General features: G+C 41.4%; 84 protein-coding genes and 6 pseudogenes (1 of these 90 only partly in view). 51 read left to right on the top strand and 39 right to left on the bottom strand.

What is annotated here, in order from left to right:
• Nucleotides 1–175: 175 nt before the first annotated feature.
• The 14 genes from hemN to greB all read right to left on the bottom strand — a co-directional run bounded on the left by hemN (nucleotide 176) and on the right by greB (nucleotide 14847).
• Entirely contained in the window at nucleotides 176–1549 is a 1374-nt protein-coding gene (gene hemN / locus ACU696_RS03620; protein WP_209102365.1) for an oxygen-independent coproporphyrinogen III oxidase, read from the bottom strand.
• Nucleotides 1550–1881: 332 nt separating this feature from the next.
• Nucleotides 1882–2397 carry a Der GTPase-activating protein YihI gene (gene yihI / locus ACU696_RS03615; protein ID WP_447343036.1) on the bottom strand — a complete coding sequence of 172 codons (516 nt, stop codon included), beginning with the start codon at nucleotides 2395–2397 and terminating at the stop codon, nucleotides 1882–1884.
• A gap of 485 nt (nucleotides 2398–2882) precedes the next feature.
• Complete coding sequence (locus tag ACU696_RS03610; RefSeq protein ID WP_209102364.1) at nucleotides 2883–4217, bottom strand: NCS2 family permease; 1335 nt, start codon at nucleotides 4215–4217, stop codon at nucleotides 2883–2885.
• A gap of 186 nt (nucleotides 4218–4403) precedes the next feature.
• Nucleotides 4404–5156 (bottom strand): amino acid ABC transporter permease, encoded by a 753-nt coding sequence (locus ACU696_RS03605; protein WP_209102362.1) that lies wholly within the window; start codon nucleotides 5154–5156, stop codon nucleotides 4404–4406.
• A gap of 1 nt (nucleotide 5157) precedes the next feature.
• The gene (locus ACU696_RS03600; RefSeq protein ID WP_196719983.1) at nucleotides 5158–5910 is read right to left on the bottom strand and encodes an amino acid ABC transporter permease; all 753 of its coding nucleotides are present in this window, start codon (nucleotides 5908–5910) and stop codon (nucleotides 5158–5160) included.
• A gap of 110 nt (nucleotides 5911–6020) precedes the next feature.
• On the bottom strand, nucleotides 6021–6860 hold the full coding sequence (locus tag ACU696_RS03595; RefSeq protein ID WP_004266117.1) for an ABC transporter substrate-binding protein: 840 nt from the start codon (nucleotides 6858–6860) through the stop codon (nucleotides 6021–6023).
• Nucleotides 6861–7231: 371 nt separating this feature from the next.
• Nucleotides 7232–7945: a phosphate signaling complex protein PhoU gene (gene phoU / locus ACU696_RS03590; RefSeq protein ID WP_036958602.1), complete on the bottom strand. Its 714-nt coding sequence runs from the start codon at nucleotides 7943–7945 to the stop codon at nucleotides 7232–7234.
• Between the two features lie 13 nt (nucleotides 7946–7958).
• On the bottom strand, nucleotides 7959–8735 hold the full coding sequence (pstB, locus tag ACU696_RS03585; protein WP_004262838.1) for a phosphate ABC transporter ATP-binding protein PstB: 777 nt from the start codon (nucleotides 8733–8735) through the stop codon (nucleotides 7959–7961).
• Between the two features lie 38 nt (nucleotides 8736–8773).
• Complete coding sequence (gene pstA, locus ACU696_RS03580; protein ID WP_004266119.1) at nucleotides 8774–9655, bottom strand: phosphate ABC transporter permease PstA; 882 nt, start codon at nucleotides 9653–9655, stop codon at nucleotides 8774–8776.
• Nucleotide 9656: 1 nt separating this feature from the next.
• The gene (gene pstC / locus ACU696_RS03575) at nucleotides 9657–10613 is read right to left on the bottom strand and encodes a phosphate ABC transporter permease PstC (protein WP_004262847.1); all 957 of its coding nucleotides are present in this window, start codon (nucleotides 10611–10613) and stop codon (nucleotides 9657–9659) included.
• Between the two features lie 130 nt (nucleotides 10614–10743).
• Nucleotides 10744–11787, bottom strand: a complete 1044-nt coding sequence (gene pstS, locus ACU696_RS03570) for a phosphate ABC transporter substrate-binding protein PstS (RefSeq protein WP_004266120.1) — start codon at nucleotides 11785–11787, stop codon at nucleotides 10744–10746.
• A 410-nt stretch (nucleotides 11788–12197) separates the two neighbouring features.
• Entirely contained in the window at nucleotides 12198–13529 is a 1332-nt protein-coding gene (envZ, locus tag ACU696_RS03565; RefSeq protein ID WP_004266121.1) for a two-component system sensor histidine kinase EnvZ, read from the bottom strand.
• Nucleotides 13526–14245: an osmolarity response regulator transcription factor OmpR gene (gene ompR / locus ACU696_RS03560; RefSeq protein ID WP_004266122.1), complete on the bottom strand. Its 720-nt coding sequence runs from the start codon at nucleotides 14243–14245 to the stop codon at nucleotides 13526–13528. Before ompR ends, envZ begins: the two co-directional genes overlap by 4 nt.
• Before the next feature lie 116 nt (nucleotides 14246–14361).
• Nucleotides 14362–14847, bottom strand: coding sequence for a transcription elongation factor GreB (gene greB, locus ACU696_RS03555; RefSeq protein WP_109912392.1), 486 nt, complete (start codon nucleotides 14845–14847; stop codon nucleotides 14362–14364).
• A gap of 168 nt (nucleotides 14848–15015) precedes the next feature.
• On the opposite strand from greB, the gene ACU696_RS03550 reads away from it, so the two are divergent.
• The 4 genes from ACU696_RS03550 to ACU696_RS03535 all read left to right on the top strand — a co-directional run bounded on the left by ACU696_RS03550 (nucleotide 15016) and on the right by ACU696_RS03535 (nucleotide 20511).
• Nucleotides 15016–17346, top strand: coding sequence for a Tex family protein (locus tag ACU696_RS03550; protein WP_209102359.1), 2331 nt, complete (start codon nucleotides 15016–15018; stop codon nucleotides 17344–17346).
• A 341-nt stretch (nucleotides 17347–17687) separates the two neighbouring features.
• Entirely contained in the window at nucleotides 17688–17918 is a 231-nt protein-coding gene (gene feoA / locus ACU696_RS03545; protein ID WP_004266125.1) for a ferrous iron transporter A, read from the top strand.
• A 29-nt stretch (nucleotides 17919–17947) separates the two neighbouring features.
• On the top strand, nucleotides 17948–20266 hold the full coding sequence (gene feoB, locus ACU696_RS03540; RefSeq protein WP_110731470.1) for a Fe(2+) transporter permease subunit FeoB: 2319 nt from the start codon (nucleotides 17948–17950) through the stop codon (nucleotides 20264–20266).
• An 11-nt stretch (nucleotides 20267–20277) separates the two neighbouring features.
• Entirely contained in the window at nucleotides 20278–20511 is a 234-nt protein-coding gene (locus ACU696_RS03535) for a FeoC-like transcriptional regulator (RefSeq protein WP_004266127.1), read from the top strand.
• Nucleotides 20512–20559: 48 nt separating this feature from the next.
• Here ACU696_RS03535 and bioH read toward each other — a convergent pair whose 3' ends face one another.
• Nucleotides 20560–21339: a pimeloyl-ACP methyl ester esterase BioH gene (bioH, locus tag ACU696_RS03530; protein ID WP_004266128.1), complete on the bottom strand. Its 780-nt coding sequence runs from the start codon at nucleotides 21337–21339 to the stop codon at nucleotides 20560–20562.
• A gap of 54 nt (nucleotides 21340–21393) precedes the next feature.
• On the opposite strand from bioH, the gene ACU696_RS03525 reads away from it, so the two are divergent.
• The 7 genes from ACU696_RS03525 to ACU696_RS03495 all read left to right on the top strand — a co-directional run bounded on the left by ACU696_RS03525 (nucleotide 21394) and on the right by ACU696_RS03495 (nucleotide 28476).
• Complete coding sequence (locus tag ACU696_RS03525; protein ID WP_042851463.1) at nucleotides 21394–22077, top strand: hypothetical protein; 684 nt, start codon at nucleotides 21394–21396, stop codon at nucleotides 22075–22077.
• Between the two features lie 63 nt (nucleotides 22078–22140).
• On the top strand, nucleotides 22141–22719 hold the full coding sequence (gene nfuA, locus ACU696_RS03520; RefSeq protein ID WP_004266130.1) for a Fe-S biogenesis protein NfuA: 579 nt from the start codon (nucleotides 22141–22143) through the stop codon (nucleotides 22717–22719).
• Between the two features lie 89 nt (nucleotides 22720–22808).
• Entirely contained in the window at nucleotides 22809–23132 is a 324-nt protein-coding gene (gene glpE / locus ACU696_RS03515; RefSeq protein WP_004266131.1) for a thiosulfate sulfurtransferase GlpE, read from the top strand.
• A 16-nt stretch (nucleotides 23133–23148) separates the two neighbouring features.
• Nucleotides 23149–23994, top strand: coding sequence for a rhomboid family intramembrane serine protease GlpG (gene glpG / locus ACU696_RS03510; RefSeq protein WP_004266132.1), 846 nt, complete (start codon nucleotides 23149–23151; stop codon nucleotides 23992–23994).
• A gap of 28 nt (nucleotides 23995–24022) precedes the next feature.
• Nucleotides 24023–24781: a DeoR/GlpR family transcriptional regulator gene (locus tag ACU696_RS03505; protein WP_004262881.1), complete on the top strand. Its 759-nt coding sequence runs from the start codon at nucleotides 24023–24025 to the stop codon at nucleotides 24779–24781.
• Between the two features lie 295 nt (nucleotides 24782–25076).
• A complete protein-coding gene (gene glpD / locus ACU696_RS03500; RefSeq protein ID WP_209102357.1) occupies nucleotides 25077–26567 on the top strand; it encodes a glycerol-3-phosphate dehydrogenase in 1491 nt (496 codons plus the stop codon).
• A gap of 337 nt (nucleotides 26568–26904) precedes the next feature.
• Nucleotides 26905–28476 carry an ATP-binding cassette domain-containing protein gene (locus ACU696_RS03495; RefSeq protein WP_123382642.1) on the top strand — a complete coding sequence of 524 codons (1572 nt, stop codon included), beginning with the start codon at nucleotides 26905–26907 and terminating at the stop codon, nucleotides 28474–28476.
• Between the two features lie 41 nt (nucleotides 28477–28517).
• Here the strand turns inward: ACU696_RS03495 and ACU696_RS03490 are convergent, their stop codons facing one another.
• Genes ACU696_RS03490 through ACU696_RS03480 form a run of 3 tightly spaced genes read right to left on the bottom strand, consistent with a single transcriptional unit; the run spans nucleotide 28518 to nucleotide 29965 of the window.
• Nucleotides 28518–29042, bottom strand: coding sequence for a DUF2569 family protein (locus tag ACU696_RS03490; protein ID WP_004266135.1), 525 nt, complete (start codon nucleotides 29040–29042; stop codon nucleotides 28518–28520).
• Nucleotides 29043–29053: 11 nt separating this feature from the next.
• Nucleotides 29054–29413 carry a DUF488 domain-containing protein gene (locus ACU696_RS03485; RefSeq protein WP_042851696.1) on the bottom strand — a complete coding sequence of 120 codons (360 nt, stop codon included), beginning with the start codon at nucleotides 29411–29413 and terminating at the stop codon, nucleotides 29054–29056.
• 39 nt (nucleotides 29414–29452) lie between these two features.
• Nucleotides 29453–29965, bottom strand: coding sequence for a DUF2569 domain-containing protein (locus tag ACU696_RS03480; RefSeq protein ID WP_004266137.1), 513 nt, complete (start codon nucleotides 29963–29965; stop codon nucleotides 29453–29455).
• A 151-nt stretch (nucleotides 29966–30116) separates the two neighbouring features.
• Between ACU696_RS03480 and ACU696_RS03475 the strand changes: the two genes are divergently transcribed.
• Nucleotides 30117–31016 (top strand): DNA-3-methyladenine glycosylase family protein, encoded by a 900-nt coding sequence (locus ACU696_RS03475; RefSeq protein ID WP_109912384.1) that lies wholly within the window; start codon nucleotides 30117–30119, stop codon nucleotides 31014–31016.
• A 57-nt stretch (nucleotides 31017–31073) separates the two neighbouring features.
• Here ACU696_RS03475 and poxB read toward each other — a convergent pair whose 3' ends face one another.
• On the bottom strand, nucleotides 31074–32798 hold the full coding sequence (gene poxB / locus ACU696_RS03470; RefSeq protein WP_109912383.1) for a ubiquinone-dependent pyruvate dehydrogenase: 1725 nt from the start codon (nucleotides 32796–32798) through the stop codon (nucleotides 31074–31076).
• 822 nt (nucleotides 32799–33620) lie between these two features.
• On the opposite strand from poxB, the gene proP reads away from it, so the two are divergent.
• From proP to ACU696_RS03455, 3 genes are all read left to right on the top strand, one after another.
• Nucleotides 33621–35123 carry a glycine betaine/L-proline transporter ProP gene (gene proP, locus ACU696_RS03465; RefSeq protein WP_004262894.1) on the top strand — a complete coding sequence of 501 codons (1503 nt, stop codon included), beginning with the start codon at nucleotides 33621–33623 and terminating at the stop codon, nucleotides 35121–35123.
• A 169-nt stretch (nucleotides 35124–35292) separates the two neighbouring features.
• Nucleotides 35293–36735, top strand: a complete 1443-nt coding sequence (gene phrB, locus ACU696_RS03460; RefSeq protein WP_110731475.1) for a deoxyribodipyrimidine photo-lyase — start codon at nucleotides 35293–35295, stop codon at nucleotides 36733–36735.
• Nucleotides 36736–36814: 79 nt separating this feature from the next.
• Nucleotides 36815–37126: a monooxygenase gene (locus ACU696_RS03455; RefSeq protein WP_004266141.1), complete on the top strand. Its 312-nt coding sequence runs from the start codon at nucleotides 36815–36817 to the stop codon at nucleotides 37124–37126.
• Nucleotides 37127–37160: 34 nt separating this feature from the next.
• Here ACU696_RS03455 and ACU696_RS03450 read toward each other — a convergent pair.
• Together ACU696_RS03450 and paaZ are read right to left on the bottom strand one after the other, a co-directional pair.
• Nucleotides 37161–37931, bottom strand: a pseudogene (locus tag ACU696_RS03450) (class I SAM-dependent methyltransferase); the annotation flags it as partial.
• An 89-nt stretch (nucleotides 37932–38020) separates the two neighbouring features.
• Nucleotides 38021–40084 (bottom strand): phenylacetic acid degradation bifunctional protein PaaZ, encoded by a 2064-nt coding sequence (paaZ, locus tag ACU696_RS03445; RefSeq protein ID WP_209102355.1) that lies wholly within the window; start codon nucleotides 40082–40084, stop codon nucleotides 38021–38023.
• 322 nt (nucleotides 40085–40406) lie between these two features.
• Between paaZ and paaA the strand changes: the two genes are divergently transcribed.
• From paaA to paaY, 13 genes and pseudogenes are all read left to right on the top strand, one after another.
• Nucleotides 40407–41345 carry a 1,2-phenylacetyl-CoA epoxidase subunit PaaA gene (paaA, locus tag ACU696_RS03440; RefSeq protein WP_004266144.1) on the top strand — a complete coding sequence of 313 codons (939 nt, stop codon included), beginning with the start codon at nucleotides 40407–40409 and terminating at the stop codon, nucleotides 41343–41345.
• A gap of 31 nt (nucleotides 41346–41376) precedes the next feature.
• A complete protein-coding gene (gene paaB, locus ACU696_RS03435; RefSeq protein ID WP_004262911.1) occupies nucleotides 41377–41664 on the top strand; it encodes a 1,2-phenylacetyl-CoA epoxidase subunit PaaB in 288 nt (95 codons plus the stop codon).
• Between the two features lie 10 nt (nucleotides 41665–41674).
• Entirely contained in the window at nucleotides 41675–42433 is a 759-nt protein-coding gene (gene paaC, locus ACU696_RS03430) for a 1,2-phenylacetyl-CoA epoxidase subunit PaaC (protein WP_209102353.1), read from the top strand.
• 4 nt (nucleotides 42434–42437) lie between these two features.
• Nucleotides 42438–42947 (top strand): 1,2-phenylacetyl-CoA epoxidase subunit PaaD, encoded by a 510-nt coding sequence (gene paaD, locus ACU696_RS03425; protein ID WP_109912376.1) that lies wholly within the window; start codon nucleotides 42438–42440, stop codon nucleotides 42945–42947.
• A gap of 10 nt (nucleotides 42948–42957) precedes the next feature.
• Complete coding sequence (gene paaE / locus ACU696_RS03420) at nucleotides 42958–44016, top strand: 1,2-phenylacetyl-CoA epoxidase subunit PaaE (RefSeq protein WP_209102350.1); 1059 nt, start codon at nucleotides 42958–42960, stop codon at nucleotides 44014–44016.
• Nucleotides 44017–44024: 8 nt separating this feature from the next.
• Nucleotides 44025–44798: a 2,3-dehydroadipyl-CoA hydratase PaaF gene (gene paaF, locus ACU696_RS03415; protein WP_004266149.1), complete on the top strand. Its 774-nt coding sequence runs from the start codon at nucleotides 44025–44027 to the stop codon at nucleotides 44796–44798.
• Nucleotides 44799–44800: 2 nt separating this feature from the next.
• Nucleotides 44801–45595, top strand: coding sequence for a 2-(1,2-epoxy-1,2-dihydrophenyl)acetyl-CoA isomerase PaaG (paaG, locus tag ACU696_RS03410; protein WP_109912372.1), 795 nt, complete (start codon nucleotides 44801–44803; stop codon nucleotides 45593–45595).
• 2 nt (nucleotides 45596–45597) lie between these two features.
• The gene (locus ACU696_RS03405; protein ID WP_109912370.1) at nucleotides 45598–47148 is read left to right on the top strand and encodes a 3-hydroxyacyl-CoA dehydrogenase; all 1551 of its coding nucleotides are present in this window, start codon (nucleotides 45598–45600) and stop codon (nucleotides 47146–47148) included.
• Entirely contained in the window at nucleotides 47145–47585 is a 441-nt protein-coding gene (gene paaI, locus ACU696_RS03400; RefSeq protein ID WP_004266152.1) for a hydroxyphenylacetyl-CoA thioesterase PaaI, read from the top strand. The genes ACU696_RS03405 and paaI overlap by 4 nt, the downstream gene beginning before the upstream one ends.
• Entirely contained in the window at nucleotides 47582–48784 is a 1203-nt protein-coding gene (gene pcaF, locus ACU696_RS03395) for a 3-oxoadipyl-CoA thiolase (RefSeq protein ID WP_110731480.1), read from the top strand. Before paaI ends, pcaF begins: the two co-directional genes overlap by 4 nt.
• Before the next feature lie 118 nt (nucleotides 48785–48902).
• Nucleotides 48903–50212 (top strand): annotated as a pseudogene (gene paaK, locus ACU696_RS03390) (phenylacetate--CoA ligase PaaK).
• A gap of 150 nt (nucleotides 50213–50362) precedes the next feature.
• A complete protein-coding gene (gene paaX / locus ACU696_RS03385) occupies nucleotides 50363–51301 on the top strand; it encodes a phenylacetic acid degradation operon negative regulatory protein PaaX (RefSeq protein WP_109912363.1) in 939 nt (312 codons plus the stop codon).
• Between the two features lie 21 nt (nucleotides 51302–51322).
• The gene (gene paaY, locus ACU696_RS03380; RefSeq protein ID WP_117162923.1) at nucleotides 51323–51916 is read left to right on the top strand and encodes a phenylacetic acid degradation protein PaaY; all 594 of its coding nucleotides are present in this window, start codon (nucleotides 51323–51325) and stop codon (nucleotides 51914–51916) included.
• 33 nt (nucleotides 51917–51949) lie between these two features.
• On the opposite strand, the gene ACU696_RS03375 is transcribed toward paaY, so the two are convergent.
• A complete protein-coding gene (locus tag ACU696_RS03375; RefSeq protein ID WP_109912362.1) occupies nucleotides 51950–53473 on the bottom strand; it encodes a DHA2 family efflux MFS transporter permease subunit in 1524 nt (507 codons plus the stop codon).
• Nucleotides 53474–53489: 16 nt separating this feature from the next.
• Complete coding sequence (gene emrA / locus ACU696_RS03370; protein WP_109912360.1) at nucleotides 53490–54662, bottom strand: multidrug efflux MFS transporter periplasmic adaptor subunit EmrA; 1173 nt, start codon at nucleotides 54660–54662, stop codon at nucleotides 53490–53492.
• Between the two features lie 847 nt (nucleotides 54663–55509).
• Between emrA and ACU696_RS03365 the strand changes: the two are divergent.
• Both ACU696_RS03365 and ACU696_RS03360 read left to right on the top strand, forming a co-directional pair.
• Nucleotides 55510–57568: pseudogene (locus ACU696_RS03365) on the top strand (TonB-dependent receptor domain-containing protein).
• A gap of 61 nt (nucleotides 57569–57629) precedes the next feature.
• On the top strand, nucleotides 57630–58487 hold the full coding sequence (locus tag ACU696_RS03360; RefSeq protein WP_042851465.1) for an alpha/beta hydrolase: 858 nt from the start codon (nucleotides 57630–57632) through the stop codon (nucleotides 58485–58487).
• A 2-nt stretch (nucleotides 58488–58489) separates the two neighbouring features.
• On the opposite strand, the gene ACU696_RS03355 is transcribed toward ACU696_RS03360, so the two are convergent.
• Nucleotides 58490–59422, bottom strand: a complete 933-nt coding sequence (locus tag ACU696_RS03355) for a LysR substrate-binding domain-containing protein (RefSeq protein ID WP_109912354.1) — start codon at nucleotides 59420–59422, stop codon at nucleotides 58490–58492.
• Between the two features lie 597 nt (nucleotides 59423–60019).
• On the opposite strand from ACU696_RS03355, the gene ACU696_RS03350 reads away from it, so the two are divergent.
• The 7 genes from ACU696_RS03350 (at nucleotide 60020) to ACU696_RS03320 (ending at nucleotide 68910) form a co-directional block, all read left to right on the top strand.
• Complete coding sequence (locus tag ACU696_RS03350; RefSeq protein ID WP_109912352.1) at nucleotides 60020–60625, top strand: ankyrin repeat domain-containing protein; 606 nt, start codon at nucleotides 60020–60022, stop codon at nucleotides 60623–60625.
• Nucleotides 60626–60660: 35 nt separating this feature from the next.
• Nucleotides 60661–61584, top strand: coding sequence for a DUF2877 domain-containing protein (locus ACU696_RS03345; protein ID WP_109912349.1), 924 nt, complete (start codon nucleotides 60661–60663; stop codon nucleotides 61582–61584).
• Complete coding sequence (gene fdrA, locus ACU696_RS03340; RefSeq protein ID WP_109912346.1) at nucleotides 61574–63124, top strand: acyl-CoA synthetase FdrA; 1551 nt, start codon at nucleotides 61574–61576, stop codon at nucleotides 63122–63124. Before ACU696_RS03345 ends, fdrA begins: the two co-directional genes overlap by 11 nt.
• Complete coding sequence (locus ACU696_RS03335; RefSeq protein ID WP_109912345.1) at nucleotides 63124–64539, top strand: YlbE family protein; 1416 nt, start codon at nucleotides 63124–63126, stop codon at nucleotides 64537–64539. The genes fdrA and ACU696_RS03335 overlap by 1 nt, the downstream gene beginning before the upstream one ends.
• A gap of 251 nt (nucleotides 64540–64790) precedes the next feature.
• Nucleotides 64791–66353, top strand: coding sequence for a hypothetical protein (locus tag ACU696_RS03330; RefSeq protein WP_004266166.1), 1563 nt, complete (start codon nucleotides 64791–64793; stop codon nucleotides 66351–66353).
• Nucleotides 66354–66429: 76 nt separating this feature from the next.
• A complete protein-coding gene (locus ACU696_RS03325) occupies nucleotides 66430–67380 on the top strand; it encodes a carbamate kinase family protein (RefSeq protein ID WP_109912344.1) in 951 nt (316 codons plus the stop codon).
• 141 nt (nucleotides 67381–67521) lie between these two features.
• Nucleotides 67522–68910, top strand: a complete 1389-nt coding sequence (locus ACU696_RS03320) for an amidohydrolase family protein (protein ID WP_164528258.1) — start codon at nucleotides 67522–67524, stop codon at nucleotides 68908–68910.
• Nucleotides 68911–68950: 40 nt separating this feature from the next.
• Here ACU696_RS03320 and ACU696_RS03315 read toward each other — a convergent pair whose 3' ends face one another.
• From ACU696_RS03315 to ACU696_RS03275, 9 genes and pseudogenes are all read right to left on the bottom strand, one after another.
• Complete coding sequence (locus tag ACU696_RS03315; protein WP_110731487.1) at nucleotides 68951–69925, bottom strand: nucleoside hydrolase; 975 nt, start codon at nucleotides 69923–69925, stop codon at nucleotides 68951–68953.
• 24 nt (nucleotides 69926–69949) lie between these two features.
• Complete coding sequence (locus ACU696_RS03310) at nucleotides 69950–70951, bottom strand: LacI family DNA-binding transcriptional regulator (RefSeq protein ID WP_109912339.1); 1002 nt, start codon at nucleotides 70949–70951, stop codon at nucleotides 69950–69952.
• A gap of 76 nt (nucleotides 70952–71027) precedes the next feature.
• Entirely contained in the window at nucleotides 71028–72413 is a 1386-nt protein-coding gene (locus tag ACU696_RS03305; protein WP_117162915.1) for an MFS transporter, read from the bottom strand.
• Between the two features lie 101 nt (nucleotides 72414–72514).
• Nucleotides 72515–73567, bottom strand: a pseudogene (locus ACU696_RS03300) (EscN/YscN/HrcN family type III secretion system ATPase); the annotation flags it as partial.
• 6 nt (nucleotides 73568–73573) lie between these two features.
• Nucleotides 73574–73978 carry an InvB/SpaK family type III secretion system chaperone gene (locus ACU696_RS03295; protein ID WP_004266188.1) on the bottom strand — a complete coding sequence of 135 codons (405 nt, stop codon included), beginning with the start codon at nucleotides 73976–73978 and terminating at the stop codon, nucleotides 73574–73576.
• A 95-nt stretch (nucleotides 73979–74073) separates the two neighbouring features.
• The gene (locus tag ACU696_RS03290; protein ID WP_004266189.1) at nucleotides 74074–76140 is read right to left on the bottom strand and encodes an EscV/YscV/HrcV family type III secretion system export apparatus protein; all 2067 of its coding nucleotides are present in this window, start codon (nucleotides 76138–76140) and stop codon (nucleotides 74074–74076) included.
• Nucleotides 76141–76160: 20 nt separating this feature from the next.
• A complete protein-coding gene (gene sctW / locus ACU696_RS03285) occupies nucleotides 76161–77261 on the bottom strand; it encodes a type III secretion system gatekeeper subunit SctW (RefSeq protein ID WP_123382661.1) in 1101 nt (366 codons plus the stop codon).
• Nucleotides 77252–78955 (bottom strand): type III secretion system outer membrane ring subunit SctC, encoded by a 1704-nt coding sequence (sctC, locus tag ACU696_RS03280; RefSeq protein WP_004266191.1) that lies wholly within the window; start codon nucleotides 78953–78955, stop codon nucleotides 77252–77254. Before sctC ends, sctW begins: the two co-directional genes overlap by 10 nt.
• Nucleotides 78945–79724, bottom strand: a complete 780-nt coding sequence (locus tag ACU696_RS03275) for a helix-turn-helix domain-containing protein (protein WP_447343035.1) — start codon at nucleotides 79722–79724, stop codon at nucleotides 78945–78947. Before ACU696_RS03275 ends, sctC begins: the two co-directional genes overlap by 11 nt.
• A 228-nt stretch (nucleotides 79725–79952) precedes the next feature.
• Here ACU696_RS03275 and ACU696_RS03270 point away from each other — a divergent pair, with 228 nt between their 5' ends.
• The 10 genes from ACU696_RS03270 to ACU696_RS03225 all read left to right on the top strand — a co-directional run bounded on the left by ACU696_RS03270 (nucleotide 79953) and on the right by ACU696_RS03225 (nucleotide 85456).
• Nucleotides 79953–80900: a PrgH/EprH family type III secretion apparatus protein gene (locus ACU696_RS03270; RefSeq protein ID WP_272659356.1), complete on the top strand. Its 948-nt coding sequence runs from the start codon at nucleotides 79953–79955 to the stop codon at nucleotides 80898–80900.
• The gene (locus tag ACU696_RS03265) at nucleotides 80891–81160 is read left to right on the top strand and encodes a PrgH/EprH family type III secretion apparatus protein (RefSeq protein ID WP_255456637.1); all 270 of its coding nucleotides are present in this window, start codon (nucleotides 80891–80893) and stop codon (nucleotides 81158–81160) included. The genes ACU696_RS03270 and ACU696_RS03265 overlap by 10 nt, the downstream gene beginning before the upstream one ends.
• 51 nt (nucleotides 81161–81211) lie before the next feature.
• Nucleotides 81212–81520 carry an EscF/YscF/HrpA family type III secretion system needle major subunit gene (locus ACU696_RS03260; RefSeq protein WP_123382662.1) on the top strand — a complete coding sequence of 103 codons (309 nt, stop codon included), beginning with the start codon at nucleotides 81212–81214 and terminating at the stop codon, nucleotides 81518–81520.
• Nucleotides 81521–81575: 55 nt separating this feature from the next.
• Nucleotides 81576–81872 (top strand): type III secretion system inner rod subunit SctI, encoded by a 297-nt coding sequence (gene sctI / locus ACU696_RS03255; protein WP_196719962.1) that lies wholly within the window; start codon nucleotides 81576–81578, stop codon nucleotides 81870–81872.
• Nucleotides 81873–81875: 3 nt separating this feature from the next.
• A complete protein-coding gene (gene sctJ / locus ACU696_RS03250) occupies nucleotides 81876–82625 on the top strand; it encodes a type III secretion system inner membrane ring lipoprotein SctJ (RefSeq protein ID WP_123382664.1) in 750 nt (249 codons plus the stop codon).
• Nucleotides 82609–83166 carry a hypothetical protein gene (locus tag ACU696_RS03245; RefSeq protein ID WP_109912314.1) on the top strand — a complete coding sequence of 186 codons (558 nt, stop codon included), beginning with the start codon at nucleotides 82609–82611 and terminating at the stop codon, nucleotides 83164–83166. The genes sctJ and ACU696_RS03245 overlap by 17 nt, the downstream gene beginning before the upstream one ends.
• A gap of 7 nt (nucleotides 83167–83173) precedes the next feature.
• Entirely contained in the window at nucleotides 83174–83800 is a 627-nt protein-coding gene (locus ACU696_RS03240; protein ID WP_051128869.1) for a hypothetical protein, read from the top strand.
• On the top strand, nucleotides 83778–84236 hold the full coding sequence (locus tag ACU696_RS03235; RefSeq protein ID WP_164528250.1) for a hypothetical protein: 459 nt from the start codon (nucleotides 83778–83780) through the stop codon (nucleotides 84234–84236). Before ACU696_RS03240 ends, ACU696_RS03235 begins: the two co-directional genes overlap by 23 nt.
• A gap of 318 nt (nucleotides 84237–84554) precedes the next feature.
• A complete protein-coding gene (locus tag ACU696_RS03230) occupies nucleotides 84555–84974 on the top strand; it encodes a winged helix-turn-helix domain-containing protein (RefSeq protein ID WP_115168233.1) in 420 nt (139 codons plus the stop codon).
• A gap of 131 nt (nucleotides 84975–85105) precedes the next feature.
• Nucleotides 85106–85456, top strand: coding sequence for a YbaY family lipoprotein (locus tag ACU696_RS03225; RefSeq protein WP_162617353.1), 351 nt, complete (start codon nucleotides 85106–85108; stop codon nucleotides 85454–85456).
• A 62-nt stretch (nucleotides 85457–85518) separates the two neighbouring features.
• On the opposite strand, the gene ACU696_RS03220 is transcribed toward ACU696_RS03225, so the two are convergent.
• Nucleotides 85519–85986, bottom strand: coding sequence for a MarR family winged helix-turn-helix transcriptional regulator (locus ACU696_RS03220; RefSeq protein WP_110731507.1), 468 nt, complete (start codon nucleotides 85984–85986; stop codon nucleotides 85519–85521).
• Nucleotides 85987–86094: 108 nt separating this feature from the next.
• Here ACU696_RS03220 and ACU696_RS03215 point away from each other — a divergent pair, with 108 nt between their 5' ends.
• Nucleotides 86095–87921, top strand: coding sequence for an FUSC family protein (locus tag ACU696_RS03215; protein ID WP_272513464.1), 1827 nt, complete (start codon nucleotides 86095–86097; stop codon nucleotides 87919–87921).
• A gap of 36 nt (nucleotides 87922–87957) precedes the next feature.
• Nucleotides 87958–88065: pseudogene (locus ACU696_RS03210) on the top strand (TetR/AcrR family transcriptional regulator C-terminal domain-containing protein); the annotation flags it as partial.
• Nucleotides 88066–88100: 35 nt separating this feature from the next.
• Here the strand turns inward: ACU696_RS03210 and norR are convergent.
• Nucleotides 88101–89615 (bottom strand): nitric oxide reductase transcriptional regulator NorR, encoded by a 1515-nt coding sequence (gene norR, locus ACU696_RS03205; protein ID WP_109912307.1) that lies wholly within the window; start codon nucleotides 89613–89615, stop codon nucleotides 88101–88103.
• Nucleotides 89616–89796: 181 nt separating this feature from the next.
• Between norR and norV the strand changes: the two are divergent.
• Both norV and ytfE read left to right on the top strand, forming a co-directional pair.
• Nucleotides 89797–90990: pseudogene (gene norV / locus ACU696_RS03200) on the top strand (anaerobic nitric oxide reductase flavorubredoxin); the annotation flags it as partial.
• Nucleotides 90991–91052: 62 nt separating this feature from the next.
• A complete protein-coding gene (ytfE, locus tag ACU696_RS03195) occupies nucleotides 91053–91715 on the top strand; it encodes an iron-sulfur cluster repair protein YtfE (protein WP_196719960.1) in 663 nt (220 codons plus the stop codon).
• Nucleotides 91716–91787: 72 nt separating this feature from the next.
• Here ytfE and ACU696_RS03190 read toward each other — a convergent pair whose 3' ends face one another.
• The 4 genes from ACU696_RS03190 to ACU696_RS03175 form a co-directional block, all read right to left on the bottom strand.
• On the bottom strand, nucleotides 91788–93158 hold the full coding sequence (locus ACU696_RS03190) for a class-II fumarase/aspartase family protein (RefSeq protein WP_004266207.1): 1371 nt from the start codon (nucleotides 93156–93158) through the stop codon (nucleotides 91788–91790).
• 14 nt (nucleotides 93159–93172) lie between these two features.
• Complete coding sequence (locus ACU696_RS03185) at nucleotides 93173–94729, bottom strand: PTS transporter subunit EIIC (protein WP_004266208.1); 1557 nt, start codon at nucleotides 94727–94729, stop codon at nucleotides 93173–93175.
• 194 nt (nucleotides 94730–94923) lie between these two features.
• Complete coding sequence (locus ACU696_RS03180) at nucleotides 94924–95664, bottom strand: MurR/RpiR family transcriptional regulator (protein ID WP_109912305.1); 741 nt, start codon at nucleotides 95662–95664, stop codon at nucleotides 94924–94926.
• A 371-nt stretch (nucleotides 95665–96035) separates the two neighbouring features.
• Nucleotides 96036–96375: the 3' portion of a cold-shock protein gene (locus ACU696_RS03175; protein ID WP_042851702.1), read on the bottom strand. The gene runs 137 nt beyond the window's last position; only the last 340 of its 477 coding nucleotides appear in the window; the start codon falls outside the window, past its right edge — the gene reads right to left on this strand; it ends in the stop codon at nucleotides 96036–96038.

Genomic DNA, 96375 nt, shown 5'->3' with positions numbered 1-96375 from the left:
ATATGACAAAGATTAGATGCTCTAAATAGTTCGTTCTGTCGCTAGGCGTCGAAATGAAGACCGCGCGGGGAGCATACACTAAGTATGTGACCCGTGTGGCTGAATGAAGACAACAACGTGGCAGCGTGTGGCTGAATGAAGACAACAACGCGACAGGACGAAATATGAAGAGCATTTAGATGACGCGGGAAAACTGCCGCTGCCTCATCTGATTACGCAAATACACATCAAAACACATGCAAATATTACGAATAAGTAAACGTCCTTGTGGTGTCACTTTAATACCTTTGTCTGTTATTTCGACCAGCCCATCTTCTGCCATTGGTTTCAATAGTTCTAAATCTTCTTTAAAATAAAATTTAAAATCAATTGGATAGATTGCTTCAATTTGGGCAAAATCCAATTGGAAGTTACAGATTAAGGTTTTGATGACATCGCGGCGTAGACAATCATCATCGGTTAAGGCGAGTCCACGCCACAGCGCGTGACCTTGCTCTTCAACTTGCGCATAATAGGTTTTCAAATCTTTCTGATTTTGTGCGTAGTTATCACCTAACATACTGATCGCAGAAACCCCTAACCCCAGTAAATCACAATCTCCTTGGGTGGTGTAACCTTGAAAATTACGGTGCAGAATGCCTTCCCGTTGTGCCACGGCAAGTTCATCCTCAGGGCGAGCAAAGTGGTCCATACCAATAAATTGATAACCACCCCTGGTGAGAGTCGCAATTGTGTCTTGCAGAATATCGAGTTTTTGCTCCGCACTTGGTAAATCAGCGTCTTTAATTTTACGCTGCGCCGCAAATAAACTAGGCAAGTGCGCATAATTGAATACGCTTAAACGATCTGGTGATAATTCAGTCACTTTCTTTAGAGTAAATGCAAAGCTTTCAGGTGTTTGCTTAGGTAAACCATAAATTAAATCAATACTTGTCGAGGTAAACCCCATCTCTTTAGCCCGTTTAATTAAGGCGAAAATAAAATCTTCGTCCTGTTCACGGTTAACCAGTACCTGAACTTCTTTATTAAAATCCTGCACTCCCATACTTAGACGATTAAACCCTTCATGGCGCAAGTGGTCTATCATATCCAGTTCAATTTCACGCGGGTCGACTTCAATCGACATTTCCACATCATCCGCAAAATTAAAGTGTTTTTTCAATAAACCAACCAAATGGCTGACTTGAGCTTTATCGAGATAAGTTGGAGTACCACCGCCCCAATGCATTTGTGTCACGATGCGGTTTTTTAATAACGCTGCGCGCTGAATAATTTCTTTTTCAATTACTTGAAGATATTCATCGGCTTTATGTTTTTGGCGTGTCACTAATTTATTACAGCCACAGAAATAACAAAGTTTATGGCAAAAAGGAATATGAACATAGAGCGATAAGGGGCGATCAGGATAACGCTGCGTTGCTTGAACAAACGCATTCTCATCGTACTCTTGATTAAATTCCAAGGCGGTGGGGTACGAAGTATAACGTGGCCCTGAATAATTGTATTTTTGAATGAGAGAAAGATCCCAAACAATATTTTGCTCTGACATAACATTCCTCAATTGACCAAAAGCTCAAACTATAACGATGACTTCACTCTATTTAATTTGTTATTCGATGAGAGTGAAAATTTTATAACCTGCATAAGCATTATAGACTCTAAATATTTCGAGTTGCAGCTAGGCGACAAGTGAATGAGTCGCTAGGAGTATACATAAGTATATGACTAGTGCGAATGAACATAGTCAACAACGCTGCAGCTTTATATATGACGAGTATAAATATGTTAGAGAGAAGAGACTTGATGCAACATCAAAGAAAAGTGAGTTAGCGAAAAAAATAGCCAAACCCCCCGCTAGCGCGAGGGATCTTTTAAACGAAATTATTTACTTTTTAAGATGCGCATAATGTCATCAAGTTTTTCTTCGTCTTCTTCCTCTTCTTCTTCGCTATATTCAATACCGAGAATATTCATCAGCTCATCGATACGGTCTAAACAAGTATCAACATATTCTTGTTCTTGCGCCGTGATGGTTTCGCCATCTTCTAGGCGTGCCAAAATGCTATCTAAACGGTCATCGCTTTCCAGCATTTCCAGCTCTTTTTCTGGTGTCAGTTTTTCTTTAACAGCTGGCTGTTTTTTCTCAACCGCAGATTTCGTGACCTGTTTTTCATCCACAATTAAAGGCACTGGCTTTTTGCTACCTAAACGTGGGTCGGTTGAAGTATTTTGCCCACCATTTTGCTTATTAGAAGCCTGTTCTACATAACGGCTGCCAGACTTATGACCGCGATGTTTTTTCTCACGCTTACGCTCACGGCCTTCCGCATTTATCTCTTCTTTAGTTTTACGGTATTTTTTCTTTGGCTTAGCAGCCGCTTTTTTTGGTGCATTCATGGTCTGATACCTTGATAAAGTCAGTTTCTGCTGCGAAATCTAGCAGGATCCCATAAAGGGGGAAAGCACTAGTTTGCAATTTCAGCGGATTTTTTACTCCACCCTGCCTTCGCAATAGTACTTTAATGATTATACCTTAAATAATTTGTGTTGCATGTACACTCATGCAACACAAATTATTTAGAGCATGGAGGTTCAAATAACAAAAAGAGAAATGATTAACTCATTAAATAATTCTAAATAATTCAAGTTGTGGCTAGGCGTCAATCGAGGTTATCTCGGGGAGCATACATAAGTATGTGACCCGAGTAGCCGAGAGAAGACAGCAACGCCACAGCTTGAAGTATGACGAAGATTAATGCGCTAAATAGTTTGAGCTGTAGCAAGGCGGCAAGAATTGCTAATCCCTAGGAGCATACAAAAGTATGTGACTAGGGTTAGCAAACGCAGCCAACACCGCTACAGTTCAAAATATGAAGCGCATTTTAGGCGTCGACTAGGATCATTTTTAACAAAAACATCGCCGCGACTAAAATCACACACAAACCCAGATCACGCCAGCGACCAGTACCAATTTTCATTGCACAGTAAGCAATAAAGCCCAACGCAATACCTTCAGTAATCGAGAAACTAAATGGCATCATCACTGCAGTAATAAATGCGGGTACAGACTCAGTTAAGTCATCCCATTTCACGCGAGTTAGACTTGATGTCATCAGCACGCCCACGTAAATCAAGGCTCCCGCAGTTGCATAAGCTGGAACCATACCTGCAAGAGGTGAGATAAACATAGTCAATAGGAATAAAACACCAACGACGATCGCGGTTAAACCTGTACGCCCACCAACAGAAACACCTGAAGAACTTTCAATATATGCAGTGACTGAAGATGTTCCCATCGCTGAACCTGCGACAGAACTCAAGCTGTCTACATATAAAGCTTGTTTCATTCGAGGGAAAGTCCCGCGTTCATTGGTGATACCCGCTTTGTCAGTCACCCCAATCATGGTACCTGATGAGTCAAACAAATTGACTAGCATAAAGGCAAAAATCACACCGGATAACGCTAAATCTAAAGAACCAGAGAAATCAACCTGCCCCACGACACTCGTGATACTTGGCGGCATTGAGAATATCCCAGAATATTTTACATCTCCCAGAGCCAGACCAATCAAAGTGGTCACCGCAATAGAAACTAATACCGCGGCATGAATATTACGTGCCGCTAAGATGGCAATAATAAAGAACCCGAGAGCTCCCAGCCAAACATTATGGTGAGTCAAGTTACCGATAGAAACTAACGTATCCGGGTTAGCCACAATAATGCCGGAGTTTTTCAGCCCCATCATCGCAATAAATAGGCCGATACCACTGGTGATCCCGACGCGAAGACTCAAAGGAATGTTAGCGATAATCCAATAACGTATGCGGAATAGTGTCAGAATAAATAAGCCGACAGCCCCCCAAAATACGGCGCCCATAGCAACTTCCCATGAATACCCCATCGCCCCTACAACAACAAAAGCAAAAAAGGCATTCAAGCCCATCGCAGGTGCAACAGCAATGGATAAATTTGCCAGTAGCCCCATTAAAATGCTACCAATTGCCGCAATCAAACAGGTGGTAACAAATACGGCTTTGATGTCCATGCCTGCAACTGAGAGTATTTGAGGGTTAACAAAGACGATATATACCATCGTCAGGAAGGTGGTGAAGCCTGCAACAACTTCTGTCCGTGCTGTCGTGCCGTGCTCTTGCAATTTAAAAACACGCTGAAACAAGCCCTGCGGTTGTGCCGAGCTAGAAGATTGATTACTCATTAGATATTGCGCCCAAAAAAAGTTTTTTTCGCCCTATACTACAATTAAAAACCACAAAAGAAAACGATTGCGTAAACTGCAAGGAGCCAAAATGTCCTAACTAACTGATACGCCAAGATGAAATAATAAAAATAACCCAAAATAGTGGAGTGAAAAAATGGTGGGTATTTCACCACCACTTTTGATTTAGGAAAGTGCTAACAATTTTTGTCGACGCCAAAACAATAAACGATGTTTCGCAGCCAGTTTTTGGGGTTGATGCTGTGCACTGAGCTTTTTCGCCACTCTATTCGCAATAATTTCTACCGCAAAGCACATCACAAAATAAATAAATGCAACGAATAAGAAAACTTCGAGAGGATAAACCATTTCACGGTTGTTCACTTGGGTTGCTAAGAAAGAAAGCTCCGCAACACCAACAACATAGGCTAATGAGGTGTCTTTAATTAATGCTACCCACTGGTTAATAAATGACGGTACCATCATGCGTAAGGCTTGTGGTAACACGATATTCCATAATACCTGCCAGCGGCTAAACCCCAAGGATAAACCTGCCTGCCACTGCCCTGCTCCTATTGCTAAAATGCCCGCTTTCACAGCATGAGCCAAATATGCGGAGGTAATCAATGCCAATGCGCATACTACCGTTGCAATACCCGGAATTTCCATACCCAATAAGATTGGCAACAGGAAATAGGTCCAAAAAATCAACATAATGACAGGAATTGCACGGAAAAATCCTAAAACTGCGGCGAACAGGTTAACCCAGAAGCCTCGTAGCATGGCTAAGGCTATTCCGCCCAATGTCCCTAATAGAATGGAGGCCGCACCGGCAAGTAAGCTAATGACTAGCGTCAGCGCTGCGCCTTCAAGTGGTCCATCAGGGAAAGTACCGAATAATAAATATTGCCAGTTCTGCTCAATAACTGAAAAATCCATTTTATACCCCCTGAGCCAAATTACGCTGCTGGCGCCACTGGCCCCACCCCTCCATTACTGCAATAATAGCAATGTACAATACTGTCGCTACCCCAAAGGCAGTAAAGGTTTGCAGTGTCTGGCTATCAACCTGACGAGAGACATAAGACAGTTCTGCGACACCGATGGCCATCGTTAACGATGAGTTTTTCACCACATTCATATATTGGCCCAGTAGCGGAGGCATGGCGATTTTAACGGCTTGCGGTAATACCACTAATTTCATGGCCTGCCATGACGTTAATCCTAAAGCAAACGCGGCATATTTTTGCCCTTGGCGAACACCACGGATCCCAGCGCGAATTTCTTCGGCAATAAAAGGGACGGTATACAAGGTCAAACCAATAAAACCCGCTAAGAATTCAAATGACGGCCAACCCACGGTTATTCCAAATAAATGGATTTCATGGGGAGTATTTAGCCATTCCATTGCGGCAGAGGATAAAATTTCACCGGAAGCAAAGTACCAAAAGAATAACTGCACCAACAAAGGCGTATTTCTAAAAATAGAGATGTAGATACTCACGGCCCAACGCACAGGAGCAATTTGACTATCCTTTGCTGATGCAACTATAAAACCCAATGCAGTGGCTGCAACAATGGTACAAATCGAGATCCAAACGGTGATCAAAAAACCGTAGCCAAACCATTCTAGATACTCGGGGGCCAATAAATGGGCAGACCAAAAATCACCACTCAAAAATTTTTCAAACATTGTTCACGACCTATTGCCTTCGCAGCCTGTGATTAAAAACGCATCCCTTATAACCAAGAACCCCGCACAGAGTGCAGGGCTTCATATCACTGAATATTTACCGCTACCCGTTAAGACTGAGGTTGTTGCTCACTCAGTGGCGCAAATTTAAAGTCCCCACGTGGCTGTGCAGCTTTAGTATCTGGCCCAAACCAACGGTTATAAATTACCTCGGCTTTACCGTCTTTCTCCAGTTTCAACAATGTTTCGTTGACGTTTTCAACCAAACGGGTTTCACCTTTGCTTGCTGCCAATGCTTGGTATTCTTTCGTCAGGCTAAATGGGGAAATTTCAAAATCTGCTTTCACTTTTTCAGGTAAATTACCTAATAAACCAACCAGTTTCGCATCATCTTGTGTGATAGCTTGGACGTTGCCATTACGCAGTGCAGCGAATGCTTGCGGCGTATCATCGTACGAAATTACCTTTGTATCAGGGAAACGTTCACGTAAAGTCACTTCCTGCACAGTGCCTTTATCTGCACCAATACGTAGTGGTTTGATATCGTCAGGGGTTTTTAATACGCCTTTACGGGCAATAAATTTTTGGCCTGTCGCAAAATCAGGAATAGAAAAATCAACTTGCTTTGCGCGCTCATCAGTAATGGTGAAATTAGCGCCAATCAGATCAACTTTGCCCGAAGTCAGAAGTGGGATACGGTTTGCTGGGTTAGTGGGACGAAGCTCAAGTTTTACCCCTAAGCTATCTGCAATTTCTTGTGCGATATCCACATCATAGCCCGCTAATTTTTTAGTTTGTGGGTCAATAAAGCCAAATGGTGGATTGCTATCAAACACAGAAATGCGGATCACACCCGCTTGTTTGATATCATCTAATTTATCTGCGCTAGCGACATTCGCTGTCAGCGCTAAACCTGTAAGTAAAACAGTCGTTAGAATACGAGCTTTCATTGAACACCCCTGACGGTAAATTTTTGTAAATCGACCATCACACGCTATCAACTATTACTTAGCACTTGAAATAATATTAAATAATATATTTATAACCAAATGGAATATTAACGGAGACAAAAAAAAGCCACCTTGATAACAAGGTGCCCCAGACATGGTTAAACCATCAATAGACTCTTATCGAGCAAGAAGAAAGTCGGTAGAAGAGATTGAGACAAATGATTGGAGTTGTAGCTTAATACTCTAAATAGTTCGTGTTGTGGCTAGGCGGCAAGCAAGGATATATCGGGGAGCATACATCAGTATGTGACCCGAGTAGCCGAGCGAAGCCAACACCGCCACAGCACGAAATATGACGAGTATTCGAGTAATTATTTATTCGTTAACATCTTCTCAAGACTATCCCCACCCACATGACGGAAATCCTGCCCCTTCACATAGTAGAAAATAAACTCACAGATGTTTTGGCAACGGTCACCGATGCGCTCAATTGAACGAGCACAGAATAGTGCTGTTAATACACTTGGGATCGTTCGTGGGTCTTCCATCATGTAGGTCATCAATTGACGTACGATGCCCTCATACTCTTGGTCAACTTTCTCATCTTCACGGTAGATACGAATCGCTTCTTCAAGATCCATTCGAGCGAACGCATCTAATACATCATGTAGCATTTGTACTGTATGACGGCCTAATGATTCCAAACTCACTAACAAGGGCTGGTGTTGATGAGAAAATTTTTCCAATGCGGTTTGACAGATTTTGTCCGCAACATCACCGATTCTTTCCAGCTCAGCAATCGTTTTTGAAATCGCCATAATCAGGCGCAAATCACTCGCCGTTGGTTGGCGTTTCGCGATGATTTTAACGCATTCTTCATCAATGGCCACTTCCATCATATTGACTTTATGGTCATTTTCGATAACTTCACGTGCTAGGGCTTCATCCTGATTATGCATGGCCGTAATGGCTTTGGTAAGCTGCTCTTCGACCAGTCCTCCCATCGTCATTAATTCAGTATGGATATGTTCCAGTTCAGCATTGAACTGCCCCGATATATGTTTGTTGTGATTCAGCGTATCCATCGTCGGCTCCATATCAACCGTAGCGGCCAGTAATATAATCTTCAGTTTGCTTCATTTCTGGGGTAGTAAACATTTTGTCAGTATGGTTAAACTCGACTAACTCCCCTAAATACATGAAAGCCGTATAGTCAGAACAGCGTGCTGCTTGTTGCATATTGTGGGTAACAATCACCACGGTGTATTCTGATTTTAATTCACTAATCAGTTCTTCAATTCGACCAGTTGAAATAGGGTCTAGAGCGGAACAGGGTTCATCTAGCAATAAAACCTCAGGGCGAATAGCAATACCACGAGCAATACAGAGACGCTGTTGCTGGCCACCCGACAAGCTATAACCACTTTGGTGTAACTTATCTTTGGTTTCATTCCATAATGCCGCCTTTGTTAACGCCCACTGCACGCGCTCATCCATTTCCACACGGGATAACTTCTCAAATAAACGCACACCAAATGCAATGTTGTCATAAATAGACATCGGGAATGGTGTTGGTTTTTGGAAAACCATTCCGACTTTCGCGCGCAATAACGCAATATCTTGTTTATCAGTCAGGATGTTTTGGCCATCCAGTAAAATTTCACCTTCTGCGCGCTGCTCGCCATACAATTCATACATTTTATTGAAGGTGCGTAATAACGTCGATTTACCACAGCCTGATGGGCCGATAAATGCAGTCACTTTATTTTTTTCAATGTCTAAAGAGATATTTTTCAGTGCGTGAAACTTGCCATAATAGAAGTTGAGGTCACGTACTTTAATTTTACTATTTGCAATATCGTTTGCATTAATCATGGTTTGCTTTTCTCTCTAAATCTTTATTTATCTGGCGCTTAGTGTTTTTTCTGTGCGAAAACAACACGTGCAATGATGTTAATCAGCAGGACACATAAGGTAATTAACAGAACCCCAGCCCATGCAAGCTCTTGCCATTCAGAGAATGGGCTCATTGCAAATTTGAAGATTGTCACTGGTAAGTTGGCAATTGGCTCGCTCATATCTGTACTCCAGAACTGATTTGACAGTGAAGTAAACAGAAGCGGTGCGGTTTCCCCAGCAATACGTGCAATTGCAAGCAAGATCCCAGTGATAATCCCTGACACAGACGCTTTTAGCGTAATAGATAAAATCATTTTCCATTTTGGTGTGCCAAGTGCATAAGCGGCTTCACGCAAGCTATCCGGAACTAATTTCAACATATTTTCAGTAGTTCGAATAACAATCGGAATTTGCAGCAATGCAAGCGCCACGACCCCAGCCCAACCCGAGAAGTGCTGCATTTGAGCAACCACAATGGTGTACACAAACAACCCTACAACGATAGATGGAGCTGATAATAAAATGTCATTAATAAAGCGGGTGACTGAAGCTAACCATGACTTACGCCCATATTCAGCTAAATAAATTCCCGCTAAAATCCCTAAAGGCGTACCGATAACTGTCGCCCATAAGATTAATAAGCCACTACCTACGATGGCATTTGCCAACCCGCCACCTTCCGTATTAGGTGGTGGAGTCATTTCAGTAAACAGATTGAGGGACATGCCATCAATCCCTTTAGTGACTGTAGAAAATAAAATCCACACTAACCAGAACAAGCCGAAAGCCATAGTTAACATCGAGACAAGTAGTGCCATTCTGTTAACTTGGCGACGCCACGCTTGACGACGAGCTCGTTCTTTTTCATTCACTGCGATAGGTTGAGATATCGACATTTTAACGGCCCTCATTTTTCGCAAGACGCATGACCATTAACTTGGAAATCGCTAACACAATAAAAGTGATAACAAACAGGATCAGTCCAAGTTCCATCAAGGCCGAGGTATGTAAGCCGCTCTCAGCTTCCGCAAATTCATTTGCCAGTGCTGAGGTAATACTGTTTCCAGGCATAAACAGTGATGCGCTATCAAGTTGGTAAGTATTACCAATCACGAAAGTAACCGCCATGGTTTCACCCAGTGCACGGCCAAGACCTAACATCACTCCACCGATTACCCCATTGCGGGTATACGGCAGCACGATATTCCAAATCACTTCCCATGTTGTACAGCCAATCCCGTAGGCTGACTCTTTCATCATCACAGGAGTTTGTTCAAATACATCGCGCATCACTGACGCAATATAGGGAATAATCATAATCGCGAGGATAATCCCCGCTGCTAAAATACCGATTCCGAATGCAGGCCCTGAAAATAGTTCACCGACAATCGGCACACTCGACATCACATTACCAACTGGTTCTTGGAAATACTCTGCAAACAAAGGTGCAAAGACAAATAACCCCCACATCCCATAAACGATACTTGGGATAGCAGCAAGGAGTTCAATCGCGATACCAAGAGGACGTTTTAGCCAATTGGGAGCCAGCTCGGTTAGGAATAGTGCTATACCAAAACTAACGGGTACTGCGATAATCAGAGCAATTAACGATGTAACGATAGTGCCATAAATAGGCACAAGAGCACCGAATTCTTCCGCCGGAGCATCCCACTCTTTGGTCCACAAAAACGAAAACCCAAACTTCTGCATACTTGGCCAAGATGCAAAAATAAGGGAAATAATAATGCCTCCGAGCATTAACAAAGTGATGAGCGCGGCAATCTTTACCAGTGCACTAAAAATCACATCACCTGATTTGCTGGGAGCTCTAAATGCCGTTGTTTTCTCGGCCATGCGCTTTGTTCTCATTTCATTCCTGCTCTTTTCTACAGGATTGCGTTACAACGATGAGCGGGTAAGCTCTGTTCCTCAGCACTTACCCGCCATTTCCAACCCTAAGTGCACTTAGAAAACCTAAGTTCACCTAGAATAATGCTTTACCTTGGCTATCTTTAACTTCTGTTTTCCATGCTGCACGTACTGCGGTCACGACTTCTTGAGGTAAAATTGCGTAATCTAGTGCTTCCGCTTGTTTACCACCTTTATCATAAGCCCAGTTGAAGAAATCAAGAACCGCTTTGCCTTTTTCCGCATTCTCTTGCTGCTTGTGAACTAAGATGAATGTGGTTGAGGTTATCGGCCATGCATTCGCACCATCACGGTTTGTTAAATCTTGAGCAAAAGATTTAGACCAGTCCACTTTCTTCGCTGCTGCGCTGAAGCTTTCACCCGTTGGTGAAACCGCTTCGCCATCAGCGGAGATTAATTTAGTATACGCAAGGTTGTTCTGTTTTGCGTATGCATATTCAACATAACCGATAGAACCTGGTAGACGCTGTACGAAAGCTGCAACGCCATCATTCCCTTTACCACCTACGCTATTTTTCGGCCAGTTAACGGTAGAGCCCGCACCAACGTCTGATTTCCAGCTTGCGCTTACTTTAGCAAGGTAGCTCGTGAATACGAACGTAGTACCCGAACCGTCAGAACGTCTAACGACTGCGATAGCTTGGTCTGGTAAACTCACATTTGGATTCAATTTAGCGATTGCTGGGTCATTCCATTTAGTGATTTTACCTAAATAGATATCACCTAATGTGTTGCCATCTAAAGTCAATTGCCCAGACTCAATGCCTTTTACATTTACAGCCAGTACCACACCACCGATAACCGTAGGGAACTGGAATAAGCCATCTTCTTTGAGTTTTTCATCAGTTAATGGGGCGTCAGAAGCTCCGAAATCAACTGTTTTTGCATTAATTTGTTTGACACCACCAGAAGAACCAATCCCCTGATAGTTTACTTTATTACCTGTTTCTTTCTGATAAGAATCTGCCCACTTCGCATAAACAGGAGCAGGAAAGGTCGCGCCAGCTCCGGTCAGGCTGGTAGCAGCAAAAGAAGACATTGCAGTCAGAGATAAAGTTGCTGCCATTACGCTTGCTAAGGTGGTACGCGTCATTTTCATAATCCCTCCGGGGATGTATAGAAACAATCAAGTATAAAATTGTTGGGTGTATGTCACGGTAGGAAAAATAGGACAATTTAGTTACGACAACATGTCGTTTTTATGACAGTTTTATGACAATTGCTGATTTTTTCACTGGCGAGAAAACAAAAACGAAGAAAAATACAATTTTACAACTTAAAATTCAATTAGTTATAAAAACAAAATTTCAAAACTAATATCAAAAAGAAAAATGACAGACTGTCATAAAAGCGAAAAATATTTTTATCCTGCAACTATAAAGTAATACTCAAAACAATTTGTGTTGCAGCTAGGCGGCAAGCGAGGATATCTCGGGGAGCATACACAAGTATGTGACCCGAGTAGCCGAACGCAGCCAACAACGCTGCCGCGCAAAGTGTGAAGAGTATTTAGTCTTCTTTCTCTTTAAGAGGAAGCAAAGCCCTAATAGCAAACCCGCCACGCTCACTTTTATGAATCTCAATGCTCCCTTCGTGAGCATCAACAATTCGACGAATAATCGCTAGACCTAACCCTGTTCCTTTGTTGCTACGGGCTTTTTCACCTTGCACAAATGGCTGGAACAGGCGGTGAATATCTTCTTCTTTGATACCTGCGCCATCGTCTTCAACTTGGAACCAAACTGAGTCTTCCGTTTTACCACTACTGACCTTGATCCAGCCATTACCATAGCGGTATGCATTAACTATCATGTTCGTAATAGCGCGTTTGATCGCTAATGGGTTACCATTAACAATCATTGAGCCGGGCTCAAGTGCGGTTTCAATTTCACCGATGACATTGCTTTCTGAGTTCACCGCGTCCATTAAAATAGCGTTAAGGTCACAGAATTCCATATCCATTTCTTGACCTGTTTTCAGGTAGGACATGAATTGACCGATAATCGCATCACACTCTTCAATATCTTTATTAATTGATTCCGCCAGATAGCTATCTTCTGGGCTCATCATCTCTGTTGCTAAACGAATACGGGTTAAAGGTGTTCTTAGGTCATGGCTTACCCCTGCCATTAAGACAGTTCGATCATTTTCTAAGGTTTTAATCCCTGCTGCCATGTGGTTAAAAGAACGGATGGCGGCCCTAACCTCGGTGGCGCCTTTTTCTTGCATTGGGGGCAAAATTACCCCTTTACCAACTTCACCTGCATGATACTCCAATTCAAGCAACGGCTTGTTTTGGTAGCGTATATACAACCATACCCCGGCAAAAATGGTGAGAAAAATCGTTAAGGTATAGCGAAAAACCAGGGAAAACTGATTTTGACCAATTTCAGTCAGAGGAACTCGCACCCAGATATCAGGTGCGAGATAAGACGTTAGCCATAGAATGGGATACTCTCGGCCTAGTTCGAGATGAACACTCGCCTTGCCACCAATATATTCGGACATATGTTCGCTTAGAAAATCATACTCTTTTGCCCAGTTCAGCCCTTCTTCCATTGCCGCTGAATGTGCATAAAAGGTAATCCCTAATTCATTGTAGATTTTCTTACGCAACGCGGGAGATACCCGCACTGAGGTTCCATCTTGTAGAACCATTTTCTCTGTCATTAATGTTCTTACTTCGTATGCCAATACCTTATTGAATTGTTGTAAGCTAGGCATCACAACAAAATTCAACACGACCATATAACTGGTTACGAGGCTCGCAAACAGTAAGGCTACAAATAAAAATAACGAGCGAGAAAATGTACTACGCCTTGAAAACCTCAGTCGCTTCATGCTTTACTTCCATCCGGAACAAACACATAGCCCAAGCCCCAAACCGTCTGAATATAACGAGGATGTGCTGGGTCTTCTTCAACCATACGGCGCAAACGTGAGATTTGAACATCAATAGAACGTTCCATCGCACTGTATTCACGGCCTCGCGCTAAGCTCATTAACTTATCACGAGACAACGGTTCCCTTGGATAAGAAACCAACACTTTTAACACCGCGAATTCGCCGCTGGTTAATGGCATATTTTCATCACCTTGGAACATTTCTCGTGTTCCAAGATTTAATTTAAATTTACCGAAAGTAATTATTGCATCATCTTGAGATGGCGCACCCGGTAATTCATTAGCTTGACGACGTAATACCGCTCGAATACGAGCTAGCAATTCCCGTGGATTAAAAGGTTTTGGAATATAGTCATCTGCACCGATTTCTAAGCCAACGATACGATCAACTTCTTCACCTTTCGCTGTCACCATAATAATAGGAATTGGGTTATTTTGACTACGTAAGCGGCGGCAAATCGATAGGCCATCTTCACCCGGTAGCATTAAATCTAAGACGATCAAATGAATAGATTCCCTTGTCAGGATTCTGTCCATCTGTTCAGCGTTTGCAGCACTCCTTACCTGAAAACCCTGCTCAGTGAGGTAACGTTCCAGCAGTGCACGTAAACGCATATCATCATCGACGACAAGAACCTTATAACTTTCCTGCATTTTGTAGCCCTCAAGATGTGCATCTTTCAAATTATTTTTTTAATGAATGTAAATAAAACAATATTAATGCTCACTAATTTACCACTAACGTAGGATTTAATGAATCATTTTACTCTTCAGGTAGTTAGTGGGTGGTAGCTTATTTCTAACACAAAATAAGTCACCTGCCCTCCTGGCGTATTTACTGTTATTTCATCATCAACCTGTTTGCCTATCAAGGCTCGTGCTACCGGAGAGTCTATTGAAATCCATTGTTTTGTAGGGTTGAACTCATCAGCACCGACGATACGGAATATTCTGATATTTTCATTTTCATCTTCTAGTTTAACCCATGCGCCAAAAAAGACACGGCCTTCTTGGCGGGGATCAGGCTCGATAATCCTTAATTGATCCAATCTTTTGGATAAAAAACGGATGCGCCTATCAATCTCACGCAACCTTTTTTTACCATAAATATATTCTGCATTTTCTGAGCGATCCCCTTGAGCAGCGGCCTCTGAAACAGATTGAGTAACCCGAGGGCGTTCTTCCTTCCACAGGTACTTCAGCTCTTTATCTAATGCATCCCAACCTTCACGTGTAATTAAAAGACTTTTAGTCATAACCTTCAGATTTTAGCCAGTGGAGCCATAATTATAATATTTTATAGAACATAATCTGAGACTTTCCTACCAATAGGCTCAAATTCAGTCTGGAAATTCTCTTTCTCACCAAGTATAACAGTGCAGTAAATTTTTTAACTGTTCTTTCAGTAGGTATTTAAATTCGACATGAATGAAACTCTAAGCCAAATTATTGCAGCGGAACTGCAAGCCCAGCCGAAACAGGTTTTTTCTGCCATCACGCTGTTAGATGAAGGAAATACTGTCCCGTTTATTGCGCGTTATCGTAAAGAAGTTACCGGTGGGTTGGACGATACTCAGCTTCGCCAGCTAGAAAGCCGTTTAGGGTACTTGCGCGAATTAAATGACCGTAAACAGACCATTCTTAAGTCGATAGAAGAGCAAGGTAAATTGACACCTGAGCTTGCCTCCGCTATTGACACTACGCTCAATAAAACCGAACTTGAAGACCTGTATCTTCCGTATAAACCGAAACGTCGCACCCGTGGGCAAATTGCCATCGAAGCAGGACTTGAGCCTTTAGCTGACACCCTGTGGAATGACCCTAACCAGTCACCTGATGAACTCGCAAAAACCTATATCGATGCAGACAAAGGTGTTGCTGATGTCAAAGCCGCTTTAGATGGCGCTCGCTATATCCTTATGGAACGCTTCGCCGAAGATGCGGCTCTTTTAGCGAAAGTTCGCGACTATATTTGGAAAAATGCCCATCTTGTTTCTGTTGTTGCAGAAGGTAAGCAAGAAGAAGGGGTAAAATTTAGCGACTATTTTGAACATCACGAACCTGTTGCTCAGGTTCCTTCTCATCGAGCTCTTGCGATGTTCCGTGGTCGTAACGAAGGAATTCTACAGCTTTCATTAAACTGTGATCCTCAGTTCGATGAACCACCAAAAGAAAGTTACTGCGAAGAAATTATCACCCGCCACTTAGATATTCGTTTAAACAATGCTCCGGCTGACCAATGGCGTAAAGCGGTGATCAGTTGGACATGGCGTGTCAAAGTATTACTGCACTTGGAAACAGAAGTGATGAGCTCACTGCGTGAAAAGGCCGAAGAAGAAGCCATTAACGTATTTGCTCGTAACCTCAGTGATTTACTGATGGCAGCACCTGCAGGAATGCGTGCCACCATGGGCTTAGACCCAGGCCTGCGGACTGGCGTGAAAGTCGCTGTCGTGGATGCGACAGGAAAATTAATTGCGACCGATACGATTTATCCGCATACCGGGCAAGCTGCCAAAGCGGCAACCATCGTCGCAGCACTTTGCCAAAAACACAATGTCGAATTAGTAGCGATAGGTAACGGGACCGCTTCTCGCGAAACGGAACGTTTCTTTGCTGAAGTACAAAAACAGTACCCAGAAGTAACGGCACAGAAAGTGATTGTTAGCGAAGCTGGCGCTTCTGTTTATTCCGCTTCTGAACTTGCAGCGCTGGAATTTCCAAGCTTAGATGTGTCTTTACGTGGTGCCGTATCAATTGCCCGCCGCCTACAAGACCCGTTGGCTGAATTGGTGAAAATTGACCCTAAATCCATTGGGGTTGGCCAATATCAGCATGATGTCAGCCAGACGCAATTAGCGCGTAAGCTCGATGCGGTCGTCGAAGACTGTGTAAACTCCGTTGGTGTTGACTTAAATACCGCTTCTGTTGCCTTACTGACTCGGGTTGCCGGTTTAAGCAAAATGATTGCGCAAAACGTGGTGGACTGGCGCGACCAAAATGGCCAGTTTAGCGATAGAAAACAGTTACTCAAAGTTGCGCGTCTTGGGCCAAAAGCTTTTGAACAATGTGCAGGCTTCTTACGTATCACCAATGGTGAAAACCCATTAGATGCCTCTACTGTTCACCCTGAAGCTTATCCAATTGTCGAAAAAATTCTTGAGTCTGTCCGCCAGCCACTCAAAGAAATTATGGGTAATTCACAGGTACTTAATGCCTTGAGCCCACGCGACTTCACCACGGAACAATTTGGGGTTCCAACCGTCACTGACATCATTAAAGAGCTGGAAAAACCGGGCCGTGACCCACGTCCTGAGTTTAAAACAGCGACCTTCGCGGAAGGCGTAGAAACCATGAAGGACCTGACTCCTGGCATGATTTTAGAAGGTGCGGTTACCAATGTGACTAACTTCGGTGCCTTTGTAGATATTGGTGTTCACCAAGACGGTTTAGTTCATATTTCTTCACTTTCAAATAGTTATGTCGAAGACCCACACAAAGTGGTAAAAGCCGGTGACATTGTAAAAGTCAAAGTGTTAGATGTGGATATTGCGCGCAAACGTATTGCGTTAACGATGCGTTTAGATGAGCAAGCCGGTGATTCTAACAGTGCACCTCGCCGTGCTGCCCCAGAACAGGACAAAAATACACGTAAGGCTCCTCAATCAAGAGGTAATTCACGCCAAAACAACGCATCTTCTGGTAATAGTGCCATGAGTGATGCCCTTGCTGCTGCATTTGGCAAGAAGCGCTAACTTTTTAATAGGCATCGCAATGTACTTATTGTGATGCCTATATCAAAAAATAATCGCTGTAATTAATTATCCCAACCAATATATTGAACATTATTCCACCCTCTCCCCCGCGTTTACTCCGCCATTACTTTTGCTAACGAAACACCGCAAACTCAATGCTTCGTTGATCCACATCAAGTCAAACTGACGAAAAAAGAGGCTAAATATAACAAAAAGTGGATGATTATGATTCTCATTGTTAATTAGATTTATTTTTGTTTGGCAGTCTTATTACCTGAGCAATTGTAATCTTTAACAATTGTCATCGATATCATTATGAATTAAATGATTAGGAAGACACTATGGCAATACTTCCTCAATGCAGTTACAAAATACTTGGTTTCTCTCCAGAAATCAGTCCTGCATACCGACAAAAACTACTCTCACTCGGTTTACTTCCGGGTTCTGTCTTTAAAGTGGTGCGCTTGGCGCCTTTTGGTGATCCTGTACAAATAGAAACTCACCGTGTCAGCTTAGTGCTGCGTAAAAAGGATCTTGCCCTACTCAATCTAGATGAAGCGACCACCGTTTAAGTATTTCTTTTTTATTATTGGCAAACACTATGAAACGATTAACTATCGGCTTAATTGGTAACCCCAATGCAGGCAAAACGACCCTATTTAACCAACTTACAGGGTCAAGGCAGCGGGTCGGTAACTGGGCAGGGGTCACTGTTGAACGAAAAGTGGGTCGCTTCCATACCGATGACCATAAAATCGAGCTTGTTGACCTACCCGGCACTTACTCTTTGACCACCATTTCTGAACAAACCTCTCTCGACGAACAAATCGCCTGCTACTTTATTTTAAGTGGTGAGGCCGACATGCTCATTAATGTTGTCGATGCATCCAATTTAGAGCGTAACCTCTATCTGACATTACAATTAGTTGAGTTAGGCGTTCCATGTATTGTTGCCTTGAATATGTTGGATATCGCTCAAAGCCAACATATTGATATTAATATTACTGAATTAGAAAAACAGCTCGGTTGCCCTGTGATCCCAATGGTTTCAACTCGAGCAACTGGTATCGATAAACTGAAAAAAGCCATTGATACACATCCACAAAATAGCCAACAAGCCCTTGTGGAATATCCACCCCAGTTATTGCAGGCAGTGGATTCGTTATCTGAACAAATTTCAACACAACAATTTAGCCATCAGCAACGCCGCTGGTTAGCATTACAAATTCTCGAAGGAGATATTTATAGCCGCCAACGCGCAGAAATATCTGAAGGGCAATTACTGGCGATACGCCAAACACTGAAAGAAGGCTTAAACGAAGAGCCTGAACTACTCATCGCTGACGCACGTTATCAATCTATTGCCACAATTTGTCATGCCGCGATTAACAATAGCGCCGCTGAACCAAATCGACTAACACAATCACTGGATAGATTTATTCTGAGCCGTTGGCTCGGTGTCCCTATTTTCTTATTTGTGATGTACCTGATGTTTGTCTTAGCCATTAACATTGGTGGGGCATTGCAGCCTTTCTTTGAAGGTGCTTCTGAGGCGATATTTATTCATGGTATTCAGTGGGTTGGTGCCTATTTCAGCTTCCCTGATTGGCTCACTATTTTCCTTGCCCAAGGTGTCGGCGGTGGTATTAATACAGTATTACCGTTAGTACCACAAATCGGGATGATGTACCTGTTTCTTTCAATACTGGAAGACTCGGGTTATATGGCACGAGCCGCTTTCGTGATGGACCGCCTCATGCAGGCGCTAGGTTTACCAGGTAAATCCTTCGTACCGTTGATTGTCGGCTTTGGCTGTAACGTACCATCAATTATGGGTGCACGCACGCTAGATGCACCACGTGAAAGGCTCATTACGGTACTAATGGCACCGTTTATGTCTTGTGGTGCAAGGCTTGCCATTTTCGCTGTTTTTGCTGCCGCTTTCTTTGGCAAAAATGGGGCTAGTGTGGTCTTTTCTCTCTATATTTTAGGGATTGTTGTCGCCATTTTGACAGGGTTATTACTAAAACATACCCTTATGCGTGGCGAGGCCTCTCCGTTTATTATGGAGCTTCCGGTTTACCATGTACCGCACATCAAAACATTGCTGATTCAAACATGGCAACGCCTAAAAGGCTTTGTGGTACGAGCGGGTAAAGTTATCGTCGTTGCCAGTATCTTTATTGGTGCATTAAATAGTTTCTCTTTCTCTGGTAAGCCTGTTGATAATATTAATGACTCTGCACTCGCTTCTGTCAGTAAAGTCATTACCCCTGCGTTACAGCCGATTGGTGTGCATGCAGATAATTGGCAAGCGACCGTGGGGTTAATTACCGGGGCGATGGCTAAAGAAGTCGTCGTGGGGACTTTAAATACTCTGTATACCGCTGAAGCCATTACTTCTGAGCCATTCGATGCAGAATCATTCAATTTATGGGAAGAACTGGGAGATGCGGTTTCTGAAACTTGGGACAGCTTAAAAGAAACTTTTACCTTAAGTGCGCTATCAAACCCTATCGAAGCCAGTAAAGGTGATGGAGAGATGGAGTCCGGTTCAATGGGCACTATGGCAGCGAAATTTGGTTCAGGCATTGCTGCCTATAGCTACCTAATCTTCGTCTTACTGTATGTGCCTTGCGTCTCGGTGATGGGTGCTATCGCACGTGAAACCAATAAAAGTTGGATGAGTTTCTCCATTCTGTGGGGCTTGAATGTGGCTTATAGCCTCGCGGCTCTGTTTTACCAAGTTGCCACATTCAGCGAGCACCCACAAAGCAGTTTGATTACCATTGCTGCGGTTGTCCTGTTCAACCTTGCCTTGTTCATATTCTTACGCCGCATGCGTAGCCGCGTAACCCTGAACATCAAAAGCAAAACTGCAGAGCAATGTTCTGGCTGTTCAAGTGATGCTTGCCACTAAGGAATAAAACGATGACTAGCTTGCTGCAAATAAGAGATTTAATCGCCTTATATGGGCAAGCTGACATCTCGCTACTCAGTGAGCAGCTAAATACACCGGTTCCATTAATTCAAGCGATGGTTGAGAAACTCATCAGCTTAGAAAAAATTGAACAAGTCGATATCAACGCTTGTTTAACGGGCAGTAGTTGTAAAGGCTGCCCAGAAAGCACTGATTGCGCTCATTTTGTGTATAAAATCAAATAATAGGCACACCATAAAAAAATCAGCCATGAGTTAGGCTGATTTTTTTATTTATTCCTCGATACGACTTTGAAAATCCAATAGGTATTCGCAAAACTCATCAGGATGGGAAATAAAGGGTGCATGGGCACTATTGCGCATAATGACAGATGGGGAATTAGGGTAAAGCTCATCTAAAATGGGCACTATTTTGCGCGGTACCAAGCCATCGAGATAACCATAAATGCGCAAGAAAGGAATGGGTAACTGTTTTAATTCATCGCGCAAATCTTCGGTACGCAATGATTCAAGCCCGGCATTTAACGTTTCAACCGTTGGGATAGGTTGTTCAAGTACCACGGACTTCAAGGTTCTAGCATCATTTCTTGCGCTTTCTGTCCCTAATGTCTGCAATGCTAAAAAACGCTCAACGGTACGATGAAAATCAGCCGAAAGTTGCTGTTCGAAACCTAATAAAACTTCCGGTCGGATCCCCGCCCAACCGTTTTCTTCTGCTTTAAAGCATGGAGAAGAAGCAACGGTAATTAACCCTTTGACTTCATAAGGATGGTCAAGCGCAACACGACTTGCAACTAGCCCACCAAGTGACCAACCGAGCCAAATCGCGTTTTTAGGCGCTTGTTCCCACAAAATATTTGCCATTGATTGAATATTCATAGGAAGGAAACCTTGGCTACGCCCATAACCTGGCAGGTCAACTAAATGAACCCGAAAGTGCGAAGCGATTCGCGGAATAATTGTTTGCCAGACTTGTGCGTTCAGTCCCCATCCGTGCAGCAACACAAGATCTTGTTTACCTTCACCAACGGTCTGCCAATATAACTTTGCCATCGTTACACTCTCTTCATTCATTTATTTGTCAATTCGTTTTAACGGGACGCTACTATGCTAACAATGGAGGGGGGCTGCTGGCTATGTCACCAATCACTAAAATTAACTCATCAGGGTGTTTGTCATTTTTGCCTCAAAGGACTACCTAAAATGCCAACCTGCTGTTTACGCTGCGCTTTACCCTGTGAGCAGCCTACCATGGAGTGCGGACGTTGCCTAAAAAACCCTCCCGCATGGCAGAGAATTATCACAGTAACCCCGTACCAAGGCGCTTTACGCTTGTTAATCCACCGTTTTAAATTTCAAAAACAATCTCAACTTGCTTTTACTCTAGCACGAATTTTTGCGTTATTTTGGCTCACGGGTTACCGCCAACAAAAATGGCAAAAACCGGACTTAATCATCACCATTCCACTGCATCGCCGCCGTCTGTGGTGGAGAGGATTTGACCATATGGCATTAATAGGCGAAAATTTATCCAGATGGTTAAATATCCCCTATTCGCAAAATTCATTATCACGTAGTCGTGCTACACTGGCACAGATTACACTAAAACGTGAGTATCGCCGAAATAACCTAAAGGGAGCATTTACCTTAAACAACTCGGTTTCAAACCTACATGTTGCTGTTCTTGATGATGTTATTACAACAGGTTCCACCATGAATACCGCAGCACAATTGTTGATTTGTGCGGGTGTACATACTGTTGATGCATGGTCACTGTGTCGCACCTTGTAGGAAAGGGGTAAATGGGCGTATTATAACCAACTAAAGCAGTCAACTATTATTGAGCAAATGATTATGATTAATATTACTGAAGCAGCACAGGCTCATTTTGCCAAATTGTTGGAAAATCAAGAGCCAGGAACTCAAATCCGTGTTTTTGTTATCAACCCAGGCACACCAACCGCAGAGTGCGGTGTGTCATACTGCCCTCCGGGTGCCGTTGAAGCAACAGATAAAGAACTAAAGTTCGAGAAATTATCTGCTTATGTTGATGAAATTAGCGCGCCATTCTTAGATGATGCCGAGATTGACTTCGTTACCGACCAACTGGGCTCACAACTGACGTTAAAAGCACCAAACGCCAAAATGCGTAAGGTCTCTGATGACGCACCATTAATTGAACGTGTTGAGTATGTTTTACAGTCACAAATTAACCCACAACTTGCCAGCCACGGTGGCCGTGTTTCCCTGATGGAAATCACCGATGAAGGCTTTGCAATTCTGCAATTTGGTGGCGGCTGTAACGGTTGTTCAATGGTTGATGTCACTCTTAAAGAAGGTATCGAAAAAGAACTTCTCAAAATGTTTGAAGGTGAGCTAAAAGGCGTTAAAGACCTGACTGAACACCAACGTGGCGAGCACTCTTTCTACTAATCAATACCACGAGTATTTGGCACTTGGTTTTTTACGGGTGCCTCTCATTTAACCTTTTATCGGTTGTTACCTACTGTATTTGGTATTTTATGGACCATTTTGAAACACTAACACCAGAGCAAGCTTACCAACATTGGGTGGACGGTACTGCCATACTGGTAGATGTACGAGACCCACAAAGTTTCCGCGCAGGCCATGCTAGTGGGGCCTATCACCTCACCAATGAGTCACTAAGCCAATTTCTAGAACAAACGGATTACGAACAACCAGTTATGGTGATGTGTTACCATGGGCACAGTAGCCAAGGCGCTGCACAATATCTGATCAACATTGGCTTTGAATCTGTATACAGCATCAATGGTGGATTTGAAGCATGGTTAAGGGAATATCCACAAGCCGTTACGGCTCTCTAGATGAGAAAACGCATTCATGATCCACATCACCTCTTTTGCTAATCCTAGAATGGCACAAGCCTTTGTTGACTATATGGCTAGCAAAAATATCCACTTAATAATAAAGCCATCACAGGAACAAGCCGTCTTTGAGCTTTGGCTAGAAGATGAGCAATTTCAATCTCAAACCCAGAAAGAATTAGATATTTTTTTACAAGATCCAAATCACCCCCGCTACCTAGAAGCCAGTTGGCACACGGGAAGCGCAGATACCCAGTTTCAATATCGTAACTACCTGACCTGGGGCTACCTTAAAGAACAATCTGGCCCTTTAACTATCGCTGTTATTTTATTGTCGATTGTTGTATATCTTTGGGTAGAAATGACCGATGCCCGAGAAGTTCTACGCTATTTAGCATGGCCTATTGGCGACCAACAAACGGAACTTTGGCGTTGGTTTAGCCCTGCATTGGTGCACTTTTCGCTATCACATATTGGTTTCAACCTTGCGCTATGGTGGTTTCTGGCTGGGCAAGTTGAGCGAAAGCTCGGAACGGGTAAATTATTCACTATCTTACTAGTCTCTGCACTGTTTAGTAACTGGGGGCAGTCGCTGTTTAGTGAAAACAACTTTGGCGGCTTATCTGGTGTCGTCTATGCCCTTGTCAGCTATGTGTGGTTAACGGGTGAACGTCGGCCTGAAAGTGGCATCAGCGTCCCTCGTGGGTTAATGATATTCTCTATTATCTGGCTTTTTTTCGGTTACTTCGATGTTTTAGGTATGCATATTGCGAATGCCGCACATACTTCAGGGTTAATTATCGGCTTATTGATGGGAGTATGGGATAATAGGCACAGTTTTAAACACCAGAGCTCCAGATAAAACATTTTAATAATTAGAGGCTAACGCTGTGAAACAAACCCAGAGACATGATGCAATAGTTGAGCTTGTGCGTCTTCAGGGATATGTCAGTACTGAAGAACTCGTCGAACACTTTGAGGTAAGCCCTCAAACAATCCGTCGGGACCTCAATGACCTCGCTGAACAAAATAAAATTCAGCGGCACCACGGTGGTGCAGCACTGCCTTCAAGTTCCGTGAATGCGGCTTATAATGACCGTAAAATCATGTGGTCAGATGAAAAAGCGCGTATCGCACAACATGTTGCGAGCCAAATTCCTGACGGTGCAACATTGTTTATAGATATTGGTACCACTCCCGAAGCCGTTGCTCACGCATTGGTTAATCACAAAAACCTACGCGTGGTGACCAATAACCTTAATGTCGCCACATTACTGATGCCAAAAGAAGACTTCCGCCTAATTTTAGCGGGGGGTGAAGTTCGCTCAAGAGATGGCGGTATTGTCGGTGAAGCGACCCTCGATTTTATTTCTCAATTTAGGTTAGATTACGGTATTTTGGGTATCAGTGGTATTGATATGGATGGCTCATTACTTGAGTTCGATTACCATGAAGTTCGTACCAAACGCGCGATTATTGAAAACTCACGCTGTGTCATGCTCGTCACCGACCATTCTAAATTTGGTCGTAACGCGATGGTTAATTTGGGCAATATGAACCTGATTGACTACTTATTTACGGATAAACAGCCACCTGACAGCATTCTCAAAGTCATTGAGCAACATAATGTTCAATTAGAGCTTTGTTAATCAAATAATTATCTTAATGATGGTAGCGCCCGCTGCCATCATACTTCTTAGTCTCCTTTCCTATTTTAGTCTCCCCCGCCTTGCCATTGTTTTTTTCTTTTTCGCGCGAAACTCTCTTTTTTTCATTGTAAATAACAATATTTTATGTGTGGGTATTGAAAAAAAATTGTTACCAATATCACGCAGTTGTTATTTTTTTCATTAATAATAGTTGGCATCACTATCTATTTTGACTACAATCAAATGAGCGAAAACGAACATTATTGAAAGTGTTTCGAACATCTCAGGGGGATGCATGGAAACTAAAGACTTGATTGTCATCGGCGGCGGGATCAACGGCGCTGGTATTGCAGCAGATGCTGCAGGTCGTGGATTATCGGTATTACTGCTCGAAGCTCAAGACTTGGCAAGTGCGACTTCATCTGCGAGTTCTAAACTCATTCACGGTGGCTTACGTTATTTAGAGCATTATGAATTTAGATTAGTGAGCGAAGCATTGGCTGAACGTGAAGTGCTATTACGATTAGCACCACATATAGCCTTCCCAATGCGCTTCCGCTTACCTCATCAGCCTCATTTACGTCCAGCTTGGATGATCCGCATTGGCCTATTCTTATATGACCATTTAGGCAAACGTGTCAGCTTGCCAAGCAGTAAAGGTCTGAAATTCAACCAAAACTCTGTACTCAAACCTGAATTAACGAAAGGTTTTGAATATTCCGATTGTTGGGTTGATGATGCGCGTTTAGTTGTGTTAAACGCTCAAGAAGTGGTACGTAAGAATGGTGAGGTTCGTACTCGCACAAAAGTGACACGCGCCTACCGTGATAACGGCTTATGGGTTGTTGAAGCTCAAGACTTACGTACGGGGGAAACTCATACATGGAAAGCGAAAGGGCTGGTTAATGCCACAGGGCCTTGGGTAAAAGAGTTCTTTGATGATGGCCTGAAATTAAAATCACCTTATGGTATTCGCCTAATCAAAGGTAGCCACATTGTCGTTCCACGCGCACATGATGAACCACAAGCGTACATCTTACAAAATGAAGATAACCGTATTGTATTTGTTATCCCGTGGATGGATGAGTTTTCTATCATCGGTACGACTGACGTAGAATATAAAGGCGACCCGAAAGACGTCAAAATTGATGAAAACGAAGTTAACTATTTACTGAAAGTGTATAACGACCACTTCAAAAAGCAGTTAACCGTGAGTGATATTGTTTGGGATTATTCAGGTGTTCGCCCACTGTGCGACGATGAATCAGACTCACCACAAGCCATTACTCGTGATTACACATTGGATATTCACGATGAACAAGGCCAAGCGCCATTGTTGTCTGTATTTGGTGGTAAATTAACGACTTATCGTAAGTTAGCGGAAGCCGCTGTGAATAAATTAGCGACTTACTATCCAAATGCAGGTAGCCCATGGACCAAAAATGGCCAATTACCGGGTGGTGATATCGAAGGTTGTGACCGTGATGGTTATGCACGCGTGTTGCGTCAACATTATCAATGGCTTCCTGAAGGCTTAGCGCTACGTTTTGCCAGAACCTACGGTAGCAACAGTAAATTAATCCTTGAAGGCGCGAATTCACTCAGCGACCTTGGTGAAGCATTCTCTGCGAATGTCTACGAAGCGGAATTACGTTACTTAGTCAAACATGAATGGGTAACAGAGTTGGATGATGCTATTTGGCGTCGCACTAAATTGGGTATGTGGCTGAATGAAGAAGAAAAGCAGCGCATTGCTCAATGGTTGTCAGAGAATACCTCTGCATAATCGTAAAAATCTCGTTGTTATAAAATCTCGTTGTTAATGGAAAAAGCCAGTCGCTATTATTGACTGGTTTTTTCTATTATTAAATCGTTAGCACGACTTTCAGAAAAAACCCAATCACGATAAGTTGCGTAAATCAATTTAACCTGTTTATAATGTGTGCGAATTTATCGCTCACCCAACTTCGCAGGTACGCCTCACGATGAACTAAGCACTGCCAGAAAATATTTTCCAATACCCTTTTGGTATTCATTTTTCTGTTCCTGGCAGGCAACCGCTTTCATCGACGCTTCTTGATAAGTCAACGACGTTGTCTGTCCTCATTATTTTGGAGGTGCATATGACGATTGCTTGTCACTTTTCACAGCTCAATATTGAATTTAACCAAACCGCCCTTTTTCCTCCGTTAAGCGGGACGCTGTCATGCCAAAAAAATGCCCTAATTGGTCATAATGGCAAAGGAAAATCTGTCTTGATGCGTATTCTTGCTGACCAATTATCCCCTACGCAAGGGAATGTACATTGGAACCTTCCCTTTATCTATGTCGAGCAATTAACGCGACTAACGGGCGAAACACTCGTCGATGCCTTAGGCATGAATGAACTTTATCACGCATTTTCACGCATTGAGGCAGGGAATGGTTCTTTGGCAGATTTTGAACTAACGGAAGATAAATGGCATTTACCTTCCCAATGGCAAAGTTTATTGGATTCAGCAGGACTCGCTATCTCAATGGAAGCCCCCATTGCCCATTTAAGTGGGGGGGAACGTACTCGCCTAGCCCTTTGTCGTGCATTTCTTCATCAAAACCACTTTTTGCTACTTGATGAACCAGATAACCATTTAGATACACAAAGTCGGCAATGGCTCAATCAAAAGCTTACTGAGCATCGAGCTGGTTGTCTCATTATTTCTCACAACAGAACCCTATTAGAAGAAATGGATACCATTTTTGAGTTAACGGAAAAAGGCTTACATGAATATGGGGGAAATTATACGTTATACGATACCCAAAAAAACTTGGAAATCGCTGCAATTGACGCACAAGGTGAACGCTTAGAAAAACGCATTCACCAAGAGAAAAAACAACAGCAAGCCACATTACAAAAAGCCGCTCAACGCAAAAAACAAGGTGAAAAAATTCGCTATGGTGGGTCGCAATCCTTACTGCTGCTTGATATGCAGAAAAATCGTGCGGAGAAAAAGCAATCAAATGTCGCAGAGCGGCACCAACGAGTGATGGATAATCTACAAAACCAGCAACAGGAAAACCAAGAAAGAGCTCGCCATATCAAGCCGCAAAAAATGACGATTAACTATCAAAATGAAGGAAATAAAGTCACAATTTTCGCTTCTGACTTGCGTTTGCTTTACGGTTATTCGTCACCACTCTCATTCACTGTATACAGTGGAGAGCACTGGCATATTCAAGGAGTTAATGGTTGCGGTAAATCAACGCTACTTAAAGTGCTTGCAGGCCTGTTGCCATCATCTTCAGGAGAGTACCGCCTAAGCGGTGAGTTTTGCTATTTAGATCAACACCTCAATTTACTCGATAAAACATTGCCTGTCGCTGAAGCGCTTTATCAATACCAACCTGTATTTACTGTAGAACAGTGGCGCACGCAATTAGGCATGTTGCGGATACGAGGAGATAAGTCATTGTTACCACTACAGCAGCTCAGTGGTGGTGAGCAGCTAAAAGCAACGCTATTGGCACTCACACATAGCCCGAGTCCACCCGCTATTTTATTACTCGACGAGCCCGATAATCATTTAGACTTAGATTCAAAACAACTACTTGAAGCGCTATTGCAGGACTACCAAGGAACACTATTACTGGTTTCCCACGATGACGCGTTTATTGCAAACTGCAATATAACCCACACTCTAAATCTTTCTGATAAATAACCGTATGTTAGGCCACTACTAATATGGAGTGGCCAGATACTTTAATGGATAAACGTATTTTTGACGCGATGTGAAACTAAAAAGTAGGGGATCCATAACACACAATAGAAGCTGCCATTTATGGCTGTAATAATATTTGAGTGATTAATTTCCAATCCAAATATATATGGGAATACAAAACGGGCAACCAATACCATTAAAGTAAATAACACCATGGTGATGATAAATAGCCACTTCGCTTGTTTTTTCCATTTAACTGCGGCGATAAATGTCCAAAGAAACAGTGCAATCAAAACACCATAACCTAGTTGCAAGAGATAGAAACCTGTCGCAAAACCTGGAATATAAAAATCAGAATCCGCTTGAGTTGCCAATGGCCATGCGGTTTGAACTTGTGAAATTTCTTGCAATAACATCATGACTGTTTTGTACAGCATATAAAACAGTCCGATAATTGGTAAAATTAACCAGCCACTAATCCCGTGTAACGGCTTTTTAACCGCTGGTTGAGCCACCGATGATATTATTGCTGGCTCTGTTTGTGTGGTTGATTGCTGAATATCCATTCCGATAACCTTTATTTACTTTTACTTTGCATTTTATCTTCAAGAAATGCTTTGAGTACAATTGCTTGATTATGTTCTGTATTTTTAGCACTGTATAACAGTGTTAAATCACCTTGTTTTGCCTGAGAAACCAACGCCTGCCAAGCCGTTGTGTTATTAAGTTCCTGCTGATATCGTTCGATAAACTGTGCAAACTGATCTGTGTTCTGATGAAACCATTTACGTAGTTCATTAGAAGGTGCAACGTCTTTATTCCAAGAGTCGTGTTGTAAATCTGTTTTTTTTATTCCTCTTGGCCACAGTCTATCAATAAGCACACGGTAGCCATCGTTATCGTCAACAGGGTCATAAACTCGTTTGCATTTAATCATCATTTACCTACCCAATAAAAAATCACAAAATTTTATTTGTTAATTTACAAAGGTATTTTTAACTCGCCTTGAAACTAAAAAATACGGTATCCAAATTGCACAAGCAATTAGTGCCCGAAAAATATCTTTGATATCCGAGGATTCAACTTCTAAATCCAATAAAATACTTGCGAGTATGATATCCGTAACCGTCAAAACTAACGAAAAGATCTGGAAAAAAATATAAATTTTAATTGTGAGTTTTTTCTTTGTAAAAAAGACATAACTTAGAAAAAGCAAGGTCGCGTATAAAATAACGTTACCTAAAACCTCAAAGTAGATGAGCTCTTTAAATAATGGAATAAATGAGCTTGATTGTGGGTCTGTTAATTCAATCCAATATTCAATCACTTGAACATTTTGCTCATAAATAGAAAAAGGCAAAATAATCAAAGACAAAACTATCCCTAACATGGGTAAAATAAGCCATCCACCAATGCCTGTTAATTCTTGCCTTGGTTGTGATGATGGTACCGAAGTGCCATGAGATGAACTGTGACCCTCAGTTTTCATTTACACTTCCTTATTAAATGGATAAATAATATCAGTACAAAATAAATAGCTCTGTACAAGATAACATATCTGCTCTGTAAAAAATGAGTAACTAAATGCGCTAATTCACAATAATATTGTGAATAAAGAAAAATCTGACAAGGCCATCATTATGCAAATATTTACCGCACAGCTAACTCTCCCTACCAATTACCTTTATGGTGATTTTTTTGCCTTTCATCTGAGAGATCAACACAATGTCGCGGAAATAGTGGAAGAAAACACATTACACAAGGGCATAATATGGCAACAACATGCAACAAAAATGACATTGGAGCTTCAAAAGCAACACGCAACGATTTCATTAGCAATTGACTCCCCATCTATCATTATCAATGAACCAGACCTATTAACGCTGGCACAGCATGTACTCGGCTTAAAACAGAATATTGATGAGTTCGAAAAACACTACCTTGAAACTCCAGTACTTGGTCAGCTCATTGGAAAGCAAAGAGGATTAAGGATTTATCAATCTGCCAGCGCATTTGAAGCGTTAGTTTGGGCTATTATAGGCCAACAAATTAGTGTTCATGCGGCTATCGCCATTCGTCGGCGCTTTATTCAAGCTGTGGGAATTCAGCACACTTCAGGTATTTGGTGTTTCCCCGACACTCCACAAATCAAGTTAGTTGATGACGAAACCCTGCGACAAACGGGCTTTTCAAACGGTAAAATTATCGCCCTCAGAGCCCTTTGTGAAGCCATCGAAAATCAACAAATTGATTTATCACAGCAGGTTACTCACTCCAATGCGAATCAAATAACTGAGCAATTATTACAAATCAAAGGTATTGGCCCTTGGACTGTAAGCTATGCTTTACTACGAGGATTCAATTACTTAGATGGCTCATTACATGGGGATGTAGCGGTAAGACGTAATCTACAAACATTGCTCGCGAAATCAGAACAGCCTACCGCCAAAGAAACGGAAAAATGGTTGGAGCAATTCTCCCCATGGCGCGCACTGGTTGCCGCCCATTTGTGGCGTAGTCAGTCAGCCGCAGGATATTGATAAATAAAAAAGCCCAATCCATCTGAATTGGGCTTTCCCGCTATTCACAATAATGACTTAACGTAGCCAGTTTGTTTTCACTAATTGAACGACTTCATCACCGCGACCACTCATAATCGCTTTTAACATATATAGGCTAAAGCCTTTTGCTTCTTGTGCTGCGATTTCTGGCGGCATAGACAGCTCTTGTTTGGCAGTCAAGACATCAACCACCACTGGCCCATCATGGGCAAAAGCTTCTTTTAATGCACCGTCTAGATCTTCACTTTTTTCAACACGAATGCCTTTGATACCCGCGGCATTCGCAATCGCTGCAAAGTTAGGGTTCTGTAAATCCGTTCCCGCTGTCAAGAAACCTGCCACTTTCATTTCCATGGCCACAAAACCAAGTACGCCATTGTTATGAATGATGATTTTTACTGGTAATTGCATTTGGGAAAGAGAGATAAAATCTCCCATTAACATACTGAAACCACCATCGCCACACATTGCAACCACTTGGCGTTTTTTATCAACGGCTTGTGCACCAATAGCCTGTGGCATCGCATTCGCCATTGACCCATGGTTAAAGGAGCCGATTAAGCGGCGCTTACCGTTCATTTTCAAGTAACGGGCTGCCCATACTGTCGGGGTTCCCACGTCACAAGTGAAAATCGCGTCATCGGCGGCTAATTCACTAATTTTTGTTGCAAGATACTGTGGATGTATTAATCCCTCATGACCCGGTTTAGCGAGGTCATCTAACCCTTTTCTAGCCTCTGCATAATGTTTTAAAGCGCCATCAAGGTGTTTTGTATCCTGTTTAGCCTCTAAATGTGGCTGTAATGCATCTAATGTTGCTTTGATATCACCAATCAGGCCCATATCTATATGGCAATGAGAACCCAAACTACCTGCATTAATATCAACCTGAATAATTTTAGCTTCGCTTGGATAGAAAGGACGGTATGGAAATTGTGTTCCTAACAAAACAACTGTATCTGCGTTCATCATCGCGTGGTAACCCGATGAAAATCCTATCAAGCCTGTCATTCCAACACTGTATGGGTTATTCCATTCAATATGTTCTTTACCACGTAACGCATGTACTACCGGTGCTTTTAGTGTTTCTGCTAGCTTAACCACTTCATCGTGAGCGCCTGCGCAGCCATTTCCACAGAATAACGTGATATTCTTAGATTGATTCAGCAGTTCGGCGAGTTTTTCAATTTCACTCCGCTGAGGCATAATAAGTGGCGCTTGTGGCTGATACCATGTTTCTTTCGCTGATTCTGGTGCATCTTTTAGCGCAATATCCCCCGGTATTACGACCACTGATACCCCTTTATTCAAAATTGCTTTACGCATAGCGATGCCAAGGACCTGTGGAATTTGCTCTGGGTTAGAGACCATTTCACAGTAATGGCTGCATTCACGGAATAATTCAGTTGGGTGAGTTTCTTGGAAATAATTACTACCAATTTCGCTGGATGGGATATGAGCAGCAATCGCCAATACGGGTACGCGATTACGGTGGCAATCATACAACCCATTAATAAGATGCATATTTCCTGGCCCGCAAGAGCCTGCACATACGGCTAAATTACCGGTTAGCTGAGCTTCTGAACCCGCAGCAAAGGCAGCCACTTCCTCATGACGAGTTCCTAGCCACTCAATAGCGCCTTGACGACGTAAGCTGTCGGTTAAGCCATTTAACGAGTCTCCTGTAACGCCCCAAATACGTTTAACACCTGCATTATCAAGTACTTTTGCAATATAGGATGCAACACTCTGTTTTTTCATAATGGCACTCTTTTAAGTCGGATGTGATACCCTTGATATCTTGCAGTACAAAATATGAAGGGTATTTTTAGATGCATAACAACATTCAAAATAGAATTTTGTCATACTCGCTTATATCAAACCCAATATCGACAATAGATTGATTGTAACTAAGTAAATTCCTCATTCCTACTCATCAAATTAAATATAAAATAGAACAGCATAATCCACCGTTATTATCAAAAGAAGAGGATAGCAACAAGATAAATAAATAGACGAGTTATTAATAGCTTAAGCAAAACAAGAGCATCGTAAAAGGATGGGGTTATCTTCATATATTCTTCATCGCAACAATACCATTATTTCGACCATATTAAATTGCTAACCTTATATATTTATGACAGGCTAAAACTCACCTATCAAAATGTATTAAATTGATTTTAAACAATTTATTTTTACCCACTCCTTTACTGAGTATCTATTTTTTCAATTATTCAGTTCAATCGTTATATTACTAACACAAAATCCTATCAAAGCATATGTATTAGTATAAAACACCTATATTTTACATTTGTTCGATATTAATGTAGTATTAGTACTGTATTTTTTAACTCAAGGTGGCTTTTTTGCTGTATTTACAACACAAACACTCTCATTATTCTACCCACGACGTACCTATTTTAGCCTGGTATTTCAGCGCGACATAAAAACACTAAAAACTTATCTATTACGTAAACAACGTCTATTCTAAATAATAAGGTTTGATATTTTACCGATGTATGAAAACCCACATCTTAAATGCTGTTGTTTCGGTTATTGAAATTAAAATAAGAGGATGGTTTCATGAGATTCAAGAAGAAAAAAGAAAAACCGTTAAATATTAGTGATATTACTATTATTGATGACGGTAAACTCAAAAAAGCAATTACCGCGGCTTCGCTGGGTAATGCGATGGAATGGTTTGATTTTGGGGTATATGGTTTCTTAGCCTATGTTCTCGGTCAGGTTTTCTTTCCGGACGCATCACCGAGCGTACAGATGATTGCCGCATTAGCCACTTTCTCCGTGCCTTTCTTAGTTAGGCCATTAGGGGGGGTCGTTTTTGGTATCTTAGGTGACAAATACGGCCGTCAAAAAGTCCTTTCGATGACGATTATCATCATGGCAGTCAGTACCTTCTGTATTGGTTTGATTCCATCCTATGAGAGCATCGGTATCTGGGCCCCCATTCTGTTATTAATTGCTAAGTTAGCTCAAGGTTTCTCGGTAGGTGGTGAATATTCTGGTGCAGCAATCTTTGTTGCTGAATACTCACCAGACCGTAAACGTGGCTTTATGGGAAGTTGGTTAGACTTTGGCTCTATCGCCGGTTTTGTCTTAGGTGCGGGTGTCGTAGTACTAATTTCCAGTATCGTTGGGGAAGCTAACTTCCATGATTGGGGCTGGAGAATTCCGTTCTTCTTAGCGTTACCGTTAGGGATCATCGGGTTATATCTACGTCATTCACTGGAAGAAACTCCTGCGTTCCAACAACATGTTGAATCGTTAGAAAAACAAGATAAAGCCAATATTCAAAATCCACCAAAAATCTCAGTACGTGAAGTGGCGACTAAGTATTGGAAAAGCTTGATGATTTGTGTTGGCTTGGTTATCGCAACCAACGTGACTTACTATATGTTGCTGACCTACATGCCAAGTTACTTATCACACAACCTGAATTACTCTACTGACCATGGTGTGCTAATTATTATTGCAATTATGATTGGTATGTTATTTGTTCAACCGATTATCGGTTTAACCAGTGATAAAATTGGTCGTCGCCCATTTGTCATTACCGGTAGCGTAGGGCTGATTTTATTGGCATACCCTGCGTTTATGTTAATCAACAGTGGTTCTGTTGGCTTAATTTTCCTGGGTTTATTGATTTTAGCGGTGCTGTTGAACTGTTTTACAGGGGTTATGGCATCTATTTTACCCGCGATTTTCCCAACTCATATTCGTTACAGTGCGTTAGCTATTGCCTTTAATATTTCAGTATTAATTGCCGGTGCGACACCGACTGTTGCGGCATGGTTGGTCGAATCAACTACTGACTTATACATGCCAGCGTATTACTTAATCGTGATTGCTTTAATTGGTTTATATACGGGTATCAGAATGCCAGAAACGGCGAATAAACCATTACGCGGGGCAACACCTGCTGCATCAGATAAAGCCGAGGCAAAAGAAATTCTTAGCGAGCACTTTGACAATATTGAGCAGAAAGTTGAAGATATTGACCAACAAATTGCTGAGCTTGAGAAAAAACGCCAATCCTTAATCAATCAGCATCCTAAATTAGATTAAATATGAAAGGGCCGTTTACCGGCCCTTTCAGGTTGTTGACAAAGCGGGATAAAAGCGTGGTTTTTCCCGCTTTGTGTTATCAGCCGAAATTCAATAAATTGATTTTCCTAGTTTATTTTCAAAACCTATTGTTTTGATTCCAACAAAACATCAACCAAGGAGGGAGGTAATGGCAGCCAAACACGTTTGTCATCTTATCTGGTTTCGCAATGATCTGCGGGTCACCGATAACAAAGCGCTTTCCTCCGCCTGTGCAGACCCAGATGCGAAAGTCATTGCCCTTTTTACTGCAACCCCTAAGCAGTGGCAACAACATGATATGGCTGAGCGACAAATCTCATTCATTCACCAAAACCTTGCTGAACTGCAAAATTCACTCGCTGAGCTTGGTATTCCACTGGTTTGTCAAACTGTGGCTAATTTTGCCGACGCAGCACAATGGGTACTCGATTACGCAAAGACACAGCAAGCGGATGCCTTGTTTTTTAATCGGCAATATGAGTGGAACGAAAAACAACGAGACGAGTGGTTAATCAATCAACCTCATGGGTTGCATATCCATGCTTTCGATGACTATTTATTACTACCACCCGGCTCCGTGACGACTCAAAAAGGGGAGATGTATCAAGTTTATACTCCCTTTCGCCGAGCCTTCCTCACCCAACTTACCGTGACAGATTGCCGTTCACTACGAGCCCCAGAAAAACGAGCTGCCCCTATCAACATTGATAGGGCTTCACCGTTATTTCCGCATCAGCCAATTGAAGACTTCCAGCAATTTCCTGCCGGTGAAAAATCGGCTTTAACGCGACTCAGGCAGTTTTGTTCCCAGAAAGTCGGCGATTATCAAAATGATAGAGATATTCCCTCTATTGATGGTACCAGCCAATTATCACCTTACCTCGCGGTGGGGGTCCTATCCCCTCGCCAATGCTTCAACCGATTACAAGCAGAGAACCCCCAAGTGTTAGATCACCCTGATAGTGGGGCGTTCACGTGGTTAAATGAGTTAGTCTGGCGTGAATTTTATTCACATCTTTTAGTCGCATTTCCACGCCTAAGCCGCCACCAACCATTTATTGAATGGACACAACATATTCACTGGAATGATTCTTCGACCGATTTTGCAGCATGGAAAACAGGACAAACGGGTTATCCTATTGTGGACGCGGCTATGCGCCAACTGAATACAACGGGCTGGATGCATAACCGTCTACGAATGATTGTGGCCAGTTTTTTAGTCAAAGACTTACTGATTGATTGGCGCAAAGGTGAAAAATACTTTATGAGCCAACTGCTTGATGGCAGCTTAGCCGCGAACAACGGCGGTTGGCAGTGGTCAGCCTCAACAGGCGTTGATGCCTCTCCTTGGTTTCGTATCTTTAACCCAACCACTCAAGGGAAGAAGTTTGACGTACAAGGGGCTTTTATTCGCCACTGGCTGCCCGAATTGCAGCAAGTGCCCGACAAATATATTCATACACCACATGAATGGGCTGTAACCAGCAACACAGCGCTTAATTACCCAGAACCCATTGTTGACCATAAACAAGCTCGGTTAGCGACTCTAGCTGCATTTGAGACGGGTAAACGTAATAGTTTGAAGCAATAAGTCGTTTGAAATACGATGAATAGCAAAGTTATTATTTACTTTAAGGGTTACTATAGCGCCTCAATCATAAGGAGCAGATATGAGCGTTATTTTACAAGTTGATTTTCCGTATCAGGGGCCATGGGGTGATGAAATGATATCCGCAATGAATGATTTGGCGGAATCAATTAACCAAGAGCCGGGCTTTATTTGGAAGATTTGGACTGAAAACCCACAAACGCAAATGGCAGGTGGTGTGTATCTGTTTGCTTCAGAAACTGATGCACAAACTTATCTCACCAAGCACAGTGCACGATTAAAATCCTTTGGTATTCCTGATGTTCGCGGTGCGATTTTTGCAGTAAATAACGCGCTTAGCCAATTGAACCAAGCGCAGTTTTTAGCACAATAATTTTTATCACAACAATTTTTAGCGCAATAAATAGTTATTGGCACTGAAATTCAAACAACATCACATCTGAGGTAAATGAGCCATCGGCTTGTACTGCAAAGTGGCTTTTTACCTCATCACTTAATGTTCCTTGGTAGTGGCGGATAGCCTCGACGAATGGCTGTGGTGTCCGCATCCGTTCAACCCAACTGGTAAATTCCAATGCTAAACGGAAACTTTGCACCCGACGAACAAATAGCCCCGCACTGTTAAACATGCCAGACCATTCTCCAGCAGAATAATCACGAATATGTGAGGTATCCCGAAGCACTTCGACCGTTTGTAAGTAAATATCCAATAATGGATGTCCCGGTGATACCACATCAATAAAAATGCCTTTTCCACCCGGTTTGAGCACTCGGCGCACCTCACGTAGCGCTTGTTCCACATCGTGCCAATGGTGTGCTGAGTAACGGCTAATCACTCGGTCAAAACAGTGCTCACCAAACGGTAGAAACTCCGCGGTACCTTTGCAGGTGGTGATATTATTTAATTCACGTTCTTGTGCATTGTTAGCCACAACATTGAGCATTGAGTCGGACAAATCATAAGCCGTCACTGACTTCACTAACGGTGCTGCATGAAAGCTGACATGCCCTGCACCACAGCCAAGGTCAAGCACGTCTTCATCCTGACAACCTTGTAGCAATTGTTGCAAAACAAGTAGGTCTTCACCTTGTGCATGAACTTGGCTGGTTAAATACGAATTGGCTTGCTGGTCAAATTGTTGATAAACCGCTTGGTGGTGCGTTTTCATCTTTGTTTCCCTACATTCTGTTGCTGGTCACTCATCACAACAGAAAATGATTGAAAAAGCACCTATTAGCTCAATAATTAATTCGCTCCGTATAATGATTAATGAAAATCACCAACACGACGCTCCACCAGCGTTAAAATACTGTACAACGCCACAACGGTGTCATCCTGATTAAACACTTGCACGTCCCATTCAACAACGCCATTTGGCTTATCTTCAGCGAGTTTTTGCGTTTTTTTGATCTTTTTCTTGCACGTTAGGCGAACTTGTATGGTGTCACCGATTTTCACAGGTTCAATAAAACGCAAACTTTCCATACCATAATTGGCGATCACGGGCCCAACCCCTGCATCAACAAATAGCCCCGCTGCGGCTGAAACGACAAAATAGCCGTGCGCAATTCGTTCACCAAATAACGACTGTGCCGCACCAATTTTATCAACGTGAACATAAAAATTATCACCGCTGAGACAGGCAAAATTAGCAATATCTGCTTCTGTAACGGTACGCCTTGCGGTCAGTAACGTGTCGCCAATTGCTAAGTCTTCAAAATGTTTGCGGAATGGATGAACCACATCAGCGATGGTATCTGCACCGCGGATCCATTGCTTAGTAATTGCCGTTAGCATAGAAGGGCTACCTTGAATAGCCGTACGCTGCATATAGTGTTTGACTGCTCTCAACCCGCCGAGCTCTTCGCCACCACCTGCTCGGCCTGGACCGCCGTGTACCAGTAACGGAAGCGGTGAACCATGGCCTGTGGACTCCGCGGCTGATGCTTCATTTAAAATCAACATTCTCCCATGTGCCCGCGCACCGGCACGAATGACCGCTTGTGCGATTTGTGCGTCAGCAGTGACTAACGTCCCCGCAAGGCTTCCTCCGCCTAAAATCGCTAACTGCACCGCTTGTTCGATATCGTCATAGATCATTAATGTGGCGACGGGACCAAAAGCTTCAATTTCGTGTACCGCTGTAGATTTAAAAGGCTCTGCACAATACAACAGCGTTGGCGGATAGAACGCCCCGTGTTGGCTATCTCCCCCAATAACATCCAGCTTTTCAAATTGCCCACCACATAGGACATCACAGCCATGATCACATAAATAATTCACTTTCTCTTGTACATCTTGGCGCTGCTCTAAGTTAATCAATGCCCCCATTCTGACCCCTTCAATTGCAGGGTCACCCACTGTTGTAGCGGATAAGCGTTTCAATAATGCCTGCTTTACATTTTCGAGCTGTTTCTTCGGCACGATAATACGACGGATCGCTGTACATTTTTGGCCCGCTTTCGCGGTCATTTCTCGAGTGACTTCTTTAATAAATAAAGCAAATTCAGGCTGATCTGGCTGGACGTCATCACCTAAAATGGCACAGTTTAATGAGTCCGCTTCCATCGTGAAAGGGACTGATTTAGCCGTGATACGTGGATGCGATTTCAGCTTTTGCCCTGTACTCGCCGACCCCGTAAAAGTCACAACATCTTCAAAATCAAGGTGTTCAAACATATCGCCAACACCACCGCAAACCAGTTGTATTGCGCCATCAGGCACTAAACCGCTATCAACCATTAGCTTCACCATCGCCTGTGTTAACTGTGCTGAGGCGGTTGCGGGTTTGATAATAGCAGGCATGCCAGCAAGCCATGTGGGTGCCAATTTTTCTAACATTCCCCAACAAGGGAAGTTAAATGCATTAATGTGCAGGGCAACGCCACGGCGAGATGTTAAAATATGATGGCCAATAAATTGCCCTTGCTTTGATAACGGGATCATTTCATCTTCTGGCCAAATAGTGTCATCCGGTAGCTCACGGTTAGCGAGCCCCGAATAAGAAAATAGTGTGGCAATTCCCCCTTCGATATCCACCCAGCTATCCGCTTTAGTTGCACCAGTTTGTGCCGAAATCGCATATAACTGGGCTTTATGTTCCAGTAGGTATTTTGCGAGTGCTTTAAGCATTTGCCCACGCTGCTGAAATGTCATCGCTGACAATATTTCGCCTCCCACTTGGCGGCCATACTGCAAGCTTTCTGCTAGCGGCAACCCTTCTGTCGTCACTGTATATAAAGTTTCATTCGTTAGCGCATGGTGAATTTTTCGCCCTTCGCCCTCACCTTGTACCCATTTGCCCATAATGTAACTTGTTAAATGCTGCATATTCCTCTCCAGAAATAAAAACATCAATTCAAATTAGATAACAAATATGTATCATAAAAATAAGCATAGAAGCTAATTTAAATTTAACAAATTAAGAACAATTTTATATAAAATTCCTATTTCCATTAAAACCACACAAAAAACAATAATTTTAATTAATTGTTTTTATTGTAATTTACTTTATTGATTGTGAAGCCACTCGCAAAACAAGGTTAATAAACATTGATCTTTTTGTTAACACTTCCTAGCATTAATGTTAAATATATATGATTCATTATTTTCATATAAATAAACATTAGCGAATCATTTAATGGAAAAATCAATGAGCGAGCAAAATCAGGCTAACTTCGAAGCCAAAATCGAAGCCGATATTTCCATCGAGCCCAAGGATTGGATGCCCGATGCGTATCGGCAAAACCTTATCCGACAAATTGGTCAACATGCCCATTCAGAAGTCGTCGGCATGCTACCAGAAGCGAATTGGCTTACACGAGCACCGACATTGCGTCGTAAAGCAATTTTACTGGCCAAAATTCAAGATGAAGCAGGCCATGGTTTATACCTGTATAGCGCAGCCGAAACTCTCGGTTGCTCTCGTCAAGATATCTACCAAAAGTTACTTGATGAAAAAATGAAATATTCCTCCATTTTTAACTACCCGACATTAAGTTGGGCTGATGTAGGCGTGGTTGGATGGCTTGTCGATGGTGCGGCAATTGTGAACCAAGTAGCACTGTGCCGTGCCTCATATGGTCCCTATGCCAGAGCGATGGTGAAAATCTGTAAAGAAGAAAGTTTTCACCAACGCCAGGGTTATGAAGCTGTGATGGCGCTTGCACAAGGCTCCGATGAGCAAAAAGCCATGCTGCAAGATGCGATAAACCGCTTTTGGTGGCCCGTTCTCACGATGTTCGGTCCAAATGATTCGGACTCCCCGCACAGCGCTCAAAGCATGGCTTGGAAAATCAAGCGCTTCAGTAATGATGAGCTACGGCAAAAATTTGTTGATAACACGGTTCCGCAAGTGGAAGCGTTAGGTATGACGATCCCTGACCCTGATCTGGTTTGGGATGAAGACCTTGGCCATTACCGTTTTGGCGAAATCGACTGGGAAGAGTTTTATCAGGTGATTAAAGGCAATGGCATTTGTAATCACGAACGCCTTAGTGCAAAACGCAAAGGGTGGGAAGACGGCGCATGGGTACGTGAAGGTGCGATGGCACATAGCCGCAAGCAAAAATCCGTTAAAACAGCGGCTTAATCACTGACCATTTTACAAAAAGGAAAACACCATGAGCAATCAAGATTGGCCTTTATATGAAGTTTTTGTCCGTAGTAAGCAAGGGCTTGCGCATCGCCATGTTGGCAGTTTACATGCTGCTGATGACCAAATGGCGCTGGAAAATGCCCGCGATGCGTATACAAGGCGCAGTGAAGGCTGCTCAATTTGGGTGGTGAAGGCCGCACATTTAATTGCCTCACAGCCTGAAGATAAAAGTACGTTCTTCGACCCTGCGGATACCAAGGTCTATCGTCACCCAACCTTCTATACCATCCCTGATGGTATCAAGAATATGTAAGGAGCTTGCCATGAACCAACAACAACAGCTCCACGATTACACATTACGACTTGGCGATACCCCCTTAATTTTAGCGCAGCGCCTGTGCGAATGGTGCGGCCATGCCCCTGAGCTCGAAATTGACCTTGCGTTATCCAATATCGGCTTAGATTTGCTAGGGCAAGCGCGTAACTTTTTAAACTATGCCGCGCAATTAAAAGGGCCTGAATGCGATGAAGACACCCTTGCGTTCTTGCGCGATGAACGAGAGTTCAGCAATTTATTATTGGTTGAACAACCCAACAATGGCTTTGATGACACTTTAGTGCGCCAATTTTTTATGGATGCATATCATGTTCCATTATATGAAGCGCTAATTCATAGCCGTGATGAACAACTGTCTGCCATTGCTGAGAAGTCCCTCAAAGAAGCCGTTTATCACTTGCGTTTTAGCCGTGGCTGGATGGTCCGTTTAGGGGATGGCAGTGAAGAAAGCCATCAACGAATCCAACGTTCAGTCAATGAGTTATGGCGTTTTACTGGCGAACTTTTCCATGCTGATGACATTGAAATCGCACTTAGCGAATTAGGCATCGCTGTTGACCCACGTTCTTTACAAGCCGCATGGTTAAACACCATTAACGAAACATTCACTGAAGCGACCCTCACTGTGCCAGAGAAAAAAGCGTATCGCTTAGGCGGCAAGCAAGGCAGCCATACTGAGCACTTGGGCTTGTTATTAACGCAATTGCAGTTTGTGCAACGTGCTTATCCGAACTGCCAGTGGTGATGTTATGGAACAGAGACTGCAACATCGCGAGCTTCAATCGCCCCAGGTTCACCAGATCTGGCAGCAGCTCCACCAAATACCCGATCCTGAACTACCCGCACTCTCTATTACTGATCTTGGCATGATCCGCAACGTGCTGCCGGCAGCTCAGGGCTGGAAAGTTATTTTTACACCTACCTATTCAGGTTGCCCAGCAACTGAATTTTTAATCAATGAAATCAAAACTGTTCTCGGTAATGCCGGTTTTCCAAATATCGACATCGAAATTCTGTTAACACCCGCTTGGACAACGGATTGGATGAACCAAGATGCGAAAAGACGCTTGCGTGAATTTGGTATCGCACCTCCGCAAGGTACGTCCTGCGAGCACCCAGAACACAAAGGCGCGGTTCGTTGCCCACGTTGTGACAGCGAACAGACCGAAAAAATTAGTGAATTTGGTTCCACTGCATGTAAGGCATTGTATCGATGCACTGAATGCTTAGAACCGTTTGATTACTTTAAATGTATTTAGGGGCACCCATATGACTGTATTTCATCGTTTAAGTATCGCTGCCATTGAACGTGACACCCCTGATGCTGTCGCCATTACTTTTAATGTACCCGATACATTACGAGAGCAATATCATTACCGCCCAGGGCAACACCTGACATTAAAAGCCTCTATCAATGGCGAAAACCTACGCCGCTGTTATTCCATTTGCAGCTCACCGGATGAAAACACGCTAAAAATTGGAGTAAAAGCGATTTACGAAGGGCGTTTCTCTAATTTCGTTAACCAAGAGTTACGAGTTGGCGATAGCCTTGATGTGATGGTTCCACAGGGGCAATTTGGTTACCAACCCGTAGCAGATACCCATGCACATTACCTTGCCGTCGCTGCTGGCTCTGGGATCACGCCATTGCTCTCCATCATTAAAGCCACATTACAAACTGAGCCAAAAAGCAGTTTTGTACTGATTTATGGTAATCGAAATAGCCGCTCAGTGATGTTTAAAGAGAGCATTTCAGACCTAAAAAATCGTTTTGCAACACGCTTCCAAGTTCTCTACCTGTTCAGCCAAGAACAGCAAGATAGCGAGCTACTCAGCGGTAGAATTAACCAACAACAACTCAGAGCCTTAAATAACACCTTATTGAATTTTAAGCAATTTGACCGAGCATTTATTTGTGGGCCCGACAGCATGATGAATGAGGTTCACGACACTTTAGTCGGTTATGGCATGCCTAAAGAATATGTTCACACCGAGCGCTTCAATACTTCAGGCACTAAATTCAAGCCCGTAACCGCCATGACTAGCGAAACACGCAAAGTCAGTATTCACCTCGATGGTAGAACCATGGACATCGCCATGGATAGCCAAGACGACAGTATTTTGGATGCCGCACTGCGCCAAGGCGCGGATTTACCCTATGCCTGTAAAGGCGGCGTTTGCGCAACCTGCAAATGTAAATTGCGCTCTGGTGAAGTGGAAATGGGGGTTAATTACAGCCTTGAGCCCGACCAAATCGCGGCTGGGTACATTCTTAGTTGCCAATCGTGGCCAAAAGGCGATGGCGTTGTTTTAGACTTTGACGTGTAGGAACTGTAATGGAAAACCATTGGATTTTATCACAACAACATAACCGGGTTTTGACTCTGACGTTAAACCGCCCAGAAGTACGTAATGCCCTGAGCACCGCCTGTTTAGAATTGCTGGTTCAGCACCTCGAGCAAGCACAAATCAATGATGAGATTGGTGCGATCGTGATCACCGGAAATCCGCGTTTTTTCGCTGCAGGAGCCGATCTTAAAGAACTACAGCAACAAACTGTTGCTAATACGATCACCGATAAACGCCCCCAAGTTTGGCGCAGGTTATCCGCGATATCAAAACCCATTATTAGTGCTGCGAATGGTTATGCACTGGGTGCAGGTTTTGAATTATTACTCGCCAGCGACATCATTATTGCTGGTGAATCAGCTCGTTTCGGTTTACCCGAAATTACTCTGGGTTTAATGCCCGGAGCCGGGGGGACGCAGCGTTTAATTCGTGCCGTGGGCAAATCCCTCGCCATGCAAATGGTACTAACGGGTGAACCAATCAGTGCTAAACATGCGTTGCAAGCAGGGTTAATCAGTGAAATTTGTGTGGATGAATTGGTGCTTGAACGCGCCCAAAAGCTGGCAGAGCGCATCGCAATGCATGCGCCTTTAGCCGTACAAGCCGCAAAAGCATCACTGGTGCATTCTCAAGAAAACCATCTTACCGAGGGGTTACAGCTTGAGCGCCAATATTTTGTGACTTTAGCGGGTACCAACGATCGACGTGAAGGGATCGAGGCATTCTTCGAAAAACGAAAACCTCAATTTACAGGACAATAATCATGAATAATGAAGCAATGATCCTCACTACGTTAGAAAATGGGGTTCTCACCATCACTCTCAACCGCCCTGATAGGCTGAATAGCTTTAATGATGAGATGCATCGCCAACTCAGTGAGGCTATCAAAATAGCGGAACGCGATGAAACCGTACGCTGTTTAGTGATCACCGGTGCAGGCCGTGGATTTTGTGCCGGACAAGATCTAAATGATCGCAATGTGAGCGTGGGCAGTGACGCTCCTGATCTCGGGTTCTCCGTTGAAACTTACTATAACCCCTTGATCCGCCGCCTAACCACATTACCGAAACCGATTATTTGCGCGGTCAATGGTGTGGCCGCAGGTGCAGGCGCCGCCATTGCACTCGCAGGCGATATTGTCATTGCCGCAAAAAATGCCAGTTTTATTCAATCTTTTTGCCGCCTTGGCTTGGTTCCTGACTCAGGAGGAAGCTGGTTTTTACCTCAATTAGCAGGCCATGCACGGGCAATGGGGATGGCATTATTAGGCGATAAAATAAGTGCGGAGCAAGCATTACAGTGGGGAATGATTTGGCAGGTCACTGAAAATGAAGAACTCATTAATACCACTCAACAGCTCGCACAACACCTTGCAACCCAACCGACTTATGGTTTAGGGCTTATCAAAAAGGCCATTTATGCCGCGGCAACCAATACTCTCGATGAGCAACTCAACCTTGAGCGTGACTTACAACGCCTTGGCGGTCGAAGTGAGGATTATCGCGAAGGGGTCAATGCTTTTTTAAATAAACGTGAACCCCAGTTCAAAGGATGCTAACCATGACATTACCTTTGAATCATACTATCAACACCATCGCGGTAATTGGCGCTGGAACCATGGGGATTGGCATTGCACAAGTGGCAGCAACAGCGGGGTTATCCGTCTTACTGTTTGATGTGAACCAAGATGTGTTAAGCCGTAGTTTATCAACGATGACCCAACGTTTACGCAAACGTGTTGAGCAAGGGAAAGCAAAACTAGAGGTCACGGAGGCGATTATCGCAAAAATCGCAGTGGTAAAAAGCCTCTCGGCACTGTCGGATGCACAATTAGTCATTGAAGCCGTTGCTGAAAATCTGGAAATAAAACAGGCAATTTTTAGTGAATTAGAAGCGATTTGCAGCAAAAATACGCTATTTGCCAGTAATACATCTTCATTATCGATTACCGCCATTGGGCGGCAGCTAACACACCCCGAGCGTCTTGCAGGCCTGCACTTTTTTAACCCCGCCCCCGTGATGAAATTAGTTGAAATCGTTCGAGGGCTAGAAACATCTAACACCGTCATTGAACAGTTAAAAGCCCTGACTTTATCATTTGGAAAAATCCCCGTAATTTGCCGTTCCACCCCCGGTTTTATTGTCAACCGAGTGGCTCGGCCTTTCTACGCCGAAACAATGCGTGCCCTTGAAGAACAAATTGCGTCTCCTGCCACATTAGACAGCGCAATACGTGACGCTGGGGGTTTTGCCATGGGCCCACTACAACTAACTGATTTAATTGGCCATGATGTAAACTATGCGGTAACTGAATCAGTATTTCAGGCCTTCGGTTATGACCCACGCTTTCAAACCTCATTAATGCAATTGGAATTAGTCCAAGCAGGCCATTTAGGCCGTAAATCGAAGCAAGGGTTTTATCATTATGATGATAATAAACCTCAACCTTTACCTTCAATTGCAGAAAAAATTCACCTTGAGCAGCCCCAAAATATAAAAGCGCATGGCAACTGGCAGATATTTCCTGAGTTCGCGCGGCTTTTAACTGAAAATGGGATCTCTCTCGAAGGATTAACACAACATTCTGATCAATCCCCGACACTTATTGTTAATGGCGTTATTATTATGTTAACAAATGGTGAATTGGCATCGTCACATGCGCAAACACAAAAACAAGCCGTCGTGCATTTTGACTTATCGGTAAATTACCTTACCGCAACAACCATCACGTTAAGCTGTGCATCGCAAAATAATGCGCAACAAAACCAGCAAGCTATCGCGTTTTTTCAATCATTAGGTAAACACGTAATTGTATTACCAGACTACCCAGCGCTGTTAACCATGAGGACAGTCGCGATGCTATGCAATGAAGCGTTAGATATCGTCAATAAAGGAATTGCAACGGCATTAGATACCGATAATGCCATGTGTTTTGGCGTGAATTACCCTAAAGGCCCACTCGCTTGGGGTAGGCAGCTAGGCTGGCAACGTGTGCTGTCAGTACTTGAAAATTTGACTCAGTTTTATGGAGACAGTCGTTATCGGCCAAACCCACTTTTAAGGCAATTAGCCGCAGGTTATCAATCTTTAACTTTCAAGGAGCTACCATGATTTCATTGCCAAACATTACGCTGGCTCAGCAATCAGCTCACATTATGTACCGTGATGATGCATGCGCAAAAGCGATGGGTATGTCCATTGAAAAAGTCGAGGAAGGTTTTGCGCAATTGAAAATGCCGATCACAGCACAGATGCTTAATGGCCATAAAACCTGCCACGGAGGGCAATTATTTAGCCTTGCCGACACCGCGTTTGCCTACGCCTGTAATAGCCAAGGGCATGCTGCCGTTGCTTCCATGTGCTCCATTGATTTTATTCGTCCCGGTTTTGAAGGTGACCTGCTTACCGCGACCGCCACGATGAAACACCAAGGTAAACGTAACGGTTTATATGAAGTCGAGATAACTAACCAAGATGGTAAAACGCTTGCGCTGTTCCACGGTCGTTCTCATCGGTTAGGCCATCGTTTAACAGGAGAACAATCATGATAGATGCGTTTATTTGTGATGGTGTCCGCACTCCCATTGGCCGCTACGGTGGTGCTTTATCATCATTACGCCCTGATGACCTTGCCACTGTTCCATTAAAAGCCTTAATGGAAAGGCACCCGCAACTTGATTGGTCATTAACTGACGACATCATTTTAGGTTGCGCAAATCAAGCAGGAGAAGACAACCGTAATGTAGCACGTATGGCGGGGCTGTTATCTGGGCTACCTGTTTCTGTTTCTGGTACCACCATTAACCGCCTATGTGGTTCTGGGCTAGACGCTATAGCATTAGCGGCAAGAAGTATCAAAGCTGGTGAGTCTGGGCTCATGATTGCCGGAGGCGTCGAATCCATGAGCCGAGCGCCGTTTGTGATGGGTAAACCAGAATCTGCATTCTCTCGTCAAGCGCAAGTATTTGATACCACTATTGGCTGGCGCTTTATCAACCCGTTGATGGAACAACAGTTTTCCACAGATTCGATGCCAGAAACTGCGGAAAATGTGGCAGAAACTTACCAAATTAGCCGTGAAGACCAAGATGCTTTTGCATTACGTAGCCAACAACGCACTGAAACTGCCAAAGTTAACGGTATTTTTGCGCAAGAAATCATCCCTGTAACGGTTAAACAACGTAAAAATGAATACGTCGTCAGTGAAGACGAGCATCCAAGAGCAGAAACGACATTTGAACAATTACAAAAACTAAAAACCCCATTTCGCGATAACGGGACTGTAACGGCTGGTAATGCTTCCGGTGTTAATGACGGAGCCGCCGCACTGATTATCGCATCCGACACTATCGCCAAACAACAAGGGTTAACACCGCGGGCTCGTATCATCGCTACAGCCACTTGTGGCGTTGAGCCAAGATTGATGGGGATCGGTCCACTCCCTGCCTCGCAAAAAGTATTAAAAATGGCAGGGCTCACCATCGAACAAATGGATGTTATTGAACTAAACGAAGCCTTTGCCGCGCAAGCACTCGCCGTTTTAAGGGGGCTTGGTTTACCTGATGATGCCTCACACGTTAACCCAAACGGAGGGGCAATTTCACTAGGCCATCCACTTGGAATGAGTGGAGCAAGGCTTGTTATTGCCGCTATCAATGAACTACACCGCAGACAAGGTCGTTATGCATTATGCACCATGTGTATCGGGGTTGGCCAAGGGATCGCAATGATTATTGAACGAGTCTGAACAACGTCTTAATACAAATAAAAACAGCCTGAAAACCCGACACCTGCTCAGGCAAATACCAGAAACGTCATGCATTAGCGTGAACTGGTAACCATAATAATTATGAGGACAGGCAATTATGAGCAATATACAAGATAGCATCGACCCAATTGAATTTGCATCGCGAGATGAGATCGAGTCTTTACAGTACTCTCGAATGAAGTGGACACTCACTCACGCCTATGAAAATGTCCCGATGTATCGCAAGAAATTCGATGATGCAGGGGTTCACCCTGACGATTTCAAACAACTCAGCGATATCGAAAAATTTCCTTACACGACCAAACAGGATTTACGTGAAAACTACCCATTTAGCACCTTTGCTGTGCCAATGGACCAAATCATCCGTATTCATGCCTCTTCAGGAACGACTGGGCGCCCAACTGTGGTCGGTTACACCCAGCGAGATATCGATAACTGGGCTGACCTGATTGCGCGTAGTTTACGTTCTGCTGGCACTGTCCGAGGTGATAAAGTCCACGTTGCTTACGGCTATGGTTTATTCACCGGAGGGCTAGGGGCTCACTATGGCGCAGAACGCCTAGGAGCCGCAGTCATTCCTATGTCAGGTGGGCAAACTGAAAAACAAGCACAACTGATCGCTGATTTCAAACCCGATGTGATAATGGTAACGCCCTCTTACTGCTTGAGTATTATTGATGAGCTTGAAAAATCATGGGTGGAGATGCTAGTAAGTGCTCACTTAGATTAGGTGTCTTTGGTGCTGAACCTTGGACTGAATCCCTCAGAACAGAAATTGAAACCCGTCTTGGTATCAAAGCATTAGACATTTACGGTTTATCTGAAGTGATGGGGCCTGGCGTTGCTATGGAGTGCGCAGACTCAGGAGAGAGTGGCCCCACTATCTGGGAAGACCATTTTTATCCAGAAATTATTTCCCCCAATACCTTAAAACCATTAGGGGCGGGTGAGCATGGTGAGTTAGTGTTTACTACCCTGACAAAAGAAGCCATGCCTGTTATTCGTTACCGAACACGTGACCTTACCCACCTGATGCAGGGGGTCAATCGTAACATGCGTCGAATTGGTAAAATTACCGGACGTTCCGATGACATGATGATCATTCGTGGCGTGAATGTGTTTCCTTCTCAAATTGAAGAACAAATCATGCAATTTAAGGAGCTTTCCCCTCATTACCAATTAGAAATTGGTCGCCAAGGCAATATGGACAACTTATCTGTTCGTGTTGAGCTCAAACACCCTGAACAGCTCACTTATGATGAACGCTGTAATATCTGCCACCATTTAAAGCATCGAATCAAATCGATGGTAGGTATTAGCACCCGTATTAGTATTGTAAATTGCGGTGATATTCCACGCTCTCAAGGCAAAGCTGAACGGGTAATTGATACTAGAATTGCGATTTAATTCAAATTATTAAGGCATATTGGAATGAACTACTCTGATATGCCTTAATCTCTGAGAAAGTGTTAAAACAGGTAATGGAAGACAACCTTTAAATTTATGTCTACTATTTAGTAAGCCTTCTGATACATAAATTTTATAGATAAAATATAAATGGAAAATAAACTTAACCAATTCATACAACATGCAATAGCAAGCCAACCCATTAGTGGGACGTCTCTAATTAGCTCACTCTATGGTGATGCTTTGCATCATCGTGGTGGTGAAGTGTGGTTAGGAAGCTTGACTAAGCTGTTAGAACCCATGGGCTTTACTGACCGCTTTGTCCGAACTTCCGTTTTTCGCTTACAAAAAGAAGGTTGGCTTGATGTCGAAAAAATTGGCCGTCGCAGCTATTACCGTATTTCTGAGCGCGGGCAAAGTCGCTTTCGCCGTGCAGAAAATAAAATTTATCTAGCCGGGCAGCCTGATTGGGATGGAAAATGGGATTTACTCCTCCTTGAAACGGCGGATAAAGACGAAAAGATCAGATTAAAAAAGGAACTGAGTTGGCTCGGTTTCGGGCAATTTAATACGTCACTCATGGCAGCACCCAGTTGTGCCCAAAGTGATGTACCGACACTACTCAATGAACTCAATGCCACTGAAAATGCCATCTATTTTCACGCGGATTACCCCTATAGCCGCTCAGAAAAAAATCTCAAAGAACTGGTTTCTCATGCTTGGTCTTTGCAAGATATTTCAGAACATTATCATCAGTTTATTTCCTTATTTAGGCCACTTGCATTACTCCTTAAAGAAAATACTGACACACAGATTTCCCCTGAACACTGCTTTCAGCTACGTTTACTGCTGATCCATTTCTACCGCCGTGTCACGCTTAAAGACCCGTTATTACCAGATGAACTCCTTCCTGCACAATGGGAAGGCCATATTGCACGCCATCTTTGTACCAACATTTATCAACGCATTGATCAAGCGGCAACCCAATATGTTTCTGAACAGTGCGAAACCACTGTCGGGGAGCTTCCTCAACCATCCAGCGCTTATTATCGCCGCTTTGGTGGAGTGCTCAGAGATATAGCCGCCTAAATACACATTACAGGAGCCTGTATGCCCTTTTATCAAATCGATGGTATTACGCCCGTCGTCAGTCCTGAAAGTTTTGTGCACCCTACTGCTGTGGTGATTGGTGATGTTATTATTGGCAAAAATGTTTACATTGGCCCAAACGCCAGCTTACGTGGGGACTTTGGTCGCTTAATCATTAAAGATGGCGCCAATGTGCAAGATAACTGTGTGATGCATGGTTTTCCTCAGTATGAAACCATCGTGGAAGAAGATGGGCACATCGGCCATGGGGCGATTTTGCATGGTTGCCATATCAAGCGTAATGCCTTAGTCGGAATGAACAGTGTGATTATGGACGGGGCCGTTATTGGCGAGAACTCTATCGTCGGTGCTTGTGCCTTCATCAAAGCCGAGGCAATTTTCGCCGATAATAGTCTTATCGTGGGTACACCTGCAAAAGTCCTTCGCACCTTATCAGAAAAGGAAATTGCATGGAAAACCAGCGGAACCAAAGATTATCAAGACTTAGTCACGCGCTGCTTAAACACCTTTAAAGAAGTCGAGCCCCTCAAAGAAGTCGAAACGAACCGGCCTGTCTTGAGTTTTGAGAATATTATTCCTAAATCCCAGCTATAAGCTAGATGGGGCTAAAATACTTAGCCCCATCCATTATTTCGCTTTGCTACCAAATGGCGGTTTAGCAAACCAAACAGTAATAATCAGCGCAATAAATACCCAACCGCATAACCAGAAAATTTCATTTGCAGCAATAATTAATCCTTGGCTCGTAATTTGCTGAGCAATAAAACCAGAAGTCTGTTCGGTACTCAATCCATGGGCTGCCATTTCTTTATACATCCCTAAGGATTCAGGGTTATAATCGGTAATAAATTCCGTTAATTGACTATGGTGAACGGCTTCTCTATCACTCCACAGCGTTGTGGTAATAGAAGTCCCTATTGAACCCGCTAAGGTACGGAAAAAGTTAGCCAAACTCGATGCCGAAGCGAGTTTTTCAGGCGGTAAACCTGAAAGGGTTAATGTGGTCAGTGGCATAAAGAAGCAAGCTACTGCCATTCCTTGCACCAATTGCGGCCAAACAACAGCAGAAAAGCCCATGCTCGGTTCAAAAGTATATGCACGCCAGAAGAAACAAATCGCATAAAATACAAAGCTAAAGGTCACTATCCAGCGGATATCAAGAAAATCGGATAATTTTGCTACTGGAGCCGAAAACAACACAGGCAATAAGCCTATAGGCGCCAATGCGAGCCCAGCCCATGTTGCCGTATAGCCATAAACTTCCTGTAAAAGTTGCGGCAACAAGACAATAGCGCCGAAATAGGCCATATACGCTAAACTGACAGAAATCGTTCCGATGGTAAAATTGCGCGATTTAAATAACGATAATTCGACAATTGGGTTTTTATCTGTGAGTTCCCAAATAACGAGGAATACCAACGCAATAGCTGAAACAACGGCTAAGATGACAATTTCATTAGATGCCAACCATCCCAGTTCCTTACCTTTGTCGAGCAAAACTTGTAAGCAACCCACTCCCACAGAAAGCAGCGCCAAGCCAATCACATTGAATGGCACTTTCACGACCTTCGACTCCATCCCTTTGAAGATAATAGAGCCAACTATAATGACAAAAATTCCCAAAGGCACATTCATAAAGAATATCCAGCCCCAATGGAAATTATCACTAATATAACCACCAAAAATAGGACCGAATACAGGGGCTAAAATAATGGTCATAGACCAAAATGCTAACGCCATATTTTGCATTTTTGGCGGATAGCAGCGCATGATAAGGCTTTGAGAAAGTGGGATCACCGGCCCTGCAACGGCACCTTGCAATACGCGGTATAAAATTAGCATACCAAGGCTATCGGAAAAGCCACAAAGTAATGAAAATAAGGTGAAAAGCGCCGTTGCCCATAAGAAAACACGAATTTCACCAAAGCGCTTCGCCAAGTAACCTGAAATAGCGATAGAAATTGCATTCGATACGCCAAACGAGGTAATTACCCATGTCCCTTGAGACATAGAAACCCCAAGGTCACCTGCAATCGTCGGGATAGCCACGTTAGCAATCGTGGAATCAAGCACCTGCATGAAGGTCGCAAGGGACAACGCAATGGTTGCCCATACCAGTTTTGCACCCTTAAGTGGTTGAATATCTGCCACAACGGCTCCTTTCAAGCTAGTCTGCGTTATCGCTGATAATAGTGTCGATGATGTGGTCGACATCACTTAAGTTTAAGACCAACACATCACTTTCAAATGCAGGTACTGTACGCTGTACTTCCGCTAAAACAGGGCCATTTTGATCTTTAATATCGATGGTGACATTCATAGATAACCCAATGCGTAACGGGTGTTTTGCCACCTGCTCTGGGTCTAATTCAACACGTACAGGCAAACGCTGTACGACTTTAATCCAGTTCCCTGTCGCATTTTGGGCGGGCAATAATGAGAAAGCACTACCGGTTCCCATATCAAGCCCAACCACGGTACCGTTATAAACAATATCTGCCCCGTAAAAATCACTGTTGATGGTCACGGGTTGCCCAATACGGACTTTTTCTAATTGAGTTTCTTTGAAGTTCGCATCAACCCAAACAGGCTGAACAGGCACAATCGCCATTAAAGAACTTTGCGGACTGACTTGAGAGCCAACTTGAACATTACGCCGTGAAACATATCCCGTCATTGGGCTTTTAATTTCAGTACGTTGTAAGTTTATCCACGCACTGCGTACACTATCAGCGGCTTGCTGAATCGCAGGTTGTTTTTTGAGCTCCGTATTACGCAACAATGCGCGGTTGGCATTATATTGTTGAATAGAAATATCCAGAGCCGCCTGCGCAAGTTGCACAGCTTCTTGGGCGTGCTGCAGGTCTTCCTTCGAAATGGTACCACTGCGGCCTAAAGCTACACGACGTTGATAATCTTTTTGCGCTTGCGCAAGTGTCACACGATTTTTTTGAATTTGCGCTTGATACTCATCACCATTGATATACAGTTCTTTGGTTTTGCGTACGGTGGTCGCTAAATCATGTTTGGCTTGTTCAAATGCCAATTGCGCATTCGTTTTATCCAATACAACCAGTACATCCCCCGCCTTTACCAAGTCAGTATTTTCAAAGTTAACTTGAGTGACATTACCTGTTGTTTGCGCAATTATCGGGATCTGTAAGCCAGATACATAAGCATCATCGGTATATTCTTGAAAGCGTAAAACTAAAAACCAATAAACACCGTAGGCGACAAATAATAGAATGATAATTATTGTGGCTATCACTATCCATATTGTTCTACGTTTTTCATTAGTCGTTTTTTGATTATGTGTTTCTGAATGGGTTTCTTGACTCATAATAACTCTCAAGGTCTGAAATCAATATTAATTCTCCCTCTATATTTACGAAGTATATGTAATAAAGCAATAGTTAATAATTTACAATTAAATTAATTCCAACAAAAAAATTAATTCATTGATATAAAACAAATAATTAAAGGGAATCAGAGTTCAACATTAGATTAATGTTTATTATCAAAACAATGAAATTCATTCTTAATTAGATTAACGATAAAAATTAATGAAACAGTTCAAATGATATTTATTATGATAAAAATTCCGTCACTCAATTATTGATATTCTTTTTTTGATTGAATATTTCTATTTATTAGACCATATTTATGATTTCTTAACTTGGAGTTTTCATTTTTTATCGCGGGCTGCCGCTTGCTTTTTAATACCACTGATTGTCTCGATTTTCATTTTTGTCCTCATCAATACAACATTAATAAACTCAATACGGTGCTTAATAGAGTAACGAAGTACGTTGGTAATTGCTGGCCTTTCGGGCAGCTTTTATCTCTTTACCAGTACTTAATATTATTCATTAGGTTAACGAGGTTATCCCCAAGGATACAGGCTAATTTTGAATGTATGTTTCATATAACTCAAATTTCCCTAGTAGATGCTAGCGCTAGAGTAAATTCACGCACAACCAAACACCATAAACCAGAGTTAAACCTTAATTTTTCGTTAAGCTTGACAAAAATCGTAAAAGGGGAAAACACCGTAGGTGAAAATTCTTAGCTGAGATCAAATATTGCTCATAAATTAGCTAGCTCATTATTTATTTTTGATATGTTTTAGTGATAATATTCGCAAACAATATAATTATCATTCTCATTTATATTTACTAGGGATAACTATGACTTCGCAATATCACTACACCCTGATTGCCGCCGGTGTTTGTGCGGCTTTATCTTCATTTAGCGCTACAGCAGCAGACAATAAAACAGATACCATGGTCGTCAGTGCATCAGGCTTCTCGCAACAACTGCGTGATGCTCCTGCCTGCTAGCGTGACCGTGATCAGTGCAGACCAATTACAAAATAAACCTGTCCGTGACCTCGCCGACGCCGTTAAAGACGTGGAAGGGGTAAGTGTCGTTGGTGCTGCAAACAAACAAGATATTAATATCCGTGGCTTACCCGGCGAATACACGCTGATATTGGTCGATGGGCGCCGTCAAAACAGCCGTGAATCACGTCCTAATGGGAGCGGTGGCTTTGAAGCAGGCTTTATGCCACCTGTCGAAGCGATTGAACGCATCGAAGTGATCCGTGGACCTATGTCCTCCCTGTATGGTTCCGATGCAATGGGTGGTGTTATCAATATCATCACTAAAAAAGTGACTAATGAATGGCATGGCAGCGTCACCACTGGGGCTATTATCCAAGAAAACAGTGATAGCGGTAACTCGACTGACGGTAACTTCTATCTGTCTGGCCCATTAATTCAAGATAAACTTGGTCTGCAATTGTATGGTGGTGGTAACTACCGTCAGGAAGATAAAATCTTAGAAGGTCATCATCAGCGTGATAACCGCAGCTTAACAGCTAAATTAACCTTTACACCACAAGAGAACCAAACCTTCTTACTAGAAGCAGGTCGTAGTACTCAAGAGAAAACATCGACACCAGGTAAATCTGGTGCTGAATATGAAATTCGTGGTGGAGACAAGCAATATAACTCTAAAGAAGAGTGGCATAACGACCGTAACCATGCAGCTCTGACTTATAAAGGTGAGTGGGATTCTTTTAATACTGAGCTAAGTGTTTACCAAGAAAAAACCAAACGTAAAATAAAATCCCAAGACCGTAATCAAACTACAGGCCATTGGGAAGGCGGCTATGAGGCTCGCGTACCAGAAATCACCAACACCGTTGTTGATGGCAAAGTGGTGGCTTTCCTGCCGGACAATATCCTAACCGTTGGTGGGCAATACCAGTACTCTAAATTGAAAGACAGCTCTTTGGTTTCAAAAGGCGTAATGGAAAAAACCAGTATGTCAGTCGATCAATCAGCACTGTTTGTGGAAAATGAGTTTACCGCAACAGATGATCTGATCTTAACGGGTGGCCTACGTTTAGATCACCACGAAACCTATGGTAACCATTGGAACCCAAGGGGTTATGCTGTTTACTACCTAACCGATGAAATCACCATTAAAGGGGGCGTTTCTTCAGCTTTCCGCGCACCTACATTACGTGAAATCAGTAAAGGCTATGGCACCTCTACCCAAGGTGGTAACGGGATTATCTACGGTAATCCAGACCTCAAACCGGAAAAAAGTGTTAGTGAAGAAATCAGTATTGCCTATAACCATGAATCTGGCTTTAATGCGAGCTTAACCTTCTTTAATACCGACTTCAAAAACAAGCTAACTAGCTACTCACTTAATCAAGCCGATCCTAACCACCCTAATCTCACGTTATATACCTACGACAATGTGGGTAAAGCGAACATCAAAGGTGTTGAAGTTGCAACGGGCATTCCTATCGCACAGGATTGGAACCTCAACCTAAATTACACATACACCGATTCAGAACGTAAAAGTGATGATGAGAAATTAGGCAATGGTCTTTCCTTAAAAGGCTATCCATTGGATAAAACACCAAAACATATCGCTAATGCGAAATTGGATTGGAACTTCAATGAAGACCTAACCTTATACACACGTGCGCATTATGAAGGAAAACAGGTGTGGGCAGCACAACGTAATGGCTCAAAAGTACCTCGCTATCGTAGTGGCTATACCACCATGGATGTGGGTGCAACCTACCAATTATTTAAAAACACCAAACTGAACTTTGCAGTGCTAAATATTGGTAATGAAAAAGGACCTAAAATTGATAAAGTTGATGGAAACTGGGATGTTGAAGACGGACGCCGTTATTGGGCGAACGTTAACGTTAGCTTCTAATTAACTCTGAGGGTGTGCCTGTTTCAGGTATACCCTCAAAACCCTTAAATAGACTCAATAAATGAATAAAATCATATTAAGTGGCATATTGCTGTGTATGACCAGTTCCGCATTTTCCCGCCCAAGCCAGACTATCCCGAGTATGGACGAGCAAGTCAGCCAATTTTATGATATCCAACAAACGGATATGACTTACGGTGACCGTGCGCTGCGCATTTACAGTGCAGTGCCCTATAATGTCACCGCACAACGCCCTATCCTGTATATGCTTGATGGTAATGGTTTATACCCCAAAGCGGTTAATCGCGCAGTTGAAAAGCTGCCAGCGGATAAACTACCGATTATTATTGGGATTGGTTACCCCATTGACGAAGCCTTTCCAAAAGCATGGCGAACCTACGACTATACTCCCCCTGTTGCGGGTGACGAATTTAAACAAGGGGGCGGTTCCCCTGCGCTATACCAATTTTTAACTGACACTATTCGCCCATGGGCAGAAAAACAGTTTCCTATTGATAAAAGCAAACAAACCCTATTTGGCCATTCATTTGGTGGATTATTTACCTTGATGGCGTACCAACAACAACCGGATGATTTTCAGTTTTATGTTTCTGCCAGCCCGTCATTATGGTGGGGTAAAGGAAGTATGGTAGATTTAGCGAAACTGACAGCGAAACAAGCGGCTTCCCCCCTATTTGTGACTTTAGGCGGTTTAGAAGAGAGCCCTGATTTATCCAAACTGAGCGCTGAACAAGTGCAAAATTACCAAGCGCGCAAAAGTTGGATTAGCACACGCCAAGTTTGCACTGAGATTGCAAACCACCAAAGGCACTGTGAATTTAGGTTATTCGACGGCAAAAACCACGGTTCAGTGATCCCCGATGCTATCGATAAAGCCCTTGATGTCGCTAGCCAATAAGACTAATTGATGGGTTTTAGGAGATCGCTGTAGAGCTCTGCTAGAACCCCCTTTTCGCCAAATTCTTTACGGATCCACTGCGTCACAAGCCCAGTAGCTGAATGTTGTGTGGCTAATAGCATATGGGAATCTTGTCGTGGGTTCTGAATTTGTTTTGTTACCAACAAACCATGTTTAACATGGTCTTTGATCATATAATCGGGTAAAAACCCAATCCCTTCACCTAATATCTGACACTGGCATTTAGTATTAAAATCAGGCACTTGAATTGCTTCTTGCCCATGTAACAACCAACCCACCCGCTTATTAATGGTATGCGCGGTATCTTCCACCATAATATTGGGATAAAGGCGTAGCTGGCTCTCAGCGATGGGCTCTGGCATCAGTGCCAATGGGTGAGTTGCTGCGATAGCAAATTGCCAGTGAATCGCACCGATTTCAGTGTAGTCAATTCCACCGCCATCCATCAACGTACCCGGAGCACCAATCGCAATATCTGCATGGTTATTAATAATGGCATCCCAAACCCCATTATACACCTCGGTTGTCACAGTGATGTGGCAGGTAGCAAACTGTTTTTTTAATATTTGTAATAACTTAGCGGTATGATACGGCGTATATAATAACTGATTAATACAAATACGTACCCGCGCTTCAATCCCCTGCTCAATAGAATAAATACTTTTTTGAATGGAATGGAAATTATTGAGCAAGTCGGTTGCTTTACGATAAAAATAATACCCTGCTTCTGTGAGTTCAATATTACGGGTATTACGAATAAATAACGCGACATCTAAATAGGTTTCAATACGTTTGATGGTATAACTCACCGCAGAGGTGGTCACGCCTAACTCTTCCGCTGCTTTACTAAAACTCGCAAACTTCGCTGCTGTTGTGTAAGTCAGTAAGTTTTCTTCCGTAAAAATTGAGTTCATACCCACCGCCAAAAATGTTTAAAATTTAGACAAATCATGTTTTTATGTGAATAAAATTCAATAACGTAAAAATCAGATTATTTTTCGAGCATATTTTTATAGCTTAACAGAATTATTAACAACTGGAATAGATTAAATTTGATATGCATTTTCCCCAAGTAAAAACCCTACCTTTAAAGTCACTATTAATATTCGAAATACCTAATATTATTGAATTAAATAGGCAAACCAAGTATTAACATTCGATACAGATACGATCAATAAAATTACAAATTTAACAAATTAAAAACTTCCAATTTGATGTCTATCACAGAACTGAGTAAATCATGATTTTCGATTTTAATTAACAAAAAAAATCACACAATTTGGACCACAAAATAGCCATAAATCATCAAAAAACGCTAAAAAAGAATGCTCGCACGCACAAAAAAGCCAGATTATTGAATTAAATTCAATAATCAAATGCCCCATTGATGAATTAAATTTAAATGGATTCTTTTTATTAATGACAATTGCTATGCTCTAACCATCATAAATAATCTTTAAATTGTCTTTATCTATGTTGGTGATAGCAATAAACCAACCTAAGGGGAAATGATGACAGCCAGTACTCTCGCTCACGATTTTTTAACCGCAGCTGAACAAGGACAATTAGAGTTATTAAAAAGTTGTCTCGAAAAAGGTGTGGATATTAATATCACTAACCGCCAAGGCCGCACTGCGATTGTTAATGCAAGCCTAAACAAACATTATGAATGTGTCTCTTTCCTCATTAATGCAGGGGCCGATATTAATAAACAAGACCAAACCTGTTTTAACCCTTTTTTATTAAGCTGTCTTAATAATGACCTCACTTTATTACGCATTGTCTTACCTGCAAAACCCAATTTAGACTTATTAACCCGTTTTGGTGGTGTGGGAATTACACCAGCCAGTGAAAAAGGTCACGTGGAAATTGTTCGCGAACTACTTGAAAAAACCGATATTAATGTCAATCACACCAACTTTGTTGGTTGGACCCCTCTATTAGAAGCTATCGTGCTCAACGATGGGGGCGAAAAACAGCAGCAAATCGTTAAATTACTATTAGACCACGGTGCGAACCCTCATATGACTGATAAATATGGTAAAAAACCATTAGAGTTAGCACATGAAAAAGGCTACAGCGAGATTGCTGAGTTACTGATTGCAGCAGGGGCATAGCGAAATCATAGACTCTAAATAAGATAAGGAGGCATGTGAACGCATCCATATCTCATCGGCAAAGGTTATACGGGCTAACGGCTGATACACAATTTCTCAATCTGTTGCATCAGCCCTCACCCCAAGGAACGATAGAACAAGTATTTAATAAAGCCATTAACTTTTCTATTGATAATGCACTTTATACATTGCTTTGTTCTCAATTAGATAATGCTCCAAATAGTTGCCGATTAATAAATAAAAATTTTTCTCTTTTCAATATTAAAAAAGGAGAGTCCATTAATTTATTAAATAAAGAAATATTGATTGGTGATAATTATTTATTATCATTTTCTTTATGTAAAGAATGGCGGCAACCTGTTATCAACTTTAGCGATAACAAACTGAAAAATTCAAATTATTTATTATATATCGAAAAGCAAATAAATCGTTTGGATTTAATCTTAACTGAAAATAAAAGCTCTCTATTTAAATATCAGGGGGATAACTTTTTTTATCTCTCTATGATGAAGCAATTGGTTCAATTACGCTCTGAATTGATTGAATCAATAATTAAGAAAAATAAAGAAAATATTGTTTATGTGATCCGCCAGTTTGTTGGATTGGGTATCGGGCTAACTCCTTCAGGAGATGATTACTTAGTTGGGTTAATGGCATTTTTATTATTAATCGGTCATCCGGTTGCCACTTTTTACCCTGAATTTTTTAAGGGAATAACCCAAAGCTTAGGCCAGACGACACCAATCAGTGCCATCACATTAGAAAAAGCGTTAAACCGAGAATATCGCGAAAATATGCAGCAATTAATTCAATCATTAGTTGATGCGAAAGAAACCAATATTTATCCACAATTTTTAGAGATTTTAAATATCGGGTCGAGTTCTGGCAGCGACATGCTATTTGGCTTGCGAGATGCCCTGTATATCACCCATTATTTCGGAGAAAACTATGTCGACTAAAGTTGTCATAAAAAAGAATACCTATTTTGATTCCGTATCACTGATGTCTATTTCGACAAAAGCCAATCAACTCGACAATGTCGAACAAGCGTTTGTCGCGATGGCAACAGAGATGAACAAAGGCGTTTTACGTAATTTAGGGTTACTAACACCTGAATTAGAAGAAGCCAAAAATGGCGATTTAATGATTGTCATTAAAGGCCCAAGCGATGATGCCAACGAAGCCACATTAATTGCTATCGAAGAGTTATTTAATAAGAAAAACCAAGGTGGCGGGCAGCATGAAGCTAAATACGCCACTATTAATTCAGCGAAAACACATATCCCAGATGCCAACCTTGCCGTCATTTCAGTAAACGGTCAATTTGCTGCCCGTGAAGCGCGCATTGCCTTAGAAAATGACCTCAACGTTATGTTGTTTTCCGATAACGTCTCCATTGAAGATGAACTCGCGCTCAAACAGCTGGCTAGCAAGAAAGGCTTGCTGATGATGGGCCCAGACTGCGGAACTGCCATTATCAACGGAACTGCGCTGTGCTTTGGTAACGATGTACGCCGTGGCAGCATTGGTATCATCGGTGCATCCGGTACGGGTAGCCAAGAGCTCAGCGTCCGTATTCACGAATTTGGCGCAGGCGTTTCTCAATTAATTGGTACTGGTGGTCGCGATTTAAGCGAAAAAATTGGCGGTATCATGATGATTGATGCCCTAAAAATGCTCGATGCCGATGATGAAACCCAAGTTATCGCACTGATTTCTAAGCCACCAGCCCCTAGCGTAGCCAAAAAGGTGCTAGAACAAGCAGAAAAATGCCATAAACCTGTTGTTGTGTGTTTCTTAGGTAGCCAACCACTACCAGAAGACAAACCGGGTTTAACCTTCGCCCAAAGCACCAAAGAAGCAGCACTGAAAGCTGTTCTATTAACCGGTATTCGCAAAGAAGATTTAGATTTACACCCGCTCAATTTACCGCTAATTGATGAAGTCAGAGCAAAATTGAAGCCTGAGCAGAAATACATTCGTGGCTTATTCTGCGGCGGAACGCTATGTGACGAAGCCATGTTTGCCGCGCTGGAAAAATACGATGATGTTTACAGCAATATTCAGCCAAACTCTGACTATCGCTTAAAAGACCTCAATAAAAGTATTGCACACACCTTCCTCGATTTTGGTGATGACGACTTTACCAACGGTAAACCACACCCAATGATCGACCCAACTAACCGTATTGAACGTTTACTGCAAGAAGCTCGTGACCCTGAAGTGGGCGTCATTATGATGGACTTCGTTTTAGGCTTTGGTTCTCATGAAGACCCTGTGGGCGTGATGATTGACGCGATTAAAGAAGCGAAGAACATCGCCAAACAAGATGGTCGTGAATTAGAAATTTTAGGCTATGTGCTGGGCACTGACCAAGACACCCCATCGATGGATGCGCAAGTCAAAATGCTAACAGATGCCGGAGTCATCTGGGCAAGTAGCAGCACCAATACCGGTTTATTAGGGCGTGAGTTTGTATGGAAAGGGGAGAAAGCATAATGACTTCATTATTTAAGCAGCCATTAAATGTCATCAACGTTGGCATCGAAATGTTCAGTGATGACCTGAAAAAACAACATGTTCCGGTCACGCATTTAAACTGGACACCTCCAGGACAAGGCAACGTTGCGGTTATTCGCGCCCTTGACCAAATTGAAGGTAATGCCGCATTACAAGAAAAAATTGCGGCGGCTAACGCCCAAGCCCTTGAGCGTATTATTCAATCTCAACCTGTGTTAATCGGTTACGACCAAGCGATTAATGTGGTTCCAGGTATGACCAAAAACACCATCTTACATGCGGGCCCACCTGTAGCATGGAAAGACATGTGTGGTGCCATGAAAGGTGCGGTCACCGGTGCGCTGGTTTTTGAAGGTTTAGCAAAAGATTTAGCGGATGCCGAACGTGTTGCGGCCTCCGGTGAAATCATCTTCTCACCTTGCCATGAACATGATTGCGTCGGTTCGATGGCAGGTGTGACTTCAGCTTCAATGTTTATGCACATTGTTGAGAACAAAACCTATGGTAACCGTGCGTTCACTAACCTCAGCGAACAAATGGCGAAAATCTTACGCATGGGTGCCAATGACCAAAGCGTCATCGACCGTTTAAATTGGATGCGTGATGTTTTAGGCCCAATGCTACGCGACGCAATGAAAATCGTTGGTGAAATCGACCTACGTTTGATGCTTGCGCAAGCACTGCATATGGGCGATGAGTGTCATAACCGTAACAATGCAGGAACAACCTTACTTATCCAAGCGCTTACAACAGGGATCATTCAAACTGATTTCTCTGTTGCACAACAAAAGGAAGTGTTTGATTTTGTTGCAAGCAGCGATTACTTCTCCGGCCCAACGTGGATGGCGATGTGTAAAGCCTCAATGGATGCGGCTCACGGCATCGAATACAGCACCGTTGTTACGACCATGGCGCGTAATGGCTATGAATTTGGTTTACGCATCAGTGGGTTACCAGGTCAATGGTTCACAGGTCCTTCTCAGCAAGTTATTGGCCCAATGTTTGCGGGCTACAAACCAGAAGACTCTGGTTTAGATATCGGTGACTCCGCTATCACAGAAACCTACGGTATTGGCGGATTTGCGATGGCAACCGCACCGGCTATCGTAGCGCTGGTTGGCGGTACAGTTGAAGAAGCGGTCGATTTCTCTCGCCAAATGCGTGAAATCACCTTAGGTGAAAACCCGAATGTCACTATTCCATTATTGGGCTTTATGGGTATCCCTACCGCCATTGATATTACTAAAGTTTCTGCCAGCGGCATTCTACCGGTTATCAACACCGCGATTGCCCATAAAGATGCGGGAATCGGTATGATTGGCGCAGGTATTGTTCACCCGCCGTTTGATTGCTTTGAAAAGGCCATGCTGTCTTACGCACAGAAATATGCTTAGTTTTCAGCCATAAAAAAAGACGCCCAACTCCGGTTGGGCAATAAAAATAAAACGAATACCCTGATTGATTTTATTTGAAAAACAGTGCTGTAACTCAAAATATAGGAACATACCCTAAATAATTTGAATTGCAGCTAGGCGGCAAGTAAACGAGACCCTAGGAGCATACATAAGTATGTGACTAGGGCGAGTGAATGCAGCCAACAACGCTGCGGTTCAAAGTATGACGGGTATACAGGGGAATACTTAAAATGAGTATATTCAAAATCAAGTGGAAACGTGGGGATTTGGCCGCCTACTTCGGCTTAATGACCAACAACCTAACCAACCTACTCACCATGATGGGCCTGTTAATTTTCGTTGTCGGCATCCCATCTGAAATTGTTTACGGTCGTATCGCTCCCGCCTTTGGTTTCGCTGTTTTACTTGCCAGTGTGAGCTATGCTTACTTTGGTCAGCAAATGATCAAGCAAACCGGGCGCAATGACGTCACCGCTTTACCATCAGGGCCGAGTGCGCCTTCTATCTTTACAGTGACGTTCTTAGTTATCATGCCGGTCTACCAAACCACACAGAATGCGGAATTTGCGATCCAAATCGCGCTGGTTTGGTGTTTTGTTGAGTCGATGATCCTCGTGGGTGGTTCTTTCTTAGGTGAAACCATCCGTAAGATGATCCCACGCACCGTACTGTTATCCTGTTTGTCCGGTTTAGGGTTACTGTTACTGGCGATGAACCCAATGCTGCAAGCGTTTGAAGCCCCAACGGTTTCATTCATTGTGCTGTTATTAATTTTCATTAACTGGTTTGGTAAAAAACCGATTTTTGCTCGCATCCCAACTGGCTTATTGCTGCTAATTGCCGGTACAGTATTGGCATGGGTTTCTGGCTTGCAAAGTGCGGAAGCAATCAAAGACTCAATGGCATCATTTGGTTTCAACCCACCGGGTATTCATATTGATAGTTTCTTCCAAGGCCTGCCACACGCTCTGCCTTACTTAGCATCAGCGGTACCACTTGGTTTAGCAAACTATATCTTCGACCTGGAAAATATCGAAAGTGCGCATGCTGCAGGTGATGAATACAATACGCGTAAAGTTATGTTAGCTAACGGTTTATCATCGACAGTTGGCTGTTTTATGGGTAACCCATTCCCTGTCACTGTTTACGTAGGTCACGCAGGTTGGAAAGCCATGGGAGCAAGCGTGGGTTATACATTAGCATCCGGTATCACCATGTTTATCGTACCACTATTCGGTATCGGTGCCTTCATGTTAGCTATCATTCCAATGACCGCTATCGTACCGATATTGGTATTCATCGGGGTCGTCACCGCCAACCAAGTTGTGCGAGAAACACCAAAAATTGAAGTTCCCGTTATCTTTATCTGTCTATTCCCATGGATTGCTAACTGGGCATTGACGATGGTTAATAGTGTTATGGGCGCAGCAGGCACCTCTGCGAGTGCGATTGGGGTTGAAACCTTGCTACACAAAGGGGTTTATTACCAAGGTCTGGTTCATTTAGGTAACGGAGCACCTTTAGCCAGTATGCTGTGGGGCTGTATTGCTATCTTTGCTATCCTCAATCAACCACTGCGTGGAGCCATTGCTGCTGCCGCGGGAGCAATATTAGTATTCTTCGGAATTATTCACTCCCCAGCGGTCGGAATTGCTACTGGTTCAACCTTGATGTTTGTTTACGCATACCTCATGATGGCAGCTTTATTTGTACTCAAACACTTTTTAGACAGCCGGAAATCGGTGGAAGAACAACAAGCTGAAAAATCTGAGAAACTCAGTAAGTCAGTGTAACCAAGCCAACCTTTTATAGTAGGTGTGCGCTGTACACCTACTATCAGCTAAATCTCTGTCTCAGGAAACATTAACAATGAAAGAACTCGTGGTTGTTGCCATCGGGGGCAACAGTATTATCAAAGATAACAACAGCCAGTCTATCGAAGCTCAAGAAAAAGCGGTTCAAGAAGTGGCGCTGCATATTAGTGACATGCTTGAAGGCAATTACAACATTGTTTTGACTCATGGAAATGGACCTCAAGTTGGATTAGATTTGCGCCGCTCAGAGATTGCACACGAAACTGAAGGCCTACCACTGACCCCTCTGGCTAACTGTGTGGCAGATACTCAAGGTGGAATTGGCTATTTAGTTCAACAAGCTTTGACTAACGTCCTAGCAAAACGCCATAACCGCCAAGCGATTACGGTAGTGACGCAAGTTGAAGTGGATAAAAATGACCCAAACTTTAGCGCGCCAACCAAGCCGATTGGGGCATTTTTTACTGGGCAACAGGCTCAGCAATTACAGCAAGAAAACCCAAACTGGCATTTTGTTGAAGACTCAGGCCGTGGCTATCGCCGTGTGGTGGCTTCCCCCGAACCAAAACGTGTTGTTGAATCACAAGCGATCCGCACCTTAACAGAACACAATTATGTGGTGGTTGCCGCAGGTGGCGGCGGTATTCCAGTCATTGATAACGGCAATGGTGGCTACAAAAGTGTTGATGCGGTGATTGATAAAGACCTATCAACAACCTTGTTGGCGAAAGAGCTCAATGCCGATATTTTAATTATCACCACAGGTGTCGAAAAAGTATGCATTCACTTCGGCAAACCTGAACAAAAAGCACTTGGCGAAACCACCACCAGCGACATGCAACGCTACATGGAAGAAGGCCATTTCCCAGCAGGTAGCATGTTACCGAAGATTGAAGCCAGCCTATCGTTTATTGCCAACGGTGGTAAACGAGTGATCATCACCACCCCTGAAAAACTACCAGAAGCTTTACGCGGTGAAACCGGAACCCATATTGTTCAAGGGTAAGTTTCTATAATCTGGATCATGCGAATTTTTTGTTCGTCGCAAACTGCAGTATCCCTCAGATCGTTTGATGACGATCTGGGTGGATAAGTATCGCTTAAAAACAGGAAATTCGGCAGTAAATGGATATCACTAGGAGTTTCTATGAAAGCAGAAAAATCATCCGGCAGAAGAGAGTTCCTTTCCACCAGTGCTAAAGTGGCTGCCGCTTGCACTTTATTTGGTGCGGTATCGGGCTTTGCCTCCGCCCAGAGCCAAGCTAGCCAAACAGCAGGCCAATCCAGTATCACTGATAAACATTATTACCTTGATGACGTGTTACTCGAAACGGGTTTTAATTACCATGATTCGACGGTCGTCGGCACCCAAACCGCCTTACATACCGTAGAAATCCGTGACGGTATAATTGCAGCCGTTTTACCCAATAAACAACATGCAGATGGCACATTGAATGCCTATAGTGCGCAAGGCAAACTCATGCTACCGGCCTTTCGCGACATGCATATCCACCTCGATAAAACCTTCTATGGTGGGCCATGGCAGGCGCCACAGTCACGTGAAGGTAAAACGATTATGGATATGATCGCGTTAGAGCAAAAATTGCTACCTGAATTACAGCCTTTCACGGAAGAAAGAGCAAATGCATTGATCGCGCTGATCCAATCCCAAGGATCAACGATTGCTCGTAGCCATTGTAATATCGAACCCGTTTCCGGTTTGAAAAATTTAGAAGCCTTACAAAAAGTGCTTGGAGAACACCAACAAGACCTAACTTGCGAAATCGTCGCCTTTCCACAACATGGTTTACTACATTCCAAGTCAGAAGGTTTAATGCGTGAAGCCATGCAAGCAGGCGCTCATTACGTTGGTGGTTTAGACCCAACCAATGTGGATAGCGCGATGGAAAAGTCTCTCGATTCGATGTTCCAAATTGCGTTGGACTACAACAAAGGCGTGGATATTCATCTACATGAAACAAGTCCCGCAGGCGTTGCCGCTATCGATTATATGATTAAAACGGTAGATGAAAACCGCAGTTTGCGCGGTAAAGTGACCATCAGCCACGCCTTTGCATTGGCAACATTAAACCCTGAACAAGCAGAGAAAACGGCGAGACAATTGGCAGAGCAGCAAATCACCATTGCTTCAACTGTTCCAATTGGCACACTGCATATGCCACTGAAAACCCTAAATAAAAATGGGGTATTTGTGATGACCGGAACGGATAGCGTGATTGACCATTGGTCGCCCTTTGGCCTAGGTGACATGCTAGAAAAAGCCAATTTGTACGCGCAGCTCTACACTCGCCCTGATGAGTTATCGCTGTCTCGCTCACTGGCCATCGCAACAGGCAATATTTTGCCACTAGATGAAAAAGGCCAACAAGTGTGGCCAGCTAAAGGGGATGATGCCAGCTTTGTGCTACTTGATGCATCTTGTTCTGCTGAGGCAGTCGCACGGATTTCCCCAAGGTTCGCGACTTTTCATAAAGGCCATTTAGCCCACGGAATGATGCCGAAGTCTGCTTCATAGTGATAAAAGAATAGCGCCTATAGGCGCTATTCTTGCCACGTTATTTTTTCAGTTTGAGCGTATTAAAGATTAAATCTAATAAACCTGAGTTATCTACGGATTGCAGCACAGTGATTGGCTTTGTTTTTGGTTCAGGAACTCCGACCCGTAGGCGCAGTGCGTCATAGCAGAAGCTTTTGCCACGCAGCGCTCCCTGTAGCTCAATACCTACATGCTTTTTATCATAAGTCACCAAACTCTTATCCAATAGCCATGCAACGGTTAACACATCATGTATCCAACACCCTGCTAAATGACGTGTCGCACGTGAATAGTCCATCCACGGTCGCATTGTTGCCACAAGAAAATGGCTCAGTGGCGTATCAATTTGTGCAAGCTTATCGAGATCCTCATGCACCATTTGCGTTTGTACCGTAACATCCATAGGTACTAAAGTCAGGTTTGCCCCACTATTAAGCACCGCATAGGCTGCTTCAGGGTCGACACCAAAATTAGTGTCTTTCAAATACCCCGGTACGTTAAAAACCGCCCCCATAACCACTATCTCCGCCACGTTTTGAGCCATGTCAGGAAACAGCTGAATTGCTATTGCGATATTAGTTAATGGGCCAATGGCAATAATCGTGATTTGTTTCGGGTTTTGGCAAACTAATTCACCAATACGTAACGCGGCTTCTGGGATAGACTTCGGTAAACTGGGTATGGGTGGAAGACCGTCCCATAGGTGCGTAAGTTGCGCTCGTTCAGCGCCGTTATCGAGTAGTTCACGCCATGGCGCGCTAGTTTCAACCAAGGCTGACGATGCACCACGATAAACAGGAATATTTTCACCCAGTGAATGAACTAAATGGCTGGCAACGTCAAAGCCAATTTCGCTAGGTGTATTACCCGAAACAGTGGTGATCATTTCCAATTTGATTTCAGGTGCAGCGATAGCCAGCGCAAGTGCCAGACCATCATCAACATTCGCACCAACGACCCCATTACCGGGGTCGCAATCTATAATCACTCGCATAAATTTCCCTGAAACAATAAATAATCAGCACCCGCATGAGTGCCCGATTTGTAATTCAAATTCCACTTCACAGATGGCTTCTTTAGATGGCCAATTTTGTAAAATTTGTATCGCTCTTTGCGCTATTTTATCAACAGGCTGGCGAACAGTTGTGAGAGTTGGAACGGTATATTCTGATTGCACTGTACCGTTAAAACACACCAGTGCAATGTCTTCCGGTACGCGTAATTTTAATTCTGCTAAGGCTTTTAAACAGCCAAAAGCTTGCAATTCATTCGTGGCAAAAATAGCTTCAGGGAACCCCTCTTCCCGCATCTGATAGATAGCCTGGTAGCCCCAAACGCGGGTATATTCCCCTGATAAAATCCATTTTTGTTGTATCGTTAAGTCAGCTTCTGTGAGTGCAGCTTTCCAACCATTTAAGCGGTCTTGGGTATTGAGCATCTCATTTGGGCCGCAAATAATGCCAATATTTTGATAGCCATGCTTAATGAGATGACGAGTAATTTTATAGGCTGCGAGCTTCTCATTCACTTGAATGGTACTGATCCCTTCTGTGGCTTCAATCCTATCAAGCATCACACAAGGCGTGCCTGATGACTGAATTAAATCAACATAGGGATGCCGGTCAACACTGGTATAAATGAGGCCTTCAACTTGCCTTAACAACAGGTTATTAATCAGCTCTTTTTCACGAACTCGTGAATCTCCCGCATCACCCAGCAACAAAACATGCCCATATTTAAACGCTTCTCGCTGCAAGGCATGCGCAATAGAGGCTAAAAACGGGTTAGAGATATCGGGGATCACTAGCCCATAGGTTTGAGTGCTACCCGATGCTAGCGCTTTTGCAATACCATTTGGCCGATACCCCGTTTTTTTGATTGCTGCTAACACCTTTTGCCGTGTTGCCTCTGCAACAGGACGAGGGCCATTGTTAATTACATAACTGACTACCGCAACCGAGGTTCCGGCTTCGCGGGCAACATCTACCCGCGTCACTTTACGGTCATTCGTATCAGACACTCAGCAGTTCCTTTTTCCAACATGACGTTGCCAAAGAATAGCAGCCACTCTGATTTTTATATACAACCATGCTCACTTATATCGCATCTTCAGGCAGGTTTAAGTCACGACCTCGGGTTTCTGGTGCAAAGAATGTGGTCACCAAACCAATGCCAGCCATTCCAATAAAATAGACGGCAATTGGCCACCACTGACCTGTCCAAGACAACAGTGCAGATGCCACTAATGGAGCTGTACCTCCGGATAAAATAGATCCGAGTTCTTTAGCAAAGGCCATTTTAGTATAGCGATTACGCACGCCAAATAATTCTACGCCCCAAGCCGCTTGTACCCCGAAAATGCCCAGTGATGCTAACCCCATTCCAACCACTATCGTCGGGATAACGATCATCGGTTCGCGAGAGTCTAATAACATAAACGCGGGTACGGCATACAGCATCAATAGGAAACAGAACCAACGATAAACAATACGGCGCCCAAATTTATCTGATAACCACCCTGCAAATGGAATGATGGCAAAACCAAGGATTGAAGCAATTAAAACCGCCGTTGTTGGCACAGATTTATCCACCAACAATATTTTGGTGACATAACCGATGATAAAGCCTTGGGCGAGATAAGATGGGCCGTTTTCGCCGATACGTAACCCGACCATGGTCCAAAACGCACGCGTTTTTTGCCAAAATGAACGGTTATCAACAGGATGAGCCACGGTATCAGATTCCAATGCAAGGCGACGTTCTTCAGCAAGCTGCTCTTTTTGCCTTTCAAAAACAGGTGTTTCTCGCATATGCTGACGAATAAATAACGCGGCTAAAGCAATTAAAATACTGCCAAGGAAGGGAATACGCCATCCCCACGACATCAGGCTTTCTTTGTCCATTTGTAACACTATCAGCCAAATCATTGAGGCCAGTAATGTTCCACTGTTGGAGCCTAATGCAATGATTGATGAAACTAAACCGCGACGTTTTACGGGGGCGTATTCGCCTAGCATCACAGTTCCACCGGATAGCTCAGCTCCCGCACCTAAGCCTTGGGCAAACCGTAGGATCACCAAACAAACGGGCGCCCAAACACCAATCTGTGCGTGGCTGGGTATCGCACCAATAAGGGTGGTCGATAACCCCATCAATGCAATCGTGATCACCATGACCATTTTTCGGCCATGTTTATCACCTAACCAACCAAAAAATAATGCACCAATTGGACGGGCGATAAACCCAACGGAATAGGCGGCAAAACTGGATAACAGCGCCATAATAGGCGTTGCATCAGGGAAGAAAACATCACCGAAAATAATACCTGCCGCTAAACCATAGAGAGCAAAATCCGCATATTCCATGGTTGTACCTAACCAACAAGAGAAAATCGCCCGCCGGAAATCTTTTTTTCCTTCCGGCGTACTTAACCGCTCTTGCGCGGCTTGTTGATTCGCCTCGATATTTAATTGTGTAGCCATAGTTATAAACCCTTGGTGTTGGCGCAAAGCCTATTAATCAAAAAATCTAACTGGCGTTTTTTATTTACTTAAAGGATAGTCTACGCGCGTAGAATTAAGCAAACGAGGGTAATACTGTGTAAGATATCAATCGCTGGATAATGTCCACGTCCGGCTAATTTGTGACTCAAGTAAATATGGCCGTCCAGAATTGAGCGAATTTCATCACCAATCGGGTCAGCTTCTTCTTCACTTTCTAATAACACCGTATAAAAAGCGGTAATCGAGCCATGTTTTAGTTGCCCTGGGCGTTCCAACAACATAGGAAGCTGTTCAAAAACAGAAGCAGGATAACCACGCCTAGCAGGTAGTTCTCCGGTAGCCAAAGCCACGTCTCGCAACGCACGCGCATATCGAGTCATGGAATCAACGTACAGCAATACATTATGACCACAGTCACGAAAATATTCAGCAATCGTAGTCGCAAGTAACGCGGCATTACATCGCTCAATTGGTGGGCTATCTGAAGTCGCATAAATTAAAATGGTCTGTGCTGCATGAGGTGACTCTTTTAATTCTTCAATAAATTCAATAACCTCTCGACCTCGCTCACCAATTAAAGCAACGACATGAATATCCGCATGAGCATGGTTGATGATCATGTTCATTAATGAGGTTTTACCGCTACCTGCAGCGGCGAAAATACCAATTCGCTGACCTAAGCCACATGTCAGTAAGCTATCGATGGCACGCACCCCTGTTACCATCGGTTCAGCAACAGGCCGCCTTTGTGTAACACTCACTGGAGGGCTATCAATGCGCAGTAATTTCGTATTGAGTAACATTGGCTCAGAAAGGTTTTCACTCAACGTACCAACTTGTTCACCTGCCGCATTAAAAATTTTACCTGCTAAATGTTCACCCACTTCAAATACAAACGGATAACCGCTCGGGCGAATAACCACTTCTCGTGTTAAACCTTGAGCACGACCGATTAGACTCAGTACCGTGAGCCCTTCTTTAAAACCAACAACCTGTGCTTTGGCAATAACATTTGGCTGCGCAAGAGAATGCTCAATAAAACAAATCTCACCAATAAATACGCCTTGTAGTGGGGCTTCAATTAGGCACCCATGAATGCGCGCAGGATGCGCGCAGAGATCAAATAACTTCATAATAGATTAAGAAATTAGGCTGTTAAGTTCATTTGCACGCTCAAAGAATTCTTCAAAACTATCTGCAAATAATTGAATATTATTTAAAGCTGATTCTTTTAAAACGGCAGAAAGGACATAAGCATCATCCACAATATTCAATGCCGGTTGGCCTGGATAAAAATTATTTGGCGGGTATTCTAATAATGATTTTAATAAGGAAGCACTAACCGCATCTAAATGGCTATAGTTACAATTATCTAAACTACACCAAATGATAATATCGTCTGTAGATAGGTCAATATTAATTTCAGCAAAACCATGCATTTCAAACTGAATATTAGAATGACAATCTAATTGAGAGTTAACTAGATCACTACGTCCCATAGAATTTAAATATTCATTTAGCATTTCTATAAATCTATATTTCATTGGTATTCCTTATATTTTAGGATATTTTAATTATTCAATACTGATAGTTATATTGAATTCGGTTGCTTTATTTGTTAATAAAGCCGATTTTTTGATTATATGGTTTTGACCACATTGACTTTGACCATTTCAGAAACTTCATTAAAAGAAAGTACTTCTAACTCAGGAAAACGGCCTTCTAAGATTTTTTTGACAAAACGACGAATATCAACAGGCACTAAAATGTTCACATCCCTAACTGATAAATAACTATTTTCTAAAGCAAACTCTGCTGCCTGTATCAACTCATTAGTTTTTTCTGGCTCAAGATGTAAGTATACTCCACCGGAAGCCTGCCTAATCCCTTGACGTATAGTGTCTTCTAGCTCTGAGTTAATCATGAGAACATTCAAACGCCCATCTACAGAAAAACGAGATGAAATGTAGCGTGCCATTGCACTTCTTACGTGCTCGACTAACATTAAGCTATCTTTTTCTTTTGGCACCCACTGCACTAAGGTTTCTATAATCAATTTCATATTACGAACTGATATTTTTTCCATTAATAAGCGTTGAAAAACTTCGGTTACTTTTTGTACTGTGGCATGGCGATAGCACTCTTTCAGTAATTCTGGGTATTTTCTTTCAAGATCATCAAGTAAGTTTTTCGTTTCTTGAATACCGAAAAATTCATTAATAAATCTCAACAACAAACTACTTACACAATCAATGGCTTCTGTCACATCGTCTCGAGCCATTAGACCCAGCTGCTCAATGTTGGGTAGGTCTTTTTGTTCAAACCAAGTACTCACCGAACCATATTCATCCGTAAACTTAGTCAATGACATACCAAGGTATTCAGGTTCGTCATTGATAGTCAGTAAACGATACCCATGGAAATAGATATCATATTCTCCTGCTTTAATTTCATTAATGAGTATCACCATTTTATTTTCAGGTAGAATAGGTGAATAGTTAACGGCAATATCAGGAATCCTATACCCATAACGAATAAAAATATCCTTTTTCATTCTGGATAAAAATTTATTATCTTCTAAATGTTTTTTATATTTTTGATTAACAGAAATGATAATCGGTAATGTTTCCGGGATATATTCATCTTCAACATCACTATTTTCTCTTTGAGTTTCACCTTCCGTCACATCTGAATTAATAATTTCAGCTTCACTATTCGCTGTTTTTTGCTTATTTTTTTGTTTTTTTAAATACCTGAAAGTAAATAACCCAATAAGAACCCCGGATAATAGTAAAAATATCATAGTTGGAAAACCAGGCAAAAAACCCATAGAGAGTACAATAAATGCCGTAATTAATATCGTAAAGTCATTTGCAAATAACTCTGAAACAATATTTTCACCTAAGTTCTTATCATTACCACCTACTCGAGTCACAATAAAACCAGCACTGATAGAAATGAGTAGTGCAGGGATTTGAGCGACTAAACCATCACCGATAGTTAATAAGGAAAAAGTATTTAGTGCAGTTGAAACATCCATGCCCTGCTGAGCTGTACCAACAGATATCCCTCCAATTAAGTTAACAAAAATGATGATAATGCCCGCGATCGCATCCCCTTTAATGAATTTCATCGCACCATCGAAAGAACCAAACAATTGGCTCTCTTTTTCAAGGTCGCCACGCTTCTCTTTAACTGTCGCCTCATCAATCACACCAGCCCGTAAATCCGCATCAATACTCATTTGTTTACCTGGCATTGCATCGAGAGAGAAACGGGCTGCCACTTCAGCAATACGTTCAGAACCTTTCGTAATAACAATGAACTGTACAATGGTGACAATGGCAAATACCACCATTCCAACCACTAAATTGTCTTGAATAACAAATTCACCAAAAGTAGCAATAATATCCCCAGCATCTGCTTCTAGTAAAATTAAGCGGCTGGTACTAATTGATAAAGCTAATCGAAATAATGTACTTATTAATAAAATAGAAGGAAATGATTGAAAGTTTAATACCCGAGTTATATAAAAAGAGCTCATAAAAATGAGTACAGATATCATAATGTTTAAGCCAATTAATAAATCGACTAATATAGTTGGCAATGGAATGATCAACATCGCAATAACCATTACCATGATAACTAATACCATCAATTCTGGACGATTACGGATTTGTAATAAAAATCCGGTGATACTTTTCATGGGATAATTTTCCTATCGCACTATGGCTTTCGGTGTAATATTCTCTCTTGCACCATAATTTGGTCCATGAGTTCTTTTAATTTTTCAATAAGTTGGTCTCTTGCTTCCGTTGACTGAAAAACAGTGATAGGAATAACTGCAAAAGCCAGTAATAATAGTTGTAAAAACCTGCCACACATATCCGAAGTCATGGCTTTCAGTTTTTCAGAAATAAAATCGATAACCACTGTTTCAAAATCAACCTGACTACGAATGCCACGGGTAAATAATTGACTGAGCTCTTTTTCAATTTTTGATTTGTTTGATTTTTCATTGATCCGAAAAAAACCAGATTGAAAGAATTGCTGGCAGAATACATAATCTAAAGATTGCAGTTCTCGTAACCGACCAACACGATTAAAAAAACTTCCAAACTCACTAATATTTAAGTCACCTAATGGTAACGCTTGCAAATCACAAGCTAGTGCTCGCCCAAGATAACGCATCATATTTTCGCGCTCTTGAATTTCCATTTCTTCAACCCATTGTTCATATAAATAAACAACAGGCCCGTCATAAGTGATAAACTCACGGTACACCGAACGTAAATTCCCAGCACTAAAATGTAATTTTTCAGCAAATGCTTTTGCGATTAATGCAACGTTAATTCCTGCTTGTGTATGACGCTTAGTATCTTCTGCTTGCAATAATTGTTCTAAAGCTTCAATATTTTCAATTTGTTCTTTTTTTAATTTTTTACGATTAATTAATGCAGCAAGTACCATTAGTAAATCACTAGGATCAGTAAAAAACTGCAATAAAAATGCCCGTAATTGCTTTGGTGTCATCAGTTGCTTATTAAGCAGGCCTTCTATATGCAATACTTTGTCATCTGCATCTTTATCCAAAATGCGTTCGGCAAATTGCATCCATTCTTCTTCGCTGCCCTTCTTAGAACTTCCTCGGCGTACATGGCTTGCCGCTAACATCGACATCGATGCATATTCACTAGAGCTATCAATGACACCAGCACCACGTGCTACTTCATCGGAGTCATCACTACTGCTACTCACAGGTGCACGACTTTTGTTTTGAGTATTAACTGAAAAACGGTTATTAAAACTCAGTGGTGTTATTGCCATGACTCACTCATGTATTGTTGAAGAAATTGGACCGTACCGTGCAACTGGCTATCATGGGTGGTGATCCGCGTCTTTTCAGAAAATTGTCGCCCATCCCATCCTTCATTTTCATCCAATAAACGCGGCTGGATTAAAAATAAACGAACCATCTTCTGTTGATTAGTCGATGAATGACTAAATAACCCTCCCACATAAGGAAGATCGCCTAAAAAAGGAATTTTGCTTTCATTTTCAACATATTGCTCACGTGTATAGCCACCGATAAGCAAACTACTGTCTTTTGCAATACGCGCAACTGTGTTAATACTGGTTCTGTTAACGGCAGGTAACCCTTCTACACTGGAGGTTTTCCCTGTGCTATCGCGGTTTTCAGCACCATCTTCAATATTGACTTCCATTTCTACGTTATTACCCACGGAAATACGCGGCATTACACTCACCATGGTCCCATATGTGACCTGCTCAAGAGTCGCAATACGCTCCCCTTGTAATTTGGCGTAAAAACTGGTGTTGTTATCAAATAAAGCAGGAATGTTTTCTTGGGTTAATAACACGGGGCGAGAAACAATGTGCCCGTTACCCGTTTTACTTAATGCATCAATCTGCAATAAAAATTGTTGGCTGTTTGATAGCGTGCTTCGGTTAAATGAGATCGATCCAGTACCTGTACTAAAAGTACCAATTTCCCAGTTCACGCCAAGATTATCGAGCTCTGAGCGAGTAATATCTATAATCCACAAAGATAACTCTACCTGCCGGCGGCGCATATCTAATGTATTAACTAATTGGCGAACATAACGAATTTGCTCTTGGCTACCTTTAACGATCAAGCTATTGCTATCAGGGTGTGCTACCAAAGAAAAAGCGCTGTTAGACGGTTTTTTTGTTACCATCATCGGCTTATTCCCTGAAGATGGTGAGTCACCAATTGGTGTATCCATTAATTCGTCTATCGAATCTCCTGTTGGATTAATCGGTGTTGGTGGTGGTTGAATATGTAATATTTCATCTGGTGAAGCTCCCTGTTTAAACAAAGAATTAATGACTGTTAATAAACCAGGGATCGTAATATTTTGGCCACGTAATGAATAACTTCTATCCGTTACCGATGCGTGTTTTAATGGAATAATAGCCACTTCACCGCTAGATAACTCCTCTTTCCTAATCTGTTCTGCAAGATATAAAGATGCGGCTTTAATTAGTTCAATATACAGTGGCGGACCCGAAACAAATAATAACCGTTCACCTTCTTGTGAACGTACAGGAAACCGCGAGTCATAAATTCCATTTCGTTGAATATAATTAAGCAACTGGTTACTACTGACATTATTTGTTGGAATAATTGCGCTACGCATTTCACTATTATCATAAATATAAATACTCGCACCATCGTCATACCACACTAATGCAATTCGCCGAGTTAGTGCTTTGAACATTTCATCTGCATTAGCTAAATTAAAATTACCAGTCACTTTTTTTTGAGCTGCTAATTTGCTGAGAATAATTGGCTTATTTAAACGTTCAGCAACGGCATCGAATACCTTACCTACTGCAATATTATTTGCGACAAAGGTATCGTGGTTTTTTGACTGTGTAACTGGTTCTGCCACAATAATTTCAGCTTGGGCCGAATAGAAACTCATACTCAGTAAAAACAGTGTTAAGCCTAACACTCGATTTTTTTTACTGCTCATATAATGTTGCTCCAATATGCCTAATTTCTGATGGTGTTAGGCCTAACTCTTTTTTAATATCATTAGTAAAATGAGATGCTGAACAATAACCCGCTTCAAGCCCTACATCTAATATTGAATCATCACTTTCAATTAGCTGTAGAATTGCATTAGCCATACGAACACTCATAATTTTCCGCTTTGCCGTTTTATTAAAGTTTTCTCGATAAAGCTGTCTAAAATAAGAAGCTGATATACCATAACGTGCACATAACTGATTAATATTGGCGTTTTTATTCTCTTGAGCTGAAGAGAGAATAAATCGCATCATTCCATAGGCTTCGTACCGCCTGAGTATTTCACACCAGCTATCAAATACAGGATGATTTCTAATAATTAAATCAATCACTACATTTTTCATTGATACCATTAATGAAAAGTCTTCAATTAATTCGATATATTCATTATTGTTATTTTCATCAGCTTCCAGCTTTTTCTTTTTCGCAAGAAATGCTTGCCCCATTGCGGTATTAATAACTGCTAAAATTTCGACTAATTCTGATAAATCCATTGAGTATAACTTCCAATTTGACTTATCTAGTGCATTCCATTCATTTTCTTGGCAAATAAATATAGCCTGACGTTCTATCAAAATATTTAAATTTGAATATATAGATTTATAAATAAAAGGCGTTGTGACTCTTTTCGGTATAGCCAAGACCAATTTGTCTTGTAATGAAAAATCACAGCCTCTACTTTCTAATAATGTTGCAATATCTTTATTTGACATTATATATAGGCCTTATCCACGTAATGTTGTGTACACAGAGTGAGCGATAAGAAAAAAAGCCTCAAGGGAATACTCAGGAATCATTCATACTTTCTATTACAAGCTAAAGGTGTGAATGAATAAGATCAATTCAACTGACAATAAAAACATTTATTGATTTACTTGCCACCAATAACGAGAACCAGCCAATCCATAATAAAATGAATTTAATTCCATGAGATTATCTTTATGAGTGATACAAATAGCCGCACATGTATAGTAAAAATTGCTAGCGGCCCAATGACCGGCCAAGAATTAATGGTTAATACAGATAGCAATCTGATTATCATTGATAACGGCTTAGATTATAAAACTGACATCAATGATGATGGTTTCACAACCTACTCCATTCCAAGCGATGGCACTGCCTGCGAATTTTCAATTATTACTGCAAGTCAACACTCTGAAAGTGGTCTAGCCATTCAACTAAATGATAATGGATTAAGTACCGAGATCCCTATTGTTTTTCAGCAGCTGCTTTTAGCGGATATTTTTCCTATTGTGATCAAAATGCAGGATACTGAGTGGCAACGCCCTCAAATACCTGAAACCTTACAGACTTCAGAGGCTGAAAATTCATTATCTATCGTTAAAGCTAAAGTAAAAAAACCAGCTAAACAAAAATCAAGCCTTTTTAATAAACAAACTATGTTGGTCTTTTTCTTGACTTTATTTTCAATATTTATTGTTTATACTATATTCCAATATATTCCAGCACAAAGCACCGAGAAAAAAGTAAAAGCATTAGAACAAATACTTCAAGGTAGTCAGTCTCCCATTATCGTAACCCAAGGTACTAGTAATGAAAGCCTTATCCTAGTAAAAACACAGCGAGATTCTGATTGGAGCATGCAGCGCCTGGTTAAAGCTAAATACAATGAAAAATTCTCAATTAAAATAGTAAATAAGCTTGAGCAAGAAATTGAAAATAAACTTATTGAAATAGTACCAGACACATTAAAAGTAGAGCTTACCAATCCATGCAACCCAATAATCGTGACTATAGATAACAACAATTTAATTAATAAAGAAAAAAATATTGATAAGTTACTTTCTAGCTATTTTAGTTGCTATATAAAAAGTGAAATAAAAAAATCAGCTTTGGTGAATTATTACAAAAAGCAGAGTTGGGATTAACAGAAAGCAATGTTCAATGGCGTAAAATAACTAAAGAAAATAAAGTTATTTTTATCATAAAAGACAGTTTAAATGACAATCAAACTGCTTCTTTAATTAACTTCACAAATTCATTTTATAAGCAATGGGGAGATAATCATATTCAATTCTCAATCTCCCTTGCCAATAATGAGCTTGTAGGTAAATCATTTGTCACCAATGCTAACGGCTATATTTTATTAGGCAATAACCATTGGTTTTTTAATTCAATCAGTTTTTAACTTAACAAATCATTATTTAATATAACTTCAAAAATAAAGAGGAAACAAAAAATGGCAGATATGATCTCAGGTTTAAATACCGATGAAAAATGGGCCGAATCCGCTCTAGAAACTTTAGGTACTGACAAAAATAATATGGGTATGATCTATCGTACCTCTGCCAGTATTAGCTATAAAGCAAAACAATTCGGCGATGAGTTAAATACAATTCTTGCTGATAAAACATTAGAAGTCGATAACCCACTAGTGCTGGCGAAAATCACCGCCATAAGTGGTAATTATAATATGGCACGCCAATTACAGAGTAACTTTATGAAATCCATTAAAGATACTGACCAAGCTCTTATTCGTAACGTTTAATATTCAATAGAGCATCATTGACGATGGTGCTCTACCTTCATTTAGGAAATACATTATGTCACCTATTACTTCAAATTTATCGATGATAAGTTCCACAGAGATGGCCTCAGAGATACCGTCATCAATCCCCATTGCCGATAAAGTTAAAGAGTTTTTTGCTGAATACAGCGCATCGACGAACCAAGAAAGAACTGCATTAATGAATAGTGTCAATACCATTGACCCAAGTAACCCAGTTCAATTACTGCAATTTCAAAATCGTGTCGGTAAATACAGCCTTGCTATGAATATGATTAGCACACTAACACATAAAAGTGTTTCTGCGATTGATACCGTTTTAAAAGCTCAATAAGCCATGAATATTTTAAAAAAATTTATCTTAATTAGTTTTATTGGCTTATTAATGGGGTGTGATAACCAATTATTACTCAGTCATTTAAGCCAAAGACAAAGTAACGAAGTATTAGCCATACTCCAAGAGCATGGTGTTGAGGCTACGCGTAAACAAGATAATAAAAACGGAGATTCCATTCGTGTTCAACCAAGTGACTTTGTTATTGCGGTAGATTTACTGCGCCAATATAACCTGCCCTCAAAAGAACCAGTGGAAATTATCCAAGCATTTCCTGGTGACTCTTTAGTGGCCTCACCACAGGCAGAACGTACCCGCTTGCTTTCTTTAATTGAACAGCGCCTTGAGCAATCGCTACTTACCATCCCTGATATTATTAACGCACGTGTGCATGTTAGTTATCCATTAAATGGCAATAATCCGACTAAGCAAATGCAAAATATTTCCAGCTTGGTGACCTATTCTGGGAGTGAAGATTCTCAAATGATGATGCATAAGATCAAACTGTTTCTAACGAACAGTTTTGCTGAAGCAAATTACGATAATGTCTCAGTCGTGGTCGTCAATCGCCCGCCGTTGCAATATCAAGTTAAGTCTGAGCCTGAACATACATTTAACCCAGTCATAATCGGCTCAATTATTGCTGCAATGATCATTCTTTTGACTATTTTACTGTTACTGTGGCGCCAGCTAAGTAACAAAAAATCAGCAACTAATCTGGTAGGGAAACCTGTTGATGACAGTGCTGAATAATCTACTCATTACACAAGGAAATATTTTCCTCGCTCCGGGATGTTATTTTCATAGTGAATTTAATGGGGTTGGATATAAAGACTTTCCTCCTATACTGCAACGTAAACATAACCAGCAATTGATTCAGCAATACGCATTACCTTTACCTAACGAGAAAACGCCCTTGTTACCCAAAGTATTATCTGAACATTGGGCTTTATTACCAGAGGTAGCGTTAGGTTTAGGGATTTTGTTACACGCTGAACCGCTTCCTTGGTGGGTTGAACTTTCCAAATATCGTGTCTTACATACACGCTTGAGCCGCCCACTTTGGCAATCAGAAAATCAACCTACAACTTCACCACAGGTATTAACTGCCCTTGGGGTACAACAATTATTGATGTGTTTAGCCCCCTTTGGCACCGCTTACACCCTTCGAGCTAAATATATGTTTAGTCTTGAAACTCAGCAACTTATACCGTCATCAGTAAAAACGATGCTACCTTGGAATACTATTGAAGAGACATGCCGTTATGTCAGAGAAAATACCCCAGAATGTTAAACAGACAATGTCTGAAAAAGTCTTGATCAAATATCAAGCATTAAGTGCCGATAGATACCACAAAACTATGACTCAACAAGCTCAAAAAAAGGCAAGTGAGTATTACCAACAAGCGAAACAACAGCAAGAAACTATCTATCAAAGTGCTTATCAGCAAGGTTATTACGACGGCATTAAACAACTATTAACTGACTTTATTCACGTATTAGAAACCAGTGAAATTCAGTACCAAGAAAATACCAGTCAAAGCAAAGAACAGCTGATGAAAATATTGAATGACATTTTTGGTAATAATGAGCTACAAGAGGTGGTTGCTGTTTATTTTGAAAAGCAATATGCAAAAGTGACAAATACCACATTACATCTACCAGCAAAAATGCAAACTCGTATTGCCCAAAGCGGCTCTGATATGAAATTTTCAACCGCTGCTGATAATACAATCGCCTTAGAGGTTGATAATAAAATTACCTATTTTTCCCCTATTACCGCCTCTAAAAATATTTTTCCTCATGTATTTTCTGTTCCAACACAATGCCAAATTTTAAAAATGCATAAAAAGACCTATCAAAACTTAATAACCACAATAAATTCAATACAGGAAGAACACAAAGATGCTGGTCAATTTACAAGCTAAGGCTATCAGTCCTCAACATAGCAGATCTCAAATTCACACTGAAAACATTCAAAATAAAATGACTTCATTATGGCAGAAGAAAAATATGGATAGTAAAAAAATAGATTTTTCCCCTAAAGAAAAAAATAAAATTAACAAGTTTATTGATGAACTTAAGTCAAAAGAAGATAGAAAAGTATTTTTTTCTCACGTATTTAAGACGATGATTACATTAGGTAGAGATGAAAAACAAAACTTTATTACCGGTGTTAGTCAAATATTACAATCATCAAGTGACCCTGAGCTAGTTTCATTAAATAAAAAATTTAATCGCTCGCTCAGCCATTATATGGCTATCAGTTTGATGAGTGCTCCTCTTAGCAACCAACTTCGTCATAATATGACTAACATTAATTTAGAGGGTAACGATAATGAGGAAGACGAACTACTAATCTAACATTAAATTTCTCTCCCCCCTTATCATTTACTTATTTCCCATCGACTAATATTTATAGGTTTGGTATGTTTTTTTAATATGCTAAGCCTATTTATTTGACAAAAACAAATAAATATAAAAAATATAAATAAAAATTGATATATACAACCCATGAATATAGTTTAAATTCTCCCCATCAAAACACATGAACCCAATATCAAAAAACGATTTTATTTTCTAAATATTCTGACTAGCCTCGTTTTTTTATATTGGAATACATTTCATCAACAGTTAGTATAGGTATAGATTATGACCGATTTATCAACAATAGATAATTTTATGGATAACATTGACTATAGTGAAAAAGAATCAATGATTCTCTTGTCTGGGCATGTAGTATATGACCCACTCAAGCGAACACTTTCGCGTGAAAAAAAAGTCGTTAACCTTTCAGAAAATGAATCATGCCTTCTTAAATTATTACTAGTAAAAACAAATAGTAAAAGAGAAGTTATGTACGAGATTTGGGAAAAAAGAGGCACTATCGTGACTGAAAGTAGCTATTACAAGCTAGTCAGACAATTGCGACAATCCTTTAAAAAAATTGATCTAGATGAAAATTTAATTATGACTTTACCTCGCATTGGTATTTTATACACAGGGGAAAAATCAGAAATGCCGATGCTTTCTAAATACGATGCCAAGAAAAGTATTTACACCTATATGCGATATTTTTTTCAGAAGATTTTTATTCGTTAATCACTATAATTAGATTTCGCCAAAGAGAACATTTAATGTTGAATATTAACCCCAACTTTTCAAAAAAACACATTTTTTCAATATTCATATTTTTTATAACTTTCATGCTATCCGCTTGTAGTAATAATTTAATGAGTTATTTTACTCAAACTCCCACTTATCATATCAATGGTAATATTTATTCACATTCTTACGATATTCCTGAAAATGCCACAATCACACTGTCGTTGACGTCAATACTACAGAATGAAAACAATGCAAAGTCTAATCTTGATTACAGTTTCAAATCACAAAGTGCAGGACGTAGTATCGCATTTACCGTCGCTCTTCCTGAAGAATTTCAATCCAAACGATATACCTTAGGAATGAGTGCAAGAATTGAAAAAGATGGTGAATTAATCATGATGAGTAATAAATTGAGCCCAATACCTGAGAACTTATCTGAAATAGTACTACTTCCGGTGGCTGCCATTCAGCAATAGTAACACTCATTTCATCAAGACCAATTAAAAATATTCTATCCCCTCTTAATGGGGAATTATATTTACCGGCACTCATTGAGTTCTTCTAATAAACGCGGAAAATCTGCCACCGAGCTTTCAATGGCTCGTTTTGCCAAACTTTCTAGTGCGCTAAATAGCTGTTCAGCCTCTTGTTCTGGCAAGTCCGCTGCTAAATAATCATTCCACTTATTTAGTTTGTAATTTAACTCATTCACAATCGTTTTGCCGCGTGATGTCAACGAAACATGATAAACCCGTTTATCAACTAAACTATTCGTTTTAGCAACCCACCCCTTAGCTAAAAATTTGCTCACTCCTCGAGTCGTTACTGATTTATCCACAACCATGGCTTTTGTAATCTGCTCTAGGGTTGACTCATCATACTGATCAATATGCAAAATCATCAAACACTCAATGGCATTGATACCATAAGGCTCCCCCATCCACTTCATATAATGATGAGCAGCTCGGCTTATCACCCCAAATACTCTGGCTTGTTCTGTACGCATAATGCCTCTTTAGTTGATTTTATCAACTAATTAGTTGATAATTACCGTGACTTTAGTTGATATTATCAACTAATAAACCATTTAACACGCAAAATTTACTCATACTCAATGCTACAAAACATCACTTTTTTGCACCGTTTAGGGTTTAATCCTATACGCTTTCGTTTTGCGGTGATTACGGCTTGTGCCTCAATTGCTGCTCTATTTATTGCTCAATATTTGCAGCTTATTCACCCACAGTGGGCAGCCATGACCGTCTGGGCCTCTGCACAACCTTGGCGCGAAAACTTACTGGAAAAAAGTTGGTGGCGTTTCGCGGGAACAGTCATTGGCGTGCTAGTTGGCGTAATATTAATTCAACTACACATTATCAACCCGCTATTATTTATCGTAGGGCTGGCATTATGGTTAGGAGCATGTAGCGGTATTGGTCAACTGCAAAAAGGCTTTGTGGCCTATGGTACCTTTTTAGCGGGTTATTCCGCGGTCATGGTCAGCATGCTAAGTGTCCACATTACAGATAACCTGTTTATGGTCGCTTGGGATCGGCTATGGACTATCCTTGTTGGCGTTCTTTCCGCAGTAGTTTTCAATTTTTTATTTACACCAAAACGTGAACAAGAACCCGTTATTACACTTAAAAACCAGGTTGATACACTATTTTATCAAATTTTGCATCGCACACTTGAGAAAAAAAAACCAATTAAGTCACAGGAAATTGACCAACTCTGGCAAGTGATGACAAGTTATGAGGAAATTCTAGAAACAAATCGCATCGGCTGGCATTACCACCGTAAACAAGTTGCTAAAGCACGTCAAAAACTTATGTTTCAAAGCCAAATATTATTACACCTAGATAAATATCAATCCATTGCACCCTTTTATTTTCCTGCACAAGAGCCAACGAATACGCAATGGAAACATATTTTATCATTGTGCCCTAATGGGGTACTTAAAACGCTATTAGTCCCGCTTTACTATGCTACTTTTGGTACGTCAATCAAGCGGATAAATAAAATCGACAAATTAAAACTGCATCAAAATAAAATCTCAGCATGGCAGGCTTTTGCTCGTTCTTTTGTTACAATAGGCGCCGTCGGTGTTTTATGGTTCTGGACACAATGGCAAATGTTGGCTTACCTCATTCTCGGCCTTTCCGTGATGTTGGCTCTATTCGCTTCCCTTGATCACCCCGCAAGATTCATGAAAAATATTTTCACAGGGCAATTTTTTGGTGCTATTGCTGCGTTAATCTGTATGTGGTGTTTATGGCCCTTTACTTCTTCATCTTGGCAAATGACCTTTCTCATCATTCCTGTGATTATTAGCGGCATTGTGATTTTTTCTCATAATCGCTTAATTTTAATCGCTTTTGATTACATCATGGTTTCGTTGATTTTACTGCAACCGTCTTATCCTTTTGCGCTTTCATTCCCTCAAAGCATAGGTAATGCCATTGCGATAGTTTCAGGCCCATTAGTTGCAATGGCCGCTTTCGCATGGATTTATCCCACCAGCCCTAAAAAACGTTACCAGCAATTAATTTATCTTTCAGAACAGCAATTTAAACAGGGAATTACAGCTCTAATCCAAAGCCATAAACCATCTACAACTCAGTTTATCCACCGCTTATTTAGTGGATTATTACTAGCAAAAAAAGCAAATTTCTCGCCCTCACCTATATTCGATTTTTTTATCACTCGGCAAAGCATTTGGCTGTACCTACTTATTTTACAAAAGCAATTTGCACATCATGCATCAAAGAAAAGAGCCCTTATTGCACTTGAAAAACGTATTCAACAAAACCGGTTTGATTTGAAGAAAATTTCCAAAATTTTTAGGCATTTACAGCATAACGAAAGTGATAATGAAGAGATTGAGCAACTCGAGAAATATGTGAAACTCTATATGAAAAAGGAATATTGCCAAAAATAAGGCAAGAAATAATCTGAGTTTAACCAATTATCTAAAGATAAATATCCCTATACATGGAAAGCCAAAGAAATGTTGTTTGCTAATAACTACGATTTGAAATTTGCTGACGGGCTACAGCTTATTATTAATGGATTAGAAAATTAAGATTCTAAGGGCAGCATTACGATGCCCTTAATACTTTATTTCAGGCCTAGTCGTTTAGCTAGTCGATGTAAGTTAGCAATATCTAAAGATAATTCTCTAGCACATGCAGACCAATTATGATGGTTTTGTTCCAGTACTTGTGTAATGACTTTACGCTGAAAGTCATCTGTTGCTTCACGTAAGTTTTTAGTTAATGGTATTGCTTTCTTTGAGGTTTCCGTAAACTCATACTCATTGTTATCAAAGATAAAATATTGAGGCTGTAAGATAATATCGCCAGTGTCAATTGAGGCACGAGCAAGAACAACAGCACGATGAATCGCATGTTCCAATTCACGTACATTGCCAGGCCATGAATAGTTGAGTAAATACCGTTGTAATGAAGAACTCAGTACCACACTAGATAAGCCAAAACGCTGACGATATTGCTCACAAAAATATCCGGCTAATAAAATAATATCTTCACCACGTTCCTTTAATGGGGGAACAAGTAGAGGAAACACGCTTAAACGATGGAATAAATCTGCCCTAAACCGCCCCTCTAATACTTCTTCACGTAGATCACGATTAGTTGCCGCTAATACACGGACATTAACGCGTAAACTGCGGTCATCACCAACACGTTGAATATCACCATATTGCAATACTCGCAGTAATTTTGCCTGTAATGCTAATGATAACTCTCCAATTTCATCTAAAAATAAAGTGCCATTATCCGCCATTTCAAATTTACCACTACGGTGACTAATTGCTCCCGTAAAAGCCCCTTTAACATGGCCGAATAATTCACTTTCTGCCACGCTCTCAGGTAATGCCGCACAGTTTAAATAAATAAGAGGATACTCTGCTCGAAGGGATTTTTCATGAATGGATTTAACAACTAATTCTTTTCCTGTTCCCGTTTCTCCGCTAACCAGAACATTTAATTCTGACGCAGCAACAATATCGATTTCCTTTTTTAATTGTTGCATACGAAGAGATAAACCGATGATTTCGGTTTCTCCTGAAGGTTTAAATCGTATAGGTTTACCCGACAATATATTTTGGTTTTCAAGCTGTTCAATAAGTAATGCATTATTTAATGCCCCAGCAGCTAATGCAGCAATTAACCTAAGTGACTCATTGCTAAATGCATTGAATTGATCAGGTTCCATGCCATCTAATGTTAATGCACCAATAAGATTTTGCCCCGCATACAAAGGTAAGCCGACACAAGCATGGACTTTTAGATGCTGATGATGAGGAATTAACCCATCGTATGGATCAGGGAGCTGGCTATCCGCAGGAAAACGTACTACATCGCCAGCTCTTGCAATTGCTTCAAGCCGAGGGTGTCCCGCCAAAAAGAATCGGCGGCCTAAAACATCAGCCATTAATCCATCAATTGCTAAGGGAATAAATTGACCTGGTTCATAGCGCAATAACGCACAAGCATCGCACCCTAATGATTGCCTTAATGTGGTAATCAAACGCTGAAACCGATCTGCATGTTCCATACCATCTTGTAACTCTATTGCGATCTTTGCTAATGCTTCAACAGAAAAACCCATGATCTACTCCCCATAGTCAATTTGACAACAAGTATAGTCATAATGACGATTATTGATACAGTCATTATGACTATAAATTAAAAATATTTATTTAAATTTATCTAAAAATCAATTGGTTAAATATTGGCATGAATATTGATTATATCTTCCTATACTTTAAAAAATACAGGATAAAATTAATATGGCGATTCATGTAAAAAATAATATTCATTGGGTGGGTCAACGTGATTGGGAAGTACGTGACTTTCATGGAACCGAATATAAAACATTAAAGGGAAGTAGTTATAATAGTTATTTAATCCGCGAAGAAAAAAATGTCCTTATTGATACTGTCGATCATAAGTTTAGTCGTGAATTTGTTGAAAACTTACGCTCACAAATTGATTTAAATGATATTGACTATATCGTGATTAACCACGCAGAAGAAGATCATGCCGGTGCATTAACTGAATTAATGCGCTTTATTCCTAATACCCCGATCTATTGCACCGCCAATGCTATTGATTCAATAAATGGTCACCACCACCATCCCGAGTGGAATTTTAAGATCGTTAAAACAGGCGATACGCTCAATATAGGTAATAATAAGCAATTGATTTTCATTGAAACTCCAATGCTACATTGGCCTGACAGTATGATGACTTATTTTACTAAAGATGCAGTGCTTTTTAGTAATGATGCTTTCGGGCAGCACTATTGTGATGAGCGATTATTTAATGATGAGGTCGACCAAAATGAATTATTTGAGCAATGCCAGCGCTACTATGCCAATATTCTTACACCATTTAGCCGCTTAGTAACGCCAAAAATAAATGAAATTTTAGGCTTTAACCTACCTGTCGATATGATAGCCACGTCACACGGGGTAGTATGGCGTAATAACCCAAATCAAATCATTGAATTATATTTGAAGTGGGCAGCAGATTACCAAGAAGACCGAATCACTATTTTCTACGATACCATGTCAAATAATACCCGTTTAATGGCGGATGCAATCGCTCAAGGCATCAATGAAGCCGACCCTAACGTCGCCGTTAAAATATTTAACGTTGCACGCAGTGATAAAAACGACATTATTACTCATGTTTTCCGCTCCAAGGCGGCGTTGGTCGGTACCTCAACCATGAATAATGTCATGATGCCCAAAATAGCAGGTATGCTTGAAGAAATTACTGGCTTACGTTTTTTAAATAAAAAAGCCGCTGCTTTTGGGAGTTTTGGCTGGAATGGTGGCGCTGTTGATCGTGTTCAAACACGTTTGATGGATGCCGGTTTTGATACCGCATTATCTTTAAAAGCAAAATGGAAACCAGACACAAAAACATTAGATGACTGCCGTGAGTATGGACGTAATATTGCTCGCCAATGGGCATTACCTGCATAAATTAACTAACAAAGTAGCATCAGAATTTTATGATTTTTTAGAGGATACCTCATATGCAATTTAGAGATAAAACACTTGGACAGCTCGCATTATCTATTCCTAGAGCCTCTTCTTTATTCCGCCAATATAATATGGATTACTGTTGTGGTGGAAAACAGACTCTCAGCCGTAGTGCAGAAAAATTAAATTTAGATATTGACCTATTAGAAAGCCAATTAGCTAAATTAGCCACAGAAACGTTAGAAAAAGACTGGCGTAAAGCTCCGCTCGGTGAAATTATCGATTTTATCATTATTCGCTATCATGATAGGCATAGAGAACAATTACCTGAGCTTATTTTACAAGCACAAAAAGTTGAACGCGTTCATGCAAATAAGCCAAGCGTGCCAAAAGGTTTATCAAAATACTTAGAAGCATTACTGGAAGAATTAACTAGCCATATGATGAAAGAGGAACGCGTTTTATTCCCTATGATAAAAAATGGAATGGGCAAAAACGCGGCAGGCCCAATTAGTGTGATGGAGCAAGAACATGATGATGCTGGTGATATCTTAGAGGCCATTAAAGGCATTACCGATAATGTTACACCGCCACCAGAAGCCTGTACTACCTGGCGTGTATTGTATAATGGTATCAATGAATTGATTGATGACTTAATGAATCATATTAACCTAGAAAATAATTTATTATTCCCAAGAGCACTCGCTGGCGAATAAACACATAACGGCCTATTTATATAATAGATAGGCCGTTATTTTAAATATTTTTATATAATATACTAAAAATACCTATTGATATTGTTGCTTAATTTCTTGGGCAATTGCTAATCCACGTTTTGCTTCTTTTTCAGCAATTTCGACAGATAACCCAATATAAGACCTTGGGTCGAGCATGGCTTTAATTTCTTCATTACTGAACGCTGCTGATATCACACTGTTTTTGGTTAAATTAGTGTAGAAATCCTCCCCATCCGCTGCCGTTTTAATAGCTTCTTCATACAGAAGGGAATGAGCTTTATCTTTACCTAATTTTTCCGCCATCTTCATCATGACATATTCAGTATTATCAAGACCTTTATTTCTCAATACATTATGAAGCATTCTCTCTTCATGTGGCACAATCGTCCTCGAAAGCTCCTCTGTTCTTAATAAAATTTCTGTGGTTAATTCCAAAGCTTCTTCGATTAACCCATCAAATAACATATAAGAACTACTATCTCCTTCATAAGGCCTTACCGCGGAATACATACCAACACTTGGTAAGGAATATAATTTCTGCGAGTTAGCGATAATTCCCTTTGCCAGTTTCGGGTTTATTTTATGTGGCATAGTACTACTGCCTACTGTTCCTTTGGTAAACCCTTCAGAAACTTCTGCAATTTCTTCTAACGTTGTGCTATAGACCTCTTCGCCGATTTTATGGCAAATATTCGCCATTAGCGCTAAATTTGCCATATATTCAAGTTTATGGGTGCTCAAATTTCTGGATGGTACTTCCATGGCTTCCATCCCCACCAGTTCAGCGACACGTTTTTGTACCGCCATTCCAACCTCAGGCATCGAGTTAAAAGCGCCAACTGCACCGCCCATCATAATAGTGAATACGCGCTTTTCACACTCTTTCATTCGCTGATAACAGTCAATAAAGTCACTGATCCACACTGAAACCTTATAGCCATAGGTTATCGGAATTGCATGACGCCCATGGGTTCTTCCCGGCATCACCATATGTTTGGTTTTTTCAGCCAGATTCGACAAGTTTTCGATGATTTCACCCAATAACAACATAAATTTATGGTGTACGGTTTTCATCATATACAGCTGTGAACTTTGCTGAATATTTTGTGTGGTAATACCATAATGGATATATTTACCGCTTTCCTCAGAGCAAGCATTCACTAAAACCTTTAAGAAAGGTACGAAACCATGGCCTATTTTTTGGTAAATACGGCTCATTTCTTCAAAATCGATATTTTCGATTACGGCCTTTTCTTTAATTTCATTTGCCGCTGATTGAGGAATAAATCCCAGTTCAGCTTGAGCTTGGGCCAACATGGATTCAAACATTAACCAAGTAGAATATTTTGCTTCATCAGACAATAAGTCTTTAATTCCACGGTCATCAATAGTTTTACTTTTAGAATCGTATAATGCTCTCATTTCGTATCCTTTCTTTATTTCTTCATTGCTTCATCAACAGCATTGCGAACGAACTCAACCTTTGGTCCATATACGACATGGACGTGGTTTGCCGATGGAAAGAAGAATGCGGTACATCCTGATTCCAACATTAAATCTTTATCAATTTGGTTAACTTCTCCAACATCAATACGCATACGAGTAATACAGTTATCTACGTTACGAATATTTTGTTTTCCACCTAATGCTTGGATTAAAATTTCTGCGATTTCGCCGTAGCGTTTTTCTTTAATTAAAGTATTTTTCAGATTACTAGATTCTTCACGACCAGGAGTTTTAATATCAAATTTAATAATTGCCCAGTAGAAAATAAAGTAAGTGACGACGGCTAAACAGCTACCGATAATAACAAGGAAGATCCAGTTAGTGTGTTCGTACAGCAGACCAAAGATAGTAAAATCAAAGACGGTTCCACGAATATAACCGATACCAACCTCAGCCAATGAAAGTAACACCGCACCAATACCGACAATAATGGCATAAATTAAATACAGTAATGGCGCAATGAATACGAAGGTAAATTCGAGTGGCTCTGTGACGTTACCAAGCATTGCCGTTAATACCATGGTGACAAGCATGGATTTCACTTCTGCGCGGTTTTCTTTCTTCGATGTTTTATATATAGCAAGAGCAATCGCAGGGAAGAGGAACAATGTAACCAACATTTGTTGCTGCGCCATAAAGCGAGTCAAACTTGGCATCATCGCCCAATATTCGCTATCCGGGCCTTGGTTAAATAGCACTTCAGTTAATGCAGGGACAACACCAACAAAGGTTTGGCCATCAATAATATAAGTACCACCCGCTTCAGTGAATCTAAACAAAACGTTCCATACATGGTGTAAACCAAATGGAATAAATAAACGTTCGCCTCCAGCCGTAAAAAATGGCCCCACTGGACTTAAAAATACCGCAGAGAGTTTCATTAAACCTTGAACTAATACTTCCCAAATAAACGGTAATAACGCTCCCACCCCAATCATTAAGCCTATCATAATAATAGAAACGGATTTTTTACCGGAAAAGAAAGCGAATGCGGTCGGTAACTCAAGGTTATAAAATTTATCGGTGGCCCAAGCGGCAATCAAACCAGTAATAATCCCTCCGGCAGCACTGATATTTAAAGTTTGTATGCCAAGAACTTTAATTTGTCCCACTTGACCCATCATTGCAGGGTCTGCAAGTTTGCCGGTAAGGACTAGCCAAATATTCATGGTGATGATCAGCGATAAGTAACCGACTACCGAGGCAAAGACAGCAATCCCCTTATCTCGATGGCTCATCCCATAGGCCACACCCATTGCAAAGAGCAAGGGAATATTATCAAAAATAACACCTGCGATTGAACGAATACTGACAAGTAATGCATTAACCGTTTCATTTCCAAGAAAAGGAAAACGTGCAATCATATAAGTCTGCACTAATGCACCACTGATACCCAATATCATACCAATAGGGGCTAATACACCTATCGGAAGGAGTAATGTTCTCCCAAAGCGTTGAATAGATTCACCAAACTTTTTTCTGGCCATACTGTTTCCTTATGACTTCTATTATTAGAATTAAAGGCATACTAGCTTGGGGGGGTTATAAAAGAAATGATGTCACGGTTTTAAAAATTATCTTAGGTCATAATTAATGACCTAGGTCATTTTAATACAAAACTCATTGCCAAAAATAAAAATGAAAGACAGGTGAAATTTTTTTAGGAAGTAAAAAAGGAAGTTTAAAGTAGGTTTTCTAATTCATTGATAAGTAAATCAACTAAAATAAAAAAGCCAATTCTGGATTTGGTATCATCCCTTTTAGTATCAAAATTATCGGCAAAACAAAACAGAGTATTATCAGTATAAGTGGTTAATTCATTGGTATTAAAAGCGGTCATGCTAATAATATTCGCCCCTTTTAATTGCACAATTTTTGCTGTTTCAATAATTTTTTTTGTTCCACCAGATAGCGAGATAAAAATGACAGTGTCATCTTTGCTAACTAATCGAGTGAAAGAGTCAGATAAATTGTAGTCATTAATGAAAAAACAGTGTAGTCCTAACGCAAATAGCAAATGCTCAAGGTAATAACCAACCGCTTTGCTTGTTCCTCTTGCAACAATAAAAATATTTCTCGATTTATGTAGTATTTTAGCACAATCACTAATTTGCTCTTCATTAATTAACGTAAAGCTTTTATTAATATTTTTTTCGAGTTGTTTTTTATAAGATGACGGGATAATTTTTTCAGTTTTATTTTTTGTTAAAATATAATTATTAATCTGAAATTTAAGCTCTTTAAACCCACTAAACCCTAATTTTTGCGATAAATTAATGATAACTGTTTTAGAAACAAAGGTTTTAGCAACCAGCTCATTAATATTTAAGTAAGGGATATCCGTAATGTTATCAGTCAGGTATTTTAAAACTTTTTTTTCGCTAATGGTTAAATTATCGTAATTTTTTAAGAAATCCAACATATCCCCCCCCTTAATCAGCCTAATTAACCCAGAAGTCATTCTTTTTATGATAATAAAGTCAATATAGGCAACCAATCGATTGATTATACGTTAAATGAGCAACCGATGTTGAATTTAAGAAGTGATTTTTGTGAAATGCGACAGTAATCGAGGAAAAATTGGTATCACAATAGGTTGTTTCCTTTGTGATACCTTTTATACAAATAATTCAGCTACTTCATCAGCACCATTACAAACACGGTACATTGAGTGTTCTCACTAGGGAGCTCGTCGTCAATCTGATGCTTTCTAGTACTGAATAGTAGAAGAAAGAATAACATGATAAACAAGCAAATAGCGCTTCCCTTGAGCGCTATTTGCCTTACAAAAAATCACTTAAATTTGAGTTGCTTCACAGCTTCATCAATATCAATTTCATCTTCCGAAAATGTTAAAGCAGTACCATGTAATGTGCTAATTTCTAATTTTTTCAAGGAGCGCATTTGGTCCGGTTTATCTGATTTAGGTTTAATGCTGTTCATCAATGCACCAATAGATAACACAGTATTTTCTTTATCAATACGTGTATCGGCAGGCACGTCCACCGAATAAACGCGATAAGATTTTATAGATGTAATCTTAATGCGCTCACCCGCAATATAAATATATTTGCTTTCAGGTATGACTTTGACTGCAAATGCAGACAACCCTTTATTATTTGTCGTCGGTTCG

Source organism: Providencia sp. PROV_01 (assembly GCF_053098325.1).
This window is presented reverse-complemented; position numbering and strand designations above follow the sequence as displayed.

What these genes read in the sequence shown, in the direction of transcription:
- hemN (WP_209102365.1), bottom strand. Translation starts at nt 1,549, where the DNA reads ATGTCAGAGCAAAATATTGTTTGGGATCTTTCTCTCATTCAAAAATAC.
- ACU696_RS03185 (WP_004266208.1), bottom strand. Translation starts at nt 94,729, where the DNA reads ATGGCCAGAAAAAAGTTTGGTGAATCTATTCAACGCTTTGGGAGAACA.
- glpG (WP_004266132.1), top strand. Translation starts at nt 23,149, where the DNA reads ATGATCCACATCACCTCTTTTGCTAATCCTAGAATGGCACAAGCCTTT.
- ACU696_RS03595 (WP_004266117.1), bottom strand. Translation starts at nt 6,860, where the DNA reads ATGAAAGCTCGTATTCTAACGACTGTTTTACTTACAGGTTTAGCGCTG.
- ACU696_RS03605 (WP_209102362.1), bottom strand. Translation starts at nt 5,156, where the DNA reads ATGGATTTTTCAGTTATTGAGCAGAACTGGCAATATTTATTATTCGGT.
- ACU696_RS03325 (WP_109912344.1), top strand. Translation starts at nt 66,430, where the DNA reads ATGAAAGAACTCGTGGTTGTTGCCATCGGGGGCAACAGTATTATCAAA.
- ACU696_RS03180 (WP_109912305.1), bottom strand. Translation starts at nt 95,664, where the DNA reads ATGTTGGATTTCTTAAAAAATTACGATAATTTAACCATTAGCGAAAAA.
- sctJ (WP_123382664.1), top strand. Translation starts at nt 81,876, where the DNA reads ATGAATATTTTAAAAAAATTTATCTTAATTAGTTTTATTGGCTTATTA.
- ACU696_RS03485 (WP_042851696.1), bottom strand. Translation starts at nt 29,413, where the DNA reads ATGATTAAATGCAAACGAGTTTATGACCCTGTTGACGATAACGATGGC.
- ACU696_RS03495 (WP_123382642.1), top strand. Translation starts at nt 26,905, where the DNA reads ATGACGATTGCTTGTCACTTTTCACAGCTCAATATTGAATTTAACCAA.
- ACU696_RS03360 (WP_042851465.1), top strand. Translation starts at nt 57,630, where the DNA reads ATGAATAAAATCATATTAAGTGGCATATTGCTGTGTATGACCAGTTCC.
- poxB (WP_109912383.1), bottom strand. Translation starts at nt 32,798, where the DNA reads ATGAAAAAACAGAGTGTTGCATCCTATATTGCAAAAGTACTTGATAAT.
- paaY (WP_117162923.1), top strand. Translation starts at nt 51,323, where the DNA reads ATGCCCTTTTATCAAATCGATGGTATTACGCCCGTCGTCAGTCCTGAA.
- fdrA (WP_109912346.1), top strand. Translation starts at nt 61,574, where the DNA reads ATGTCGACTAAAGTTGTCATAAAAAAGAATACCTATTTTGATTCCGTA.
- ACU696_RS03225 (WP_162617353.1), top strand. Translation starts at nt 85,106, where the DNA reads ATGAGTTATTTTACTCAAACTCCCACTTATCATATCAATGGTAATATT.
- paaF (WP_004266149.1), top strand. Translation starts at nt 44,025, where the DNA reads ATGGAAAACCATTGGATTTTATCACAACAACATAACCGGGTTTTGACT.
- ACU696_RS03320 (WP_164528258.1), top strand. Translation starts at nt 67,522, where the DNA reads ATGAAAGCAGAAAAATCATCCGGCAGAAGAGAGTTCCTTTCCACCAGT.
- nfuA (WP_004266130.1), top strand. Translation starts at nt 22,141, where the DNA reads ATGATTAATATTACTGAAGCAGCACAGGCTCATTTTGCCAAATTGTTG.
- paaE (WP_209102350.1), top strand. Translation starts at nt 42,958, where the DNA reads ATGACTGTATTTCATCGTTTAAGTATCGCTGCCATTGAACGTGACACC.
- ACU696_RS03475 (WP_109912384.1), top strand. Translation starts at nt 30,117, where the DNA reads ATGCAAATATTTACCGCACAGCTAACTCTCCCTACCAATTACCTTTAT.
- ACU696_RS03240 (WP_051128869.1), top strand. Translation starts at nt 83,174, where the DNA reads ATGTCTGAAAAAGTCTTGATCAAATATCAAGCATTAAGTGCCGATAGA.
- sctC (WP_004266191.1), bottom strand. Translation starts at nt 78,955, where the DNA reads ATGAGCAGTAAAAAAAATCGAGTGTTAGGCTTAACACTGTTTTTACTG.
- ACU696_RS03525 (WP_042851463.1), top strand. Translation starts at nt 21,394, where the DNA reads ATGCTAACAATGGAGGGGGGCTGCTGGCTATGTCACCAATCACTAAAA.
- ompR (WP_004266122.1), bottom strand. Translation starts at nt 14,245, where the DNA reads ATGCAGGAAAGTTATAAGGTTCTTGTCGTCGATGATGATATGCGTTTA.
- ACU696_RS03330 (WP_004266166.1), top strand. Translation starts at nt 64,791, where the DNA reads ATGAGTATATTCAAAATCAAGTGGAAACGTGGGGATTTGGCCGCCTAC.
- pstA (WP_004266119.1), bottom strand. Translation starts at nt 9,655, where the DNA reads ATGTCGATATCTCAACCTATCGCAGTGAATGAAAAAGAACGAGCTCGT.
- pcaF (WP_110731480.1), top strand. Translation starts at nt 47,582, where the DNA reads ATGATAGATGCGTTTATTTGTGATGGTGTCCGCACTCCCATTGGCCGC.
- phoU (WP_036958602.1), bottom strand. Translation starts at nt 7,945, where the DNA reads ATGGATACGCTGAATCACAACAAACATATATCGGGGCAGTTCAATGCT.
- ACU696_RS03405 (WP_109912370.1), top strand. Translation starts at nt 45,598, where the DNA reads ATGACATTACCTTTGAATCATACTATCAACACCATCGCGGTAATTGGC.
- ACU696_RS03355 (WP_109912354.1), bottom strand. Translation starts at nt 59,422, where the DNA reads ATGAACTCAATTTTTACGGAAGAAAACTTACTGACTTACACAACAGCA.
- ACU696_RS03245 (WP_109912314.1), top strand. Translation starts at nt 82,609, where the DNA reads ATGACAGTGCTGAATAATCTACTCATTACACAAGGAAATATTTTCCTC.
- ACU696_RS03215 (WP_272513464.1), top strand. Translation starts at nt 86,095, where the DNA reads ATGCTACAAAACATCACTTTTTTGCACCGTTTAGGGTTTAATCCTATA.
- ACU696_RS03455 (WP_004266141.1), top strand. Translation starts at nt 36,815, where the DNA reads ATGAGCGTTATTTTACAAGTTGATTTTCCGTATCAGGGGCCATGGGGT.
- phrB (WP_110731475.1), top strand. Translation starts at nt 35,293, where the DNA reads ATGGCAGCCAAACACGTTTGTCATCTTATCTGGTTTCGCAATGATCTG.
- ACU696_RS03270 (WP_272659356.1), top strand. Translation starts at nt 79,953, where the DNA reads ATGAGTGATACAAATAGCCGCACATGTATAGTAAAAATTGCTAGCGGC.
- paaD (WP_109912376.1), top strand. Translation starts at nt 42,438, where the DNA reads ATGGAACAGAGACTGCAACATCGCGAGCTTCAATCGCCCCAGGTTCAC.
- ACU696_RS03220 (WP_110731507.1), bottom strand. Translation starts at nt 85,986, where the DNA reads ATGCGTACAGAACAAGCCAGAGTATTTGGGGTGATAAGCCGAGCTGCT.
- yihI (WP_447343036.1), bottom strand. Translation starts at nt 2,397, where the DNA reads ATGAATGCACCAAAAAAAGCGGCTGCTAAGCCAAAGAAAAAATACCGT.
- ACU696_RS03290 (WP_004266189.1), bottom strand. Translation starts at nt 76,140, where the DNA reads ATGAAAAGTATCACCGGATTTTTATTACAAATCCGTAATCGTCCAGAA.
- paaX (WP_109912363.1), top strand. Translation starts at nt 50,363, where the DNA reads ATGGAAAATAAACTTAACCAATTCATACAACATGCAATAGCAAGCCAA.
- greB (WP_109912392.1), bottom strand. Translation starts at nt 14,847, where the DNA reads ATGACTAAAAGTCTTTTAATTACACGTGAAGGTTGGGATGCATTAGAT.
- ACU696_RS03490 (WP_004266135.1), bottom strand. Translation starts at nt 29,042, where the DNA reads ATGGATATTCAGCAATCAACCACACAAACAGAGCCAGCAATAATATCA.
- pstC (WP_004262847.1), bottom strand. Translation starts at nt 10,613, where the DNA reads ATGGCCGAGAAAACAACGGCATTTAGAGCTCCCAGCAAATCAGGTGAT.
- envZ (WP_004266121.1), bottom strand. Translation starts at nt 13,529, where the DNA reads ATGAAGCGACTGAGGTTTTCAAGGCGTAGTACATTTTCTCGCTCGTTA.
- ACU696_RS03480 (WP_004266137.1), bottom strand. Translation starts at nt 29,965, where the DNA reads ATGAAAACTGAGGGTCACAGTTCATCTCATGGCACTTCGGTACCATCA.
- paaZ (WP_209102355.1), bottom strand. Translation starts at nt 40,084, where the DNA reads ATGCAGCATTTAACAAGTTACATTATGGGCAAATGGGTACAAGGTGAG.
- glpD (WP_209102357.1), top strand. Translation starts at nt 25,077, where the DNA reads ATGGAAACTAAAGACTTGATTGTCATCGGCGGCGGGATCAACGGCGCT.
- ACU696_RS03315 (WP_110731487.1), bottom strand. Translation starts at nt 69,925, where the DNA reads ATGCGAGTGATTATAGATTGCGACCCCGGTAATGGGGTCGTTGGTGCG.
- ACU696_RS03550 (WP_209102359.1), top strand. Translation starts at nt 15,016, where the DNA reads ATGAATGAAACTCTAAGCCAAATTATTGCAGCGGAACTGCAAGCCCAG.
- ACU696_RS03260 (WP_123382662.1), top strand. Translation starts at nt 81,212, where the DNA reads ATGGCAGATATGATCTCAGGTTTAAATACCGATGAAAAATGGGCCGAA.
- feoA (WP_004266125.1), top strand. Translation starts at nt 17,688, where the DNA reads ATGGCAATACTTCCTCAATGCAGTTACAAAATACTTGGTTTCTCTCCA.
- ACU696_RS03190 (WP_004266207.1), bottom strand. Translation starts at nt 93,158, where the DNA reads ATGAGAGCATTATACGATTCTAAAAGTAAAACTATTGATGACCGTGGA.
- emrA (WP_109912360.1), bottom strand. Translation starts at nt 54,662, where the DNA reads ATGAGTCAAGAAACCCATTCAGAAACACATAATCAAAAAACGACTAAT.
- ACU696_RS03235 (WP_164528250.1), top strand. Translation starts at nt 83,778, where the DNA reads ATGCTGGTCAATTTACAAGCTAAGGCTATCAGTCCTCAACATAGCAGA.
- paaA (WP_004266144.1), top strand. Translation starts at nt 40,407, where the DNA reads ATGAGCGAGCAAAATCAGGCTAACTTCGAAGCCAAAATCGAAGCCGAT.
- ACU696_RS03350 (WP_109912352.1), top strand. Translation starts at nt 60,020, where the DNA reads ATGACAGCCAGTACTCTCGCTCACGATTTTTTAACCGCAGCTGAACAA.
- ACU696_RS03275 (WP_447343035.1), bottom strand. Translation starts at nt 79,724, where the DNA reads ATGTCAAATAAAGATATTGCAACATTATTAGAAAGTAGAGGCTGTGAT.
- ACU696_RS03295 (WP_004266188.1), bottom strand. Translation starts at nt 73,978, where the DNA reads ATGAAATATAGATTTATAGAAATGCTAAATGAATATTTAAATTCTATG.
- paaB (WP_004262911.1), top strand. Translation starts at nt 41,377, where the DNA reads ATGAGCAATCAAGATTGGCCTTTATATGAAGTTTTTGTCCGTAGTAAG.
- ACU696_RS03230 (WP_115168233.1), top strand. Translation starts at nt 84,555, where the DNA reads ATGGATAACATTGACTATAGTGAAAAAGAATCAATGATTCTCTTGTCT.
- paaG (WP_109912372.1), top strand. Translation starts at nt 44,801, where the DNA reads ATGAATAATGAAGCAATGATCCTCACTACGTTAGAAAATGGGGTTCTC.
- ACU696_RS03305 (WP_117162915.1), bottom strand. Translation starts at nt 72,413, where the DNA reads ATGGCTACACAATTAAATATCGAGGCGAATCAACAAGCCGCGCAAGAG.
- bioH (WP_004266128.1), bottom strand. Translation starts at nt 21,339, where the DNA reads ATGGCAAAGTTATATTGGCAGACCGTTGGTGAAGGTAAACAAGATCTT.
- pstS (WP_004266120.1), bottom strand. Translation starts at nt 11,787, where the DNA reads ATGAAAATGACGCGTACCACCTTAGCAAGCGTAATGGCAGCAACTTTA.
- norR (WP_109912307.1), bottom strand. Translation starts at nt 89,615, where the DNA reads ATGGGTTTTTCTGTTGAAGCATTAGCAAAGATCGCAATAGAGTTACAA.
- ACU696_RS03600 (WP_196719983.1), bottom strand. Translation starts at nt 5,910, where the DNA reads ATGTTTGAAAAATTTTTGAGTGGTGATTTTTGGTCTGCCCATTTATTG.
- proP (WP_004262894.1), top strand. Translation starts at nt 33,621, where the DNA reads ATGAGATTCAAGAAGAAAAAAGAAAAACCGTTAAATATTAGTGATATT.
- ACU696_RS03335 (WP_109912345.1), top strand. Translation starts at nt 63,124, where the DNA reads ATGACTTCATTATTTAAGCAGCCATTAAATGTCATCAACGTTGGCATC.
- feoB (WP_110731470.1), top strand. Translation starts at nt 17,948, where the DNA reads ATGAAACGATTAACTATCGGCTTAATTGGTAACCCCAATGCAGGCAAA.
- ytfE (WP_196719960.1), top strand. Translation starts at nt 91,053, where the DNA reads ATGCAATTTAGAGATAAAACACTTGGACAGCTCGCATTATCTATTCCT.
- sctW (WP_123382661.1), bottom strand. Translation starts at nt 77,261, where the DNA reads ATGGCAATAACACCACTGAGTTTTAATAACCGTTTTTCAGTTAATACT.
- ACU696_RS03610 (WP_209102364.1), bottom strand. Translation starts at nt 4,217, where the DNA reads ATGAGTAATCAATCTTCTAGCTCGGCACAACCGCAGGGCTTGTTTCAG.
- pstB (WP_004262838.1), bottom strand. Translation starts at nt 8,735, where the DNA reads ATGATTAATGCAAACGATATTGCAAATAGTAAAATTAAAGTACGTGAC.
- paaC (WP_209102353.1), top strand. Translation starts at nt 41,675, where the DNA reads ATGAACCAACAACAACAGCTCCACGATTACACATTACGACTTGGCGAT.
- glpE (WP_004266131.1), top strand. Translation starts at nt 22,809, where the DNA reads ATGGACCATTTTGAAACACTAACACCAGAGCAAGCTTACCAACATTGG.
- sctI (WP_196719962.1), top strand. Translation starts at nt 81,576, where the DNA reads ATGTCACCTATTACTTCAAATTTATCGATGATAAGTTCCACAGAGATG.
- ACU696_RS03535 (WP_004266127.1), top strand. Translation starts at nt 20,278, where the DNA reads ATGACTAGCTTGCTGCAAATAAGAGATTTAATCGCCTTATATGGGCAA.
- paaI (WP_004266152.1), top strand. Translation starts at nt 47,145, where the DNA reads ATGATTTCATTGCCAAACATTACGCTGGCTCAGCAATCAGCTCACATT.